Source organism: Massilia sp. YIM B02443, from assembly GCF_030411955.1.
Lineage (GTDB): Bacteria > Pseudomonadota > Gammaproteobacteria > Burkholderiales > Burkholderiaceae_D > Telluria.
The window spans coordinates 55,182-166,264 of sequence record NZ_JASNRA010000005.1 but is presented as its reverse complement, the minus strand read 5'-3'; the positions used below and the strand labels follow the sequence as shown (position 1 = coordinate 166,264).

The window sequence follows — 111,083 nt, the reverse complement described above, 5'->3', positions numbered from 1 at the left end:
CGGGGCGGCCGTCGACCACGATCACGCCGCTCGACGGCGGCGCGAAGCCGGCCACCGCGTTCAGCAGCGTCGACTTGCCGCAGCCGGACGGCCCGAGCAGGCAGGTGAACTGGCCGCGCGCGATGTCCAGGCTGATGTCCTGCAGCGCCACCACTTCGCGTCCCTCGGCGCCGAACACCTTGTTGACGCCGTCGATCCTGATATGTAGGTCGCTCATCTCAATGCTCCAGGCCTCGGTGCCAGCGCAGCAGATGGTTGTTCAATTTGTTGACGGCGGCGTCGATCGCCAGCCCAAGCAGGCCAATGCTGATCATGCCGGCGATGATCTTGTCCGACCAGAAGTACTCGCGCGCCTCCGAGATGCGGAAACCCAGGCCGCTGTTCACGGCGATCATCTCGGCCACGATCACCACGATGAAGGCGGTGCCGATCCCAATGCGTGCGCCCGACAGGATGTAAGGCACGGCGGCCGGCAGGATCACGCGCACGAACATGGTCAGGCGGCCCGCGCCCAGGTTGCGCGCCGCGCGCAGGTAGATGCCGTCGACCTGGCGCACCCCGGCCACGGTGTTCATCAACACCGGGAAGAAGGCGCCGATCGCGATCAGGAACACCGCCGGCGGGTTGCCCAGTCCGAACCACAGCATGGCCAGCGGGATGTAGGCGATCGGCGGGATCGGGCGCAGCACCTGCACCAGGGGATTCATCCAGGCGTACACGCTGCGGCTGGCCCCCATCGCCAGCCCGAGCGGCAGCGCCAGGCCGGCGCCGAGGGCGAAGCCCAGCACGACGCGATACAAGCTGGCGAGGATGTCCGCCGGCAGCTCGCCGGAGAAGGCCCACGACAGCCAGCCGCCATCGGCATAATCCTTCCACGCCACCAACGGCAGTAGATAGTCGACCCACTTGCGCCACACCTCGCTCGGCGCCGGCAGCACCTGCGGATTGACCCAGCCGCTGGCCGCCACCCACTGCCACAGGGCGATGGCGACCAGCGGCGCCACCAGGCCGACACCGGTATCCAGCAGGCGCAGTGGATTGGCGCGCCGGGTCTTGCGTCGTTCGATGCGTTCCATTGCCCTCTCCTTATTGGATCTGCAGGCTGCGCTTGGCCGCGGCCAGCAGGTCGGTGCGCACCCAGTCCCTGGCCAGCGGCGGGCGCGCCATGCGTCCGACGCCGGTCTGCGCCATCACGTCGGTGGTGACCTGGATGTGGGCCGGGGTGATGTCGTACGAATACGGCGAATTCTTGACGGCATCCCGGAAGTCGGCCACCGTGATCTGGCCCTTGAACATCTGCTGGCGTACGTACTGCTCGGCCAGCGCCGGGCTTTCGATGAAGGTGCGGGTGGCCTGCACGAAGCAGCGCATGAATTTCTCGGCCACCGGTTTGCGTTCGCGGTAGAACCGCTCGGTCATGACCATGGTGCGCACCGGCTCGCCGATCGGGGTGCCGTAGGGCTTCATCACCTCGACCCCGAAGCCCAGGTTGATCGCCTGCGACGACTGCGGCTCGGACTGCATCATGGCGTCGATGTGGCGTCCCATCAGCGCCTGGTTCAGGTCGGCGTAGGCGAGGTACACCAGCTGTACGTCAGCCCTGCCGGAAGGGTCGGCCTTCAGTTTGTGGCGCGCCAGTTCGGCCATCAACAGCACTTCCTGGATGCCGCCGCGCGTGACGCCGACCTTTTTCCCTTTCAGGTCGGCGATGCCGGCGATGTTGACGTCGCGCCGCGCCACCAGGCGCGCGCCGCCGCGCGCGAAGCCGGCCACCACCACGATCGGCGCCCCGCCGGCGCGGCCCTGGATCGCCGCCTCGGATGCGGTGGCGCCCACGTCCAGTTCGCCGGCAATCATGGCCTGCATCACGTCCAGCCCCTTGGCGAACATCTTTTCCTCGACCCGGATGCCGCAGCGCGGGGCGATTTCCTTGATATACGAGACCGCGCCGAAATGCGCGAGCTTGAGGTTGCCGAGCCGGACGACCTCCTGCGCCTGCGCCGTCATGCCGAATGCCAGCCATACCGCCATCACGATCGATACCAGTTTCATTACCCACTCCTTGCTCATGAAAGGATTGCCGCCGGCCACAGGCCATGTCCGCCAAACGCCGCACCGTGCACAATGCATTCCACAAGGAAACTTGTCGTTGAGAAACAGCAAGCGGCACGGGAATCATGCTGTCGACGACGGATTGCCGGTGACAATTGATGACTTTTGGGTTGTTATCCGAAGTAGATAATGATCGCTCCAGCATTCAGCCATTTCGACTTGAGACCTCCGATGCGAATTCTTCTTCCCCTGATTCTGGGCGCCCTGCTGAGCGCCTGCGGTGGCGGCAGCGACAGCCCTGCGCCAACTTCCCCTCCGGTACAGCCCGTCCCACCCGTGACTGCCAGCATGACCTTGTCCAGTCCGACCCTGCGCCCGCTCACCGGCGGCAACGCGGTCCCTCTCAGCGCCACCCTGTCGAGCGGCGGCGCGGTGCGCTGGCAACTGGCGGCCGGCGCACCCGGCACGCTCAGTGCCGACACTGGCAGCGCCGTGCGCTACCAGCCGCCGGCAGGTGTACTGGCGGCGCCGGTGGCGGTAACCGTCACCGCCACCGGCGATGGCGCCAGCGCGTCGCTGACGCTGGCCGTTTCGTCCGAAACGCGTACGCCGGGATTGTTCGAGATGCCTTGGCGCGCTTCCAGCGGCCCTACCCAGCATCGGCCAAGCAGTGTTGCCGCCGACATCGCCGGCAATACCTATGTGGTGTCGTATAACGACGTCTCGCCATCGCGCCGGGGTGGGCCACATCTGCACAAGATCGCTCCCGACAATACTGTCACCCCACTTATCGACAACGACACCTGGTTCGGTCAGGCTGCGTCGAATGCGAATGCTTCTCTCCTCTACTGGGTCTCGAGCATGGCCGTGGACCGCGCGGGCAACCTGTACTTCACCAACCTGCCGCTCGGCATTCCACTCACGGCGGGCCAGCAAAGCCATGGCGGCCCGACCATCCTGAAAGTGACCCCGGCCGGCGTCATCTCGGTCCTGGCCGGTAGCGCGGATCCGCAAGTCGGCGCGATCACCGACGGCAGCGGCAGCGCCGCGCGCTTCCTGTCCCCGTCCATCGCCGGCATCGACTTCGACGACAACCTGTATCTGCGCGACGGTGGCGATGTCGTGCGCAAGGTGACCACGGCCGGCAACGTGACGACCGTGGCTTCGCTGCCGCGCGGCTTGATGGCGGACAAGGATGGCAATACCTATGACCACGACGACGCCACGAACAAGCTGATGCGGACCGGCCCGGACGGCGCCAGGATGATCGTCACGGACGTGCCCTACTGCGCCGATGGCGCGCCGGTGCGCCCGCGTGCCTGCCTGCCGAGCGCACCGTACCGGCTGATCCCCACCGGCGGCGCGTCGTATGTCGTGTTCGACGGCTATAGCCTGGGGCGCCTGATCATGCCGTCGCCGAACGCGCCGCCAGCCGCGACCCTGACCTTGTCCAGCCCGACCCTGCGCACCATCGCCGGCGGCAGCGCGATCCCGCTGACCGCTACCCTGTCGAATGGCGGCGCGGTGCGCTGGCGGCTGGCGACCGGATCGCCCGGCAGCCTCAGCGCCAACATGGGCGCCACCGTACGCTACCTGCCGCCGGCCGGCGCGCTGGCCGCGCCGACGACGGCGACCGTGATCGCCGAAGCCGACGGCGCCAGCGCCGCGCTGACGCTGGCCCTGACGTCCGCATCGAACATGCCGGGATTGTTCGCCATGCCATGGCGCGATTCGAACGAACCGACCATGCACCGGCCGCACAGCATTGCCGCCGATCTCGCGGGCAACACCTATGTGGTGAGCTACGTGGCCAATGTGAATCCCACGCGGCGCGGATCCCCGCACCTGTACCGGATCGCCCCCGACAATACGGTGACGCCGCTCATCAGCGCCACGACCTGGTTCGGCCAGCCCGTGTCGGACGAAAATGCCCGGCGTCTCAACAATATCGTAGGATTCGCGGTGGGCCGCACGGGCGACCTTTACTTCGCCATCGCGCAGCCATTCAGCGTCACGGTCGGTGCGCCGACGATCCTGAAGGTGACCCCGGCAGGCGTCATGTCGGAACTGGTGACCAATTCCCCTCCGGACGCTCCACCCGAGACCGCCCAGGCGCCGACCATTGCCGGCATCGATTTCGACGACAATCTGTACGTGCTCGACAGCCGCGGCACACTGTACAAGGTGAGCGCCGCGGGCAGCGTGACGCCGCTGGCCGCCTTGCCGAAAGGCTTGAGTGCGGACAAAGACGGCAATACCTACGCCTACGATGAAGGTGCACGCAAGCTGGTTCGTACCGGTGCGGACGGCAGCAAGGCTCAGGTGACGACGGTACCTTACTGCGTCAACGGCACGCCGGTGCCGCCACTCGACTGCCTGCCCGACGCCCCCTATGAACTGATTGCTGCCGGCGCCACATCGTATGTCGTGTATGACGGCTACTCGCTGCGGCGCCTGGTCCTGCCGCGGTGACACGGCGAAACGGCCGAAACCGCAATGCCGCACTGAGGTAGAATGACGGCTTTCCTGCAGCCCGGCGCTTTCTTGGGCACGGGCTGCAGCTATGTGCACGCTATTTTTCCCGAGATGCAGTCATGCTAGACAATCTGACTCAACGCCTCGCCAAGGTCGTCAAGACCATGCGCGGCGAGGCCCGCCTGACCGAAGCCAACACCGCCGAGATGCTGCGCGAAGTGCGCATGGCCCTGCTCGAGGCCGACGTTGCGCTGCCGGCGGTGCGCGAATTCATCGCCAAAGTGAAGGAAAAAGCGCTGGGCGAAGAAGTGCTGGCCTCGCTCAGCCCCGGCCAGGCCCTGGTCGGCGTGGTGCAGAAGGAACTGGCCGCGCTGATGGGCGCCGACCTGGGCCCGGAAGCGACGCAGCTGTCGTTCGCCCAGCAGCCGCCGGCGATCATCCTGATGGCCGGCCTGCAGGGTGTGGGTAAAACCACCACCACCGGCAAACTGGCCAAGTACCTCAAGGAACAGAAGAAGAAAAAAGTGCTGACCGTCTCGGCCGACGTGTATCGCCCTGCGGCGATCGCGCAGCTGGAGTCCGTGACCAAGCAAGTCGGCGCCGACTTCTTCCCGTCCACCGCCAACGACAAGCCGGTCGACATTGCCCTCAACGCGCTGGACTGGGCCAAGAAGCACTACCACGACGTCCTGATCATCGACACCGCCGGCCGCCTGGGTATCGACGAAGCGATGATGAAAGAGATCGCCGCCGTCCACGGCGCCGTCAAGCCGGTGGAAACCCTGTTCGTGGTCGACGCCATGCTGGGCCAGGATGCGATCAACACCGCCAAGGCCTTCAACGACGCCCTGCCCCTCACCGGCATCGTGCTGACCAAGCTCGATGGCGATTCGCGCGGCGGTGCGGCCCTCTCGGTGCGTCACGTCACCGGCAAGCCGATCAAGTTCGCCGGCGTCTCCGAAAAACTGGACGGCCTGGAAGCCTTCGACCCGAGCCGCATGGCCAACCGCGTGCTGGGCATGGGCGACATCCTGGCGCTGGTCGAAGAAGCGCGCAAGGGCGTGGACGCCGAAGCGGCGGCCGAACTGGCCAACAAGATCAAGGTCGGCGGCCGTTTCGACATGAACGACTTCAAGGCGCAGCTGACCCAGATGAAGAAAATGGGCGGCATGGCCGGTCTGATGGACAAGCTGCCGGCCCAGTTCCAGCAGGCGGCGGCCGGCGCCAACATGGACCAGGCCGAGAAATCGGTGCGGCGCATGGTCGGCATCATCGACTCGATGACCCCGGGCGAGCGCGCCAAGCCGGAACTGATCAAGGCCAACCGCAAGCGCCGCATCGCGGCCGGCGCCGGCGTGCAGGTGCAGGAAGTCAACCGCATGCTGAACCAGTACGACCAGATGCAGACCATGATGAAGAAGCTCAAGGGCGGCGGCCTGATGAAGATGATGCGCGGGATGAAGGGCATGATGCCCGGCATGCGCTGATCGGCTCTATCCTCAATCCCGTACGATGGGGACGAAACCGCGCAAAGTATCGCTTTGCGCGGTTTTTTTTCGCCGCCTGTCGTCGTTTTTTCGTTCTGGTGCGTTGTTGTGTGCGATAGCACCCATTTGGACGGTTATCAGAGTGAAAAAGTCTTGAAAAAGACTTGCACGAACAGAAAAACGCTACCAATATAGGCGTGCGATAAATTACGCATTTTTCCATGTGTTCGTTTTAGGAGGCTCGAAGATGGCAACAGCCAAAAAAACCACTGCAGCGCCAGCCAAAAAAGCCGCTGCCAAGCCTGCTGCAGCGGCCAAGCCGGCAGCGAAAAAGGCAGCAGCACCAGCTAAAGCAGCAGCCAAATCGGCCGACAAGCCGGCAGCTGCACGCAAGCCGAATGCCGCCTTCATGAAGGCAATGACCCCATCCGCCACCCTGGCCGCCGTCGTGGGCGACAAACCGCTGCCACGTACCGAAGTGACCAAGAAGGTCTGGGATTACATCAAGTCGAAAGACCTGCAGGACGCGGAAAACCGTCGCATGATCAATGCCGACGACAAGCTGAAAGCCGTTTTCGGCGGCAAGGCGCAAGTGTCGATGTTTGAAATGACCAAGCTGATTTCGGATCACCTGAAATAAGCTGGTTGTTTTAAAAGCCTCGAGCTGAAAAGAAAGCCCCGGTTAATGCCGGGGCTTTTTGTTTTTAAAGTATTAATACTGTGCGTGACTTGGCGGATAAGCCGGGACGCGATAAGCGCCCCTGGCTCGCAAGCGCATTACAAACCTGCCGCCGCCTTCATCAGCTGGAATACCTGGGTATTCTCGATCGTGCCCTTGAACGGTGCCGACCCGGCCCCGGTCGCGAACAGCTTGACGTCGCCGCCGCCGTGCGTCTCGGACGACTTGTGCACCCCGGTCTCCTGGTGATAGTCGTCGCTCTGCGCCACCACGCTGTCGACGTCGGCGCGCGCGTCGGGGCGGTTCGGGCCGTTGCCGAACACCAGCGTGGTAAAGGTCTTGCCGTCGGCGTCCTGCTTCGGCTGGCCGGTGGCGTAGTCGCGCACGATGTCGTGGATCGGGTTGCCGCGCTTGGCGTAGCCGTTGATCTGCATGGTGTGGTCGTGGTCGGCGGTGAGCACGATCAGCGTGTTTTCCAGCCCCGGATCGATGGCGCGCATGCGCTCGACCGCCAGCGCCAGCGCTTCGTCGAACGCCACCGTTTCTTCCAGCGCGTGCTTGGCGCGGGTGTCGTGCAGCGCGTGGTCGATCTTGCCGCCTTCGACCATCAGGAAGAAGCCGTTCGGATTGGCCGACAGCAGGTCGATCGCCTTGCCGGTCATCTCGGCCAGGGTCGGCTGCTCGGGACGGCGCTGGTAGGAATAATCGAGGTGGCTGGTGGCGCTGAAAATGCCGACGAACTTGCGCCCCGCGCGCGCCGACATCATGCCGGCGCGGGTGCCGGCCACGTAGTAGCCCTGGGCCGCGAATTCGGCCATCAGGTCGCGCCCGTCGGGGCGGCCTTTGGGGTTGGTGGCTTCGTCGCGCGGCGTGAAGTGATTGCGTCCGCCGCCCATCAGCACGTCGACGCCGTCGCGCAACGCCGGGTTGTAGCCGGCGCCGCCCGGCACGATCTGCTGCGCGATCGTATAGGCCGCGTCGCGGCTGCACACGTGCGAGAAGGTCGACGCCGGCGTCGCGTGGGTCAGCTCGGTGGTGGTGATGCTGCCGACCGACTTGCCGCGCGCCTTGGCCAGTTCGAGGATGGTGACGGCGGCGCTGCCGTTGTTGGCGCCGCACTGATCGACCCCGTCCTTGTTCGGGTTGACCGGGCGCGCATCCTTCATCGAGATGACGTCGTTGTTCATCTTCACGCCGGTCATGTAGGCGCCCATCGACGGCGCGCTGTCGGTGGTCTGGTAGTCGTTCGAGTAGGTCTTGATGCGCGCGGTGCGCTCCATCAGGCGTTCGAAGTCGAGCAGGCTGTCTTCGCCCCCCTTGTAGATGCGCGCGGCGGTGATGGTGGTCGGGCCCATGCCGTCGCCGAGGAAGAAGATGATGTTCCTGGCTTGCGGTTTGGTCTGGGCCTGGGCCAGGGCCGGCATGGCGGCGCAGCAGGCGGCCAGCAGCAGCGGGGTAATGCGTCGGAAGGTCATATCGTTTTACCTCGGGCTTACAGACCGCCGGCGGTCTTGATCAGGTTGAACACGCGGGTGTTGTCGATGGTGCCGCGGAACAGCTCCGCGTTGGCGCCGGTCGCGCCCAGATAGACGTCGCTGCCGCCATGGGTCTCGGCGCCCTTGGCGGTGCGCACGGTCGCTTCCTGGTGGTAGTCGTCGGCGCTGACGATGGCGTCGGTCAGCGGCCCCTGGGCCGTGCGGTCGCCTTCGCGCCGCTCGCCGGTGCCGAAGCCGATGATCGTGTAGGGCATGCCCTTGCCGTCCAGCGACGGCGTGCCGTCGGCGTTGCGTACCAGGCCGATCACGCCGGGATTGGTGGGCGTGGTCTTGCCGGTGCGCGCCGCGTAGCCGTTGAGCAGCAGCGTGTGATCGTGGTCGGCGGTGGCGACGATCAGGGTGTTCTTCAAGCCCGGATCGACCTGCTGCATGCGGTCGATCGCGGCCTGCAGCGCGGCGTTGTAGCCGACGGTTTCCTGCAAGGCGCGCTTGCCGAGCGTGGCGTGCAGCGCGTGGTCGATCAGGCCGCCCTCCACCATCAGGAAGAAGCCGTTCGGGTTCGGCGCCAGCAGGTCGATCGCCTTGCGCGTCATCGCTTCCAGCGCCGGCTGGCGCGCCTGATCGCGCACCGCGTCGAAGTCCATGTGGCTGGCGGCGAACAGGCCGATCGCCGGCTGGCCCGGGGTCAGGGCGTTCAGGCCCGCCGTGTCGTTGACGACGCGGTAGCCCTTGCCGCGCAATTCGGCCAGCAGGTCGCGACCGTCGGCGCGCTTGCCGCCGCGTGCGAACGGCGTGAAGAATTGCGCGCCGCCGCCGAACACCACGTCCAGTCCGCGCGCGCCGAGGGCCGCGTTGTAGCCCGCGCCGCCCGGCACCAGGCTGGCGGCGATGTCGTTTTCCATCTTGCGGTGGCAGACGTGGGCATAGGTCGAGGCCGGGGTGGCGTCGGTGACGTTGGTGTTGGTGACCACGCCGACCGCCATGCCGCGGCGCTTGGCCAGTTCCAGCAGGGTGTCGGTGGCCTGTCCATTCTCGCAGCGGCCCACCAGCTTGTTGCCGTTGGCGTCCGCCACCGGGGCGATCGCGCGGGTGCCGGCCGACATCGAGATCACGCCGTTGTTGTGCTTCACGCCGGTCATGTACGCCGCCATCGAAGCGGCGCTGTCGGTCACCTGGGCGTCGTTCGAGAAGGTCTTTACGAAGGCCGATTCCGGCATCTTGTCGAGCGCCAGTTCGCCGGCTTCGCCGACGGCGTAGATGCGCGCCGCGGTCAGGGTGTTGATACCCATGCCGTCGCCGAGGAAGAAGATGATGTTCTTCGCGCGTTGGTCAACGGCGTTGGCGCCTTGCGTGGTGGCGGCGGTTGGAAGCGCGGCGGGCGGCGTGGCCGCGCAGCCGGCGAGCGTCGCCAGCAGCGTGGCGGCGGCAAGAGTGGTCAGTCGCATGCAATCCTCACGATGGAAAGCGGGAAGTCTACACCGGGCGCATGACATGAAGGTGAAATATGCTGTCGGCCGAAGACCGCCATCGGGCGATCAGCCCGCCGGATGAAACTCCCACTTCTTCCACGCCGCCAGCACCGCATTCGGATACTGCGGCTTGCCGCGGCTGCCGTTGTAGCGGCCCAGCGCCAGGTACAGGTTGCCGCGCTCCATGTCGATGTACATGCGCAGGATCGCGCAGCCGTAGCGCAGGTTGGTCTGCATGTGGAACAGGCGGCGGCGGTCGCCGTCGCCGATGGCCTTGGTCCAGAACGGCATCACCTGCATGTAGCCGCGCGCGCCGGCGATCGAGATCGCGTACTTGCGGTAGGCCGATTCGACCTGGATCAGGCCCAGCACCAGCCCCGGATCGAGGCCGGCGCGGGTCGCTTCGTACCACGCGGTCTCGAGGAATTCGGTGCGGGTCTGGAGGTCGGGCAGGCGCTTGGCCAGGCGGCGCGACATCTCGTCGAACCAGGCCTGGTAGCGCGCCCGCGCCGCCTCGTTGCGGAAGGTCGGCTTGGGCGGACGCGCGTCGGCGATGGCGTTGGCCAGCGCCAGGCGCACCGAATCCGACAGCGCTTCTTCCTTCTGGTTGCCGGCTTGCGCCGGCCCGGTGACCAGGGCAAGCGCCAGCAGCACGCCCCCCGTCCATGGGGCCAGGCGCAATGCCATCACTTGTCGAGCTTACCCTTGATGAAGGCGACCATCTCGGCCACCGGCACGCCGGTCGCCGCGTCGTCGCGGCGGCCCTGGTATTCCAGGTTGCCCTCTTTCAGGCCACGCTCGCCGATCACGACGCGGTGCGGCACGCCGATCAGTTCCCAGTCGGCGAACATCGCGCCCGGACGCAGGCCGCGGTCGTCGACAATCACGTCCACCCCTGCCGCCAGCAGTTCCTGGTACAGCTTCTCGGTCTGTTCCTTGACCATCTCGCTGCGGTCCAGGCCCATCGGGCACAGCACCAGTTCGAACGGCGCGATCGCGTCCGGCCAGACGATGCCCTTGTCGTCGAAGTTCTGCTCGATCGCGGCGCCCAGGATGCGGGTGATGCCGATGCCGTAGCAGCCCATCTGCAGCGGGGCCGGCTTGCCGGCTTCGTCCAGGTAGGTCGCGCCCATCGCTTCCGAATATGCGGTGCCGAGCTGGAACACGTGGCCCACTTCGATGCCGCGCTCGATCGCCAGCACGCCCTTGCCGTCCGGCGAAGCGTCGCCTTCGACGACATTACGCAGGTCGGCCACCACTGGCTCTGGCATGTCCCTGCCCCAGTTGGCGCCGGTGAAGTGGAAGTTTTCCTCGTTGGCGCCGCACACGAAGTCGGCCATGTTGGCGACGGTGCGGTCGGCAACCACGTTCACCGGCAGCCTGGTATTGATCGGACCCAGGTAGCCCGGCACGGTGCCGAACACTTCCAGGATCTCGGCTTCGGTCGAGAAGCGGAAGTCCTTCAGGCCGGCGACCTTGCCGACCTTGATCTCGTTGAGTTCATGGTCGCCGCGCAGCAGCAGCACCCAGTACTGTTTCTTGTCTTCGTTCTCGACGGTCAGGGCGATGGTCTTGACGGTCTGCGACAGCGGCAGGCCAAGCAGTTCGGCCACGGCTTCGCACTTGGTCTTGCCCGGGGTCGGGGTCTTGCTCAGCGCTTGCGTCGCCGCGCCGCGTTCGCCGCTGGCGACGGCTTCGGCCGCTTCCATGTTGGCCGCATAATCGGACGTCGGGCAGTACACCAGCGCGTCCTCGCCGGTGCTGGCGATGACGTGGAACTCGTGCGAACCGGTGCCGCCGATGGCGCCATTGTCGGCCGCCACCGCGCGGAACTGCAGGCCGAAGCGGTTGAAGATGCGGGTGTAGGCGTCGAACATGTTCTGGTACGACAGCTGCATGCCGGCCACATCGCGGTCGAACGAGTAGGCATCCTTCATCGTGAACTCGCGGCCGCGCATCAGGCCGAAGCGCGGACGGCGCTCGTCGCGGAACTTGGTCTGGATGTGATAGAAGTTGATCGGCAGCTGGCGGTACGACTTCAGTTCGCTGCGCACGACGTCGGTGACCACTTCTTCCGAGGTCGGCTGGATCGCGAAGTCGCGGCCGTGGCGGTCTTTCACGCGCATCAGCTCATCGCCCATCTTGTCCCAGCGGCCGGTCTCTTGCCACAGCTCGGCCGGCTGAACCAGCGGCATCAGCAGTTCGATCGCGCCCGCGCGATTCATCTCTTCGCGCACGATCGCCTCGACCTTGCGGATGGTGCGCAGACCGACCGGCATGTAGGTATAGATGCCGGAACCGAGGCGCTTGATCATCCCGGCGCGCATCATCAGCTTGTGGCTGACGATCTCGGCATCGGAAGGCGCTTCTTTAAGAGTTGAAATAAAAAATCGTGAGGCGCGCATATCAATGAATTCTTTTTAAAAAGAGAGGGTTATAATCGACCTAATTTTAAAGGATTAGCCGGCTGATGCGTCCAATCTTTCTACAAACAGGGTCCGTAGCAAGCAGCGTCGACCGCGCAAGCGGTGCGGTAATCCTACGGACGCGATAAATTTGTTAGTAAAAAAATAAGGAACCATCCGGCCGGCGGAAAGTTTGAGGTGCACTTATGCTCGATCGTGAAGGGTTTCGGCCCAACGTCGGCATCATCCTGCTGAACGCCAACAATGAGGTGTGGTGGGGCAAGCGGGTGCGCGAGCACTCATGGCAATTCCCGCAAGGGGGTATCAAATACGGAGAAACGCCGGAGCAAGCAATGTACCGCGAGCTCGAGGAAGAGATCGGCCTGCGCGCGGAGCACGTCAAGATCATGGGCCGCACCCGTGACTGGCTGCGCTACGAGGTGCCGGATCACTTCATCAAGCGCGAGATCCGCGGCCACTACCGCGGCCAGAAGCAGATCTGGTTCCTGCTGCGCATGGTCGCGCGCGACAGCGAAGTCAACCTGCGCCTGACCGACCATCCGGAATTCGACGCCTGGCGCTGGCACAACTACTGGGTGCCGCTGGACGTGGTGATCGAGTTCAAGCGCGACGTCTACCAGCGCGCACTGCAGGAACTGTCGCGCTTCGTGACCTGGCCTGCGCGTGGCGCCGGCAATGGCGGCGGGCCGCATGGCGAGCGGCGGCATAGCGCGCGCTATCTGCGGCAGCCGCATGGACGGTCGCAGCCGGGGACGGCCGGCGCCGGTGGCGCCAAGCAGGCGGCATCCGGCCTGACTGCGAATGCTCCCGCTGCACCGGCGGTGGCGCCGGAGTCGCTGGTGCTGGCACCGAACAAGTAATCATCAACGTCGTTCCCGCGCAGGCGGGAACCCAAGTTTTCAAGCATGGCCACTCAGTTATTTGTAAGTGGTATGCAGCGAACTTGGGTTCCCGCCTGCGCGGGAACGACGGTTTTGGGGGTAACAAAAGAGCAAGCGGTGCAGGCTGCGCGGGCTGCACGTCATACGGCCCGGCCGCCATCGCGCTACAATGCCGGCTCACTTCTTCCAGCCGCCTTCATCGCCTTCTCCATCATGTTCACTCCCTCCTCGCACGACGTGCGCCGCTTCTTCTGCGACGCCTACCGCAAGCAACGCAACGGCGAGATCCTGACCCCGATGGATGCGATCGCCGCCGACTGGATCGCGCAGCATCTGGAATACCACGCCGAACTGCTGGACGCCGACGAAGCCATCGCGCGCGACTACTCGGTCGAGGGCGGCAAGCCGAATCCCTTCCTGCACCTGTCGATGCACCTGTCGATCGCCGAGCAGATCTCGATCGACCAGCCGCGCGGCATCCGCGCCGCCCACGACGCGCTGGTGGCCCGGCGCGGCGAGCACGATGCGCACCACGAGATCATGGAGTGCCTGGGCGAGATGATCTGGGCCTCGCAGCGCAATGGCGTGCCGCCGGATACCGAGGCGTATATCGAATGCGTGCGCCGGCGCGCATTTGCCTGATCAAGCCAGCTTGTCGTCCGCCACCCGGTAACGCGGGTCTTCCAGCACGTTCACTTCGATCATGTCCTGCGCCCGGCCCAGCAGCTCGCGGCAGTCGGGACTCAGGTGGCGCAGGTGCAGGCGCTTGCCCGCTGCGCGATAACGCTCGGCCAGCGCGTCGATCGCCTGGATCGCCGAATGATCGGCCACGCGCGCGCCGGCGAAGTCGATCACCACGTCCTGCGGATCGTCCTTCGGCGCGAACACGTTCTGGAACGCCGTCACCGAGGCGAAGAACAGCGTGCCTTCCAGTTCATATACCTTCCAGCCGTTGGCGTCGACGCTGCTGCGCGCGCGCACCTGCTTGGCGTGCTGCCAGGCGAACGCCAGCGCCGACACGATCACGCCCGCGATCACCGCCACCGCCAGGTCGAACACCAGCGTGATGCCGGCCACCAGCACGATCACGAAGGCATCGGCGCGCGGCACTTTTCCAAACAGCCTGAACGTCCCCCACTCAAAGGTCTTCTCGCACACCACGAACATCACGCCGACCAGCGCCGCCAGCGGGATCGCCTCGATCCAGCGCGAGCCGAACAGGATGAAGGCCAGCAGGAACAGCGCCGCCGCGATGCCGGACAGGCGTCCGGTGGCGCCGCTGTTCACGTTGATCATGCTCTGCCCGATCAGGGCGCAGCCGCCCATGCCGCCAAAGCAGCCGCTGACCACGTTGGCCGCGCCCAGCGCCAGCGATTCGCGGTTCGGCTGACCGCGGGTGTCGGTGATCTCGTCGATCAGGGTGAGCGTCAGCAGCGACTCGATCAGGCCGACGCCGGCCAGCACCAGCGAATACGGGAACACGATGCGCAGCGTCTCGAGGTCGAACGGCACGCTTGGTAACGCGAAGCTGGGCAGGCCGCCGGCGATCGAGCCGAGGTCGCCCACGGTCTTGGTCTCGATGCCGAGCAGCGCGCAGCCGACGCTGACCACCAGGATCCCGACCAGGGTCGAGGGCACCGCTTTGGTCAGGCGCGGCAGCAGGTAGATGATGGCCATGGTAACGGCGACGATGCCGAACATGGTGAGCAGCTCGGGGCCCGGCATCCATTGCGGGTTGCCGTCCGGGCCGGCCTGCTTGAAGTGGTTGAACTGGGCCAGGAAGATCAGCAGCGCCAGGCCGTTGACGAAGCCGAGCATCACCGGATGCGGCACGATGCGGATGAATTTGCCGAGGCGGGCGGCGGCGAACAGCAGCTGCAGCACGCCCATCAGCACCACGGCCGCGAACAGGTATTGCGCCCCATGCTGCACGACCAGGGCCACCATCACCACCGCCAGCGACCCGGCGGCGGCCGACACCATGCCGGGGCGGCCGCCGAACGCGGAAGTGATGAATGCGACCAGCACCGCCGCGTACAGGCCGGCGAGCGGGGACAGGTGAGCGATCAGACCGAAGGCGATCGCTTCGGGGACCAGGGCCAGGGCGACGGTGAGGCCGCTGAGCAGGTTGGTTTTGAGGTAGGCGGGGGACACGGAAGCTCCAACGGGTATGCGCAGGGCGGCGGCCGGATCACGCATGCGTCTTGCATGGAAACCCGTTCCCGCACACGCGCAACTCAACCACCACCCAAAAACAAAAATCCCCTTGGCCGCAGCGCAGCAAAGGGGACCGCAATGTTACCAGTTAGCGCAGACCCTGTCTGCAACCGCCTATTTCTTGACCACCAGCTGCGACGGCAAGCTGGCCAGATAGGCGCCGATATCGTCCATGTCGCGGTTCGACAGCGGCTGCACCTGCAGCGCCATGATCGCGTTCACCCGGCCGTTGGCGCCCGCCCCGCGTTTATAGGCGCGCAGCGCATGCGCCAGGTAATCGGCGTGCTGCCCGCCCAGCTTGGGATAGCTCGGGTCGATCGGCTTGTTGAAATCGGCCCCGTGGCACGAGGCGCAGTTGTACTTCTTGACCAGCTCCGCGCCGCGCGTCACGTCGGCGGCAGCCGCGTGCAGGGAAAACAGGCCGAGCGCGAGGGATGCAATCAGTGTCTTCATGGCGGTCCTCATCGCGCGGCCGTGGCCGGGGTTGACTGCGAATTCTGTTGGGAATAGTAGGCCGCGACGTCGGCGATGTCCTGGTCGCTCATCGAGCGCGCGATGCCGGTCATGGACGGGTGCTTGCGGTCGCCCTTGCGATAGGACTTGAGCGCGGCCTCGATGTACCTGGCCGACTGCCCGCCGATCTTGGGCACCGGGTAGACCTCGGGGAAGGCGGTCTTGTAGCCGGGGATGGCGTGGCAGCCGATGCACATCTCGATCTTGCCGGGGGCGGCCTTGGGATTGCCGACGACTTCCGCTGCAACTGCGCTGCCGGAGGTACTGGCGGTGCTGCACAATACGGCCAGTACCAGTGGTGCCAAAGTTTTTTTCATGGGCGTCTCGTTAGTTATGATTCGAAAACCGCAACCGCACAAAAAGTTAGCAACTGGTCTACCAACCAGCCGATTCTATCCGAAGACTTGACACCAGTCTACAAACCGCGGATGCCGTCACGGCGGCCGTTCTGGCACGGTTCTGTCATATACTCGGCGTCATCCCTGACCACTTTTCCGCCCTCCTCATGCAAGCCTCATCCCAAGCTCCGTCGCGCTTCGAAGGCAGCGACAACTACGTCGCCACCGCCGACCTGAAACTGGCCGTCAACGCCGCCCTGACGCTGGGCCGTCCGCTCCTGATCAAGGGCGAGCCGGGCACCGGCAAGACCATGCTGGCCGAGGAAGTGGCGGCCGCGCTGAACATGCCGCTGCTGCAGTGGCACGTGAAATCCACCACCAAGGCCCAGCAGGGCCTGTACGAATACGACGCCGTCTCGCGCCTGCGCGACTCGCAGCTGGGCGACGAGCGCGTGCGCGACATTCAGAACTACATCGTCAAGGGCGTGCTGTGGCAAGCCTTCACCGCGCCCGAGCCGGTGATCCTCCTGATCGACGAGATCGACAAGGCCGATATCGAGTTCCCGAACGACCTGCTGCGCGAACTCGATCGCATGGAGTTCTACGTCTACGAGACGCGCGAGATGGTGGTGGCCAGGCACCGGCCACTGGTGATCATCACCTCCAACAACGAAAAGGAACTGCCGGACGCCTTCCTGCGCCGCTGCTTCTTCCACTACATCCAGTTCCCCGACCGCGAGACGATGGCCGACATCGTCGGCGTGCACTTCCCGACTTTGCGGCAAGACCTGCTGGCGGCCGCACTGCAAAGCTTCTATGCGCTGCGCGACGTCCCCGGCATCAAGAAGAAGCCGTCGACTTCGGAATTCCTCGACTGGCTCAAGCTGCTGCTGGCCGAGGACATCCCGGCCGCCGCGCTGGCCGGCAAGGACAACAAGGCCGGCGTGCCGCCGCTGCACGGTGCCCTGCTCAAGAACGAACAGGACGTGCAACTGTTCGAGCGCCTGATGTTCATGTCGAGGACCAACCGATGATCGAGGTCCGGCCGCTGACGCTGGAATTCAACGGCGTGCGCCTCGAACCGCTGGCGCCGCACCACGCCGACGGCCTGCGCGCGGCCGCCGCCGACGGCGAACTGTGGAACCTGCGCGTGACCAGCGTGCCAACGCCGCAGGATACCGAGCGCTATGTCGAGGCCGGGCTGACGATGAATAACCGCCAGGCCTTCGCCGTGGTCGATGCGGCGTCGGACACCGTCATCGGCACCACCAGCTACCACGACATCGTGCCGGAGATCGACCGCGTCGAAATCGGCTACACCTGGTATGCGAAACGGGTGCAGCGCAGCCACGTCAACACCAGCTGCAAGCTGATGCTGCTGGCGCATGCTTTCGACACGCTCGGCTGCGCGGTGGTCGGCCTGCGCACCGACTGCGAGAACTTTGCTTCGCAAGCCGCGATCGCGCGCCTGGGCGCCCGGCGCGACGGCGTGCTGCGCCACCATGCGCTGCGCCGTGACGGGACCGTGCGCGATACGGTCATGTTCAGCATCCTGCGCGCCGAGTGGCCGCAGGTGCGCGCAGGCCTGCAGGCACGGCTGGCCCACCACGCCGGAGCCGTCGCATGCTGATCGACTTCTTCCGCGCGCTGCGCGACGCCAAGGTCCCGGTCTCGATCCGCGAGTTCCTGACGCTGCTCGAAGCCCTGCAGCGCCAGGTGATCCTGCCTTCGCTCGACGAGTTCTATTACCTGGCGCGCCTGACGCTGGTGAAGGACGAAGCCCACTTCGACAAGTTCGATCGCGTGTTCGGCGCCTGGTTCAGGGGCCTCGATGCGGTGTTCGACGAGAAGGCCGAGATTCCGCTCGACTGGCTGATCAAGCGCTTCGAGCGCGAACTCACGCCCGAGCAGAAGGCGCAGCTGGAAAAATTCGGCTACGACAAATTGCAGCAGCGTTTGCAGGAACTGCTGAAGGAACAGAAGGAACGCCACGCCGGCGGCAGCAAGTGGATCGGCACCGGCGGCACCTCGCCGTTCGGCCATGGCGGCACCAATCCGGAAGGGATCCGCATCGGCGGCGGTGGCCGCAACCGCAGCGCGGTCAAGGTGTGGGAACAGCGTACCTTCCGCGACTACGACGGCGAGCGCGAACTGGGCACGCGCAACCTGAAGGTGGCGCTGCGCCGCCTGCGCCGCTTCGCGCGCCACGGCGCGGCGGACGAACTGGCGCTGGACGACACCATCCGCGCCACCGCCAGCAACGCCGGCTGGCTCGACATCCGCATGCGTCCCGAGCGGCGCAACCGGATCAAGGTGGTGATGCTGTTCGACGTCGGCGGCTCGATGGACGACCACATCGAGCGCACCGAAGAACTGTTCTCGGCCGCCAGCAGCGAATTCAAGAACATGGAGTTCTATTACTTTCACAACTGCGTCTACGACTACCTGTGGAAGAACAACCGGCGTCGCCACAGCGAGCGCTTCGACACCTGGGACGTGTTGCGCAAGTATCCGGCCGATACGCGCATCCTGTTCGTGGGCGACGCCACCATGAGCCCGTACGAGGTGATCGCGCCCGGCGGGTCGGTCGAGTACAACAACGAGGAGCCGGGTGCGGAGTGGCTGGCGCGCTTCGTCACCACCTTCCCCAAGTTCGCGTGGCTCAATCCTGAGCCGGAGCATTTGTGGCAGTACCGGCAGTCGATCACCTTGATCCGGCAGATCATGAACAACCGCATGTTTCCGATCACGCTCGATGGGCTGGAGAGGGCCATGCGGCTGCTGAGCAAATAAGCATCCTGCCGCCATATTGACCCGCACCCTTGCGGTGCATCACCCGTCCTTACGCACTGTGTTAGTACGGACACGGACGGCCGCGCCCGAATCGCCAAGAATAGCGTCACTTGCCCGCCGCTCGCCGTGCTTCGCACAGGGCGTGGGGACGGGCAAGCCAGAACAATGACTTGGGAGATTCAATGCCAGACCTGCTGTCCCTGCTGACGAGCCTTGCGTGGCCGCTGGCGATCGTGCTCGCCTGGCTGGCCGGCGAATTCGGGCAGCGCTGGACCGGCCTGCCGCGCATCAGTTTCTATGGGCTGGTCGGCTTCGCCTTCGGCAGCGCCCAGCTCGGCGCCCTGCCCGCGCCCGACATGGGCCCGATGGCGCTGCTGGCCAACATCGCCTTCGGCCTGGTCCTGTTTGAACTCGGCAACCGCATCAACCTGCGCTGGCTGGTCACCAACCCTTGGATCGGCGTGGCCGGCCTGGTCGAGGCCGGGCTGACCTTCGTCGCCGTCTTCATCGTCGCCACCCTGTTCGGCACCAGCCAGATCACGGCGCTGCTGATGGCGTCGTTGTCGATGGCGACGTCACCCGCCACCGTGGTGCGCATCATCAACGAGCAGCGCAGCTCGGGCCAGATGACCGAGCGCGTGCTGCACCTGTCGGCCTTGAACTGCGTGCTGGCGGTGTTCGCCTTCAACGCCATCATCGGCTTCTGGATCTTCCGCACCTATGATGCGGTTGGCGAAGCACTGTGGCAAAGCATGGTGATGCTGGCCGGTTCGCTCTTGGCTGGCGCCATCTTGGGCGTCGTCGTCCCGGCCCTGCTGCGCGCTACCGGCAATGCGCAGCAGGACGCCACCGTGGCCTTCGCGCTGGCGGTGATCCTGCTGGTGTCGATCTGCGACCGCACCGGCCTGTCGCCGGTGGCTGCGGCGCTGGCCTTCGGCCTGACAGTGCGCTACCGGCGCGTCGCCTTCAACCAGACGCAGCGCAACTTCGGCGTGCTGGGTGAGGTACTGACCATCTTGCTGTTCGTGTACGCCGCGTCCACCATCGACTGGCGCCTGGTGCGTGACGCCTTCTGGCTGGCGCTGGCGGTAGTATTGGTGCGCATGCTGGCCAAGACCGCCGGCGTCACCGCCTTCGCCCACCTGTCCGGCATTACCCGGCGCAAGGGGATGCTGACCGGCCTCGGGCTGGCGCCGCTGGCCGTGTTCGTGATCCTGCTGCTCGAGCACACCCGCTATGCCGGGGTGCAGGTGGTCGAGGAATTGCGCGCGATGGCGGCGGTGACGATGCTGCTCGAAGTCTTCGGCCCGATCATCATCCAGCGCGCCCTGGTGTGGGCGCGCGAAGCACCGGAGTCGCATCATGCCTCTTGAAACGTTCAACCCCTCTACGCCGCTCACCTTCGGGGTCGAGCTCGAGCTGCAGCTGGTGAGCCTGTCGGATTTCAACCTGACCGCCGCCAGCCCCGACCTGATGCACCTGTTGAAGAGGAAGCCGTTCCCCGGCAACGTCACGCCCGAGATCACCGAGAGCATGATCGAGATTAATTCGAGCGTGCACTCGTCGTACGAGCCGCTGCTGAGCGAGCTGCTCGAGATCCGCGACACCCTGGTCGCGGCCAGCGACATGCTCAATATCGGCATCGCCGGCGGCGGCACCCACCCGTTCCAGCACTGGTCGGATCAGAAGATCTCGGCCAAGCCGCGCTACGAATACCTGTCGCAGCTGTACGGCTACCTGGCCAAGCAGTTCACGGTGTTCGGCCAGCACGTGCACATCGGCTGCGCCAACGGCGACGACGCCATGTACCTGCTGCACGCGCTGAACCGCTACCTGCCGCACTTCATCGCGCTGTCGGCCTCGTCGCCCTTCGTGCAGGGCACCGACAGCCTGTTCGAATCGGCGCGCCTGAATTCGGTGTTCGCCTTCCCGATGAGCGGGCGCGCGCCGTTCACGCTGAGCTGGCAGGAGTTCTCGGACGTCTATTTTGCCAAGATGGAGCGCACCAACATCATCAAGAGCATGAAGGACTTTTACTGGGATCTGCGGCCGAAGCCGGAATTCGGCACCATCGAGCTGCGCGTGTGCGACACGCCGCTGACGGTCGAACGGGCGGCGGCGCTGGCCGCCTACCTGCAGGCGCTGTGCCGCTATCTGCTGGAGCGCAAGGCGAGCGGCGCGTTTGAAGAGATGCCGGCCGAAGACGATTACCTGGTCTACAACTACAACCGCTTCCAGGCTTGCCGCTTCGGCCTGGAGGGCACCATCACGCATCCGAAAACCTATGACAGCTTGGCGATGCGCGACGACATCCTGGCCACGCTCGACCAGATGCTGCCGCACGCCGAAGCGCTGGGCAGCGTCGACGCGCTGCGCCACCTGGCGGCGGCGGTCGAGGGCGGCAGCGACGCCGCCATCCTGCGCCGCCACTTCGAGCACGAAGGCAGCGTCGAAGGCATGGTCAACGCGGCGATCGGGCACTTCCGCGGCGGGCCGACCACGGCGCTGTGAACAGCGCCGGCGCGGTCAGCCGGCCAGCGGGGCGACCTTGCCGGGCCAGCCGCCTTTCATGAAACGCGCCAGCAGCGGCTGGCGGGTGGGCGCCGGCGCCGGCAGCTTGGCGTCGACCACGCCGGCCCACTGGTCGGCCAGCTGCTCGCAGGTGGCGCGCAGCACCGGATCGATGCTCGGCAGGCGCGCCAACGCGCACAGGTGGCGTTCGATCACCGATGCAAGCTTGACGCATGGCTGCTCGCCGCTCATCGGCCCGGAGGTGCGCACGCTGTAGTGGGACATCAGGTGTAACAAGGAAGCGACCAGCAGCGCGTCCTGGCTGCGCGGTTCGTGCGACGCCGCCAGCGTCGGAATTGCGGCGGGGTTGATCATGTGTGCGTCTCCAAAATGCGTGCCCTGCGCCTGGCGGGTAAGGGACGGAATCAAGAATTCATGGTGAATCACGCCGCACATGGATGCGAATGATTCTCATTTAATTATTGACCGGTCGAGGGGCGAAAGCAAGCGTTTTCGGTAGCCGCGTGGAGACCGTTGACGTACAGCAAGGGCAAGCGACGCGGCCTTACAACCGCGTCTCGCGCGCCGCCCGCAGGAACTCATCCAGCACCGGCGTGCAATCGAGCAGATCCACCCCGCCCGCCCGGTGGAATTCCGGATGCCATTGCAAGCCCATCACGAAATTGGCGCGCTGGTAGCGGATTGCTTCCACGATCCCGTCCGGCTCCGAATACGCCTCCACCCGCACGTCGCGCCCCAGGTCCTTCACCGCCTGGTGGTGGATCGAATTCACCACCGCGCGCTCGACCTTGGGGAACATGCGCGACAGCGACGAGCCCTTGGGGAACACGATCGCATGCCGGTGCGCATCGTACAGGTCGTGCACGTGCGGCAGCGCTTCGGGGAATTCGGTGGCGACGTCCTGGTGCAGCGTGCCGCCGAAGGCGACGTTGATCAGCTGGCAGCCGCGGCACACGCCCAGCACCGGCTTGCCGGCGTCGACGAATTCATGCAGCAGTTCCAGCTCGTAGACGTCGCGCGCGCGGTCGCCGCTCCATTCGGGCCGGGTCGGGGTTTCGGAATAGGTCTGCGGCGCCACGTCGGCCCCGCCCTGCAGCACCAGGCCGTCCAGGTGACGCGCATAGTGGCGCAGCGTGATATTGCTGGGGTGTAGCAGCCCGTTGGTATTCACCGTCGGGATCATGAACACCAGCACGTCGCGCGACATCACCCATTGGGCGATCGACTCTTCCAGATACTGCAGGTTCTTGCTGAGCAGGCCCTTGGCGCCGGCTTCCGGGTGAAAAATGCGGGCCGAGACGCCGATGTGCAGCGTGCGCTGCATGAAGTCGCGGTTGAAGCGTTCGCGCAGCGAGCGGAAACGCGAGCTGATCACGCGCCCGGCCAGCGCCAGCGGCGTGTCGCCGTCGCGCTGGTAGCGCGGCGCACCGCCGGCGCCGTGTCCGCCGGCGCGCCGGTCCGGCACCCGCACCGGGGTCTCGGGGCGTTTCTCGAGCTCAGGCCCGGACGGTGGGTCCGGCAGTTTGTGATCGTCTTCGGCCATGTTGACAATATAACTTCGCCATGGCCGCGCACGATTCGAAAATGTGACAAAAACGCATGCCTGACGCGGCGCCGCGAGCGCCCCCGGCCGGCCTCAAACGGGCAAGTCGAGCAGCTTCTGGAAGGTCATCAACAGGTGGCGGCCCGCCACCGGCTTGTCGAGCAGGCCGCGCACACCGGCGCGACGGGCGCGCACCGGATCGTAGCGGAACGATTGCTCGACCAGGAACAGCACCGGCGTGCGCCCCGCCCCTTCCTGCGACTTGATCGAGCTGCACAGTTCATAAGGTTCGATGCCGGGCGCGGCGGTGTTGATCATCACCAGCGACACCGAGGTTTCGTCGCACAGGCGCACGGCGGCGCGCAGGCTGTCGGTCCAGGCCAGCGGCCGCCGGTGCGCCGGCGGACGATCGCCGAGTATGCGCGCGACGTGGTTGTGGAAAGTGCACTCCTTGTCCACGATCAAAACGGCCCCATCTGGTGGACCATGGCGCAGGCGCGAATAGAAGGCGGGCGTTTCGCAGTCGGGCGCGATGCGCAGGCGGCGCCGGCGCTCGGGCCGCAGCCGCTCGCCGCGCGCGACGCAGGCGGCCTGGGCCTGCACGCGCTGGTCGAGCAGGTCGGCCAGCAGATCGTGCAGCACCAGGCGCTCGACCGGCCTGGCCATGGTCGGCCACAGGGTCGGCCCCGGCGCGCCGATAACCAGGGCGCTGTGCAGCGCACCGGGCGGCAAACAGTCGAGCCGGGCCACGGCGGCCGGGCTGTCGCCATTGACGATATAGACGTCCGGCTCTTGCAAACTGTCTTCGTGCAGGCAAAAATACGACGGGCCCGCGCCCGGCACGCGGACCAGCATGGCTTCCAGGCGTGCGAACTCATCGGGCGAAAACCCGAGTAGACGAACGGTGAACGGACTACAAGAAACGGTCATCGGTAACGCCCCTTCCTGGCATAGCCGGACGTGATCTGGCTCAATCTAGCACAAGTGCGCAAACCGAAAAGCACAACACGTTGGCGGAATACTGTATATTTATCCAGTAAAAAAGCCTAACCTTTTCCGCCCGACAAGATAGAATGCGCAAGCATTCGACAAACATTCATCAGTATGGCCTCCAAGAAACCTGCTCCAGACTATAGCGAGTCATCCATCCGCGTCCTCAAGGGACTCGAACCTGTGAAACAGCGCCCGGGCATGTACACCCGGACCGAGAACCCGCTCCACATCATCCAGGAAGTGATCGACAACGCCTCGGACGAGGCGCTGGGCGGCCACTGCAAGAACATCGGCGTCACGCTCAACCCGGACGGTTCGATCACGGTCGAGGACGATGGCCGCGGCATTCCGGTCGGCATCCACCCGGAAGAAGGCGTCTCCACGGTCGAGATCGTGTTCACGCGCCTGCACGCCGGCGGCAAGTTCGACAAGGGTTCGGGCGGCGCCTACGCCTTCTCGGGCGGCCTGCACGGCGTCGGCGTGTCGGTGACCAACGCGCTGTCCAAGCGCCTGGAAATCACCGTGTGGCGCAAAGACGACGCCGGCAACGGCGTGCACAATCTGGTGTTCGCCGACGGCGACGTGATCGAACCATTGAGCTCGTCCCCCGCCGAGCGCGGCGGCAAGAAGAACGGCACCCGCGTCACCGCCTGGCCGGACGGCAAGTATTTCGATTCCCCGAACATCCCGCTGGGCGACCTGCAGCGCCTGCTGCGCTCGAAAGCCGTGCTGCTGCCGGGCGTGACCGTCACCCTGACCAACGCCAAGGGCGAAGTCCAGACCTGGCGCTACGACGAAGGCCTGCGCGGCTACCTGACCGAAGCGCTGGCGCAAGGCTCGAACGGCGAGACCGTGATCCCGCTGTTCGAAGGCGCGCAATTTGCGGCCGCGGGCGACGAAGGCTTCGCCGAAGGTGAAGGCGCGGCCTGGGTCGTGGCCTGGACCGAAGAAGGCGGCGTGGTGCGTGAGTCCTACGTCAACCTGATCCCGACGCCGAGCGGCGGCACCCACGAAGCCGGCCTGCGCGACGGCCTGTTCGGCGCGGTGAAGAACTTCGTCGAGCTGCACGGCCTGCTGCCGAAAGGCGTCAAGCTGCTGCCGGAAGACGTGTTCGCGCGCACTTCGTTCGTGCTGTCGGCCAAGGTGCTCGATCCGCAATTCCAGGGCCAGACCAAGGAACGCCTGAATTCGCGCGACGCGGTGAAACTGGTGTCGACCTTCACCAAGCCGCCGCTCGAGCTGTGGCTGAACCAGCACGTCGAATACGGCAAGAAACTGGCCGAGCTGGTGATCAAGCAGGCCCAGTCGCGCCTGCGCTCGCTGCAGAAGGTCGAGAAGAAGAAGTCGTCCGGCGTGGCCGTGTTGCCGGGCAAGCTGACCGATTGCGAATCGAGCGACATCACCCGCAACGAACTGTTCCTGGTCGAGGGCGACTCGGCCGGCGGTTCGGCCAAGATGGGCCGCGACAAGGAATTCCAGGCGATCCTGCCGCTGCGCGGCAAGGTGCTCAACTCCTGGGAAACCGACCGCGACCGCCTGTTCGCCAACAACGAGATCCACGACATCGCGGTGGCGATCGGCGTCGATCCGCACGGCGCCGGCGATGCGCCCGACCTGTCGGGTCTGCGCTACGGCAAGATCTGCATCCTGTCCGATGCGGACGTGGACGGCTCGCACATCCAGGTGCTCTTGTTGACGCTGTTCTTCAAGCACTTCCCGGCCCTGTTCAGGAACGGCAACATCTGCATCGCGCGTCCGCCGCTGTACCGCGTCGACGTGCCGGCGCGCGGCAAGAAGCCGATCCAGAAGCTGTACGCGCTGGACGACGGCGAACTGCTGGCGATCGAGGACAAGCTCAAGAAAGAAGGCCTGAAGGAAGGCAGCTGGGGCATCTCGCGCTTCAAGGGCCTGGGCGAGATGAATGCCGAGCAGCTGTGGGAAACCACCATGAATCCGGATACGCGCCGCCTGCTGCCGGTCTCGTTCGGCGAATACGACCTGGCGGAATCCGCGTCGCGCTTCAATATGCTGATGGGCAAGGGCGAAGCGGCTGCGCGCCGGGCCTGGATCGAGGAACACGGCAACGAAACGGAAGCGGATATCTGATGAGGTAATGGCTGTTCACGCTTAACTTGGGTTCCCGCCTTCGCGGGAATGACGGTCTTTCGGGTGGTGGTACTAACACTGCCGCGAAATAGTTCACTGAGTTATACGTGAAACCGTCATCCCCGCGCAGGCGGGGATCCAAGTTTCCCCGAGCAGCCACTAGCGCCCGCAAAGAACACCGAACAAACACCATGACAAACCAAGCAAGCCTCTTCGAACAACAACACGAGCCTTCGGACGACGCCGAAACGCTCACCCTTTCCACCTTCGCCGAGCGCGCCTACCTCGACTACGCCGTCTCGGTGGTCAAGGGCCGCGCCCTGCCCGACGTGTCGGACGGCCAGAAGCCGGTCCAGCGCCGCATCCTGTACGCGATGAACGAACTGGGCCTGGGCCCGACCGCCAAGCCGCGCAAATCGGCCGCCGTGGTCGGCGACGTGCTGGGTAAGTTGCACCCGCACGGCGACCAGTCGGTGTACGACGCGCTGGTGCGCATGGCGCAGGACTTCTCGCTGCGCTATCCGCTGATCGACGGCCAGGGCAACTTCGGCTCGCGCGACGGCGACGGCGCCGCGGCGATGCGCTATACCGAAGCCCGTTTGACCCCGATCTCGCGCCTGCTGCTCGACGAAATCGACATGGGCACGGTCGACTTCCAGCCGAACTATGACGGCTCGACCAACGAGCCGCGCACGCTGCCGGCACGCCTGCCGATGGTGCTGCTCAATGGCGCCTCCGGCATCGCGGTCGGCCTGGCCACCGAGATCCCGTCGCACAACCTGCGCGAAGTGGCATCGGCCGCGGTGGCGATGATCCGCAATCCGAAGATCACCCACGCCGAGCTGATGACCTTGATCCCCGGCCCGGACTTCCCGGGCGGCGGCCAGATCATCACCCCGGCCTCGAACATCGCCGACATGTATGCGGTCGGGCGCGGTTCGATGAAGGTGCGCGCGCGCTGGAAGATCGAGGAACTGGCGCGCGGCCAGTGGCAGGCCGTCGTGTACGAACTGCCGCCGGGCTGCTCGTCGCAGCGCGTGCTGGAAGAGATCGAAGAGCTGACCAACCCGAAAGTCAAGCTGGGCAAGAAGGCGCTGCTGCCGGAACAGCTGGCGCTGAAGAACACCATCCTCGGCGCGCTCGACGCGGTGCGCGACGAATCCGGCCGCGAAGCGCCGGTGCGCCTGGTGTTCGAGCCGAAGTCGAAGAACCAGGATCAGAACGAATTCATGCTGATGCTGCTGGCGCATACGTCGCTCGAGAGCTCGGCGCCGATCAACCTGGTGATGATCGGCGGCGACGGCCGTCCGCGCCAGAAGGGTCTCACCGCGATCATCCAGGAGTGGATCGACTATCGCTTCGTCACCGTCCGTCGCCGGACCGAATTCAGGCTGGGCAAGGTCAACGACCGCATCCACATCCTGGAAGGCCGCGAAACGGTGCTGCTGAACATCGACAAGGTGATCGCCATCATCCGTAATTCGGACGAGCCGAAGGCGGCGCTGATCGAAGAATTCCGCCTGAGCGAGCGCCAGGCCGAGGACATCCTCGAGATCCGCCTGCGCCAGCTGGCGCGCCTGGAAGCGATCAAGATCCAGCAAGAGCTGGCCGAGCTGCGCAATGAAAAGGAAAAGCTGCAGGATCTGCTGGAGAACCAGTCGTCGATGAAGCGCCTGATCATCAAGGAGATCGAGCAGGACGCCAAGGCCTTCGGCGACAACCGCCGCACCGTGATCGAAGAAGCGCAGCGCGCCGTGGCCGAGCAGAAGGTGGTCGACGAGCCGGTGACCGTGATCGTGTCGGAGAAGGGCTGGGTGCGCGCGCGTACCGGCATCGGCCACGACCCGGCGCAGTTCACCTTCAAGGCCGGCGACTCGCTGTACAAGGCCTTCGAGTGCCGTACGGTGGACCACCTGCTGGGCATTGGCGACAACGGCAAGGCGTATTCGGTGCCGGTCAATGCGCTGCCGGGTGCGCGCGGCGACGGCGTGCCGATCACTACGCTGGTCGATCTGTCGGGCGGCGTGCGCATCTTGCACTACTTCGCCGGCAACCCGGACACACGCCTGCTGCTGGCAACCTCGGACGCCTTCGGCTTCATCACCAAGGCCGGCGACATGGTCAGCCGCCTGAAAGGTGGTAAATCGTTCATCACCCTGAACGAAGGCGCGACCCCGCTGCCGCCGCGCATCGTATCGGATGCCGCCGGCGCCATCGCCTGCCTGTCCGAAAAAGGGCGTGTGCTGGTGTTCGGCATCGACGAGATGAAGGTGCTGACCAATGGTGGACGTGGCGTGACGCTGATGGAGCTGGAGCCGAAGGAAACCCTGCTGGCGGCGCAGCCGATCACGCAGAAGGGCGTGAACGTGATCGGCACCTGGTCGGGCGACAAGGCGCGTACCGTGGAACTGTTCGCATCGGGGCTGGAGCCGCACTTCGGCAAGCGCTCGCGCAAGGGCAAGGCCTTGTCGGCGCGCCTGAAGGCGCAAGACCTGGCGATGCGGGCGGAAGGTTAACGCATCCGTAACCGCCTCTCTTTGATCCGTCATCCCCGCGAAGGCGGGGATCCAAGTTTGCCCGCACGCTGAAACGCATCTTAGAGACGATATTGGTGCGCACCGGACTTGGATCCCCGCCTTCGCGGGGATGACGGTTTTAAGGGTAACAATGAAAAAAATGCCGGCGCGATGCCGGCATTTTCCATTTCAAGCTAGCTGCTTAGTTCTTGGCGGCAGCCTTGTGCACGTCAGCCTGCGCTTCGGCGCGGACCTTTTCGGTCTTGGCCGCAGCGGTGGCCTTGTCGGCAGCCGCATCGACCTGTGCCTTCAGCACTTTTTCATCGGCCTTGATCATTTTCTTCTCGGCCTTCAGGTTGGCGCCGGCGACCTTGTCTTCCGCCTTGGCGATCGCCTTGGCACGGTCTTCCGGATCGGCTTTGGCAACCTTCGCAGCCGCGTCGGTGTGGGTTTCGACCAGATCGGCGTGCGCTTTCGACTTGGCTTCAGCCGACTTGGCCATCTGCTTGTTCACTTTTTCGTCGGCTTTCACCGCGGTCTTGATTTCTTTCTGTTCGGCCTTGATGATGTCTTTCTCGGCATTCGCTTCGGCCTTGACCACGCGGTTGTCGGCAGCGGTGGTGGCGGTGGTCTGGGCGTGAGCAGCGGTAGCGAACAGGCCGGCGATGAGGGTAGCGATCAGTTTGTTCATGATGTGTTCCTTTCGGTGGTTTCACCGCACAGTTCAGGTGTTCCGTGCGTCGTTGTTGTTCTTCAGTGATTCCAGAATACCGCTGCCACCCCGCCGGGTCTGTTAGTTAGCCCACCGAGAATTTGTCAGAGTTGTAAGCAAAGATTACTGCCGGGAAGGCCCGGCATACAGGTCGATGATGTCGCTGATGCCGTCCTGGCACACCGGACAGAACGCTTCGCTGCGGTCGAACATGATGCATTGCATCGCCGGCCGGTAGTAACCGCTGGCTTCGTAGTTGGCGCCTTCGAAAGCGCCGATCGTGTGGCGATGCGGCTGCTGTGCGAACAAGGCATTGGTCTGCTTCAGGTCTTCGCGGAACAGCGCATTCATCTCGGACTCGGGCCGGTTGGCGGCACGCAGCGCCGCGCGCTTCTTCTGGTAGGCGCGCGATGCTTCTTCATACTGTTCCTTGGGCCACGGCGTCGGCAGCGGCGTGCCCTCCTTCACGTGGCGCTTCCACTTCAGCTTGGACGGGTCGCGCAGCGCGGTGGCGTTCGGCTCCCACGGTTCAGGGCGTCCGCTGGCCGCCGCGTAGGCCACCGGCGAGGTGTAGTACTCGTCGGCCAGGCCGGCGAAGTGGTGGCCGAACTCGTGCACGAACAGGTAGTTGGCCCAGTCGTTGCTGGCCGCGGCGGTGCTGAACTGGCCGAAGATGCCGCCGCCGCCGTAGGTTTCGTTGTTGACCAGGATTTCGATGAACTCGTACGGCGCGTGCTGGGCGATTTCGCGCAGGGCGCGGTTGTCGAGCGTCAGCACATAGCGTTCGCTGCCGAAGATGTCGTAGCGCGTGCCCAGCGCGGACGCGTTGTGCACGCCGGTCGACGGCCGGCTGATGCCGGATTGCTCGGTCGGCACCGCCAGCGCCCACACGTTGAAGTCTTTTGCACGCTCGCGGAACGGCGACACCGAGAACAGGTGCTGCGACAGGCGGCGCGCATCCTGCTCGAACTTCTTCATCTCTTTCCGCGTGTAGCCGTCACCCAGGATCAACAGGTCGACCTTGTCCGGCGACGGCCCGCTGACCTGGATCGGGATCGGCCTGGCCGGCGCCGGCGGCTGCTGGCGGACCACGTCTTGCGCGTTCGGATCGACGTCGATGCTCCACGCCACCGAGAACGCATTGCGCTCGTCGCGCTTGAGGATGCGCACCCGCACCGGCTGCGCAAATTGCGGGAAGCGCACCGATTCCTGGAAGCTGCGGCTGATGCGTCCCGCCTCTTCGGTGCTGCGCCACTCGCCGAACACGGTCGAGAAACCACGCGAATACAGCAGCTCGCCGGTCCGGGCGTCGACCACCTCGAGCCGGTTGTTGCCGCGGTTGGTATCGTCCATGTTGCGCGACAGCTTGCCCGGCCACGGCAGCGGTTCGATCACCACGCGCTCGATCGCGTAGCTTTCATTCAGCGCGTTGCCGCTGTGCGCGTAGTCGAGACGGACGGTGGCCGGCTGGGCGGCGTGGGAAACTGCAGTGATTACGCCGAGCAGCAGCGCGGCAAACGAGTGGAACAGGCGCATCGCGATTCCTCATGAATTGGATCGCAGCATTGTAAGCCTGTCACCGCCGCCGACTTTACTTCATTTGTATTGGTACAGCGGCCGCTGCACCACGATCGGCCGGATGTCGAGCCGTACGTTGTAGACCGAGTATGTTTCGCTGAACGGCGACTGGTAGCCGATGCTCTCGCCGGTGCGCGACAGCTTGAATTCGAAGCCCAGGTCGGGCTGCTCGGCGCTGGCGCTGTCGAGCGACAAGCCGATGGCTTCCGGCTGGTCGCTGTCGATCAGCTTGCCCATCAAATCGACCACGGTGCCGTTGCCGAGGATGTCGGCCGAGAACAGCGGCTCGCGGTAGTACGGCTTGCCGGCGTCGATCTTGCCCTCGGCCTTGTCCGGCGCGGGTGTGAACACACCGCTGGAAAGATTGAAGCGGTCGCCGTTGTCGAGATAGCTCAGGCGGCCGTTGCTGAGGTTGAAGGTGCCGTCGCGGGTGGCGGCGTTGGTGAGGTCGACCAGCAGCGCGCCGCGGTAGCCGATCACCTCGACGTCGCGCTTGGGGCCCACCACCATGGCGGTGTTCTCGTCGATGCCGAGGCCGATCTTGTAGCCCTTGGCCAGCATCGCCGGCAGCATGCGCGCGAAGCGGCCGCGCACCAGCAGGTGCTGGTCGACGAACACGTCGTCGCCGATGAAGCCCAGGCCTTGCGTGATGTGGCGGCCGTCGCTCAGCCCCTGCTTGAGCGTGGCCAGCACCGTGCGCGGCTGGCCGAACATGGTGCTGCTCATGATGGCGGCGCCGGCGCTGGAGCCGGCGATCACGCCGCCGCGCCGGTACATGTTCCACAGGGCGTCGAGCATGCGCGTGTTGCTGCCGTCGGGACGGCGCAGCGCGCGCGTGATGCGGCCCTGGTCGCCGCCGGCGAAATAGGCGCCGCCGGCCGAGCGCACCGCCGCCGCCAGTTCGGCGTCCTCGGCCGCGATGCGGTAGTCGAGCTTGTCGAGGCGCTCGGCCACCGGCACGAAGAAGGCGCGCGCGCCGCTGCGGTTGAAGCGTTCGACCAGCATCCGCGCCGAGCGCTCGGGCGTGGCCGAGGCCGAGGCGAAGACGGCGATGCGCGCGCCCTGCCCGCCGGCGAGTTCGACGATGCGGTCCCAGACCGCGTCGTTGTCGGAACGCAGCGCGCCGCCGACGATGACCAGCGAGCCCTGGGGCTGGCTGGCGGCGCGTGGCGGGGGACTGGGGTGGACCGAATCGGCGGCGGGCGCGGCGTGGACTGCGCTAGCGGACAGTGCCGCCAGCGTCGTCAATGCCGTCAACAATCGCAACGGCGCACGCAGCAGAGAATGAAACAAGACATGGATGGTCTTGAACATGGCGCTTTCCTCGTGGAGTCATCAGCGTAAGCCTGATTCCAGAATCACGTCGCCATGTTGCGTACCATCATGACAGATAAATGTTGGGGAAATATCGCTCCATGAGCGTCTCGGGACGTTGCGGGGACGTGAAGCCGAAGCGCTCGTACAGGCTGTGCGAATCGCTCGTGGCAAGCGTGAAGCGGCGCAGCTTTTGCAGGCTGGGATGGCGCATCACCACGCCGATCAATTGCTTGCCGTAGCCGTGCCCACGGTACTCGGGCACGACGAATACGTCCACCAGGTTGGCGAACGTGGCGAAGTCGGTGATCACGCGCGCGAACGCGATCTGGCGGCCGTCGAGGAAGCCGCCGAAGCACAGCGAGTTCTCGATGGCGCGCTCGACGGTCGGGCGCGAGATGCCCACCGCCCAGGTCGATTGTTCGCTCAGGAAGCGATAGATCATCGGGATGTCGAGCCGGGTCTGGTCGGTGCTGACCTGGAAGCTGGAATCGTTGGTAACCATGATGCCCACGATCTGGCGAAAAATATATTCTATCGCCATTTGTACTTTGCATAACGTCCGTTTGACACCCCGATGCCGCTTTTTTTGCGTCGTTGCCCGCAGTATTGCCCGCAGTAAGCACCTTGCGGGGGAAGCGCCAGCCTCGCGGTTTATAATCGCCGGATCCCCAACCGGAATCTCACCATGACCGAACAATTCTCCAAAAAAGCCGAAGCCTGGTCGGCCCGTTTCTCCGAACCCGTGTCCGATCTCGTCAAGCGCTACACCGCCTCGGTGTTCTTCGACAAGCGCCTGGCCCAGTACGACATCCAGGGCTCGCTGGCGCACGCCGAGATGCTGGCGGCGCAGGGTATCATCAGCGCCGCGGACCGTGCCGAGATCGAGCGCGGCATGGCGCAGATCCGGTCCGAGATCGAGGCCGGCACGTTCGAATGGCTGCTCGACCTGGAAGACGTGCACCTGAACATCGAGAAGCGCCTGACCGAGCTGGTCGGCGACGCCGGCAAGCGCCTGCACACCGGCCGCTCGCGCAACGACCAGGTCGCCACCGACATCCGCCTGTACGTACGCGCCGCAATCGACGACATCGTCGCGCTTTTGCAAAGCCTGCGCGGCGCCCTGACTGATTTGGCCGAGCGCCATCACGACACCATCATGCCGGGCTTCACGCACCTGCAAGTGGCGCAGCCGATCACCTTCGGCCACCACATGCTGGCCTACGTGGAGATGTTCGGCCGCGATGCCGAGCGCATGCTCGACGCGCGCCGCCGCGTGAACCGCCTGCCGCTGGGCGCCGCCGCCCTGGCCGGCACCACCTTCCCGATCGACCGGCTGCGCGTGGCCAAGACGCTGGGCTTCGACGACGTCTGCCACAACTCGCTGGACGCCGTGTCCGACCGCGACTTCGCGATCGAGTTCACCGCCGCCGCGTCGATCCTGATGATGCACATCTCGCGCTTCTCGGAAGAACTGGTCATGTGGATCAGCCCGCGCATCGGCTTCATCGATATCGCCGACCGCTTCTGCACCGGCTCGTCGATCATGCCGCAAAAGAAGAACCCGGACGTGCCGGAACTGGCGCGCGGCAAGACCGGCCGCGTGTACGGTCACCTGACCGGCCTGCTGACCCTGATGAAAGGCCAGCCGCTGGCCTACAACAAGGATAACCAGGAAGACAAGGAACCGCTGTTCGACACCATCGACACCGTCACCGACACGCTGCGCATCTTCACCGACATGGCGTCGGGCATCACGGTGAAAGCCGAGAACATGCGCTCGGCCGCGCTGCAGGGCTACGCCACCGCGACCGACCTGGCCGACTACCTGGTCAAGAAGGGCCTGCCGTTCCGCGATGCGCACGAAGCCGTGGCGCATGCGGTGCGTGAGTGCGATGTCGCCGGTTGCGACCTGTCGGAAATGTCGCTCGAGACGCTGCAAGGCTTCTCGACACTGATCGAGCAGGACGTGTTCGCCGTGCTGACGCTGGAAGGTTCCGTCGCCGCGCGCGACCACGTGGGCGGCACCGCGCCGAACCAGGTGCGCAAGGCGATCGAACGCGTGCGCAAGCAGCTGGCCGAATAATCCCGCTGCATACGACGGGCCGGCGCTTCATGCCCCGGCCCGTTTTTCTTTTCCCCTTTTGAATTGCAAACGATGACTGCACTGCCAGACCGCGACTACGCCGCCTTCCTGTTCGACATGGACGGCACCATCCTGACCTCGATCATCGCCGCCGAGCGCGTGTGGGCCAACTGGGCGCGCAGCCACGGCCTGGACGTCGACGTGTTCCTGCCCACCATCCACGGCAAGCGCGCCGAAGACACGGTGCGCGGCCTCGGCCTGCCGGACATCGACCCGGTCGAGGAAGCCAACAACATCACGCTGTCCGAAATCGCCGACGTCGACGGCATCGAAGCGATCGCCGGCGTGGCCGCCTTCCTGGCCACCCTGCCGGCCGAGCGCTGGGCCATCGTCACCTCGGCCCCGCGCCTGCTGGCCGAGGCGCGCATCGCCGCCGCCGGCCTGCCGCTGCCGGCGGTGCTGGTGTCGGCCGACGACGTCACGCGCGGCAAGCCGGCGCCGGACCCGTTCCTGCTGGGGGCGCAAAAGCTGGGCGTGGCGCCGGAGCAATGTCTGGTGTTCGAAGATACGCTGGCCGGCCTGCAGTCGGCCGAAGCGGCGGGCATGGACAGCATCGTCGTCACGGCCACCCACAAGCATCCGATCGACACCAGCGTGACCGGCGTGCCGGACTACGACGACCTGCGTGCGATCCGTACCGGCGAAGGCTTGCTGCGCCTGCAACGCGCGCGTTCATAGTCAAGCTTGCATGATGCCGGGTCAGCCCCATGTGAATAGAGGACTGGCTTCGGGAGCACATTATGCAGCGCTACAGTAATCGCAGCGGCGAGTCGGGCATCGTCGCCTATGAAATCGGCAGGGATCCGAAAGAACCGGCAATCATCGTCGAGTTCCTGGGTGGGGACCGCTACCTGTACACCGGGCACAGCGCCGGCGTCGAGAACATTGCCAGGATGCAGGAACTGGCCCACGAGGGCCAGGGGTTGTCGACCTTCACCAGCCAGCATGTGCGCGAGCGGTATGCGCGCAAGCTGACATGAGCGGTCAGCTTGCCGGCTCGAATGGATGAACCTGGATATCCGCGTCCGGAAAGGACGCCACCAGTTTCAGCTCGCCACCGAGTGCTTTGACGTAATCCCGCAAGGTGCTCAAGTACATGTCTTCCCGGCGCTCCAGTTTGGACACAGCGGCCTGCTCCACACTCATGGCTTTGGCAACCTCGACCTGCGTCACGTTGCGTGCTTTACGAAGTTCTTGAAGCTGCATCTCGACAAGCATTGCTTCGGCACGTGCAGCCGCACGTGCCTGTGCTTCAGGCGACATTTTGGCGCGTAGTTCGCTAAATTTCCTGGCCATTGCTGTGCCCCTCTCTCGTCAGTATTTCGATGTGCTTGTCATACAGCTTGTCGGCGATCGGTATATTCACTTCATACCATCGATTGTCACCCGTTTTGTCACCTCCAAGCAGGAGAATAGCTGAACGGCGTGGGTCGAATGCGTAGAGAATCCGGTATGGTCGTCCCTCATGCCGAACACGCAACTCTCGCATGTGCGAATGCCGCGAGCCGACAATCCCGGATGTGTGAGGGAAGCCGAGATGCGGACCTCTTTCTTCAAGGAGGCGAACTGACGCATCGATAGATTCTTGTTCGAACTCAGTCAAGGCATCCCACCACATACCAAGCTCATCGGTATATTCAACCTCCCACTGACTTGACATTATTCACTCCGAGGAATATTCCGTCAAGAGCATATTAGGAGTGGTTCGAAAAGGAATCAAGCAAACACATCGGGCCGACGCGGATCGATGGATAGTGAATTTCAGGTAGCTAGCTGCTTGAACGCGGATACGGCGTACCATCCTTGTGGGTCGTGGTATCCGTGGCGCTGTCGTAGCGCATGTCGACGTCGGAATACGTGACCACGTCGCTCTTGTCCCTGGTGCCGCACACCAGGAACACACCATTGCCCCAGCTGCGGTTCACCAGGTGATGACCATTCGGCTTGCCGGCTGGAAAAGCCGCGCAATCGCCGGCGCGCATGATGGTTTCGCCCTCGTCCGTGATCAGGGTCAACTCGCCCGAGATCACCATCACGAACTCGTCTTCGCACGAATGCCAGTGCCGGTGCGCCGAACCGGCGCCCGGCTGCAACTCGACCAGGTTGACGCCGAACTGGGTCAGGCCGCCGGCCTCGCCCAGCCGCTGCTGGCTGCGCCCATCGACCAGCTCGTTGAACTGCTCGGGATAATCACTACCGCCCTGCATCGGGATACTGCTCAAATCCAGTCGGGACATCAGGCTCTCCGTTCGATGGCCGTGGGCGGCGGGGTGCCACCCACGCTGCGGCTAGCAGCTTAACCCGCCTGCTCGCCGCGTTTCTGTACCAGCGTCAGGATATCGTAACTTGCCACCAGCTCGTCGCGCTGGTTGGTGACCTGCACGTCCCACGCCACCACGCCCTGCCCGCGGCCCCGCTCATCGGTACGGTTGCGGTCGACCTTGCGCTTGCAGGTCAGGCGCGCGCGGATGGTGTCGCCGATCGCCACCGGCGCCACGAAACGCAGGTTGTCGAGGCCGTAGTTGGCCAGCACCGGGCCCGGCGCCGGCGACACGAACAGCCCGGCCGCCGCCGACAGCACGAAGTAGCCGTGCGCGATGCGCTGGCCGAACTGGGTGTCCCTGGCCGCGATCTCGTCGAAGTGCATGTAGAAATAGTCGCCCGACACGCCGCCGAAATTGACGATGTCGGCCTCACTCACCGTGCGCCGGTGCGTGAGCAGCGAGTGGCCGGTCTCCAGGTCTTCGAAGTAGCGCCGGAACGGGTGCACCTCGCTTTCCTTGACCGCGCCGCCGCGCACGTATTCGCCGGTGACGGCGCCCAGCATCGTTGGCGAGCCCTGCACCGCGGCGCGCTGCAGGAAGTGCTTGACGGCGCGGATGCCACCCAGCTCTTCGCCGCCGCCGGCGCGGCCCGGGCCACCGTGTTTCAGCTGCGGCAGCGGCGAGCCGTGGCCGGTGGAGTCGACCGCCGCTTCGCGGTCGAGGATCAGGACGCGGCCGTGCGACGCCGCCGCCATCGGCACCGCGTAGGCCGCGATGGCCGGGTCCCTGGTGGCCAGCGTGGTCACCAGGCTGCCCTTGCCGCGCGCGGCCAGGTCGAGCGCTTCGTCGATATCGCGGTAGGTCATCAGGGTGCTGACCGGGCCGAAGGCTTCGATGTCGTGCACCGCGGCGTTGGACGACGCGTTGCGGCACAGGAGCAGCGTCGGCGAGAAGAAGGCGCCATTGCTGCTGCCGTCGCCGACCGGAGCAAAGCCGTCGCGCGCGCCGAACAGGACTTCGTTGCCGCGCGCGAGCAGTTCTACCCGCGCGCTCACGTCGCGGTGCTGGTCCATCGAGGCCAATGCGCCCATGCGCACGCCTTCCATTTTCGGATTGCCGACCGTGATCTTCCTGAGGCGTTCGCGCAGGCGTTCGCCCACCGCGTCCACGTGCGCCTCGGGCACGATCACGCGCCGGATCGCGGTGCACTTCTGGCCGGCCTTGCCGGTCATCTCGCGCGCGACTTCCTTGATGAACAAGTCGAATTCCTCGTCGTCCGGCGTCACGTCCGGGGCCAGGATGGCGCAGTTGAGCGAGTCGGCTTCGGCGGTGAACGGGACCGATTCGCGGATCAGGTTCTGGTTGGCGCGCAGCCTGGCGGCGGTGTCGGCCGAACCCGTGAACGTCACGGCGTCAAAGCCGCCCAGGCGATCCAGCAGGTCGCCGGTGCTGCCGATCACCAGCTGCAGCGCGCCCTCGGGTACCAGGTTCGAGTCCATCATCATCTTGACCACGGCGTAGGTCAGGTAGCTGGTGGCGGTGGCCGGCTTGGCGATGCAGGGCATGGCCGCGAGAAAAGCGGGGGCAAACTTCTCGAGCAGGCCCCAGATCGGGAAGTTGAAGGCGTTGATGTGCACCGCCACGCCGCCGCGCGGGACCAGGATGTGGGTGCCGGCGAAGCCGCCACGCTTGCCCAGCGCGATGGCCGGACCTTCGTGTAGCACGTTCGATGACGGCAGCTCGCGCGAACCCATGCTGGCGTAGGCGAACAGGGTGCCGATGCCGCCTTCGACGTCGACCCAGCTGTCCTGGCGCGTGGCGCCGGTGAGGTGCGAGATCTCGTACAGTTCTTCCTTGCGCTCCATGAGGTACAAGGCGAGCGCTTTCAGGCGCTGGGCGCGTTTCTGGAAGTCGAGGCCCATCAATTGACGGATGCCGGTCTTGCGGGCGTAGCTCAGGGCTTCGTCGAAGTCGATCGGCTCAAGATGGGTGTGATAGATCAGCGCATTGTCCAATGCGCTGTGCAGCGGGGTGTGCGATTGTGCGCCGTGCCAGCGGCCGGCGATCAGGCTTTGTAGTGTCGGAATATTGCCCATGTCTGTCTCCTGTCTGTGCGGCTCTTTGGCCTCAGGCCTTCGGCTTGTGCATGCCGTCGGCGTCGAATGCGATTCGCTTGCGGTCCGGCTCGACCTGTTCCAGCGCGTCGACTTCGCGCATGGTGTTCCGTGAGCGTTCCACCAGTTCGTGATACTGCCTGGTCCCGAAGCTCTTCCAGGCCACATCCTCGTCGGTCAATTCGCGCATCACCTTGGCCGGCGTGCCCATCACCATCGAGCGCGGGGGAATGACCATGCCGGCTTTCACGAAGCTCATCGCGGCAACGATCGACTCGGCGCCGACCACGGCGCCGTCCATCACCACCGCATTCATCCCGACCATCGCATTGCGCCCGACCCGGCAGCCGTGCAGCACGGCCCCATGCCCGATGTGTCCATCCACCTCGACCACCGTATCGTCGCCCGGAAAGCCGTGCATCACGCAGGTATCCTGGACGTTCGCGCCCTCTTCCAGGATCAGCCGCCCGAAGTCGCCGCGCAACGACGCCAGCGGTCCGACATAGCAGCGCGGCCCGACGATCACGTCGCCGATCAGCACCGCGGTCGGGTGCACGTAGGCGCTCGGATGCACTACCGGACGCACGCCGTCGATCTCATACACCTTCACCATACGTTTACACCCGCTCCACGATGATGGCGATGCCCTGGCCGACGCCGATGCACATGGTGCACAGCGCGTAGCGGCCGCCAATGCGGTGCAGCTGGTTCACCGCCGTCGTCACCAGGCGCGCGCCGGATGCGCCCAGCGGGTGGCCGAGCGCGATCGCGCCGCCGTTCGGGTTCACGTGTTCGGCGTCGTCCGGCAGGCCGAGGTCGCGCGTCACCGCCAGGCCCTGCGCGGCAAACGCTTCGTTCAGTTCGATCACGTCCATCTGATCGAGGCGCAGGCCGGTCCGGGCCAGCAGCTTCTTGACGGCCGGCGCCGGACCGAAGCCCATGATGCGCGGCGCCAGGCCGACCGTGGCCATGCCGACCACGCGCGCGCGCGGCGTCAAGCCGTGGCGCGCGGCGGCGTCGCCGGAGGCCAGCAGCAGCGCGCAGGCGCCGTCGTTCAGGCTCGACGCGTTGCCGGCGGTGACCGTGCCATCCGCGGAGACCACGCCTTTCAAGCGCGCCAGCGCATCGAGGCTGGTGTCTGCACGCGGCTGCTCGTCGGTGTCGACCACACGCGAATCCCCTTTCTTTCCGTGGATCGTCACCGGCACGATCTCGTCCCTGAAGAAGCCGTCGGCATGCGCACGCGCCCAGCGCTGCTGGCTGCGCAGCGCGAACGCGTCCTGGTCGCCGCGCGCCACGCCGAATTCGCGCGCCACGTTCTCGGCGGTTTCGGGCATCGAGTCGATGCCGTATGCCGCCTTCATCAGCGGATTGACGAAGCGCCATCCCAGGGTGGTGTCCTCGATCTTCGCGGCGCGCGAGAACGGGCTGTCGGCCTTGCCCATCACGAACGGCGCGCGCGTCATGCTTTCAACGCCGCCGGCGATCACCAGCTGCGCTTCGCCGGTCTTGATCGCGCGCGCGGCGCTGCCGACGGCGTCCATGCCGGAGCCGCACAGGCGGTTGATGGTGTTGCCCGGCACGGCGGGCGGCAGGCCGGCCAGCAGCGCCGCCATGCGGCCGACGTTGCGGTTGTCTTCGCCGGCCTGGTTGGCGCAGCCGTAGAACAGGTCGTCGACGGTTTGCCAGTCCACGTCCTTGTTGCGGGCCATCAGGGCGGCGATCGGCAGCGCGGCCAGGTCGTCGGCACGGATGCCGGACAAGGCGCCGCCGTAGCGGCCGAACGGAGTGCGGATCGAGTCGCAGATGAAAGCGTCGTTCATGGGGGTTCTCCGGATTTCGTTATTTGGGGCGGCGGTCGACCACGCGCCGGGCCTTGCCGGTCAGGGTGCGCTCGATGCCCTGCGGCGCCATCAGGGTCACGCGCGTGGTGACGCCGACATAGGTCTTGATGCAGTGCTGCAGTTCGCGGCTCAGCGCATCGACGGCGTCGGGCGCGAGCGAAGCGTCACGCAGTTCGCCCAGCACCTCCAGCGTGTCGAGATGGCCGTCGCGCGCCACCACCAGCTGGTACTGCGGCGCCAGCGCCGGCATCTTCAACACCAGTTCTTCGATCTGGCTCGGGAACACGTTGACGCCGCGGATGATCAGCATGTCGTCCGAGCGGCCGGTGATGCGGCCCATGCGGCGCATCGAGCGCGAGGTCGGCGGCAGCAATCGCGTGAGGTCGCGCGTGCGGTAGCGGATGATCGGCAGCGCTTCCTTGGTCAGCGAGGTGAATACCAGTTCGCCCTCTTCGCCGTCCGGCAGCACTTCGCCGGTGTCGGGGTCGATGATCTCGGGGTAGAAATGGTCTTCCCAGATCACCGGGCCGTCCTTGCTCTCGATGCACTCGCTGGCCACGCCCGGGCCCATCACCTCGGACAAACCATAGATGTCGACCGCGTCGATGCCGGCGCGGGTCTCGATCTCGCGCCGCATGGCGTCGGTCCACGGCTCGGCGCCGAAGATGCCGACCTTGAGCGAGGACTGCGCCGGGTCGATCCCCTGGCGCGCGAATTCCTCGACGATGTTCAGCATGTACGACGGCGTGACCATGATGATCGACGGCTTGAAGTCGCAGATCAGCTGCACCTGCTTCTCGGTCTGGCCGCCCGACATCGGGATCACGGTGCAGCCCAGGCGCTCGGCGCCGTAGTGCGCGCCCAGGCCGCCGGTGAACAGGCCGTAGCCATAGGAGATGTGCACCAGGTCGCCCTTGCGCCCGCCGGCGGCGCGGATCGAGCGCGCCACCACATTGGCCCAGGTGTCGATGTCGTTCTGGGTGTAGCCGACCACGGTCGGCTTGCCGGTGGTGCCGGACGAGGCGTGCACGCGCACCACCTGCTCGCGCGGCACGGCAAACAGGCCGAACGGGTAGTTGTCGCGCAGCGTCTTTTTTTCAGTGAACGGAAACCTGGCCAGGTCGGCCAGCGATTTGAGGTCGCTCGGGTGCACGCCGGCTTCATCGAACGCGGCGCGGTAATGCGGCACGTTGTCGTAGGCGTGCTGCAGCGTCCATTTCAGGCGCTGCAGCTGGAGCGCCTGCAGCTCGTCGCGGCTGGCGCGTTCGATCGGTTCCAGGTCGCCTGGAGCGGGATTTCGTTGGACCATCGCGGCCTCCTTTCTCGTTGAATCAGGCGATCACTTCTGCCACCAGGCCGCCGACGCGGTGCGACTTGCCGCGAAACAGCGCGATCTTGCGTCCCTCGCTGTCGCTCACCGTCACGTCATAGACGCCGGTCTTGCCCTGCAAGGCTTGCTCCACCGCTTCCGCCACCAGCACGTCGCCCGCGCGGCCCGGGGCCAGGTATTCGATCGTGCAGCCGGCGCCGACGGTGTTGAGGTTGTGCGAATTGCAGGCGAAGGCGAAGGCGCTGTCAGCCAGCATGAAGATGTAGCCGCCGTGGGCGGTGCCGTGGCCGTTGAGCATGTCGGGGCGCACCGTCATCGACATGCGCGCGTAGCCGGGCTTGATCGCGTCCAGTGTCATGCCCAGCGCCTGGCTGGCCGGGTCGCGTTCGAACATCGTGCGGCCGGCCAGCTCGGCCAACTGTTGCGGGTGCAGCGCATCCATGCTCACTCTCCCTTGAATTGCGCCGGGCGCTTGGCCATGAAGGCGGCCACGCCTTCGCGGTAGTCGTGGCTGTAGCCGAGTTCGCGCATCATGCCGGCTTCCAGCTGCAGCTGGTCTTCCAGCGTGTTGGTATAGCTGGCCTGGATGGCACGCTTGGTGAAAGCGAGGCCTTTGGTTGGCGCGGCGGCGAAGTGTTCGGCCATGGCCAGGGCTTCGCCCATCAGGGCTTCGTCGGGGACGCAGCGCCAGATCAGGCCCCATTCCTCGGCCTTCTCGGCAGTCAGCTTGTCGCCCAGCAGGGCCAGGCCCATGGCGCGCGCGTGGCCGATCAGGCGCGGCAGGTGCCAGGTGCCGCCGGTGTCGGGAATCAGGCCCAGTTTGCAGAAGGCTTCGATGAAGCTGGCCGACTTGGCGGCCAGCACGATGTCGCAGGCCAGCGCCAGGTTGGCGCCGGCGCCGGCGGCGACGCCGTTGACGGCGCAGATGACGGGCATCGGCAGGTTCTTCAGGGCCAGCACCAGCGGGGCGTAGAATTTTTCGACCGATTCGCCCAGGTCGACGCCGGGGGCGCCGGGTTCGACGGCGCGGTCGTTCAGGTCCTGGCCGGCGCAGAAACCGCGGCCGGCGCCGGTGAGCACGAGGACGCGGGCGGATTTGTCTTCCTGCAGCTTGTTCAAGGCGTCACGCACTTCGTGGTGCATGGATTGGGTGAAGCTGTTCAGGCGATCGGGGCGGTTCAGGGTGAGGACGGCGATGCCGTTGTCGATCTTGAACTGGATGGTTGCGTAGGTCATGGCGGTCTCCGTGATGGTGTTATGGTGTCGCGACGCCTGAGCGCTATTCGGCGATGTCGAAGTCGACCACCACCTTGTCGGTCACCGGAAAACTCTGGCAACTCAGCACGAACCCGCGCGCCACTTCGTAATCCTCGAGCGCGTAGTTCACGTCCATCTCGACCTCGCCGTCGAGCACCTTGCAGCGGCAGGTCGAGCACACGCCGCCCTTGCACGAGTAGCGCATGTCGATGCCGGCGCGCAGGCCGGCTTCCAGCAGCGATTCCTTGTCCTTGTCCATCGTGAAGCTGGCGGCGCTGCCGTCCATGATCACGGTGACTTCGGTCTGGTGGCGGGCGTCGAGCGAAACGTCGCGCGGCTTGCGTTCGCGGGTGGGCGCGCTGGCGGCGAACAGCTCGATGCGGATCTGCTCCTTCGCCAACCCGGCGGTCTGCAAGGCGCGCGAGACGCCGTGCATCATGTCTTCCGGGCCGCAGATGAAGGCGACGTCGATGTCGCGGATGTCGATCCAGCCGTCCAGCAGCTGGCCGCACTTGGCCTCGTTGATGCGGCCGTTGAACAGTTCGATGTCCTGCTGTTCGCGGCTCATCACGTACACTAGGCGCAGGCGGCCCAGGTACTGGTCTTTCAGGTCGGTCAGCTCGTCGCGGAAGATCACGGTCGACGAGGCGCGGTTGCCGTAGACGATGGTGAAGCGGCTTTCGGGTTCGGCCTGCAAGGTGGTCTTCACGATCGACAGGATCGGCGTGATGCCGCTGCCGGCGGCGAAGGCCAGGTAATGGCGGCGGCTGGCCGCGTCCAGCGGCACGTTGAAGTTGCCGCTCGGGGGCATGACCTCGAGCTGCATCCCGGGCTGCAAACGCTCGGTGGCCCAGTTCGAGAACAGGCCGCCGCTGCAGCGCTTGATGGCCACGCGCAGGCGCTCGTCCTGCACGGCGGAGCAGATCGAATACGAGCGGCGCACGTCTTCGCCGTCGATGCTGGTGCGCAGGGTGAGGTACTGGCCCTGGCGGTAGGCGAAGGTGTCCTTCAGTTCGGGCGGCACATCGAAGGTGACGGCGATGGCGTCGCGCGTCTCGTGCTTCACCTGCGCCACGGTCAATGGATAGAATTTGCTCATTCGGGCCTCATTGGGCAACTTAGTGGCACTTGAAGTAATCGAACGGCTCGCGGCAGTCGAGGCACTTGTACAGCGCCTTGCACGGGGTCGAGCCGAATTCGCTGGTCACCTGGGTGTGCGCCGAGCCGCAGTGCGGGCAGCTCACGCTTGGCGCGGCGCGGCGGCGGATGCCGGCGTGCAGGCCGCTGATGTCGATCGCCTGCTGTACCGGTGGGGCGATGCCGTAGCCTTTCAGGGCGGCCTTGCCGGACTCGCTCATCCAGTCGGTGGTCCAGGCGGGCGACAGGCGGGTTTCGATGCGCGCTTGCAGGCCGTGGGCGTGCAGCGCTTCCTTCACCGCGTCGGCGATCACCCCCATCGCGGGGCAGCCCGAATACGTCGGGGTGATGGTCACGATGCATTCGTCGTCAAGCACCCGCACGTCGCGCACGATGCCCAGGTCGACGACCGAGATCACCGGGATCTCGGGGTCGGGCACGGCGCCGAGCCAGGCCCAGACCTGGCCGACAGTGACGTCCTGCGCGGTCATCACCAGGCCGCTCCCGGATAGGCGCGCTGCAGGAACTGCATCTCGGCCAGGATGTAGCCGAGACGCTCGCTGTGGCGGCCCTGCTTGCCGCCACGCTGCATCCAGGCGCCAGGGTCCGGCATGGCCAGGGTGGCGTCCTGCAGCACTTCGGCCACGTGGTCGAGGAACTGTCTGCGCAGCAGCCCGGCGGCCGGCGCCACGCCCTGCTCCACCATCGCGTTGTCGATGTCGTCGTAGATGAAGGCTTCGCCGCTGTACATCCACAGCTCGTCGAGCGCGGCCTGCATCTTGACGTGGCTGATGTCGGTGCCGTCGCCCAGGCGCACCACCAGGTCGCCGCTGCGGCGCAGGTGGTAGGTCACTTCCTTGAGCGACTTGGCGGCGATGTCGCGGATGCGTTCGTCGCTGGAACGGGTCAGGCCGTCCATCAGGAAGTAGTGCCAGCTGTCGAACAGGAACTGGCGCATCATGGTGTCGGCGTAGCTGCCGTTGGGCTGCTCGACCAGGATGCAGTTGCGGTAGTCGCCGGCATCGCGCAGGAAGGCCAGGCGGTCTTCGTCGCGTCCCTTGCCTTCCAGCTCGCCGGCATACGACAGCCACATGCGGGTCTGGCCGAGCAGGTCGAGGGCGACGTTGGACAGGGCCATGTCTTCTTCCAGGGCCGGGCCCTTGCCGACCAGCTGGCACAGTTGCTGCGACAGGATCAGGGCGTTGTCGCCCTGGCGCAGCAGGTAATCAAACTTTGCGAATTTCGCATCCATCGCTGCACTCACAGGTTCTTGACTTCTTCCGGCATCGGGAAGAAGGTGGGGTGGCGGTAGACCTTGCTGTTGGCGGGTTCGAACAGCGCCTCCTTGTCGGATGGGCTGCTGGCGACGATGTCGGCGGCGCGCACGACCCAGATCGAGACGCCTTCGTTGCGGCGGGTGTAGACGTCGCGCGCGTTGTTGATCGCCATTTCGGCGTCGGGGGCGTGCAGGCTGCCGACGTGTTTATGGGCCAGGCCGTGCTGGCTGCGGATGAAGACTTCCCAGAGGGGCCACTCTTTGCTCATTGTTGTCTCCGATGTCGCCGGTGGATCCGGCGTACGTTGGACGCGTCGGCGGCGCAGCCGCCAACCCTACGGTTGTATCGTTATCTGGCGTGGTGACGTGCGTTGAACGCGTGGACGGCGGAGCCGTCCACCCTACGCCGCGGTTCGCTTTGCGGCTTGCTTGTCGGCGTGGGCCACCAGGGCGTCGCGGAACCATTCGCCGTCGTCCCAGGCCTTCACGCGGGTGCGCAGGCGCTCGCGGTTGCAGGGGCCGTTGCCCTTCAGGACGTTGTGGAACTCGGACCAGTCGATTTCGCCGAAGTCGTACGAGCCGCGCTCTTCGTTCCACTTGAGATCGGGGTCGGGCACGCTCAAGCCGAGGTATTCGGCTTGCGGCACGGTCTGGTCGACCATGCGCTGGCGCAGTTCGTCGTTCGAGAACAGCTTGATGCGCCAGGCGGTGGATTGGGCGCTGTTGACCGATTCGGCGTCGGACGGGCCGAACATCATCAGGGACGGCCACCACCAGCGGTTCAGGGCGTCCTGCGCCATCGCCTTCTGCTCCGGCGTGCCTTTGGCAAGGCTCATCATGATGTCGTAGCCCTGGCGCGCGTGGAACGATTCTTCCTTGCAGACGCGCACCATGGCGCGCGCGTACGGGCCGTACGAGCAGCGGCACAGCGGGATCTGGTTGATGATCGCCGAGCCGTCCACCAGCCAGCCGATGGCGCCCATGTCGGCCCAGCTCAGGGTCGGGTAGTTGAAGATGCTCGAGTATTTCGCCTTGCCCGCGTGCAGGGCGGCCAGCAGCTCGTCGCGCGACACGCCCAGCGTCTCGGCGGCGCTGTACAGGTACAGGCCGTGGCCGGCCTCGTCCTGGATCTTGGCCAGCAGGACCGACTTGCGCTGCAGCGTCGGCGCACGCGTGACCCAGTTGCCCTCGGGGAGCTGGCCGACGATCTCGGAATGCGCGTGCTGCGAGATCTGCCGGATCAGCGTCTTGCGGTACGCCTCCGGCATCCAGTCCTTCGGTTCGATCTTGATCCCGGCGTCGATGCGCGCCTGGAATTGTTGTTCTTCGGCGCTCATGTCCTGTTCTGTGCGGACTTTCTTGAGGCCGGTCTCCACCATCTGTGCGTACATGAGTGTCTCCTCATCTCCTGCATTGCAAACCTGTGCGAATCATAATACGATACAAAAAATTCGATGTACACAAGAATTTTGAATCATATTGAAAAGCGACAGGCTGACCCATCTCATGAAACGACTTTCCGCCGGCGAATGGATCGCCCACGTGCTCGCCACCGATCCGCCACGCCACAAGTCGCTGGTGGTGACCGTCTGCGGCGACACCATCGCGCCGCATGGCGGGGCGTTCTGGCTGGGCAGCATGATCGAGCTGCTGGCGCCGCTCGGCGTGGGCGAACGGCTGGTGCGCACCAGCGTGTTCCGCCTGGTGCAGGAAGGCTGGCTGACCGCCAGCCGCGAAGGCCGGCGCAGCCGCTATGAACTGGAAGCGGCGGCCCTGCCACGCTTCGAGCGCGCCAACCGCCGCATTTATTCGGCGCCGGGCCTGGAATGGGACGGCAAGTGGACCTTCGTGCTCGCTCCGGGCGGCAGCATCGACAGCGAACTGCGCGCGCAGCTGCGCAAGGAACTCGAGTGGGAAGGCTTTGCCATGCTGGCCACCGGCGTGATGGCGCATCCGGCGCCCGAGCGCGACACGCTGCGCGACCTGCTGGCGCGTAACGATGCCGAGAGCAAGGTGTTCGTCTGCGAGGTGGCCGAGCTGGCGGGACTCGGTTCGCGTCCGCTGCCGCAGCTGGTACGCGATTGCTGGAACCTGGATGCGGTGGTGGAAGGCTATCAGGCCTTCATCGAGACCTTCGCCCCGCTGCCGGCGCTGCTGGGCCAGGACGACATCACGCCGCAGGATGCGTTTGCGATCCGCACCCTGCTGATCCACGCCTACCGCCGGGTGCAGCTGCACGACCCGATGCTGCCTCTGGCGCTGCTGCCGCAGCCGTGGCCCGGCTCAAGTGCGTATGCGCTGGCGCGCGACATCTACCGCCTGTGCCAGGCGCGCGCCGAACAGCACCTGCTGGCCATGCTGCGCCGCGAAGACCCCGCCACGCCAGACGCCGACGCCGCTTTCCACGCACGTTTCGGCGGCTTGCAGGTCGAATAGCCGCACCGTCGGCGGGCGCGAAAGCGGTTATCATCTCTTCTTTGATGCACTTCCCAACACAGGACAACACCATGTCTATCAAGATCAGCAGCCAATTCGACGCTGGCGCCATCGAAGTCGTGAACGCCACCAGCGCCAACGCCATCGACCTGAACATCCGCAAGGACTCGCACGCCGACATCATCCAGTGGTTCTACTTCCGCCTGCAGGGCGCGCAAGGCGAAGCCTGCACCATCCGCCTGCTCAACGCCGGCAAGGCCGCCTATCCGGCCGGCTGGGAAGGCTACCAGGCGATGGCGAGCTACGACCGTGTCAACTGGTTCCGCGTGCCCACCAGCTTCGACGGCCAGGTCTTGAGCATCGAGCACACCCCGGGCATGGACAGCGTCTACTACGCCTACTTCGAGCCCTACTCGTTCGAGCGCCACCTGGAGCTGCTGGACCGCGCCCAGATGGCGGAAAACGTGCGCATGCTCGACCTGGGCTCGACCGTCGACGGCCGCGACCTGAACATGCTGGTGATCGGCGAGCCGGCCGAGGGCAAGAAGAAGGTGTGGGTGATCGCGCGCCAGCACCCGGGCGAGACGATGGCCGAATGGTTCGTCGAAGGCATGCTCGACGCGCTGCTGGATCCGGCGCACCCGTTCGGCCGCCAGCTGCTGAAGGAATCGGTGTTCTACGTGGTGNGGTTCGTCGAAGGCATGCTCGACGCGCTGCTGGATCCGGCGCACCCGTTCGGCCGCCAGCTGCTGAAGGAATCGGTGTTCTACGTGGTGCCGAACATGAACCCGGACGGCTCGGTGCGCGGCAACCTGCGCACCAACGCGGCCGGCGCCAACCTGAATCGCGAATGGCTGAACCCGACCATGGAGCGCAGCCCGGAGGTGTTCCTGGTCAAGCAGAAGATGCACGAAGTGGGCGTCGACCTGTGCCTGGACGTGCACGGCGACGAAGGCCTGCCGTACGTGTTCGTGGCGGGCAGCGAATCGCTGCCGAACTTCACGGCCGAACAAGCCGAGGCGCAGCAGCGCTTCATCGCCGACTTCAAGATCGCCAGCCCGGACTTCCAGGACGTGCACGGCTACGGCGAATCGCCGTATTCGGAAGAGACGCTGACCATGGGGTCGCCGCACATCACGCACGCCTTCGGTTGCCTTTCCTTGACCCTGGAACTGCCGTTCAAGGACAACGCCAACGATCCGGACGAGCAGGTGGGCTGGGATGGTGCGCGCAGCGCGCGCCTGGGTGCGGCGGTGCTGCAGCCGGTGCTGAGCGCGATCCGCGCGATCAAGTAAGCACGACGCTCCAATGAAAAACGCTCCGCATGACGGAGCGTTTTTTTATGCGCTCAAGGATGCTCTACAGCTGCACGCCCAGATGCGCCTGCACCCACGCATTCGCATCCTCGCCGCTATCGAAATGCAGCGTCGCGATCGCGGTCTTGTCCGCCGCCAGGAAGGTGGCGTACACCTTGCGGCTATCCGCCCCCGAACTCAGCAGGTCGGACTGCTGGGCCAGTTCCACCGTGGCTACCAGGTCGAGATTGAGCAGCACGGTCTTCTGGCTGCTTTCCTTGTCGATGCGTACGAATCGGCTCATGGCTTTCTCCTCAATCGACCTTAGTTACCTGCCACGACCATCTTCTCGATCAGGATCGAGCCGGTGGTCTTGTTGCCGCGTACCAGGGTGTCGTTGCCGATGGCGACGATTTGCTGGAACATCTCGCGCATATTGCCGGCGATGGTGATTTCTTCCACCGGATACTGGATCACGCCGTTCTCGACCCAGTAGCCCGAGGCGCCGCGCGAATAGTCGCCGGTCACGTAGTTCACGCCCTGCCCCATCAGTTCGGTCACCAGCAAACCGGTGCCCATCTTGCGCAGCATGCCTTCGAAATCGTCGGCGCGTTTCGTCGCGTTCGACGTGATCTGCAGGTTGTGCGAGCCGCCGGCGTTGCCGGTGGTCTGCATGCCGAGCTTGCGCGCCGAGTACGAGGACAGGAAGTACCCCTGCAGCACGCCGTCCTTGATCACCTTGCGGCGCACGGTCTTGACGCCTTCTTCGTCGAACGGCGCCGAGCCGACCGCGCCGATCGCGTGCGGGTCTTCGATCACCTGGATATGCGACGGGAATACCTGCTTGCCGAGCGTGTCGAGCAGGAAGGTCGACTTGCGGTACAGCGCGCCGCCCGACACCGCCTGCACGAAGGCGCCCAGCAGGCCCGCCGCCAGCGGCGCCTCGAACAGCACCGGGCAGGTGCGGGTGTCGAGCTTGCGCGCGTTCAGGCGCGCCAGGGCGCGCTCGGCGGCGTAGCGGCCGACCGCTTCCGGTTTGGCCAGCTGTTTCGGGTCGCGCGAGGAGGTGTACCAGTCGTCGCGCTGCATGGCGTTGCCCTTGCCCGCGATCGGCGCCACCGAGATGGTGTGGCGCGAGAACGGATAGCCGCCGATGAAGCCGCGCGTGTTGGCGCCGACGAAGTGCGACTGCTGGACGTAGACGCTCGAACCTTCGCTGTTGGTCACGCGCTTGTCGACCGCGAACGCGGCGTCTTCGCAGCGGCGCGCCAGTTCGACCGCTTCCTGGGTGGAGATCTGCCATGGGTAGAACAGGCGCAGATCGCGCGGCTCGAGCTCCAGCAGGTCGGCGTCCGGCAGGCCGGCACAATTGTCTTCGGCGGTGAAGCGGGCGATGTTCCAGGCCGCTTCCACCGTCGCCTTGAGCGACGCGGTGGAAAAGTCGGAGGTGCTGGCGTTGCCGCGGCGCTGGCCGGAATACACGGTCACGCCCAGGCCCTTGTCCTTGTTCTGCTCGATGGTCTCGATATTGCCTTTACGAACGGAAACCGACAGCCCGCTTCCCTCGCTGATCTCGACCGAAGCATCTGTGGCGCCCTGCTCGCGGGCGAATGCCAGCACGTCGCGCGCCAGCTGTTTCAGCTGATCCTGGGTGTGGGTGAAAGCGGTGTCTTTCATGTCGTGTTTTTCGTAGCGAGCCCTAAAACAGTTATCATAGCAGCCGTTTACAGTTTTCACTGATCGGCCCAGCGCCAATCGGATTTACCCCGGAATCATCCATCATGCCTAACCCAAATCGCGGCTCGGTCGGCTTCCAGTCGAACGAGTTCGAACCCGAGTACGAGCGTCCTTCCAAGTCGGAGCTCAAGCGCCAGTCGAACGACCTGCAAAAACTCGGCGAGCAGCTGGTCGACGCGCCGCGCGACCGCGTCAAGAAGGTGCCGATGCCGGAAGACGTGCGCGAAGCCATCCTGACCTGCCAGACCATCAGCAACCACGAAGGCCGCCGCCGCGCGCTGCAGTTCGTGGGCAAGAAGATGCGCACCCTGGACGAGGAAGAAGTCGCCGTCATCCAGCGCACCATCGACAGCTGGAAAGGCGCGTCGAAAGCTGAAACCGCCGCCCTGCACGCGCTGGAACGCCGCCGCGAAAAGCTGCTGGCCGACGACAAGGCCCTGACCCAGCTGCTGGAAGAGCATCCCGAACTGGACGTGCAGCAGCTGCGCACCCTGATCCGCAACGCGCGCAAGGAAGTGGCCGAATCGAAGCCGCCGAAGGCCTACCGCGAAATCTTCCAGATCCTGAAGGACCTGGGCAAGAAGGACAAGAAGGCGGCGCAAGACGACGAAGCTGACGAGGCGGTCGATGGCGACGACGACGAATGACGACATCCTGATCGTCGGCCTGGTGTCGGTCTCGGACCGCGCCAGCGGCGGCGTGTACGAGGACAAGGGCATTCCCGCGCTGCAGGAGTGGCTGGCCGGCGCCATCACCACGCCATTTCGCGTCGAGACGCGCCTGATCCCGGACGAACGGGCGGCCATCGAAGCCACGCTGGTGGAGCTGGTCGACAGCGCGCGCTGCCACCTGGTGCTGACCACCGGCGGCACCGGCCCGGCACGGCGCGACGTCACGCCCGAAGCCACGCTGGCCGTCGCCACCAAGGAGATGCCCGGCTTCGGCGAGCAGATGCGCCAGATCAGCCTGCGCTTCGTGCCGACCGCGATCCTGTCGCGCCAGACCGCCGTCATTCGTGAAACTGCGGACCACGCGGCCCTGATCATGAACCTGCCGGGCCAGCCGAAGTCGATCAAGGAAACGCTGGAAGGCCTGAAGGACGATGCCGGCAACACGGTCGTCGGCGGCATCTTCGCGGCCGTCCCCTATTGCATCGACCTCATCAAGGGACCGTACATCGAAACCGACCCGGCGGTGAGCAAGACCTTCCGCCCCAAATCGGCCCTGCGCCCACCTGTCAACTGACGAGAGAACCCATGAGCGACGTCGACCTGCTGGACAATATCGAAATCGAAACCGCCCCGAATCCCGAGGTCGCCATCATCTGGCTGCACGGCCTGGGCGCCGACGGCAACGACTTCGTGCCGATCGTGCGCGAACTCGACCTGACCGGCCTGCCCGGCATCCGCTTCGTGTTCCCGCATGCGAAGACCATGCCGGTGACGATCAATGGCGGCTACGTGATGCGCTCGTGGTACGACATCCTGGGCACCGAACTGACCCGGCGCGAGGACGAAGGCGGCCTGCGCTCGTCGCAGCTGGCGGTGGAAGCGCTGATCGCGCGCGAGAAGTCGCGTGGGATTCCGGCCTCGCGCATCATCCTGGCCGGCTTCTCGCAGGGCTGCGCGATGACGCTGCAGACCGGCCTGCGCCATCCGGAACAGCTGGCGGGCATGATGTGCCTGTCGGGCTACCTGCCGCTGGCGGGGCACGTGGCGGCCGAGCGCACCGCGCAGAGTCTGAAGGTGCCGGTGTTCATGGCGCACGGCACGCAGGATCCGGTGGTGCCGTTCGCGCGCGCCGAAGAGTCGCGCAAGGTGCTCGAGTCGCTCGGCTACCAGGTGGAGTGGCACGCGTACCAGATGCAGCATACGCTGTGCCTGGAAGAGGTGCAGGACATCGCCAGGTGGATCCGCAAGGTCGTGGCCTGATCAGCTTTCCAGCGCCGCATCCACTGCGTCGCTCAAGCGCGACACGATCTCCGACAGATCGGCCGCCGTCGCAATGAACGGCGGCGCCAGCAGCACATGGTCGCCATGCCGGCCGTCGATCGTTCCCCCCATCGGATACACCAGCAAGCCGCGCGCCATCGCCTGCGCCTTGATCGCCGCATGGAGTTTACGCTCCGGCGCGAACGGCTCTTTCGTCTCCCGATCGCGCACGAATTCCAGCGCCAGCAGCATTCCGCGCCCGCGGATATCGCCCACGTGCTCGTGCACCCCGAACACGTCGCCCAGCATGCGCCGCAGCGTGGCGCCGCGGCTGCGCACCCGCGCCAACAGATCCTCGCGCTCGATTACCTGCTGCACCGCCAGCGCCGCCGCCGCCGCCACCGGATGGCCGATGTAGGTGTGCCCGTGCTGGAACATGCCGCTGCCCGAACGCAGGCAGTCGACGATGGCGTGATGCGCCAGCACCGCGCCGATCGGCTGGTAGCCCGCCGCCAGGCCCTTGGCCACGGCCACGATGTCGGGCGCCACGCCGTCCTGCCCGATCGCGTACATGGCGCCGGTGCGGCCCATGCCGCACATGACTTCATCCGCGATCAGGAGGATGCGATGGCGGTCGCAGATCTCGCGCACGCCCTTGAAGTAGCCCGGCGTGGGCGGGATCGCGCCGCCGGTGGCGCCCACCACCGGCTCGGCCACGAAGGCGATGATGTTGTGCGGCCCGGCCTCGATGATCGCGGTCTCGAGTTCGTCGAGCAGCGCGGCGGTGTAGTCCTCGACGTTCTGCTGCGGCGCGCGGCCGCGGTATTCGTAGCAGGCCGAGACCCGCAGCGCATCGACCAGCAGCGGCGCGAAGTCGCGCTTGCGCCACTCGTTGCCGCCCACGCCCAGCACGCCCAGCGTGTTGCCGTGGTAGCTCTGGCGCCGCGCCAGAAAACGCGTGCGGGCCGGCTCGCCCCGCTCGACCCAGTACTGGCGCGCCAGCTTCAGCGCCGTCTCCATCGCTTCCGAGCCGCCCGAGACGAAGTAGACGCCGGTGAGGCCGTCGGGCGCCCCGCGCGCCAGGCGCTCGGCCAGCTGCTCGGCCACCTCGGTGGTGAAGAAGCCGGTGTGGGCGTAGGCGCAGCGGTCGATCTGGCGGTGCATGGCGGCGATCACTTCCGGATGGCCGTGGCCGAGCGAAGACACCGCGGCGCCGCTGCTGGCGTCGATGTAGCTCTTGCCGCTGCTGTCGCGCAGCACGATGCCTTCGCCGCCCACGGCGACGGGCGGGGTGTGGCGCAGGCTGCGGTGGATGATGTGGGTCATGGCGCGGTCTCCCTCGGGTTCGACAATGACGCTTGACGATAAGCGCGCCCGGACGCTCTTCTTTTGATTTTTGCCGCACGCCGTGCGAATATTTCCGCGAATCCACTTTTGGACCACACATGAGCGAACGCCTCGGCCCCATTCCGGATGCAGACCTGACCGACGCCCAGCGCGCCGCCGCCCGCGACATCGCCGACGGTCCGCGCGGCGCCCTGTACGGGCCGTTCGTGCCGCTGCTGCGCAGTCCCGAGCTGATGGGGCATGCGCAGCGCCTGGGCGAATACCTGCGCTACCGCAGCGCGATCGGGGTGCGGCTGTCGGAGCTGGCGATCCTGGTCACGGCGCGCCGCTGGGACCAGCAGGTGGAATGGGCAATCCACGCGCCGATCGCGGCCCAGGTCGGGATTCCGGCGTCGGTGATCGCGGCCATCGCGGCGCGCGAGCGCCCTGGCAACATGCTGGTGGACGAGATGGTGGTGCACGACTTCTGCGTCGAACTGCACGAGCAGAAGGCGGTGTCGGACAGCGTGTATGCGGATGCGCTGGCGCTGTTCGGGGAACAGGGCGTGGTGGACCTGGTGGGGATTTGCGGGTATTACACGATGCTGGCCATGACGATGAACGTGGCGCGCACCGCGGTGCCGGAGGATGGCGGGTGGAGGTTGCCGGAGTAAACCGGCGCCGCCGCGCGGCGAGAACGATGCTCTCGCCGCAACGGCGGCCAGCCGTCACGCCTTGGGAAACGCCACCACTTCCGCCTGCTGCTCACCCAGGCCGGCGATCCCGAGCCGCAGCTTGTCGCCCTTCTTCAAAAACCGCTGCGGCGAACGTCCCATCCCCACGCCCGGCGGCGTGCCGGTGGTGATGATGTCGCCCGGCTCCAGCGTCATGAAGCGCGATACGTAGCTCACGATCTGGGCCACCGTGAAGATCATGTTCGACGTGTTCCCGGTCTGCATGCGCTTGCCGTTCAGTTCCAGGTACAGGTCGAGGTCCTGCACGTCGTAGATCTCGTCGCGCGTGACCAGGAACGGGCCCACCGGGCCGAAGGTGTCACAGCCCTTGCCCTTGTCCCACTGCGAGCCGAGCTCGAACTGGAAGGCGCGCTCGGACACGTCGTTGACCACGCAATAGCCGGCCACGTACTTCAATGCGTCTTCTTCGCTGACGTACTGCGCACGCGTGCCGATCACCACGCCCAGCTCGACTTCCCAGTCGGTCTTCTTGGAACCCTTGGGCAGCTGGATCGGGTCGTCCGGGCCGTTCAGTGAGCTGATCGCCTTGGTGAAGAACACCGGCTCGCTCGGCACCGCCGATCCGGTTTCCGCCGCGTGGTCGGCATAGTTCATGCCCACGCCGATGAACTTGCCGACGCCCTTGACCGGCACGCCCAGGCGCGGGTTGCCGCGCACTAGCGGCAGGGTCTTGACGTCGAGCTTCGCGAGTTTGCGTAGCGCCTTGTCGGACAAGGTTGCGGCGTCGATGTCGTCGACGATGCCGGACAGGTCGCGCAGGCGGCCTTCTTCATCGAACAGGCCCGGCTTCTCTTTGCCCGGACGGCCATAGCGCACCAATCTCATCGTGTTTCCCTGATAGTTGAATCGAAGGGGCGATGATACCAAGGATCGGGCGCCGGTCTTTCCTACTGCGTTCCCTACTGCGTTCCTGTTAGAACCCTACTTGCTCAGCAGGTAGGCGCTGATGTCGAGCGCATCCCGTTCGCTCACGCCCAGCGTCGGCATCGCGGTGCCCGGGTCGAGCGCCTGCGGATCGAGGATGAAGCGCACCAGGCTGGCCTGGTTGTTCGGCACCTTGCCGGCGATGTAGCGCCGCTTCGACAGGTCGTCCAGCGGACGGCCGACGTACACCTGCGAGCCGGCCACGCCCGGCACCACGTGGCAGGAATGGCAGGCGTACTGGGTCAGCGCGATCTTGCCGCGCTGCGGGTCGCCCTGCACGCCGGGCGGCGGCCGGTCGGCACCGCAGCCGGCCAGCAGCAGCGCCGCTGCCGACAGCATCATGGCGAGACAGGAACGCTTCATGATCCCTCCCGCTGCGAGCTGGCGCGCGCCGATTGCTGCACCTTTGCCGGCACCGCATCCACCCCGGCCTGCCCGGCCGTCATGCCCTTGAAATCGGCCGGCGTCATCACCGGCATGGCCGCCACGAAGGCCACCACCGCCCACAGGTCGCTGTCGCTCAGGTGGTATTCCCAGGCCGGCATGCCGCTCATCTTGATGCCATGGCGCGTGATCCAGTACAGCTCCCGCGTTTCCCAGTTGATGTCGGCGTCGACCAGGGGACCCGGCACCGGCTGCATGCTCATGCCGTGCTTCGACGGCGCCACGCCCGGCCCGCCGTGGCACTGCAGGCAGTTGTCGCGGTACAGCGCGGCGCCGCGCAGCAGCTGCTCGGGCGCGCCCAGCGCCGGCACCGTGATGTCCCTGGCGTGGTTCTGGATCGAATACTGCAGGCCTTCCTCGAACACGGTGTAGATCAGCGGGTAGTGCGACTCGGTCGCGCTGATGTTATAGAAGCCGCCGCGCAGGACGATCAGGCCGATGACGGCGCCGGTCGCCCCCGCTCCCAGCAGGGTCAGCACCATGGTCTTGACGATAAGTCGTGCGCGATTGGATAGCATCACTTAGGGTGTTCTGTTAAAAAATTGACATGTAATTTCTTGTATTATAAAAGCCACAGCTTTTTTACGATTTATCAAACGTGCGCAACCTTTATTGTCATTACGAGCGTTTTAGAGGCGTTTTACGCACAGTTGCGATGCTGTCGTGCATGACGCTCGTCAGCGCCTGCCACCAGAACGATGCCAGCACCGAAACCAGCCGCGTGGCCGGCGGCGACCCCGAACGCGGCCGCCTGCTGACCCAGCAGTACCAGTGCGCGGCCTGCCATTTCATTCCCAACGTGCAGGGCGCCAACGGCGACGCCGGCCCTTCGCTCGAACACATGGGCCGCCTGAGCTACATCGCCGGCGGCATCCCGAACCAGCCCGAGAACATGATCCGCTTCCTGCAAAATCCGCCGGCCGTGAAGCCCGGCACCCTGATGCCGGCGCTCGGCATTTCCGACGAAGAGGCGCGCCACATGGCGGCATACATGTACACGCTGCGATGAGCGACGCCAAGACTGTCCCCCTGAGCGAGCTGCAATCGGTCCTGCATCCGGCCGGCGCCGACGCCGCCATCATCCACCAGTTCTCGTGGGTGCTGTTCGTCGGCGGCACGGTCATTTTTGTCGCCGTGATGGCGCTGCTGGCGCTGGCCATGCGGCGCGGCATGCGGAAAGACGCGCGCCCGGTGCGTCCGATGCTGTGGATCTTCGGCGGCGGCATCGTGTTCCCGGCGCTGGTGCTGACCGCCCTGCTCACCTGGAGCACCTGGCGCAGCGTCGACCTGGCGCCGCAGACGTCGCACCAGGCGCTCACCATTTCCGTCACCGGCAAGATGTGGTGGTGGGAAGTGCGCTACCGCGACCCCGGCAGCGGCCGCGAGATCGTCAGCGCCAACGAGATCGTGATCCCGGCCGGCGAATCGGTGTACCTCGGCTTGACGGCGTCGGACGTGATCCACAGCCTGTGGGTGCCTGCGCTGGCCGGCAAGCGCGACATGATCCCGGGGCGCGTCACGGGCCTGAACCTGCGCGCCGACAAGCCAGGCGTGTACCGCGGCCAGTGCGCCGAGTATTGCGGCGAACAGCATGCGCGCATGGCCTTTCACGTGATCGCCCTGGCGCGCCCCGAATTCGACGCCTGGCTGGCGCGCCAGGCGGCGCCAGCCCTGGCCGCCGACACCCAGCTGCTGCAGCGCGGCCGCGCCGCCTTCCTCGAGCAGCGCTGCCAGGCCTGCCACACCATCCGCGGCGTGACCGATGCCGAGGGCGTGCAGCAGCAACAGATCGCCGACACCTCGCGCCTCGGCCCGGACCTGACCCACGTCGGCAGCCGCCGCACGATCGGCGCCGCCACCCTGGACAACCACCGCGGCACGCTGGCCGGCTGGATCGCCGACCCGCAGGCGATCAAGCCGGGCGTGTTCATGCCGCCTTCCAACGACCTTGACGGCGAGACCCTGCGCGCGCTGGCCACCTACCTCGAGCACCTGAAATGACCACGCGCGACGACGCACTCCCGAACTCCCTGCCCCGCCCACCGCTGGAACTGACCCGCCTCGAAGAGGTCTGGGAAACCCCGAGCGGCTGGCGCTTCTTCAAAAGCGTCAACAACACCAATATCGGGCTGATGTACATCGGCACCGCGATCCTGTTCTTCATCCTGGCCGGGATCCTGGCCCTGATCATGCGGGTGCAGCTGGCGGTGCCGGACAACGACCTGGTGGCGGCCAGCACCTACAACCAGATCTTCACGATGCACGGCACCGTGATGATGTTCCTGTTCGCGATTCCGATCGTCGAAGCGATCGCGGTCTACCTGCTGCCCAACATGCTGGGGGCGCGCGATTTACCGTTCCCGCGTCTCTCGGCCTACGCCTTCTGGTGCTACGCCTTCGGCGGCCTGGCCTTTTTCTGCACCCTGTTCTGGGGGCTGGCGCCGGACGGCGGCTGGTTCATGTACCCGCCGCTGACCGGCATGAAGTATTCGCCCGGCCTGAACGCCGACTTCTGGCTGCTGGGGATCGGCTTCATCGAGATCTCGGCCATCGCCGGCGCGATCGAACTGATCGTCGGCATCCTGTTCACGCGCGCGCCGGGCATGACCCTGCGCCGCATGCCGGTGTACGCCTGGGCCATGCTGGTGGTGGGCGTGATGATCGTGATCGCCTTCCCGGCGGTGATCGCCGGCACCGCGCTGCTCGAGCTCGAGCGTGCCTTCAACATGCCGATCTTCGAGGCCGAACGCGGCGGCGATCCGCTGATCTGGCAGCACCTGTTCTGGTTCTTCGGCCACCCCGAGGTCTACATCATCTTCCTGCCGGCGGCCGGCATGATCTCGACCATGATCCCGACCATCGCCCAGAACCGGCTGGTGGGACGGCGCACCATCGTGGTGGCGCTGGTGGGCGTCGGCATCTTCAGCTTCGGCCTGTGGGCGCACCACATGTTCACCACCGGCCTGGGCACGCTCGAGATGACGCTGATCTCGGCGGCCAGCATGGCGGTCGCGATCCCGACCGGGATCCAGGTGTTCGGCTGGATCGCGACGCTGTGGAGCGGGCGCGTGACGATGAACGCGCCGACGCTGTTCATGCTCGGCTTCATGTTCATCTTCGTGCTCGGCGGCCTGACCGGCGTGATGGTGGCGGTGGTGCCGTTCGACTGGCAGGTGCACGACACCTATTTCATCGTCGCCCACCTGCACTACGTGCTGATCGGCGGCATGGTGTTCCCGGTGTTCGCCGCGATCTATTACTGGCTGCCCCTCATCAACGGCAACACGCTGTCCGAAAAGTGGGCGCGGCCGATCTTCTGGCTGCTGTTCGGCGGCTTCAACATCAGCTTCTTCCCGATGCACATCACCGGCCTGTTCGGCATGCCGCGCCGCGTGTATACCTACTCGCACGAGATGGGGTGGGACTGGTTGAACATGATCTCGACCATTGGCTCGTTCCTGTTCGCGCTCGGCATCCTGTTGATGATCGTCGATGCCGTGCGCACGCTGCGCCGTCCGACCAAGGAGGTGGGCAATCCGTGGAATGCGGCCACGCTCGAGTGGCTGCCGTCGGAAGACTACGGCAACCGCAGCATCCCGAAGATCACCAGCGACGATCCGCTGTGGGACCAGCCGACGCTGTCGCAAGAAGTGGCCGATGCGCGCCACTACCTGCCGAATACCGCCACCGGCAAGCGCGAGACCATCGCCACCAGCCCGGCTTCCGCCAGGCCGGCTTACCTGATGATCCTGCCCGGCGACAGCTGGCTGACCGTGCTGGGCGCTTTCGGCACCGCCGGCTTCTTCCTGTTGCTGACCGTCAAGGCGATGGTGCTGGCCTTCATCTGCGGCATCGTTGCGATCGGCTCGATCATCGCCTGGCTGTGGCAATCGGACCGCTCGGTGCCGCAGCGCGAAGTCGACATCGGCGGCGGGATCACGCTGCCCGTCGGCGCCGTGGGCATGCGTTCGCATTCGTGGTGGGGCACCTTCATCATGCTGGTGGTGATCGGCCTGATCTACTCGTCGTTCGCCTACGTCTATATCCACACCTCGATGCGGCTGCAGATCTGCCCGCCGCCGGGCGCCTCGCTGCCGGACACGCTGTGGACGCTATTGAACGTCGGCCTGCTGCTGGGCGGCTCGCTGCTGGTGTGGCTGAGCGACCGGGTCAGGCAGAGTCTCACGCCGTGGCTGCTGGTCGCGGCCCTGGCGTGCACCACCGCCGCCTTCGGGGTCGACCTGCATGGCTGGCGCCTGGTGCACCTGGACTCTACCCGCGACGCCTGGAGCGCTTCGATCGCGATTCTGCTCGGTTTCCAGGGCGTGATGCTGTTCGTGCTGCTGCTGGCGGCGCCCTACCTGTGCGTGCGCGCCTGGCGCCGTTTGATCAAGCCGGAAAACCGCGCCACGCGCGACAACATCGCGCTGATCTGGCACTACGTGACGCTGCAGGGCATCGCGGGCGTGCTGGTGGTGCGCGGCCTGCTGCTGGTGATGGAGTAAAGACATGAGCGACCACTTCCTGCGCCGCGCCACCGGCGCCGCGCTGCCCTTCCTGATCTGGGCCGCCCACTTCGGCTTCTGCTACATCGTGGCCGCCGCCCAGTGCACGCCGGGCGGCTGGCGTCCCGGGGGACCGAATCCATATCTGCTGGGGGCGGCGACGCTGGCCGCGCTGGCGGCCTGCGCCTGGATCGGCGTCGCGGCGCAGCGGCGCCTGCGCGCATCGCCCCGCAAGGAGTTCACCGACTACGTGGCGGCGGCCGGCGCCGTGCTGTCGTTCATCGCGGTCGTATGGACCGGGATCCCGGTGCTGCTGGTGCGCGGCTGCGCCTGAGTAGCACGGGATGGCGCCGGACGTGTCAGCGCGCGTCCGGCACCACGCGCCAGATCACGTTGCCGACGTCGTCGGCCACCAGCACGGCGCCCTTGCGGTCCACCGCGACGCCGACCGGGCGCCCGTAGGCTTCGCCTTCCCCGTTGATGAAACCGGTGAGCAGCTCGACCGGCTTCCCGCCCGGCATGCCGTCCTTGAACGGCACGAACACCACGTTGTAGCCCGCGTGCGGACGGCGGTTCCAGGAACCGTGGTTGCCGACGATGGCGCCGTGACGGTACTGTTCCGGCAGCAGCGTGCCGTCGTAGAAGGCCAGGCCGAGTGCGGCGACGTGGGCGCCGAGCGCATAATCCGGCGCGATCGCCCTGGCCACCAGGTCGGGCCGCGGCGGCTTGACGCGGGTGTCGACGTGCTTGCCGTAGTAGCTGTACGGCCAGCCATAGAAGCCGCCGTCCTTCACCGAGGTCAGGTAGTCGGGCACCAGGTCGCTGCCGATCAGGTCACGCTCGTTCACCACCGTCCACAGGGCGCCGGTCTGCGGATGCCAGGCCAGGCCATTCGGGTTGCGCAGGCCCGAGGCGAACACCCGCGTTTTGCCGCTGGCGATGTCGATCTCCAGGATCGCGGCGCGGTTTTCCTCGTTCTCGATGCCGTTCTCGGCGACGTTGCTGTTCGAGCCCGTGGTGGCGTACAGCTTGCTGCCGTCCTTGCTGGCGATGATGTTCTTGGTCCAGTGGTGATTCAGCGGCCCGCCCGGCAGCGGCGCCACCAATTGGCCCTTGTCGAGGATCTCGGTGGCGCCTTCCTTGTACGGGAAGCGCAGCACACCGTCGGTATTCGCCACGTACAGGGTGTCGCCCACCAGCGCCATGCCGAACGGGGAGTTCAGATCCTTGAGGAAGACGCTTTTCAGGTCGGCCACGCCGTCGCCATCGGTGTCGCGCAGCAGCGAGATGCGGTTCGCGCTCGGCACGCCGGCGCCGGCCCTGGCCATCACCTTGGCCATCACATATCCCTTGATGCCCCGGCCTTCGCGCTTGGGCGCATTGGTCTCGGCCACCAGCACGTCGCCGTTGGGCAGCACGGTCAGCCAGCGCGGATGGTCGAGCGCGACGCCGAAGGCGTTCACCGCCAGCCCGGCCGCCGGTGTCGGCATGCCGCCCGCCGGCCAGCCCTTGGCCGGCGCGATGTTCACGGTCGGGATCAGCCCCTTGTCGGGCGCCTTGAGCATCGGCTGCGGGCCGACGTCGGCGCCCGGCTGCAGGGTCGATCTGTCGCCGCAGGCGGCGAGCAGCACCAGGGTGGCGCCGAGACACAGGCGAGGCAGTCGATTGCGCATGGTGGTCCCCAGTAGACGAATGCGCAATTCTATATTGACGGGCGGCGATGCCGCGCCCGTTACGGCCGAGCCGAAACCGGATTCAGGCTTCGGCCGGCGGCGCCGCGACACGCTTGCGGCGCCGCGCGAACAGCCACAATCCGGGCAGCTGGATCAGCACCAGCAGGGCGAAGCCGACGCGGTAGGCCTGGGCCGGCGCGTGGCCCAGCAGGTCCGGCGGCCACAGGCCGACCACCAGCCCGAAGCCGGCCTGCACCAGGAAGGCGCCGATGAAGATCAACAGGTTGAGGAACGTCGCGGCGCGCCCGGTCAGCTCGCGCGGCATGGCCTGGGCCACGATCGCGTACTCGATGCCGGTGATGGTGCCCACCAGCGTGAACAGCACCGACAATACCTGGAAGCTGGGCCGGTAACCGATCACGAACGCCGCCTGCACCAGCACGAACACGGTGATGCCGGCCGCCGCCACGTCGAGCGGCGGCATGCCGCGCCGCCCGGCCCATTCGGTCAGCATGCCGACCGCGATGGCGCCGAACACCACCGCCGCCATCCCCAGGTACAGCAAGTAGGCGACTGCGTCCTCGGGATAATGCGCCACGTCGCTCAGCCAGCGCCCGATCCAGAGGCCCTGGATGCCGAAGAACACCGCATGCGGGATCAAGACCAGCGAGACCACCGAACGGAAGCTTGGGGCGCGCCAGACTTCGCGCAGCGCCGGCAGCAGCGGACCGCGGCTGGCCGCCGGGCCGTCGCTCTTCGGGTACAGCAGCGCGATCAACAGGCCGGTGCAGGCCACCAGCCCCGCCAGCAGCAGGAACAGGCCGCGCCAGTCGGTGTATTCGAGCGCGGCGCGCACCGGCATGGTGGCGCTGGCCGCGCCCATGCCGCCGACCGCGATCAGGTAGCCGTGCACCGACGGCAGGCGATTCGGCGCGATCCAGGTCGACATCGCCTTCACCGCCGCCATGAAGCAGCCGCCCAGGCCGCAGCCCATCACGGCGCGCGCCAGCAGCAGCTGCATGAAGCCTTCGCCGCGCGCGAACAGCAGCGCGCCGAAGGAGGCCAGCAGCAGCATGGTCAGTTGCACCCGGCGCGGCCCGTGGCGGTCGAGCGCGATCCCGACCGGCAGCTGGACCAGGGCGAAGGCGAAGAAGAAAGCGCTGGTCAGCAGGCCGAGTTGTCCCGGCGTCAGCGCCAGCGACCCCACCAGGTTCGACGCCAGCACCGCGTTCACGTTGCGCAGCAGCGAAGACAGGTAGTGGCCGAGCGCGAACGGCAGAAACACATAGAAGAACACCGCCAGCCCGGACAGGCGCGGCATCGGCAGTGCGGCCGGGGCCGGACCCGGGGCGGCGGCGGGCTGCATGGGTCAGGCGGCGTCGGATTCGGCGGCGGCGCTGCCGCAGTCTGCCCCGGCATGGGCGCCGTGCTGCCCGCTCGGCACCAGCGGAATCACACGCCCGCCGGGACCGCGCAGCGGACCGCCGCTCTCCATCTCGAAGAAGAAGCGGTCGCGCCCGAACGCCGGCTTCAGGTGATCGAGCCAGGTGGCTTCGGCGTCGTACCTGGCGAAGAACGGCCGCCGCACCCAGTCGGGATTCCTGGCCTGCAGAAACTGCAGCGCAAACAGCTTCTCGCCGTTGATGGTGACCACGCCGTCGATCACCACCTTGCCCGGGAAGGCGCTCATCGACGGCCCGCGCACGGTGCGCGACAGGCCCGAGACCATCGAATACGCTTCCTGGAAGATCTCGTGGGCGCGCGCCAGCGGCAGCGCGAAATAGTCGCGCGGGCCGGTGTCGCGCTCGACGAACATGTAATAGGGAATCGCGCCCAGACGCACGCCGGTGGTCCACAGCTCGGCCCAGCTCTTCGGGTCTTCGTTGATGTGGCGGATCAGCGGCCCCTGCATGCGCAGCGTGGCGCCGGTGCCGACGATGCGCTTGACCGCCTGCTGGGCAACGGACGCGCGCAGCTCGACCGCGTGGTTGTAGTGGCCCATGATGGCCAGGTTCTTGCCGGCATTGACCACGCGCTCGAACAGGCGCAGCAGGTCGTCGCTGTCCTTGTCCGACACGAAGCGCTGCGGCCAATAGGCGACCGACTTGGTGCCGATGCGGATGTTCTGGATGTGCTCCAGTCCGGGCGCCAGCAGCGGCTCCAGGATCTCGGTCAGCGAACGGGTGTTCATGATCATCGGGTCGCCTCCGGTGATCAGCACGTCGGTGACTTGCGGCTGGGTCTTCAGGTAATTGACCAGCTCCGAGCATTCGCGCGCATCGAACTTCATGTCTTCCATGCCGACGAACTGCGGCCAGCGGAAGCAGAAGGTGCAGTAGGCGTGGCAGGTCTGGCCGGCGCTGGGGAAGAACAGCACCGTTTCCTTGTACTTGTGCTGCAGGCCCTTGAGCGGGGCGTCGTTCACGCGCGGCACGTTGTGCGTCATCTGGCCGGCCGGGTGCGGGTTCATGCGCATGCGGATGCCGTGCACCAGGCGCGCGATCGCGGCGTCGTCCTTCTTGTGCAGCACCAGCTCGCGCAGCTGCTCGTACTCGTGCGCCGGCAGCATGTCGCGGTGCGGGAAGGTCAGGCGGTAGATTGGATCGTCGGGGACGCGATTCCAGTCGATCAGTTCGTCCATCACATAGGCGTTGGTGCGAAACGGCAGCACGTGGGATACCACCTGCACCGCCTCTTGCAGCTCGGGAGTGAGCCAGTCCCATTGGCGCGCGGTGGCGATCGTCTGTCGCGTGTAGGGCTTGAACTTCGAAGGGGTCGGGGCGGGTGTGGTCACGGAGATTCTCCAGAAAATAAGGCCAATCGGCGGCTAGTTGCCGGGAAGAACCCATCTTATGAAGCACGTTGGCGCTCAGAATTGCCGTCAATCAACCTGATGCCGGGTGACGTACGCGCCGGGACAAACCCGGTGCACGCTGGCGGCAAATGAGGCGGCGGCGCAACGGCTGGGCCAGAGCCAGTGCCGCTTGTTCGTGCGCAAATCATTGTCGGGCCGGCTGGCTACATTAGTGAATGCACTTAAGCAATATTTTCAAAGTACATCACGCGAAAGGAAGCCACCATGAAGCTGATCGCCACCGTCGCCGCCCTGTGCCTGGCACTGGCTGCAAACGCCGCCCAGGCCAACGAGCCGACCGAGAAGGACGCCATCGCGATGGCCGAACGCGGCGCGGCCCTGATCAAGTCCAAGGGCAAGGATGAGATGATGAAGCTCATCAACGCCAAGCATCCGGACTACGTGCAGGGCGCGCTGTACGTCGACCTGCGCGACATCAAGACCGGCATCGTGCTGGCCCACCCGTACAACCCCTCGATCGTCGGCAAGGACCTGACCGACGTGCCGGACGCCAACGGCAAGAAGTACCGGCGCGAGATCATCGAACTGGCCGCGGCCAAGGGCAAGGGCTGGGTCGATTACCAGTACAAGAACCCGACCACGGGCAAGATCGAGCCGAAGACCACCTATATCCTGCGCGTGGACGACGTGGTGCTGGAAGCGGGTATCTACAAGAAGTGATGCGCTTTGGCGTTCGCCGGCGTCGCGTCGGATCGAACAAACTTGGGCCCCCGCAGGGCCGCTGAGGCCTTCGCGGGGGTGACGATTCAACTGCTAACGCTGGGCGAAACGCTTCGGCAGCGGTCATGTCTATCGGAGTTCCCATGCTGAACAAATTGCGGATCGGCCAGAAGCTGTTGCTGGCCCCGGGACTGGTGCTGGTCCTGTTGACCATGCTCTCTGCGGCCGCCTGGTACGGCATGGTGCGCCAGAACGCGTCGCTGGAAAACATGGTGCAGGTGCGCGCGGCGCGCCTGCAGGCGGTGGCCGACGTCGCCGGCGAGGCGCGCTTCGCGCACGCCAACATCTACCAGTTGCTGGCATGGGTCAACGGCAGCTTCGCCCAGAATCGGCTCGCCGCGCTGACCGCCGACATCGGCAGCAAGCACGCCGCCGTGGCCGACAAGCTGGCCGCACTGGCCAAGGTGGCCGACGCCGCCGAGCGGGCGCCGATCGAGGCCTCATTGGGCGCGCTGACGCGCTACCGCAAGGCGGTCAACGAAACCATCGAGATGGCGTCGGTCGACCAGTCGATCGCCACCAACTCGATGCAGAAGGCCGAGCAGCAGTTCGTCGCGCTCGACGCCGAGCTGGCGCGCCTCGCCGCGCTGGAGAAAAAGCTGAGCGTGGACGCGCATGGCGCCGCCAAGGAAGAATTCCGCGCGCTGGGCTGGACCATGGCCGGCCTGGTCGTGCTCTCGATCGGGCTGTCGCTGGCGGTGACGATGCTGGTGCGGCGCGCCATGCTGGGATCGATCAAATCGATCGCGCACACGGTGGCCGAACTGGCCGAAGGCCGGCTCGACGCCCCGCCCAACAATGCGCTCGGACGCGACGAAATCGCCGACACCGCGCGCGCGCTCGACCACACCATCGCACGCCTGAACGCGGCGCTGCACAGCGTGATGGATTCGGTGCGCTCGATCGACACCGCGTCGCAGGAAATCGCCAGCGGCAACCTGGACCTGTCGACCCGCACCGAGATGCAGGCCGGCTCGCTCGAGCAGACCGCCAGCACCATGGAGACCTTGACCACGGCGGTCAAGGACAACGCCGACAACGCGCGCCAGGCCTCCAGCCTGGCGGCGGAAGCGGCCCAGCTGGCGGCGCGCGGCGGCCAGGCGGTGGAGCGCGCGGTGAGCACGATGGAGTCGATCCAGGCCAGCTCGCGCAAGATCGTCGAGATCATCGGCGTGATCGACGGCATCTCGTTCCAGACCAATATCCTGGCCCTGAACGCGGCGGTGGAAGCGGCGCGCGCCGGCGAACAGGGACGCGGCTTCGCGGTGGTGGCGGCCGAAGTGCGCACCCTGGCGCAGCGCTCGGCGGCGGCGGCGAAAGAGATCAAGACCCTGATCGCCGACTCGGTGACCATCATCGAGAACGGCAACGCCTCGGTGCTGGACGCCGGCGCCAGCATGGGCGACATCGTCTCGTCGGTGCGCCAGGTGAACGACATCATCGGCCGCATCAGCGTGGCCAGCACCGAGCAGGCCGACGGCATCGCCGAAGTCAATCGCGCGGTGGGCCAGATGGACGGCATGACGCAGCAGAACGCGGCGCTGGTGGAGCAGGCCGCGGCGGCGGCGGCCAGCCTGCACGAGCAGACCGTCAACCTGGCGCGCGCGGTGGCGATCTTCAAGGTGGTGCCGAACGCGGGCGAAGCCGCATCACCGGCGCAGGCGGATCAGGAGCAGGATGCCGACTTCCAGGGTGTGGACGAGCGGCGTGCACCCGGCAGCGCCATGCGCGGCGGGCCGGTGCGCGCGCTCCCGGCGGCGCCGGCGCGGCGGCGGGCCTGAATACCTGTAGCACTGCAAAGCCGGCACGTCGTTCCCGCGCAGGCGGGAATCCAAGTTCGTAGTGCAGCCGGGTGCACGGAAACGTAGGTGGCAATACGAAGTAAACTTGGGTTCCCGCCTTCGCGGGAACGACGGTCTTGAGGATAGGGGCCGAAACGAGGCTAGCGAAACGGCCGGCTCACGAAACGCGAGCCGGCCAAGCCGAAGCGCCACGGCACGTCGACCGCCTTCGAAATCCCGATGCGCGGCCCCGCCACCACTGCCAGTCCAGCCGGCGCCGCCAGCAGCTCGAACGGCGCCTGCGCCAGCGACATCCCGTTCATCTCCCGCGTCACCCCCAGCGCCTGGCACAGCTTGCCCGGCCCGGAACACAGCAGCCACTCGTCGTCGGCATCGCGCCGGGTGCGCATCAGGTCCAGTCCCGCCACCGGCTCCAGCGCCCGGATCAATACCCCGGCCCCGTGCCCCGCTTCGCGGCACACGAAGTTCAGGCACCAGTGGATGCCGTACGAACGGTACACATAGGCATGCGCCGGCGGCCCGAACATCGCCGCATTGCGCTCGGTCGGTCCGGAATAGGCGTGCGAGGCCGGATCCTCGCGGTCATAGGCCTCGGTCTCGACGATCCGTCCGCCGACGCCGTCGACCAGCACCGTTACCCCGATCAGTTGCTGCGCCACCAGCTCGGCCGGCGCCATGAAGTCGATTCCTGCAATTGTAGAAATAGCCATGCGGCGATTCTAGCGCGGGGCACGCCGACCCGCCGTCTTGGTGAAACCAACACAACAATTGTCGGAAAATGTAATTGCCTTGCTGCAATGTCGAGTTGACTCGGGTATAGTGGACACTGTAATCCAGCACCGCTATTTTGCGCGCGTTCCGCCGGTCCGCGTTTTCCTTGCGCGCCCGCCGTCCGCGTTCCCGTAGCATTTCAACACCATTTCCATGAATACCGTCGCCGAGCCCATCCAGCAGATCGACCAGGTCGATGCCCTGATCAAGTCGATTCGCATTCCGCCCCGGCCCAGCCTGCTGGCCGACCTGCAGCGCGAACTGGCTGCCGAAGACCCGTCGCTGGACGCGATCGGCAAGATCGTGGCCAGCGACGTCGGCATGTCGGGCGCCCTGCTCAAGCTGGCCAACTCGGCCATCTACGGCGGCCGGCGCAAGGCCAAGTCGGTCGAGCAGGCGATCCTGTTCCTGGGCATCAACCAGGTGGCGGCGATGATGACCGGCCTGCTGGCGCGCCAGGCGATTCCCGCCAACAGCGCCGCCCTGGCCAGCTTCTGGGACATTTCCACCCGACGCGCACACGCAATGGTGTTCCTGTCGCGCCGCCTGCGCCTGGGCGAGCCGGACGTGGCGCACACCTTCGGCCTGTTCTGCGACACCGGCGTGCCGCTGTTGATGGACCGCTTCCAGGACTACGGCGCCACCTACGCCGCAGCCTCGCTCGAAGCCGAGCTGCCGTTCACCGCGCTGGAAGACGCGCGCCACCAGACCAGCCACGCGGCAATCGGCTGCCTGCTGGCGCGCAACTGGGGGCTGTCGGACCACGTCGGCTGGGCCATCCTGCACCACCACGATTTCGCCATCCTCGACGACGCCTCGACCGCGTCCGGCGTGCGCTCGCTGGTGGCGCTGTCGCTGCTGGCCGAGAACGCCATCTGCCGCTACCAGGGCCACGCCGAATCGCTGGAATGGAACAAGGGCGGCGCGGCGGCCTGCGCTTATCTCGGCCTGTCCGATGAAGAGACCGCCGAGCTGCTGGACGAACTGTTGGAAGCGTTCCACGAAGACTGAAGTCTTTTGACTTCCCTCCATTGCAAGCGGATACTTGATTCAAACAAGAGCCCTTGCACAGGGGGAGACATGAAGCGTTTACTTGAACGTTTCTTTTGCGGCTGGCTGGCGCTGTGGACGTCGTTTTCACTGCTGCTGGCCGGCTGCGCCGGCCTCGATCCCGCCCCTGCTCCTCCTACTGCACTGTTCGCCGACAGCCGCTTCGCGCCGCCCTCGGAAGCGGTCGACGCCGCCGACCTGTTCACGCTCAGCCCCGCCATGCGCGCCTACCTGGACAGTCCCGCCTTCCAGGAGCGCCTGCGCGCCAAGGGGTCGCGCCACGGCCTGGTCGACGCCCTCTACAGCCAGACCGACCTCAAGCTCGAATACGATTCCACCAATACCCGCAACGCGCGCGAGACCTATGCGGCGCGCATCGGCAACTGCCTGTCGCTGGTGGTGATGACCGCCGCCTTCGCCAAGGAACTCGGGATGCCGGTGCAGTACCAGAGCGTGAGCATGGACCACCTGTGGAGCCGCAGTAATGGACTATACCTCGCCAGCTCCCACATCAACATCAGCCTCGGCCCGAATGCGGGCGACGTGCGGCGCGGCCACGATCCGCGCCAGATGCTCACCGTCGGCTTCCTGGCGCGCGAGGATGCGGCGCGCCTGCCGGAAAACCTGGCGGTGCTGCGCAATCTGGAGCCGCTCCTGACCGCGCTGGGCCGGCCGCAGGAAGCGCAGCTGCTGGCCAAACGCATCGCCGGCATCGAACCGGTGCCGCCCTATCACTGGTTCGACCAGGGCGTGGCGGCGCTCAAGGCCGGCCGCAACGAGCGCGCGCTGGAGCTGTTCGAGCGCGAAGTCAGGCGCGCGCCCTACAACGACGAGTTCCGCTTCTGGCTCGGCATGGCCTACCTGCGCGCCGGCAACGTGAGCGAGGCGCGCGAGCACATCGCGCTGACGGTCGACCACAGCACCCAGCGCGACATGCGCGAACTGTATGCGGCCAAGCTGGCGCAGTTGCGCCAGGTGGCCTCGCACCCGACCAGATTGCGCTGATAGCACGGTCGGACAGCCTTGATTCTCGGCTTAATCCGACGCCAGCTCTGCATGCGCCGAAAAGCGGCTGCGGTATTCGCTCGGCGTCACGCTCATGCGGCGCAGCAGGGTGCGGCGCAAATTCTGCTCATCGACATGGCCGGTGAGCGCGGCGATGCGCTTGAGCGGCAGGTCGGTTTCCTCGAGCAGGCGGCGCGCCGCTTCCAGGCGCAGCGTCTCGACCATCCGGGCCGGCGTGCGCCCGGATTTGGCCAGGTAGACGCGCGCGAAGTTACGCGGCGACATATTCACGAATCCGGCCAGCCGTTCGATGCGCAAGTCGTCGGCGAGGTGGGCCGCGACCCAGGCGTGCAGCTCCACGAAATCGTCGTGCTCGCCTTGCTGGGCCGACAGCGGCGCACTGAATTGCGACTGGCCGCCGCTGCGCTTCATGAACATCACCAGCTGACGCGCCGTGTCGATGGCGACCTTGTGGCCATAGTCCGCTTCGACCAGCGCCAGCGTCAGGTCGATCCCCGCCGTCACACCCGCCGAGGTCCACACGGCGCCATCGCGGATGAAGATCTTGTCGGGGTCGACGGCGATCGCCGGATAGGCATGCTGCAGCCGCTGCGCCCATTCCCAATGGGTGGCGACGCGGCGGCCGTCGAGCTGCCCGGCCGCCGCCAGCAGGAAGGCGCCGGTGCAGACGGAACACAGGCGCCGCACGGCGGGCGCGCGCCGGCGCACCCAGGCCACCAGCGCGGGCGCCACCGTGTACTCGTTGCCGCTGCAGCCGCCCGGCGCGATGATGGTGTCGATCGCCACGCCGTCGAGCTCCGACAGCGGCACCGTCATGACCTGCAGGCCTGCACTGGTAGCGATCAGCCCACCCGCTTCGGAGGCGACGATCACCTCATACAGCGCCTGCCCGGACGCGGCATGACGGCGACTTGCGGTGAACAGCGCCTGTACCGGCCCGGTCAGGTCGAGCAGGTTCATGTCTTCGTGTGCCAGCACCACCACCCGCAACGCGGCATACCGAGTCGTCATGTGTCTCAAGCCTATTTGTTCACCTGCTTAATCACCGATTGCCGCGTGGGCGCCGGACGCTTCCAGCCGTCGCTTTCGTACTCAAGCGAGTCGGCGGTCTGCTGCGCCACCGCGCGGCCGTAATACTGGTCCACGATATGCAGGGCCAGGTCGATGCCGGCGCTGATGCCGGCGGACGTATATATTCTGCCATCCTGCACGAAGCGCACCCCGCCGACCACCTTGACCTTGGGGTAGCGTCTGGCGAGACCCTCGAGCGTTCCCCGGTGCGTCGTCGCCGTCCTGCCGTCCAGCAGTCCGGCCTTGGCGACCCAGAACGCCCCGGTACAGATCGAGACGATGGTCTTGTCGCGCCCACCCATCTTCTGCAGCCACGCAACCAGACCCGGCGCGCTATCCATCGCAGGCACCACGATCAGGTCCGGCTCGGGCGCGCTGTCGAAGCTGTAGTCGGGCGTGATCGCCATGCCCGGATGACGGTTGCCGGTGGTGCGGATGGTGGCGGTGCCGGTGCCGACCGTGTACAGCTGGAACGGCATGCGCGCGTCCATGCCCTGGCCCTCGTCCGGCAGGTGGATGCTGGAGAACACGTCCCATGGCCCGGCGAAGTCGGTCGGCACCGCCTGCTCGCCCAGCACGAACGCGACCTTGACCGGCAAGGGATGACGCTGGATGGACGCGGCCTTGTCGGCACACCACGCCAGCTGGCTAAACAGCATCAGGATCAGGAAACTGGGAATCAGGAGCACATGCTTCATCGGGCACTTTCGGGAATGTCAAGACCTTGCCAGTCTATGCATCCCGGTCGTGGCGAAGATGCCATCGGCCCGTCATTTCCTGCCAACGCGGCGCGTGGCCCGTCCTAGAACAACGGTGCCTGGCCCGCTGCCGACATCCGGTCCTGCGCTTGTGCGAGACGGCGCCACACATCGAGCTTCTGCTCGAAGCTCAGCGCCATGTGCGCCGGAGAACTCGACGGCAGCACCACGGTGCGGTAGCCGGCGGCGTCGAACTGCGGCGCGAACTTGCCCGAGGCCTGGCCGTTGAAGCCGACCGTCCGTAGCTGCGGGCACAAGCTGCGCAGGCGCGCGAAATCGTTGGCGGCCGGCTTGCGGATGGCGGAATCCAGGCTGCCTTCGCGCTCGCATTCGCCCAGCACGTCCCACAGGCCGACGCCGTGCGCCAGCAGGCGCGGCAAACGCTCGGCATAGGGCAGCGCGGCCAGGTCTTCCCCGACGACGGCCGAGATCAGGCGCCAGAATTGATTACGCGGATGGGCATAGTACTGGCCGGCCGCCAATGAAGCGGCGCCGGGAAAGCTGCCCAACACCAGGACGCGCACGTCGGGATCGAGCACCGGCGCCAGGCCGGTGAGGGTGAGTGAGGAAGCGGTCGGCATGCCCGCATTGTAGCGGCGCGCGCTGCCCGGCGCGCGCCGCTCACGCACTTACGCCGAAACGGCTTACTTCATCCACACCGCGTAGTTGGCACCGGATGTCTGCAGCACCCAGCCGCTGCCCGACGGGCTCCAGCTATTCGGCCCGATCTTCATCGCCAGCTGGCGCGTGTTGCCGCTGATGGTGGCTGCGTACAGCCCCTGCACCGCCGTGTTGATCGTCACCGGCGAGGTCGAATGCACGCCCGCCGCGCGCCGTGCCGCCATCAGCGCCGCGATCGGCGTCTTCAGGTTCCAGTTGTAGATGTGCGGGTAGTACACGGTCGGGATGCCCGGGTGGCTCAGCACGTAGGCGTAGCCCTGCATGACCGAGCCGCACGGCACCGACCAGTGATTCTGGCCGTTGCCGCAGCTCTCGGACGGGCCGGTGTCGTGGTTGTCGACGAAGGTCACCGACATCGCCGGCCACCAGCCGATGGCGCCGGCCGGCTTGTTCGACGCATCCTTCAGGCGCCAGTAGTTGCCGTTGGCGAGGGCGTCGTTGAGCAGGCCTTTCGAGGTGAAGTCGAAGGCGCCGCAGCTGTTGCCGGTGCCGTTGATCCAGTTCATGATCTGCTGGCGGTGGCCGTCGATGTTGTTCAGGTCGAGGTTGTCCCACAGCTCGCCGACGCAGAACTCGGCGTTGAAGGCGTTGGCGTACTGGCCGACGTAGCTGGCGCCGAAGCCGCGCACGTAGTCGACCCGCATGCCGCTGAAGCCCACCGGCTTCAAGGTGTAGTTGAGCCAGTTGACGATGCCGTTCTGGACTTCGCCGACGTTGGTGTGGTCGAGGTCGCGCCCGCCCCCGAACTCGATGCCGGTATCGGGGTTGCCCAGGCCGCAGTTGCAGTCGTCGCCCGGCGTGATCGTATGCAGCGTCCAGTTGGGATTGGTGAAGTCGGACCAGCCGGTGGTGCCGACCCGGTGGTTGACCACCACGTCGGCCACCGCCTTGATGCCGTTGTTGGTGAAAGCGCGCACCACGTTGGTCAGTTCGGCCGAGCTGCCGTAGGCGGAGTTCAGGTTATTCAGTTGGCGCGGCAGGTAGCCTTGCGAGGCTGCCGAGTCGGATGCCGGCGGTAGCCACACGTGGGTGAAGCCCATGCCTTTCAGGTCACCGACGTTGTTCAGCAAAACGTTGTACCAGCGCGGATTGGTGTAGCCCGACGAATTCCAGTGGAAGCCCTGCAGCAGGACCGCCTGGCTGTTGCCGGATTGGGCCGGCGGGGTCGCGGCCGTGGCGCCCAGGCTGGTGGCCAGGGTGCCGATTGCAAGCATGACGCTGATGCTTGATTTCTTGTTCATGTCTCCTCCGAAGCGATTGCAGGTAGGTGTGGATTCCTTTAACAAAGCAGTCTCAAAAAGCGTTTGCAGTCGATGCGTGCAATGGTTAATGACGTAACTTGACTACCAGTTTGTCAGGCAGCATGGCGAAATCGACAATCAAGTCTCTGCCTGCCTCAGCAGTGTGTCAATCGAATTTTCATGCATGTGTGTAGTTTCGCTACACAACAAAAAAGCGGCGGGACGCTCGCGCGCACCGCCGCAAAGGGCAATCAGATTGCCTTGGGGGAAGAAGATGAGTAAGCGATGCTCAGCGTTGCGCCAGTGCCCCGCCCTGCTGTACCGCGGCCGGCGGCACGTCGCCCCAGCCGCCGCCGAGGGCGCGGATCAGCGCCACCGTGGTCATGGCGCGGTCGCCGCGCAGCTGCACCGCGGTGCGCTCTACCAGCGCCAGGTTGCGCTGGGCATCGAGCAGTTCCAGGTAGCTCGAACGACCGGCGTCGTACAGCTTCTGCGCCAGGTCGGCCGAACGGCGCGCCGACACCAGCGCCGCCTCGATCTGCGCCGACTGGCCCGCCAGCACGCGCAGGCCGGCCAGGCTGTCCTCGACTTCGGCGAACGCCACCAGCACGCTCTGGCGATAAGTGCCGACCGACTCTTCCAGCGCCGCTTCGCTGCGCAGCACGTTGTTGCGATTGCGGCCGCCGTCGATGATCGGCATCGAGGCCAGCGCCCCGATCACCCACGAGCGGCTGCTCCAGCGGAACACGTCCGAGAAGGCGCCGCCGACGCCGCCGCCATCGGCGCTGATCAGCAGCGATGGAAACATCGCGCCGCGCGCCACGCCGATGCGTGCGTTCGACGCTTCCATCGCGCGCTGGGCGGCGACGATGTCGGGACGACGCTCGAGCAGGGTCGATGGCAGGCCGGCCGGAATCGCCGGCATCGCGGTAGTGCCCAGCAGCGGATTGACGCCGGCCACGTAGTTGGCGGCCGGCTTACCCAATAACACGGCCAATGCATGCTCGCTGGTCGCGCGCTGGCGCTGCAAGCCGATCGCCTCGGCGCGCGCCGTGGCCAGCTCGGTTTTGGCGCGCGACAGATCGAATTCGCCAATGTCACCCAGGTCGAAACGGCGCTGGGTCACGCCCACGCTTTCCTCGCGCAGGCGCACGGTCTGCGCCACTGTCGCCAGTTCCGCGTCCAGCGCGCGCAGCCTGAAGTAGGTCTGCGCGACGTCGGCGTGCAGCGCCAGCAGCACCGAGCGGAAGTTGGCTTCCGAGGTGGCGGTGTCGCCGCGCGCCGCCGCCACGCTCGCCGCCACGCGGCCGAACAGGTCGACCTCGTAGCTGGCGCTCAGGCGCGCGTTGTAGCTGGTGTGCGCTTCGGTATCCGCACCCGGCGCCAGGTTCGACTCCAGCGGCGACAGGCGGGCGCGCTGGGCGCCGATCCCGACGCCCACCTGCGGGATGCGGTCGGCCTCGGCGATGCCGGCGATGGCGCGCGCCTGGCGCACGCGGCTCGCGGCCACCGCCAGGTTGGCGTTGTTGACGGTCGCCTCTTCGACCAGCGCGGTCAGCGCCGGATCGTTGAAGGCGAGCCACCATTGGCCGCGCGGCTGCTGCTCGGCCGGTTGCGCCGGCTTCCAGCGCGCGCCGTCCACGCCTTCCACCGTGCTGACGTCGGCCTGGGCCGGCGTCTGCGATTCGCGGAACGCGTCCGGCGTTTCGACGTAGGGCTGACGGAAGTCAGGGGTGGCGCAGGCGGTCAGGAGCAACGCTGCCACCAACGGCGCCACGCCCCGTGCGATCATGTTCATCATCTCAATGCACTCCTTGCGCGTCATGGCCCACTGCCGGCGCATGCGCGGGTTTTTCGAACCGCTTGGCCACCATGCGCAGCAGCACATAGAACAGCGGGGTCAGGAACAGGCCGAAGAAGGTCACGCCCAGCATGCCCGCGAACACGGCGATGCCGATCGCGTGGCGCATCTCGGCGCCGGCGCCGCTCGAGAACACCAGCGGCACCACGCCGGCGATAAAGGCGATCGACGTCATCAGGATCGGACGCAAGCGCAGGCGGCTCGCTTCCAGCGCGGCGTCGACCAGGCCGCGGCCATGGTGTTCCAGTTCGCGGGCAAATTCCACGATCAGGATCGCGTTCTTCGAGGCCAGCCCGACCAGCACGAACAGCGCAATCTGCGTGAACACGTTGTTGTCGCCGCCGGTCAGCTTCACGCCGATCAGCGCGCACAGCATCGACAGCGGCACGATCAGGATCACCGACAATGGCAGGGTCCAGCTTTCGTACTGCGCCGCCAGCACCAGGAACACCAGCAGCACGCACAGCGGGAACACATAGATCATGGTGTTACCGGCCAGGATGTCCTGGTAGGTCAGCTCGGTCCATTCGAAGCTCACGCCTTTCGGCAGCGTCTCTTTCGCCAGCCGCTCCATGATGGCCTGGGCCTGGCCGGACGAGACGCCCGGCGCCGGGCCGCCATTCATTTCGGCGGCAACGTAGCCGTTGTAGCGCTGCACGCGGTCCGGGCCATAGGTGTCGCGCACCCGCATCAGGGACGACAGCGGGATCATCTCGCCGCTGTTGCTGCGCACCTTGAGCTGCTCGATCTGCTCGCGCTGCGAACGGAACGGCGCGTCGGCCTGCACCCGCACCTGATACGTGCGGCCGAACTGGTTGAAGTCGTTCACGTACATCGAACCGAGGTTGATCTGCAAGGTCTGGTTGATGGTCGCCAGCGGCACGCCCAGCTGCTTGGCCTTCACGCGGTCGATGTCGGCGTACAGCTGCGGCACGTTGATCTGGAAGCCCGAGAACACGCCCGCCAGTTCCGGCGTCTGCCAGGCCTTGGCCTGCAGCGCCTGCACCGCCTTGTACAACTCGTCGTAGCCGACGTTGGCGCGGTCTTCGATCATCATCTTGAAGCCGCCGGTGGTGCCCAGGCCGTTCACCGGGGGCGGCGACAGCACCAGCACGAAGGCGTCTTCCACCGCGCCCATGCGCTTGTTGATCTCGGCGGCGATGCCGTCGGCGCTGGTCTCTTTCGTGGTGCGCTCGCTGAACGGTTTCAGGCCGACGAACACGATGCCGGAGTTCGGCGCATTGGTGAAGCCGTTGATCGACAGGCCCGGGAAGGCGATCGACGATTCCACGCCCGGGATCTCCTTGGCGATCTCGGACATCTTGCGGATCACGGCGTCGGTGCGGTCGAGCGAAGCGGCGTCCGGCAACTGTGCGAAGCCGATCAGGTACGCTTTATCCTGCTGCGGCACGAAGCCCGGCGGCACCGCCTTGAACATGAAGATCGCGGCCACGGCAAGCAGAAGGTAGACGCCGATGGCGGCGGTCTTGCGGCGCAACACACCTTTCACGCCCAGCTCGTAGCGGTGCGACGAGCGGCCGAAGAAGCGGTTGAAGGCGCCGAAGAAGCGGCCGAACACTGAATCGATCATGCGCGTCAGGCGGTCTTTCGGGGCGCCATGCGGCTGCAGGAGCGAAGCCGACAGGGCCGGCGCCAGCGTCAGCGAGGCGAAGGCCGAGATCACGGTCGAAATCGCGATGGTCAGGGCGAACTGGCGGTAGAACTGGCCGGTCAGGCCGGACACGAACGCGATCGGCACGAACACCGCGCACAGCACCAGCGCGATGGCGATGATCGGCCCCGAGACTTCCTTCATCGCCTGGATCGTTGCTTCGCGCGGCATCAGGCCGTTCTCGATATTGCGCTCGACGTTCTCCACCACCACGATCGCGTCGTCGACCACGATGCCGATCGCCAGCACCAGTCCGAACAGCGACAGCGTGTTGATCGAGAAGCCGAAGGCCAGCATCACGGCGAAGGTGCCGACCACCGACACCGGCACCGCCAGCAGCGGGATGATCGAGGCGCGCCAGGTCTGCAGGAAGATGATCACCACCAGCGCCACCAGCACCACCGCCTCCAGCAGGGTGTGGATCACCGAGTTGATCGACTCGCGCACGAACTGGGTCGGGTCGTACACGATGGAGTACGCCACGCCGGACGGGAAGTCTTGCGACAGCGCTTCCATGGTGGCGCGCACGTCGGCGGACAGCTGCAGGTCATTCGCGCCAGGGGCGGCGAAGATCGGGATCGCCACCGCCGACTTGTTGTTCAGCAGCGAACGCAGGGCGTACGAGCTGGAACCGAGCTCCAGGCGCGCCACGTCCTTGAGCAGCGTGGTGCCGCCGTCGGCATTGGTTTTCAATACGATGCTGCCGAATTCCTCGACACTCTGCAGGCGACCTTGCGTGTTGACGGTCAGCTGGAAGTCGGCGTCTTTCGACGGACCCTGGCCGATCACGCCGGCCGCGACCTGCACGTTCTGTTCGCGGATCGCGTCCACCACGTCGGTCGCGGTCAGGTCGCGCGCGGCGACCTTCTGCGGATCGAGCCAGACCCGCATCGCGTAGTCGCCCGAGCCGAACAGCTGGACCTCGCCCATGCCCTTGATGCGGGCCAGCTGGTCCTTCACGTTCAGCACCGCGTAGTTGCGCAGGTACAGGTCGTCGTAGCGGCCGTCCGGCGAATTCAGGTGCACCACCATGGTCAGGTTGGGCGACGACTTCACCGTGGTGACGCCGATCTGGCGCACCTCTTCCGGCAGCCGTGGCAGCGCGCGCTGGACCCGGTTCTGCACCGCGGTCTCGGCCTGCTCGACGTCGGTGCCGATCTTGAAGGTGACGGTCAGCGCCAGCGCGCCGTCCGAGGTGTTTTGCGAAGACATGTACAGCATGTCCTCGACGCCGTTGATCTGTTCTTCGAGCGGCGTGGCCACGGTTTCCGCGATCACCTTCGGATTGGCGCCCGGGTACTGGGCGCGCACCACCACCGATGGCGGCACCACCTCGGGGTATTCCGAGATCGGCAGCATGAAGATCGAAATCAGGCCGCCGACGAAGATCAGCACCGACAGCACCGCCGCGAAGATCGGCTTGTCGACAAAGAATTTAGGGAAGTTCATGCTGGCTTACTCCTTGTCCGCCATGGCCACTTTGACGTCCTTGGCCGGCGCGGTCGCTGGTGCGCTGGTGGTCGCCACCATCGGCACCGTCTGCGCCGTGACCGGCGCGCCCGGACGCACGCGCTGCAGGCCGTTGACGACGATCTTCTCGCCCGGCTTCAAGCCTTCGCGCACGATGCGCAGGCCTTCGTTGACGGGACCGAGCTTAACGGCGCGGTACTCGGCCTTGCCGTCCTTGTCGACCACGTACACGAACTTGCGGTCCTGGTCGGTGCCGATGGCGCGATCGGTGATCAGGATCTGCTGTTGCGGCGCGCCGCCGGCGATCTGCACCCGGGCGAACAGGCCCGGCGCCAATTGGCGCTCGCTGTTGGCCAGGGTGGCGCGCATGCGCACGCTGCCGCTGCGGCTATCGAGCTGGTTGTCGACGAATTCGAGCTTGCCGCTGTGCGGGAAGCCCGCTTCGCCGGCCAGGCCGACCTTCACTTCGACCGGCTGGCCGGCGTGCACGCGGCGGCTTACGCGCAGGTAGGTGTCTTCGTCGCCGTCGAAACTGGCGTAGATGCGCTCCATCGACACCAGCGAGGTCAGCACGGCGGTGGCGTCGACCAGGTTGCCGAGGGTGATCTCGGCCTTCGACACGCGGCCGTCGATCGGCGCGGTGACGCGGGTATAGGCCAGGTTCAGGCGCGCTGCTTCGTGCTGGGCCGCGGCGGCGCGCGCGTTGGCGTCCAGTTCCTTCTGGCCGGCGGCGCGTTCGTCGAACTCGCGCTGGGCCACGGCCTTGTCGGCCAGCAGGCGCTCGGCGCGCTGCAGTTCCAGGCGCGCCAGGTCGGCGCGGGCGCGCGCTGCCGCGGCTGCGGCTTGCGTACGGTCGGCTTCGGCCTGGTAGGGACGCGGGTCGATCACGAACAACACGTCGCCCTTTTTCACTTCGGCGCCCGGCTTGAAGTTGACGGCCGTGATATAGCCCGACACGCGCGGGCGGATCTCGACCGTCTCGATCGCTTCCAGGCGGCCAGAGAATTCCTGGGTCTCGGTGACGGCCTTCTGGATCACCACCGCGCTCGATACCGGCGGCCCGGCCTGCACCGGCGGCTCGGCCTTGCTGTTGGCCTCAGAGCAGCCGCTGACGGCCGCGCCGACGATGCCGGCCAGCGCCAGGGCGCCGGCCATCGCTTTCAGTTTGCCCATTCCTCGTTGGTTTTGCATGATGCACCTTTCTTATTAATGACAACGACCTTGGTAAAGCTGGAGACAATAGGAACCCGTCGCGCGTCGTCGGCATGTCGTGCCGGACGAAACGCGGGCGTAAAGAGTCCCTTTCCGCGCGCGTGGCGCGGAAAACATGTAACTGGTGTGTGGCGGGATCGCGGCCGGCCGGCTCATGCCGGCGGCGCGAATGTCATCCCTGACTTATCCCTGGCGACAGCGGCGCATCGGGCGCGGCATGCTCTGGTGGTGGTTCATGGCGACTCTCCTTCTGGTGAGATTCCCGTCCTGCCAAAAGATTCAGGCAAAGCGGGGCCTTGCCGTGCGATCGGCACGGTGTCCTTGTGTTGACTGCTGGTCCGGCCAGGCGCCGGTGGTCGGGAGTGGCGTCAGGCCTTGCGCGTCATGCGCCCTTGCGTTTCTCCAGCCCCGACAGGAAGCTGGTGATTTCGCCCATCGCGTGCACCTTGCACGCGCACTCGTTGCGACCGTTCGGGTCCTGCAGGTCCAGGTCGGCCGGCGGCATGCGGCGCACCGTGGTGCAGACTCCCGAATTGATCAACTTCGATCCATATTGTTCCGCCTCGTCGCGCAGCGGATCGTCTTCGGCCGACAGGATCAGGGCCGGCGCCAGGTTCTTCAGGCGGCTCGAATGCAGCGGCGCCGCGTACGGGTGCGAGCGGTCGACCGCGTGCGGCAGGTAGCCGCGGTAGGCGGCAGCGCATTCGGTGGCGGCCTTTTCGCGGTCGGCGCACAGCGTCATCTGGCGCATCGAACAGGTGCTCAGGGCCGGATCGAGCATCGGCATGATCAGGATCTGGCCGGCCAGCGCCGGGCCGCCGCGGTCGCGGCTCATCAAGGCGCACACCGCCGCCAGGTTGGCCCCGGCTTCGATGCCGGACGCCACCAGGTACTTGCCGCTCCAGCCAAGCTTGGTCTTGTTCTTCTTGGCCCATGCCAGTACCGCGTGGGCGTCTTCCACCGCCGCCGGGAACGGGCTGACGGTGGCCAGCGTGTAGGTCGAGGCCAGCACCGCCGGATAATGGTCGCACTCGGCCAGCGAGCGCAGGAAGTCGTCGGCTTTTTCCAGGTCGCCGCTGTCGAAGCCGCCGCCGTGGAAGAACACCACCAGCATGTCTTTCTTGGCTACCGCGCCAGCGGTGTAGAGACGGGCGGCGAGCGGGCCGGTTGCGCCTTCGACCACGAGCTCGCGTACTTTCACTGCACCGGCGGCGTCCAGCATCGCGCTCATCTCACTGCTCCCTGTTCCTGCAGCTGAACAATCCGCCCGTCGATGCCGTCGCATTCGCCCGAGCAGCTCACCTGCATTTCCAGCGACAGGGCGTGCACGCCGCGCGCTTCCAGGCTGGCAGGACGCGAATAGGCATCGGTGCAGAGCAGCCCCGCCAGTGCGACGCCGCTCAGGGTGACTGCTACCGTGGTGAAGATTCCGTCCCGCATGCTCATGTCCTGCTCCGTGTTGTCAACATATTTGTTGCGATGCACACACTATAGCTTTCAACTACAATTAGATAAATACATCAATTCCGAATTGATTGTTCGGATTGCTGAACAATAACGTTATTTTTGTCGAGAACTTGAGATGAACAAATTTCAGGCCATGGAAGTGTTCGTGCACGTGGTCGACTGCGGCAGCTTCACACGCGCGGCAGAGATGCTGCAATTGCCGAAGGCGACCGTATCGACCCTGGTGCAGGCGCTGGAAACCTCGCTTGCCTCCAAGCTGCTGCACCGCACCACGCGCCATGTCTCGGTGACCTCGGACGGGGCCGCCTATTACGAGCGCTGCATCCGCATCCTGTCCGACGTGCGCGACGCCGAGGAATCGCTGTCGCGCCATCGCTTCAGCCCGAGCGGGCGGCTGCGCGTGGATACGCCGACCGGGCTGGCGTCCGAGATATTGATCCCGGCCCTGCCCGACTTCTTCGAGCGCTATCCCGACATCACGCTGGAACTGGGCAGCACCGACCGCCCGGTCGACCTGGTCGAGGAAGGCGTCGACTGCGCCGTGCGCGGCGGCGAACTGGTCGATACCAGCCTGATCGCACGGCGCCTGGGCGTGATCAACTTCGTCACCTGCGCCGCGCCCTCGTACGTGGCGCGCTATGGCGTGCCGACCCATCCAAGCGACCTCGAGCGCCATCGCTGCATCAATTATTTTTCGGCCAAGAGCGGCAAGATCAGCGGGTGGGAATTCAATCGTGACGGCGAACGCATCGAGGTGGCGCTGCCGGGCGCGCTGGCGCTGAACGATTCGAATTCCTACGTCAAGGCCGGGCTGGCGGGGCTGGGCGTGATCAGCATGACCGATTACCTGCTCAACGAACACCTGGCCACCGGCGCCATGGTGCGCCTGCTGCCGGAGTGGCGCAGCGATCCGCTGCCGGTGCACGTGGTGTATCCGCAAAACCGCCATTTGTCGGCCAAGGTGCGCGTGTTCGTGGAATGGGTGGCCGAGCTGTTTGCCAACAACCCGCACCTGCGCCTGCAGCCGGCCGATACGGCGGCGCCTGTGCCGCCGCTGCCGGCGGACGCGGCAAGGATGGCACAACGCGGCTGAGCGGGCGTAGAATCGTCTCCACAATAAATACAGGAGACGCCGCCATGAACCACGCTTCGCCGCGCACGCTCGCGCCGCGCCAGATCGACCTGTTATTGGGCCGCTACGGCGAGAGCCACCGCCATCCGCTCAACGAGACCATCCACATGGTCTGCATCCCGGCCATCGTGTTCAGCCTGCTGGGATTGCTGTGGGCGGTCCATCCATTCATTGCGCTGCTGACCGTGGCTGGGGCGCTGGCGTATTACTTCACCCTGTCGCGCCCGTTCGCGCTGGGGATGGGGGCGATGGCGGCGCTGATGCTGGCCGTGCTGTCGCTGATCCCGCCCGGCATGGTGCTGCCGGTGTCGATCGGGGTGTTCGTGCTGGCCTGGGTCGGGCAATTTATCGGCCACCATATCGAGGGCAAGAAGCCGTCGTTCTTCGAAGACCTGCGCTTCTTGCTGATCGGGCCGCTGTTCGTGCTGGCGATCCTGTACCGGCGCTTGAACCTGCTGTATTGATGTTGCGCGTTTGATACAAGACAGATCCCCGCTGGCGTAAACTTTCTGGCGGGATATTCGCGGCGCACTATACTCCCGCGATGTCCTCTCCCGTCCTGTTCACCCTCGCCTCGCTGATCTGGGGCTCGACCTTCTGGGCCATCACCTTGCAGCTGGGGCATACGCCGCCGGCGGTCTCGGTCGCCTACCGTTTCTTCCTCGCCGCCGCCACCCTGTTCGCGATCTGCATCGTGCGCCGCGACTCGCTGCGCCTGCCATGGCGCACCCATCGATGGATGGCGTTGCAGGGTTCGCTGACTTTCGGCATCTCCTACATCTGCACCTACGAATCCGAACAACACGTGGTGTCCGGCCTGGTCGCGGTGCTGTTCGCGCTGATGGTGTTCTGGACCCCGATCTGGAGCCGCATCTTCTTCGGCACCGCCATCAACCGCCGCACCTGGGCCTGCGGCGTGGTCGCCACCGCCGGCGTGGCGCTGCTGTTCTGGCACTCGATCGGCGACGCCTGGCGCGACCTGCAGGCGGGCGGCAATGGCCACTTCCTGGCCGGCGTGGTGCTGGCGCTGAGCGCCACCCTGGCCAGCTCGGCCGGCAGCATCGTGGTCAACAAGGTCAAGGAACAATGTTCCAACCTGCCGCTGACGATGGCCTGGTCGATGCTGTGGGGCGCTTCGCTCGTCACCGTCTGGTCGCTGGCCAACGGCGACGCCTTCGTGCTGCCGAGCAGCACCACCTACTGGGCCGGCCTGGTCTACCTGTCGATCGCCGGCTCGGTGGTCGCCTTCTTCGCCTACTTCACGCTGATCGGCCGCATCGGCGCCAACAAGGCCGTGTACATCGGCGTCGTCACGCCGGTGCTGTCGGTGCTGCTGTCGGTGATGCTCGAAGACTATCGCCCGGGCCCGGTCGAATTCCTGGGCATGGTGCTGTGCCTGGCCAGCGTCGCCTGGGCCCTGCGCGCGCCGGCGCCCAAGAGCGTGCAATCCGCCACCCTGAACAATGCCATCGAAACGCCATGACTTCTGAAACTGCTTTCTCCATCCGCCCGGCCACCCCGGCCGACGTCGTCCACATCCACGCCATGATCGTCGAGCTGGCCGTGTTCGAGAAACTCGAGCACATGGTGGTGGCCACCGAAGCCCTGCTGCACGACGGTCTGTTCGGCGCGCGCCCAAGCTGCGAAGCGATCGTCGGCGAAGAGAACGGCGAAGTCGTGACCTTCGCCCTGTTCTTCCATAACTTCTCGACCTTCCTCACCAGGAAGGGGCTGTACCTGGAAGACCTGTACGTGCGCCAATCGCATCGCGGCAAAGGTTTCGGGACGCAGATGCTGCAGCGCCTGGCGCAGATCGCGCTGGAACGCGGCTGCGGTCGCTTCGAATGGTCGGTGCTGGACTGGAACGAGCCGGCGATCAACTTCTACAAAGCGATGGGCGCCGACGTGATGCCGGACTGGCGCATCTGCCGCGTGACCGGGGACAGCCTCACCGCCCTGGCCGAACGCGGCTGAACCTCAGCTGCACATACCGTACCCACAAAGAAAAGCCCACGGGCCGTAGCACCGTGGGCAAACCCATTTTGGCAAATGGGGAGGGGAGATGGGAATCACATGAAGGCACTATAGACGTCGATTCTTAACGAACCATTAAGCTTTACATTTGGTTACCGCGTCTGCTGTTGCGTCTACCTTGCTTCGTGACTTCGGGACCATCATTACCCGGATGGAAAAAGTCGGCTTGAGGGCGATCAAGCCAAACATCTCCATGTTGCGTGGGTGGGACGCCGTGCAGGCTCAGCTGAAGTGCGGGGTGCGCAGGATGCCGCCATTCACCACGGCGCGGCAGGGATTGAAGCCGATCGCATACGCCAGGTCGGCCGGACGCGCGATGTCCCACAATGCCAGGTCGGCGCGCTTGCCGACCGCCAGCGTGCCGATCTGGTCCTGCAGGCCGAGCGCGCGCGCTGCGTGGGCGGTGGCGCCCAGCAGCGCTTCCTGCGGCGTCAGGCGCCACAGCGTGCACGCCATGTTCAGCGCCAGCAGCAGCGAGGTCATGGGCGAAGTGCCGGGATTGCAGTCGGTGGCGACCGCCATCGGCACGCCGGCTTCGCGCAAGGCGGCGATCGGCGGCGGCGTGCTTTCCCTTAAAAAGTAATATGCTCCCGGCAGCAGCACGGCCACCGTGCCTGCCTGCGCCATCGCCGCGATCCCTTCAGGGCTCAGGTATTCGAGATGGTCGGCCGACAGGCCGCCGAAGCGTGCCACCAGCGCCGCCCCGCCCTGGTCCGACAGCTGCTCGGCATGCAGCTTGACCGGCAGGCCGAGCGCGCGCGCAGCCGCGAACACGCGCGCGGTCTGCTGGTGCGTGAAACCGATCCGTTCGCAGAACGCGTCCACCGCATCCACCAGCCCCTGCTGCGCCAGCGCCGGCAGCATGCGTTCGCACACCTCGCTCACGTAGTCGTCCGCGCGCCCGGCGAATTCCGGCGGCAGCGCGTGGGCGCCGAGGAAGGTGGTGGCCACGCGCACCGGCAGCAATTCGCCGATGCGGCGCGCCGCGCGCAGCATGCGCTCTTCGGCCTCTAGCGCCAGGCCATAACCGGACTTGATTTCGAGCGTGGTCACGCCCTCCGCCAGCAATGCGCGCACGCGCGGCAGGCTGGCCGCCAGCAAGCCGTCGACGTCGGCCGCGCGCGTGGCGCGCACGGTGGACATGATGCCGCCGCCGGCGCGTGCGATGTCTTCGTAGCTGGCGCCGTTCAGGCGCGCTTCCCATTCGTCGCTGCGGTTGCCGGCGTGGACGATGTGGGTATGGCAGTCGACCAGGCCGGGCGTCATCCAGGCGCCGCCGCAGTCGTGCTGCTTGTGCGCGGCCGGCGCATCGGCGCGCTTGCCGAGCCAGGCGATACGGCCGTCCTTCACGGCCAGCGCGGCGTCGCTCAGTTCACCGTATCCGTCCTCCATCGTGGCCAGGTGCACGTTGGTGAACAGCAGGTCGAAGGTAGGCCCGACTTCAGTCATACATCGCCTCATCGTCGTCGTCCGAGTAGTAATGGACGTCGACGATGTAGATCGTGGCCTGGCCCGCTTCCAGCGTCCACACGGTGCCCGGGTCGAGCATCACGGCGTCGTAGCGCACCAGGCCGATGCGTTCGTCGTCGCTGGCCAGCTGCAGGCTGTCGCCCTCGGCCAGGAACAGCACCGTGATCTCGGCGCGCGCGACGAAGGTCGAGTCGCCGCTCAGGCGCCGGCGGCCGAACTGGTGGTAGCAGCGCTCGCTGCGCGACATCACGTTGAAGTCGGTGGTCGGCCCGCGATTGAGCTTGGCGCTCACCTCCGAGCTGCCGTCGAACGCGACCACCGGATCGGCGTCGGTGAGCATGGTCGGCTCGCCGTCGATGTGCAGCAGCATGCCCGGCCCATCGACCAGCGCCAGCGTGCGGTCGACGCCTTCAAACTGCGAAAACGCGCCGTCCTCGGCGATGGTCGCCAGGCTGACGCGCCAGTCGAAATCGTCGAAGCCGGCGTCGGGCGGGCCGATCGCGATCTCGATCGTGCTGCCGCCGCCGTTCTTCCACGGCGCCGGGGCCAAGCCTGCAAACGGAATCAGGACACTCATTGGATCACCTCTGGCTCAGTGCATGTCAAACTTCGCGTAATTCCCGGACGGCCTGGCGATAGCGCTGCGCGATCGCATCCTGCGCCACGTGGCGCCCGCCCTGCACCACCCAGTGCCCACCGCACAGCACGTCGCGCACCAGGTTATCGTTCCCGCAAAATACCAGACGTCCCAATACTTCGTCGTCGCGTACGCCGTCCAGGTTCGGATGGGTCCCGTCCAGCACGATCAGGTCGGCGCGCTTGCCGGCTTCAAGGGCGCCGACGCGCCGGCCCGCCGCCTGGGCGCCGCCCCGCAGCGCGGCCTGCCACAGATAGTCGCCCACATTGCGCTGCCCGCGCGTGACCGCGACGTTGCGGTGCTGATGCTGCAGGCGCTGGCCGTACTCGAGCCAGCGCAGCTCTTCCACCGGGCTTTGCGACACGTGGCTGTCGCTGCCGATGCCGAACCGTCCCCCGGCCGCGATAAAGGGCGCGAGCGGGAACAGCCCGTCGCCCAGGTTGGCCTCGGTGGTCGGGCACAGCCCGGCGACCGCGCCGCTGCGCCCCAGCCGCGCGACCTCGTCGTCGTCCAGGTGGGTCGCGTGCACCAGGCACCAGCGCGCGTCGATTCCGAGCTCGTCGAGCAGGTACTGCACCGGACGGCGCTTGAGCGCATCCAGGCATTGCCGCACTTCGGCCTGCTGCTCGGCGATGTGGATGTGCAGCGGACGGCCGGCCGGCAGCGCCTCGGCCAATGTGCGGATCTGGCCGAGCGTGGCGGCGCGCAGCGAATGCGGGGCGGCGCCGACTTCGAGCTGGCCACTGCGCAAGGCGCCCAATGCCTCGACGATGCCGAGCACGTCGTCGACGTTGGTGCGGAAGCGTGCCTGCTCGGGTTTCAGCGGTTGTTCGCCGAAGCCGGCGTGGCTGTACAGCACCGGCAGCAGCGTCAGGCCGATCCCGGCCGCCTGCCCCGCCGCCGCGACGCGTTCCGCCGTTTCCGCCGGACGCGCATAGCTGCGGCCATCGACGTCGCGCTGCAGGTAGTGGAACTCGCACAGCGAGGTGTAGCCGTGGCGCAGGCACTCGGCGAACAGCTGGGCGGCGATGGCTTCGATCTGCTGCGGCGTGATGCGCGCGGCGAAGCGGTACATCAGGTCGCGCCAGGTCCAGAAGCTGTCCTTCTCGCCATCGTCGCCGGCGCGCTCGGTCAGGCCGCCCAGCGCGCGCTGGAAGGCATGCGAATGCAGGTTGACCATCCCCGGCAGCACGTAGTTGACGCGCGCCACTTTCAGGGGCGCCTGCGCGCCGGCCGCGACCCGGGTCAGGTCGCCGTGGATGTCCCATTCGAGCAGCACGTCGTGGCGCCAGCCATCCGGCAGCAGCGCGTGGCGCGCGAACAGGGCGTTCATCGCGCGTCCTTTCGTACCCAGTCCAGCGCGGCCTTGATCATGTCGCGCAGCAGCGGCTGGACTTCTCCGGCAACCTCGGGGCGGTACTCGAACGGCGGCGCCTCGTTCATGTACAGGCACTGGCACATCTCGAGCTGCAGCGCGTGCACGTTGTCGGCCGGCTGGCCGTAGTGGCGCGTGATGTGGCCGCCCTTGAAGCGGCCGTTGAGGGCCACCGAGAACCGGTCCTGCGCGCGCGCCACGCCGAGCACCGCGTCTTCCAGCCCCTGCGCGCACGACTTGCCTTCGGCGGTGCCGAAGTTCAGGTCGGGCAGGCGGCCTTCGAAGAAACGCGGCACGATCGAGGCAATCGAATGCGCTTCCCACAGCACCACGGCGCCATGTTCCGCCTTCAGGCGATCCAGTTCCGCGCGCAGCTGTTGGTGGTAAGGCCGCCAGTACAGGTCGAGACGGCGCTGCACCTCGGCCTGGTCCGGCTCCCTGCCTTCCTGGTACAGGCGCTCGCGCCCGAAGGTATCGACCGGGCACAGGCCGGTGGTGTCCAGGCCCGGATACAGGTTGGTGTTTTCCGGCGGGCGATTCAGGTCGATCAGGTAGCGCGACCAGCGCGCCGAAATGGTCGACACGCCCATCTCTTCAAGGAAGCCGTACAGCTCGGGCAGGTGCCAGTCGGTGTCGGCGCGCGCCTGGGCGCACGGCGCCAGCGTGGCCGCCACGTCGTCGGGAATCTCCAGGCCCGCATGCGGCATCGACACCAGCATGGGAAGCCTGCCTGCCTTGAACCGGAACGCCATCACGCCTCCTGTGTTGAATGATTACGGATGCAGCACCGCGAACAGCTCCTTGCACGACGCCGACAGCGCGCCGTCCACCACCAGCTTGCGCGCGGCCTCGATGTCGGGCGCGAAGAAGCGGTCGGCGTCGTACGGCGCCACGGCCTGGCGCAGTTGCGCGTGCACGTGCTCCAGGTGCTGCGAGCTTTGCAGCGGGCGGTGGAACTCGATGCCCTGGGCCGCCGCCAGCAGCTCGATGCCGACGATCACCGCCGTATTGTGCGCCATCTGGTCCAGGCGCCGCGCCGCGAAGGTCGCCATGCTGACATGATCCTCCTGGTTGGCCGACGTCGGCAAGCTATCGACACTGGCAGGATGCGCGTGCGACTTGTTCTCGGACGCCAGCGCGGCGGCGGTGACGTGGGCGATCATGAAGCCCGAGTTCAGGCCCGGTTCGCGCACCAAAAAGGCCGGCAGGCCGGACAGATTGGCGTCGATCAGCAGCGCGATGCGGCGCTCGGCCAGCGCGCCGATCTCGGCGATCGCCAGCGCCAGCGTGTCGGCGGCAAACGCCACCGGCTCGGCGTGGAAGTTACCGCCCGAGACGATGTCGCCGCCGCCCTGGTCATCCAGGAACAGCAGCGGGTTGTCGGTGACGGCATTCGCCTCGATCAGCAGCGTGCGGCCGGCATTCGCGATCAGGTCCATCACGGCGCCCATCACCTGCGGCTGGCAGCGCAGGCTGTACGGGTCCTGCACCCGCTCGTCGCCCACCAGGTGCGAGGCGCGGATCGCGCTGCCAGCCACCAGTTCGCGGTAGATGGCGGCGGCCGCGATCTGGCCCGGCTGGCCGCGCACCGCGTGGATGCGGGCGTCGAACGGCGCATCGCTGCCGCGCGCGGCGTCCACCGACAGCGAGCCGGTGACCATCGCCGCTTCCAGCAGGCGTTCGGCCATGAACAGGCCGTGCAGCGCCAGCGCGGTCGAGACTTGCGTGCCGTTGATCAGGGCCAGGCCCTCCTTCGCGCCCAGCACCACCGGCTCGATGCCGGCCGCGCGCAAGGCATCGGCGGCATTCACCAGTTCGCCGTTGTGGCGCACCTGGCCCACGCCCAGCATGGCCAGCGTCATGTGCGCCAGCGGCGCCAGGTCGCCCGAGGCGCCGACCGAGCCTTGCGACGGAATCGCCGGCATGATGCCCGCGTTGTACAGCGCGATCAGGGTCTCGACGATCACCGGGCGCACGCCGGAATAGCCACGCGCCAGGCTGCCGATCTTGGTCAGCACGATCAGGCGCACGATGGCATCCGATAACAACGGGCCGGTGCCGACCGCGTGCGACAGGATCAGGTTCTGCTGCAGCGCCGCCAGCTGGTCGTGCGGGATGTGGGCCTTGGCCAGGATGCCGAAGCCGGTGTTCACGCCGTAGGCCGGGTCGCCCTTGGCGACGATGGCGTCGACCAGGTTGGCGGAGGCGGTGATGGCGGCCCATGCTTCGCCGGCCAGGGCCAATGGCGCATGGGTGGACCAGACCGCGCGCAGATCCTTGAGGGTCAGCTGGCCAGGGTACAAGGTAATGGTGTTGTTCATGGTGCTTGAAACGTTATTTGGTGGAGGCTGTGTTGAGCATGGGGAGATTGAGGCCCTGGCGCTTGGCGGTCTCGATCGCGGTCTCGTAGCCGGCGTCGGCGTGGCGCATCACGCCGGTGGCGCTGTCGTTGACCAGCACCCGTGCCAGGCGCTTGTCTGCGGCTTCGGTGCCGTCGGCCACGATCACCACGCCCGAGTGCTGCGAGTAGCCCATGCCGACGCCGCCGCCATGGTGCAGCGAGACCCAGGTGGCGCCGCCGGCGGTGTTCAGCAAGGCGTTCAGCAGCGGCCAGTCGGACACCGCGTCGGTGCCGTCGCGCATCGCTTCGGTCTCGCGATTGGGACTGGCCACCGAGCCGGTGTCGAGGTGGTCGCGTCCGATCACGATCGGCGCCTTCAGTTCGCCGGTGCGCACCATCTCGTTGAAGGCCAGGCCGGCCAGGTGGCGCTCGCCCAGTCCCAGCCAGCAGATGCGCGCCGGCAGGCCCTGGAAGGCGATCCGTTCGCGCGCCATGTCGAGCCAGCGGTGCACGCGCGCATGGTGCGGGAACAGCTCCTTGATTTTCGCATCCGTCTTGTAGATGTCTTCCGGGTCGCCCGACAGCGCCACCCAGCGGAACGGTCCGCGGCCTTCGCAGAACTGCGGGCGGATGTAGGCCGGCACGAAGCCGGGGAAGTCGAAGGCATTCTCGACGCCTTCGTCCTTGGCCACCTGGCGGATATTGTTGCCGTAGTCTACCGCATGGCAACCCATGGCCTTGAAGTCGAGGATTGCCTGCACGTGCTGCGCGCACGACTTAGCCGCGTCCTGCTTCAGGCGCGCGTGCTGGACCGGGTCCTGCTGCGCCGCCTTCCATTGTTCCACCGTCCAGCCGATCGGCAGGTAGCCGTTGATCAGGTCATGGGCCGAGGTCTGGTCGGTGACCAGGTCGGGCTTGATGCCGCCGGATCTGGCGCGGCGCACCAGTTCCGGCAGCACCTCGGCCGCGTTGCCGAGCAGGCCGATCGAGATCGCTTCTTTTTTCTCGACGTGCTGGGCGATCATGGCCAGCGCCTCGTCGATGTCGCGCGCCTGCTTGTCCAGGTAGCGGGTGCGCAGGCGGAAGTCGATGCTGCTTTGCTGGCATTCGACGGTCAGCGACACGGCGCCGGCGAAGGTCGCCGCCAGCGGCTGGGCGCCGCCCATGCCGCCCAGGCCGGCGGTCAGGATCCAGCGTCCCCTCATGGTCCCACTGAGGTCGCCGCCGAAGTGCTGGCGTCCCGCTTCGGCGAAGGTCTCGTAGGTACCCTGCACGATGCCTTGCGTGCCGATATAGATCCAGCTGCCGGCCGTCATCTGGCCGTACATGAACAGGCCCTTGCGATCGAGTTCGTTGAAGTGCTCCCAGTCGGCCCACTTCGGCACCAGGTTGGAGTTCGCCAGCAGCACGCGCGGGGCGTCGGCATGGGTCTGGAACACGCCGACCGGCTTTCCGGACTGGATCAGCAGGGTCTGGTCGTCTTCCAGTTCGCGCAGCGAGGCCAGGATCTGGTCGTAGCACTCCCAGTTGCGCGCGGCGCGGCCGATGCCGCCGTAGACCACCAGGCGCTGCGGATTCTCCGCGACCTCGGCGTCGAGATTATTCTGCAGCATGCGGTAGGCCGCTTCGGTGAGCCAGCTTTTACAAGCAAGCCCGGTGCCGCGCGGGGCGCGGATCGCGCGCGATGGATCGAAGCGGGGATCTTCCAGGCGGGACAGGTCGGTCATGGCGGCTCCTTGATAAAAGGACGGCGCGTGCATGGGCGCACACGCCACGTTGCGACGAGTCTAGGTTGTCTATACAACCAAGTCAATCCATTTTGTCGGCGCCGCCATGGCCGGCGCCGACGGTGACCGCATTACTTCTTGAACACCTGCTTGCCCGCCACCCAGGTCTCGAGCACGCCGGTCTTGTGGATGTCATAGGTCGGCATGCGGAACAGATCGCCGTCGATGACGATGAAGTCGGCCTGCTTGCCCGGCTCCAGCGACCCGAGGGTGTTTTCCTGGTGCCCGGCATACGCGGCATCGAGCGTGAAGCAGCGGAACGCTTCCTTCAGCGACATCGCCTGGTTCGGATACCAGCCGGCCACCGGCTGCCCCTGCGCGTCCTGGCGCGTGACGGCGGCGTGCAGCCCGAAGAACGGGTTCGGCGACTCCACCGGGAAGTCCGATCCGCAGGCGATGCGCGAGCCCTGGTGCAGGAAGCTGCGCCAGGCGTAGGCGCCCTTGATGCGTTCCGGGCCGACGCGGGTCTCGGCCATGTTCTTGTCCGACGTGGCGTGGGTCGGCTGCATCGACGGGATGATGTCCAGCGTCTTGAAACGCGGGATGTCGCTCGGCTGCACCACTTGGGCGTGCTCGATGCGGTGGCGCTGGGCGCCGGTGCCGGTGGCCTTCACTTCCTTCTGGTACAGGTCGAGGATCTGCTTGTTGCCGGCGTCGCCGATCGCATGCACGTTGACCTGGTAGCCCTTGCGCATGGCCTTGGCCATCATCTTGTCCATGTCGGCGCTCTTGTGGAAAAGCAGGCCGTGCGAGTGCGGATCGTCGCTGTACGGCTTGATCAGCGCGGCGCCGCGGCTGCCCAGCGCGCCGTCCGAATACAGCTTCACCGCCCGCAGCGCGTACATGCCGTTGCCGTAGTCCTTCACTGGCCCCTTGGTCGAGAGCTGGTCGAAATCCTTGTCGGTGCCGGCGATCATGCCGTACACGCGGGTGGTCAGCTTGCCGCTGTCGGCATAGGCGCGGTAGATGCGGTCCTGGGCCACGTCGACGCCGGCATCGTGCACGGCGGTGATGCCGACGCGCGCCATCTCGGCCAGCGCGTGATCGAGCATGACGCGTCCTTCGGCCTCGGTCTGCTGCGGCAGCACCTTGGTCATCAGTTCCTGGGCGGCGTCGACCAGCACGCCGGTGGCGTCGCCATTCGCATCGCGCACGATCTTGCCGCCGACCGGGTCCGGCGTCGAGCGGGTGATGCCGGCCAGCGCCAGCGCGCGGCTGTTGGCCCAGCCGGCGTGGCTGTCGACGCGATCGAGCCACACCGGGCGGTCGCTGACGACGGCGTCGAGTTCTTTCGCGGTCGGGAAGCGGCCCAGCTTCCAGTTCTCCTGGTTCCAGCCGCGGCCGCGGATCCAGGCGTGGTCGGCATTGGCCTTGGCGTACTCGCCGATCGACTTCAGCGCGCCGTCGAGCGAGGTGCTGTGGAACAGGTCCAGCTGCGTCAGTTGCTGGCCGAGGCCGAACACGTGGCCGTGGGCGTCGATCAGGCCCGGCAGCAGGGTGCGGCCCTTGAGGTCGACGCGTTTGGCGTTCGGCGCTTTTTTCAGCACGTCGGCGCTGGCGCCGACCGCGATGATGCGGCCCTTGTCGTCGAAGGCGATGGCAGTGAACTGGACCAGGTCCCCTTTGGCGTTCAGGGTGTAGCCGTTGGCGTTGTCGACGACGGTATCGGCGTGGGCCGCACCCGCTCCAAAAGCGCCGATGACGGCAAGGGCCAACAATGAGATGTTCAGGGGATTCCGGCGCGCGCGCATGCTGTTCTTTTCTCCGTGTTTGTAGGTCCCGCGCTTCGTGGGCGCGGCAGGGAGCAGTGTATAGAACTTTGCAAGGCGGGCATAGCGCCGGGGGCCGCTTCAATCCTTCGTGGATTGCCGCTTTTCCCGATCGAGCAAAGTGCGTTTGCGCTCGATACCCCAGCGGTAGCCGGACAAGGCGCCGCCGGTGCGCACCACGCGGTGACACGGAATCGCCACCGCCACCGGATTGGCGGCGCAGGCCCCGGCCACGGCGCGCGCTCCACCAGCGAGGCCGAGGCGCTCGGCCAGTTCCGCGTAGCTGATCGTCTGGCCGGCCGGAATCGCGCGCAGCACCTGCCACACGCGCTGCTGGAAGGCGGTGCCGCGCACGTCGAGCGGCAGGTCCAGGCCCAGGCGCGGCGCCTCGACCAGGCCCACCACCTGCGCCACCGTCTGCTCGAAGCCCGGCTCGGCCCCCACCAGCTCGGCCTGCGGGAAGCGCGCCTGCAAATCGTCCAGCAGCGGCTGCGGCGCGTCGCCGATCAGGATCGCGCAGATGCCGCGCTCGGTCGCCGCGACCAGGATCGACCCCAGCGAGCATTCGGCGACGGCGAAGCGGATCGTCTCGCCGCGCCCGCCCGCCCGGTAGCTGGCCGGCGCCATGCCCAGCACGCCCCGCGAGGCTGCGTAGAAGCGCCCGCTGGAACCGAAGCCGGCGTCGAACAGCGCTTCGGTCACCGAAGCACCGCCCTGCAGTCCGTCGCGCACCGACGCCGCACGGCGCGCGGCGGCATACGCCTTGGGCGTGATCCCGGTATGCGCCTTGAACACGCGGTGAAAGTGGAAGCGGCTCATGCCGGCCGCCTGCGCCAGCTGGTCCAGGTCGGGCTCCTCGGGCGACTGCTCGATCAGGCGGCAGGCGCGCGCCACCGCTGCAGCCTGGCGCTCGGCCAGCGGTGGCTGGGTCGGCGCGCAGCGCAGGCAGGGCCGGAAGCCGGCCGCCTCGGCTGCTTCGCACGAGGCGTGGAAGGCGACGTTGGCGCGCCGCGCCAGGCGCGACGGGCACGAGGGGCGGCAGTAGACGCCGGTGCTGCGCACCGAGTAATAGAAGCGGCCGTCGGCGCCCGGATCGCGCTGCTGCACGGCGTCCCAGCGCGCCTCATCGCTGTCGTAGGGTAGGTTATGGCTGGCGCTGTTCATGGTACGGCCCCTCGTCTAGGAATGACGTCATTCTGGCGCGCCGCGCGCAGCCATGCATCCCGGGTCTTGCTCTCGAATCAGCAGTGCTAGAATCCGGCCTGTTCGTCGCCCCGTCAGCACAGGCACTTCGGAGATCAGTTTGGAAGCATACAGCGCGCAAGACCGACCACAGGACAAATCCCCCATCTTCCAGCAAATCAAGGATTACCTGGTCGGCGAAATCGCTTCCGGACGCTGGAAGGAAGGCGACGTGGTGCCGTCCGAACAGGCCCTGGTGCGCCAGTTCGGCGTCTCGCGCATGACCGTCAACCGCGCCGTGCGCGAGCTGACGGCCGAAGGCGCGCTGGTGCGGCGCCAGGGCTCCGGCACCTATGTGGCGCCGCAGAAATACCAGGCCACGCTGGTCGAGATCCGCAACATCGCCGACGAGATCCGCGCGCGCGGCAAGCTGCACGCCAGCCGCGTGATCGCGCTGCGCGCAGAGCCGGCCGACGAGCTGCTGGCCGCCGAATTCATGCTCGAACCGGGCGCCGCGCTGTTCCATTCGCTGATCGTGCATTGCGAGAACGAGGTCCCGATCCAGCTCGAGGACCGCTGGGTCGACCCGGCTTGCGCCCCGGCCTACCTGGAGCAGGACTTCACCAGCATCACCCCCAACGAGCACCTGACGGCGGTGGCGCCGCTGCAGGGCGCGGCCTACACCATCGAAGCCCAGCCGGCGCCGCCCGAGGCGGCCCACCTGCTCGGCATCGAGGCCGGCCTGGCCTGCCTGGTGCTGCACCGGCGCACCACTTCGGCCGGCCGGGTGGCCTCGGTGGCGACGATGTGGCATCCGGGCCACCTGGCGCGCTTTACCGGCACCGTCTAGAGTATTTATTCTGTGTCCGGGCGCCCCGACGCGCCCGTTTGCCGCCATAATGGCCGTCGATTTCATTGCGCCCACGTCCTCCATGCCCGCTTCCGCCGCTTCCCGCCCCGCTCTCTCGCGCGTGCTGGTGCTCGACGACGATCCGTACCTGCTGGAGGTGATGCGCGAGATGCTGGCCGCCTGCGGCGAGTTCGACATCGTCACCGAGACCGAGGCGCGCCAGGCCTTGCTGCGCCTGGACGAGAAGATGCCGGACGTCCTGATCTGCGACCTGGTGATGCCCGAAATGGACGGCATCGAATTCCTGACCGCCGCCGCGGCGCACGGCTACCACGGCAAGGTGATCCTGCTGTCGGCGCTGGAAGACGGCGTGCGCGATGCTGCCGGCGACCTGGCGCGCGCGCTGGGATTGCAGGTGGCGGGCGCGTTCCGCAAACCGCTCGCGCCGGAGCAATTGCGGCAGGCGTTGGGATGTTGAGATTTTGTACAAAGCCGTGAACACAGTTTAAAAAAATCGGGTATTATTCGCCTCATTCCCCGCCTGACACCCTCTAGCCGTCCTTTCCAATATTGAATTTCGCACACAGTGCCTCCACCATTGTGTAGCAGCAATATTGAGCAAGCAGTTGACACGGCAGCCGGCCGAGACGTTCCATGCAGTCTGTCTCCAGGCGTTAATAATGAAATGAATTCACCTCACACTGAGGAAACCATGAGCGAAAACATCAAACACATCAGCGATGCAACCTTCGAAGCCGACGTGCTCAAATCCGAGCTGCCGGTGCTGGTCGATTTCTGGGCCGAGTGGTGCGGTCCTTGCAAGATGATTGCCCCGATCCTGGAAGAAGTGGCCAAGGAATACGCCGGCAAAGTGACCATCGCCAAGGTCGACGTGGACGCGAACCAGGCCGTGCCGGCCCAGTTCGGTATCCGCGGCATCCCGACGCTGATCCTGTTCAAGAACGGTGAAGCCGCTGCCCAGAAAGTCGGCGCGATGGCCAAGGGCCAGCTGACCGCTTTCCTCGACAGCAACATCTAAAATACTTATAAAATAAGCGGTGATGGCGCGCCCGCGCTGTCGCCAGTTCCGGCCGGGAGCCACGCTCCCGCCTTGATCAACCCACGCTGTTCCCTCCCCTACCTTTTTTACCCGTCACGGGTCACCCACACAATGCATTTATCTGAACTGAAGGCGATGCACGTTTCCGCGCTGCTGGAAATGGCAATCGGCCTCGACATCGACAACGCGGCACGCCTGCGCAAACAGGAACTGATGTTCGCGATCCTGAAGAAGCGCGCCAAGCAAGGCGAGCAAATCTTCGGCGACGGCGCCCTGGAAGTGCTGCCGGACGGTTTCGGTTTCCTGCGCTCGCCTGACGCGAGCTACATGGCGTCGACCGACGACATCTACATCTCGCCGTCGCAGATCCGCCGCTTCAACTTGCATACGGGTGACTCGATCGAAGGCGAAGTGCGTACGCCAAAAGACGGCGAGCGCTACTTCGCGCTGGTCAAGGTCGACAAGGTCAACGGCGAATCGCCGGAAGCCTCGAAGCACCGCATCCTGTTCGAGAACCTGACCCCGCTGCACCCGAACGAGCCGCTGCGCCTGGAGCGCGACATGAACGGCGCCGAGAACATCACCGGCCGCATCGTCGACCTGATCTCGCCGATCGGCAAGGGCCAGCGCGGCCTGCTGGTGGCGTCGCCGAAGTCCGGTAAATCGGTCATGCTGCAGCACATCGCACACGCCATTACTGCGAATCACCCCGACGTGACCCTGATCGTCCTGCTGATCGACGAACGTCCGGAAGAAGTGACCGAGATGCAGCGTTCGGTGCGCGGCGAAGTGGTCGCCTCGACCTTCGACGAACCGGCCACCCGCCACGTGCAGGTCGCCGAGATGGTGCTCGAGAAAGCCAAGCGCCTGGTCGAGATGAAGAAAGACGTGGTCATCCTGCTGGACTCGATCACCCGCCTGGCGCGCGCCTACAACACCGTGATCCCGGCTTCGGGCAAGGTGCTGACCGGCGGTGTCGACGCCAATGCACTGCAGCGTCCGAAGCGCTTCTTCGGCGCCGCCCGTAACGTCGAAGAAGGCGGCTCGCTGACCATCGTCGCGACCGCGCTGATCGAAACCGGTTCGCGCATGGACGACGTGATCTACGAAGAATTCAAGGGCACCGGCAATATGGAAGTGCACCTCGAGCGCCGCCTGGCCGAGAAGCGCGTCTACCCGGCGATCAACCTGAACAAGTCGGGTACCCGCCGCGAAGAACTCTTGATCAAGCCGGACCAGCTGCAGAAGATCTGGATCCTGCGCAAGCTGCTGTACTCGATGGACGAGATCGAAGCGATGGAGTTCATCCTCGACAAGATGCGCGCGACCAAGAACAATGTCGAGTTCTTCGACATGATGCGCCGCGGCGGCTAAGCCCCGACGCAGCGTTCGCGCGAACAGCGGCCTTCGGGCCGCTTTTTTGTTGTCTGCGATGTCGTTGCATCCCCTTTCGGATCACCGTATAATCTCCGGTTCAGTCCACCCCTGGCAAGTGATCGGCAATCGGGTCAAGAAGCAAGGCGACCGACGAAGTGCCGTTTGGCTACCAACATTAGAAAGGCAACACCATGAAAAACGAAATCCATCCAGATTACCGTGAAGTCGTCTTCCACGACCTGTCGTGCGACTTCAAGTTCGTGACCCGTTCGACCATCGCTACCCGCGAAACGATCACCCACGAAGGCAAAGAATACCCGCTGATCAAGATCGAAGTCTCGGCTGAATCGCACCCGTTCTACACCGGCAAGCACAAGATCGTCGACACCGCCGGTCGCGTCGAGAAGTTCCGCCAGAAGTTCGGTTCGGTCGGCTCGAAGACCTCGGTCGCCAACGGCTGATCACCGCAGCAATACCCCGAAGCCCGCAGCGCCTGCCGCTGCGGCCTTCCCCAAAAGAAGCCGGTTCGCCGGCTTCTTTTTTTTCGCAGCTATACTACGCGGCTATACTACGCGCTCATTTTCTGCCGTCAGACTTATCGATGAAACCAGTCCGTCTTCCCGCCGCCGCCACCCTGGCGCTGCCCCGCTGGGCCCTGCTCGCCCTGGGCATGCTGTACATCCTGCCCGGCATCATCGGCCGCGACCTGTGGAAGGAAGACGCGGGCAGCTTCGGCATCATGTGGACCATGGCGCACGGCGGCCTGGACGACTGGCTGTACCCGAACATCGCCGGCCTGGCCAATGTCGACGAAGGCCCGCTGGCGTTCTGGCTGGGCGCCATCTGCATCAAGCTGTTCGGCTGGATCCTGGGCGACGTGCTGGCCGCGCGCATGTCCACCGTCGCCATCTTCGCGCTCGGCACCGTGTCGCTGTGGTACACCGCCTTCCACCTGGGCCGGCGCGCCGAGGCGCAGCCGCTGCGCCTGGCCTTCGGCGGCCAGCCCGAACCGAACGACTATGGCCGCACCCTGGGCGACACCGCGGTCCTGATCTACCTCGGCAGCCTGGGCCTGCTGCTGCAAAGCCACCTGACCCTGCCCGCCACCCTGCAGGGCGCGCTGCTGGCCTATTTCCTGTACCGCGCGGTGCGCTACGTCGAGCACGCCGGCAAGCGCAACGCGGTGCTGGTCGGCCTGTCGCTCGGCGCCCTGACCCTGACGCAAGGCTTCCTGCCGCCGCTGGTGCTGGTGATCGCCCTGTTCGCCTGCACCCGCTACCTGAACCTGCCGGCGCCGGCCGCGCTGCGCCACATGGGCATCGCACTGGCGGTGGCGTTCGGCCTGACCCTGGTCTGGATCCTGCCTTCGCTGCTGGTGCAGCCCTACGGCCTGTCCCCGATCGCCGACTGGCTGACCTGGAACGGGGAACAGTTCGGTCTGCCGGGCTGGACCGCCGTGAAGACCTTCTTCCGCATCGGCGTCTGGTTCTTCTGGCCGGCCTGGCCGTTCGCCCTGTGGGCGATCTGGGCCTGGCGCCGCCAGCAGCAGATGCTGCACATCGTGCTGCCGGTGTTCTTCTTCCTGGCCCTCAGCCTGCAGCTGCTGGCCGACCCGATTCCGGAAAACAGCGACTTCCTCAAGATGCTGCCGCCGCTGGCCCTGATGGCCGCGTTCGGCCTGCCGACCATGAAGCGCGGCGCGATCAATGCCATCGACTGGTTCTCGGTGATGGTGCTGACCATGCTGGGCGCCATCGTCTGGCTGTTCTGGATCGCCAAGCTCACCGGCTGGCCGGCCCAGCTGGCGCACAACGCCCTCAAGCTGGTGCCCGGCTTCGTGCCCGAGATCGGCATCGTCGCCTTCACGGTGGCGGCCGCCACCAGCGTCGGCTGGATCATGCTGGTGCACTGGCGCCTGTCGCGCCAGCCGGCGGTGCTGTGGCGCGCCGTGGTGCTGTCGTCCGGCGGCCTGATCCTGCTGTGGGTGCTGTTGATGACGCTGTTCCTGCCGGACCTGAACTACGGCAAGAGCTACGCCGGCGTGGCGCAGCAGGTCGCGGCGCGCCTGCCGGCCGACGCGCGCTGCCTGGCGACCAACGTCGGCCCGGCCCAGCGCGCCTCGCTGGCCTTCTACGGCCGCCTGCCCTTCGTCAGCCTGGCCGGCGGCAACTGCGACTACGTGCTGCTGCAGGACAGCGTGCGCAGCAAGAACGAACGCGCCCTGCTGCGTGCGTATGGCGTGCGCAACCCGGTGCCGCTGTGGGAAGGCCGGCGCGCCTCCGACCGCGACGAGCGCTTCCGCCTGTTCCGCCGCACGCGCTGACGCCAGCTCTCACCCCGCCCCGACAAGCCGCCTTCGTGCGGCTTGTTGCTTTTGGAGACTGGCAAAACATGTCAAATTCACACGTGCGCGGCTTGTGATCCCGTTGTGAGAACCTATCTCCAACGAATGCGTTTGAGCAGACGCAATCCAGGCTGGAGCGTGGTCGTCACAATAATCATGTTGCCGCCCCCTCCCTCCCCGGACTTGCTGCATCAGCGCTGCAAGGAGACCACCATGAAAAGCGTGACGTTTTCAGAAATTGTGCGCATTCAACAGCAGCCCGGCTTCCTGCGCCAGGTGCAGACCTGGCGCCAGTCGCTGCCGTGGGCGCTGACCCTGCTCGCCGGCTTGCCGCTGCTGGTGGGTGTGCTGCACCTGATCGATCCCGACACCCCGCTCACCTACATCGTGCTGCCGGCCTTGATCGGCGCCGTGCTGCCGGTGTGGATGCTGGGGCCGGGCCGTTTCGAGATGCGCACCCGCTTCGACGCCCACTACATGCTGGGCACGCTCGACGAAGCGCTGGGTGGCCTGGGTTACCGCCGCAGCAATAGCAGCGCCAGCGACAATGGCGGCATCCGCTACTTCCGCCCGCGCCCCTGGCTGCGCGGCCAGGAAGGCGCGATCACGGTGGCGGTGCAGCCGCATGCGCTGGAGGTGGTCGGCCCGGTCGGCTGTTTACGGCTGCTGCAGCACCGCATCGCCTGCTGAATCGGCTGGTCTGATGCGCCGGCGAGCATCGTCCACAGCGGTCACCCGGCGCCGCCTTTGACGCCGCACGCTCGCGCACTGGTCAGTTGGGCGCGGCATGTGCTAAGATGCGCCCCTGCTATTGGGCCTCTGTGGCGGAATTGGTAGACGCACTTGACTCAAAATCAAGCGCCGTAAGGCGTGCCGGTTCGATTCCGGCCGGAGGCACCACCTACTAGCAGCGCATTACCCCGCATCTTGCAGTTTCTTCTGTAGTTTCAAGTACTTAGCGCCTCTAGGCGCGGTTCTAATACTGTACAAAATCCCACCTATTACCGCCTTTCAACTGGATCAGTTACGCCATTTTTACGCCATAATTACGCCATAACGATCTGAGGATGGCATGGCATCAATAGCGAAGCGGGACGGCATGTGGCGAGCGCAGCTTGCGACTCTTGGCGTGCGTGAGTCTAAAACTTTCAACACGAAGGCCGAAGCGGCGGCCTGGGCAGCAAAACGAGAGACTGAGATCCGTGAGGGCGTCGCCTTAGGCATCCAGAAGAGCAAGACTCTGGACGACGCATTCCGACGCTACGAGAAAGAAGTCTCCATCCACAAGCGCGGACATCGCCAAGAAATCCTGCGGATGAATGCTATCGGCCGCACTGTAATCGATGGCATTGCCCTTCAGGATATGAAGCTCGTCGACATTACGTCGAACGTGCTTGGGAAGTGGCGAGACTACAGGCTCAACGTCGACAAGGTGCTTGGCTCGTCGGTCAACCGAGATCTCAACTTGCTTTCGCACGTGTTTGCCGCGGCTATGAAGGAATGGAAGTGGATCGCGATTTCGCCGACGACTGATGTTCGCCGGCCAGCTGATCCGCCCCCACGCGATCGCCTTTACAGCGATGACGAGATCGAGCGAATCTGTCTTGCTCTTGGCTTCGACCAGGCGCAGCCCGAACTGGCAGCTACAGGCTATCAACGTACGGCCATCGCGTTTCTGTTCGCGATCGAGACAGCTATGCGTGCTGGCGAGATCTGCCGGCTTACAGCGGGGGATATCATTGGGCGCACGGCTACGCTTCAACAAACAAAGAATGGTACCAAGCGCGCTGTTCCTCTGTCCCGTCGCGCCTTGGAGCTGCTCGCTCTACTTCCTGAAGTCCCTGCCGGGGAAACAGTCTTTGCGCTCTCTGGGCCCTCGCTTGATGCACTATTTCGTAAAGCCAAGTTGCGCGCAATGGTCGAGGATGGCACCTTCCATGACACCCGCCATCTCGCTATCACAAGGCTTGCGAAGAAGCTCAATGTGCTCGATCTTGCGCGCATGGTAGGCCATAAGGACTTGCGTCAGCTGCAGGTGTACTATAACGAGAGTGCGGAAACGATGGCCGCACGCCTCGATTAAACTGGAAAGATGTCAATGCTAAATACCAGCGGAGATACCGAACAAGCCTTGCATGAAACAATGTTTTTCAAGACCCGCGAGGACCTCATAATTATTATCAACGAGGGGATAAAGCTTTGGGGGGAAATACCGCCTCCCAAGGAAAACGAACTTTGGCTGCAGTACTGCCTATCAATTTTTATGAAACAGTTGGGGCACGGATTAAGCTTACGCAAGTTACTCCCGAATGCAAGGCAAGAACCTGGAGAGTATTGGGATATCAGTTCATTTGCGGCGCTCTCAAGATGCATAATGGAAGCCTATGACTCATTGGCTTACATCGCTCTGCATCCCGTATCGAATGATGAAAGGACATTTCGAATATGTCTCTGGAGGGTCAACGATGCAGATCGTCGAATCCAAATGTACCGTCTGTTGCACCGCGATGGAGCTCCTACAGATGAGATAATCCGATGGCAGAGTCGTGCTGTTAGCGAATTAAAAACATCCTCTTTCTTCCTTTCGCTTGATCCAAAAACTCAAAACTACCTTTTAAAAAATTCTCCGCCGTTTCATCTGACCCAACAGGAGAGAAACAAAATTTCCGATATCAATGACGATCACTATCGCCATGCGAATCAAATGCTCTCTCAACATGTTCACACATTCAGCTTTGCAATTCATCAATCAGATTTACGCGTTACCGGGAATCATCGTATTTATCGAGATGCTTATATCGGAATAATCTATGCTGTCGCTTTCCTATCAAAAACAGTATCTGATATAAGTTCGCTATTCAAACCTACGCTTTTCATAAGTAGCGAGGCGAATTCTGTGATTACTGAATATCTTCCCATGATCAAAAACCCTTAGCTCGCCAAGCAGAGAATATACTCATGATGCAGAGGTCCCTTCCCCTATGGCGATAACTAAACTTTTGCAAGAGTTACGCCAAAACCTACGCCAAAGAAATTTCAACGGGTTCAGGGATTTTCAAACGAACCGAAACGACGAAGCCACCCTTGAGGTGGCTTTTTTGCGTCTGGAAGAAGACGGCCGGCGCGCCGATCAACGCCGCCGCGCGACCGTGAGCGCGGCCTAATGGGCGACCGAGAATGACGTCGGCTCCTCGATCGGCGCCGGGGGAGCGTAGTGCGGCTGGAGCTGAGGCTGATGCCGGGCTGGGCCAACTGTCATCGGCAGGAACAGCGGCTCGTTGCGCTGCGGCCCGCGCCGCTTGACGAAGTCGACCTCAAGTCCACCAGCGCGCGGGCGTAGCGCCAGGCGCAGCGGCGCCGGCGACGGATCCCGGGCGGCGGCCAGCGGCCGCATCATGAAGAACAAGGTCTCGCCGGCCTGCGCGGCCAGGCACAGGCGCCGAAGACTTTCGTTGCGGATCTGGGTCTGCCAAAACAGCAACGCGCCGCAGCTTCCGCTTTTCAACACCTGTTCAGCCGCCCATAGCATGTCCGCCGTGCGAGTGGCGCGTAGCCACAGCACCTGCGACGGCTCGATGCCCATCGCGGCCAGGGCCAACGCCTGGGGCGCGTGCGGCGGCTGCAGCATCACAATCTTGCGATCGGCGGACGCGCTCAGCGCCGGTGCCAGCAACCGCACTTCGCCTATCCCGGGCTGTTGCACGTGCAGGTCGACCATTGTTCCAGTTGGCCAGCCGCCGCCAGGTAGCTGATGCGACAAGCTGAGGTGCCCGGTGTCGACACAGCGCGTGTGATTGCGCGCCAGCTGCGATGCGCGCCAGAGGGCTGGGTGAACCTGTTCGGGATCTAATGTTGCTGCTGAGCTTGTCATAGTTGCCTAACGGGAATACTGTATGTTTATACAGTATAGCAGCATTGCTATTTGATCTAGCTCAAATTGGATGTCGGCCAATTCCGTGACAATTGCCGGATGGATGCGCGAACCGACCGCCTCACAGCTGTGTATATAGACCTGGCCGCGAACATCGCCGACGTGTTCGGCATGTACCCGGCAGTCTGTTATCTGCATGAGCGGAACGTATCACTCAGCATAGTGCGGCGCGTGATCTTGGAGCTCGGCCCCCGCCGGGGTGACGGCAGCGGAGCACGGTCGACCCGGGGCCAGCGGCTCACCAGGATCTGGGGCGGACGGGACAACCCTCCCACCGTCGACCGAGAATAGATGGACCGAGCCGCGCGGCGTGAGCACGTGAAACTCGATCACGACGCCACTGCCGCCGGCAAATATCGGCCAGCGCCGAACAGCCGTACCGCCAGCACCATCGGGCCGCGGCGCCAGGCGGGCACGCCACAGGCCTCGAGCGCTTCGCCGTAGACCGCGTCCGCCACGTCGCGCGGCACGATGCCGGTTTCGTAGAGGTGATCATGCACCACCGCCGCCTCGTCGCCGACGCCGCCGAACAGCCAGTAGGTGAGCGGCGCACGCGGCACACTGGCATAGTCGGTGACGAAGCCGGCCGGCACCAGCACCACGTCGGCCAGCAGCGCCGAGTAGTACGCCAGCGGTGCCAGCAGCACGCGGTCCTTGGTGAAGAGCGACACGCGCTCGTCGCGCAGCTTGGTCAGGAACTCGCTACTTCCGTTCGACATTGCGCACCTCGTCGCCAGTGTAGGTGCCGCTGCACTGCAGGGCCAGGTTTGAGCAGCCGACCTGGGCCAGCATCAGGGCGAGCAGGGCGATCTTCTTCATGGCTTGCCTTTCAGGTTGTCGTACTGGGACATGTTCCGGCCGCGCATGACCGCGATCAGGCTTTCGGCGTACTTCGGGTCGGTCGCGTAGCCGGCTTTCTGCAGCGCGCGCGCCCATGCCTCGCCGGTGACCTCGCGGAAGCAAGGCGCGTAGCGTGGGTTCGCTTTCAGGAAGCGCGCGCGGTCAGCAATGCAGTCGTCGATGCTGGCGTAGGCGCGGAACTTGGCGACGATGTCGACGCGCCTTCCGGCGACGTATTCGTGCGTCCGGATGTCGACCGTCTTGCCCTTCCAGGCGGGGTCGGCCTTGATCCCGAACAGGTTGTTGCCCGGTGCGCGGGCGCCCCAGCCCGATTCAAGCGCGCCCTGGGCGATCGTGACCGACGCCGGAATGCCGTGCTCGCGGTGCACGCGCTGCGCGGCCGGCAGCAGCAGGTTGATGAAGGCGCTAGGAGGCATGGTCGTCTTCCTTCTTCTGGACATCGACAGGCAGATTCAGGCGGGCGTTCATCATCGCCTCGAACCTGAACAGGGCACGCGATCCCATGTGCGCTGCAATGCCGACGAATGCGTATTTAAGCGAGACGGGGAAGCTCGGAATGGCATCGCACAAGTGCGCGGTTACGATGCCGGTGAAGCCTGCGATGACGAGCTCCCCGACGAGCTCGGTGATGTTCCAGGCCCGCGCGTGACCCTCGCGCATCTTGCGCACGAAGCTCGCCCAGCCGCCCCATAGCGACAGAGCGATGAGCAGCGCCCAGTTGATGAGGGTGTCGTAGTCGAAACCGCCAGTTGGCGGGGAATGGTTCATGATGGACTTTCAGCGTGGACTGTAGGCCCGGCCAAGAAGCCGGGGAAGCACACAGTTTCACGCTGAGCCCGTCTCATTTCTCGGAAGGATGAGACTGATTGCTGAGCAGGCCGAGGCAGAAGCGACCAGCTTGAATCACCAGGTGATAGCTGCGATCTCTTCCGCCGTGCTGGCGTTTTCCAGCTGAGCTTTTAGGACTTGCGAACGCATGAAGTTCGCAGCGCCCTGAGCTGTCATCGAGGCGTACAGCGCGCGGAATGCATCTACGTCCGGTACTGGCAGCATCGTATTGTCAGCAGCCTTCCACATGCCAGGGAACCCAGTAGGAAAATCTCCAAACAGACCGATGTGATTAGCCACGCCGTCAATGTCCGAGCGCGAGAGTGCATCGCAATCAAAATGCTTATCGGCATGTGCAAAGGTTGACGTGTTAGCGGCGGAACGCCATCCATTGATCTGTTCGTTCTTGGCTACTTTCAGTGCCTTGATGTTGCCGTTGCTTCGCCCTACGATCTCACCCAGTTCATCGGGGGTGGCATCGCGGATGACGCCGTCTACCATTACTTGGACTGCCATTTAAGTATTCCTATTTCCATAGATGCGGATAACTCCGCTGGTGAAAGAAAATCCGGGGGGCGGGATGATTCGAAACCCGCTAGCAGGAGTAGTCGTGGCGATGGTTCCGATCGACAATCGCCCAGGAAGAGCCGAATCACACATGCGAGATTCAAGCATCTTGAGCGAGCCATTTACATTTCTTACCTCAACAACCCCCGTTACTTGGGTGGAATAACCCACCATCACACCAGTGGACGGAGATCCCGCATTAATAACATTTACGTTGGTATATCCGCTTGTTCGAGCAACACCTCCAAAAGCCAACTGTAGCAATGAAACTTCTGGCGAACCATTATTTGTAAGCCCTTGGACTTCAATAGTATATTTATCGTAAAGCGCGCTGAAGATGTTCAGGAAATCGATACTCGCTACTGCCGACGCGATTGTTACTGATGCGAGCGGAACCATCCCGCTGACGCCGATTTCGCCTTTGTCGCCGCTGCGCTGGAAAAACAGGAGCAGGAGGTCATCTTTCACGAATGGGCTGGCCGAGCTGCTGTCCGTGCACACGACCGTCAGGTTGCGATAGCCGGATGGCGCCGCGCGCGCGGTAACGTCAAACGTCATCCACTTGCTATGGTCGCCCTGCTTCACCAATCGAATTGTGCCCTTGATCACGCTGGTCGATGAGTCCATGGTATCGAGGAGCGTGGTGTAGTCCTGACCGCCCGCAGTGAGGTCCAAGCGCATGACCGTGGCCGCGTTTTGCGTAGCGCTCGACAAGCGCAGCTTGCCAGCTCCCGGGTCTACATCGGAAGTCGCGGTATCAAAAATATAGGGCAGCGCGTATGCACCACCAGCCTGCAAAGCATTCATCGCACCGAGCGTGTCGTTGACTTCACGACCCCACTTGGGGAAATTCTGGAACACATAAGCCAGAAGGTTATCGAACACCTTCTGTTCTTGCGTCCGGTTCGGCATCTGCGATTCGTCCAAGAATGTAGTAATGCCAGCCATTAAACGGCTCCTTCAATAGTTAAACTCATGAGTGATTTCATCTGATATTGGAAAACGACTTTGAAGCTGCCGTACCGGCCAGCGACAACCGTCGAGCCGCCAGGCCCGCCGCCGAACCAGAACAGCATTCGCTGGCGGCGCTCGAACAAGCGGCCCTGCAAATACTCGATCTGGTCGTTGTCGACGCTAACGTCGCAGGACATCCTCTTGGCATATGGGCGGATCACCGTGTTGCTTGTGCCGTCAAAATTGAAAGTCGTGCTCGAGTAATCCTTGCCCTCGGTCGACAAGCCAAGCAACGTCGGACCGAAGTCATCAACCGGACCAACCCCGGCCATGCCGCACTTCGCGATGCCACCGATCTTGCGTATGCAGATCGTGATCAGCGCGTTTGCGTACACCGGCATCTTCAGCGTGCCGAAGAAGTCCTTGCGGCGGATCCGCTTGAAACACCAGTTGAAGAACGAGCTACCGGACGTGGACTCGACAAGTTCGGCGGTCTCGCTATAGACAAGCCCTTCCACCTGGTCGACCACGCTGATGCGAATCTCATCAGCGAATACGTTCCCCAAGTACATCCCCTGGCAGATTGCTTCAGGCGATACCACCAGGATGATTTCGTCGGGAAACTCGGTCTGCGTGTTGTTGTACTCGTCGAGCATCTTGCGCCGGTTGGTAACGCCGCGGGGTGTCCAAGCGGTGGTATCAGTCAGCGCCTTACCGGTGTTGTTCGCGATCAGCGACTGGAAGACCTTCTCCGTGCTCGGCTCATACACCAAAGCATCCTTGGCGAAGGTTGCCGCGAAGCTGTAAGCCAGCTCGGTTATGGGCACGTTCGAATACACGAGGCCTGCACCTGCACCGATCACTTCGCCGGCGTCGAGCAGGACGTAGGGTGCCTTGCTCAGATCTGCCGGGTCATAGGTGACGCGCAGCGTGTTGGCAGGCGCCATCTGCTGCACGCCGTTGCGATCGTAGTACGGAGCTGGGGCAGCGCGCGTACACGTCACGGTACCCAGTGTTGCCGGGTCAACGATGATCATGCTGGAATCACTTTCATTGCAAGAGGCTTGTCGCCATTGATCGCCGCGTCCAAATGCTCAGCCGCAGCTTGTGCGCCGCCGGCGATGGCGCGGTTCTCAGCGCTGTTGGCTTCACGCAGCGCTGCCACTTCGGCACGTAGCGCGCGGACCTCCGCTACCAATGCATCGCTGCCACTGGTCGGCTGCATCAGCCGCCCCATCAGTTCATTGGTCTGAGTAGCATTGAAGATGCGCGATGGGCCTGTTGCCTCCAGCTCCGGGCCGTTCTCACCCACGATCCGCCAGCCACCGCTATGGTCTCCACCGGTAGCAAAGCCAGGGATTCCGCGCAGTGCCAGGCTGGAACCAGTAGTGACTCCTTTCTGCTTTAGGAAATCTTCCTGGCTACCCGAGCCGATGGCAGCTAGTTCCGGCGTCGCCCCTTTGAGAAACTCCGCGCGCTCAGCAGCATCCATTGTCGGTCCGAACGCATTCATCCAATACGCAAGACCCTCAGCATCCGGCGCGCGGCCCAATGCGCTTTGATAGAGCTTGCGAAGGTCGGCCTCGGCCGAGTTGGCGATGCCGTCAACGATCTGCGATACAGGTGCGCCACCGGCCGCGGCGTTCTTCCACCACTCGAAGCCGGCCGCGTCTGGCGCACGGCCGAGGTGCGTCTGGTAGGCGTTATTGATTGCCGAAGTGGCGGCGACCATCGGATTGTTTTGCGCCGCCAGGATCGAGCCCTGCAATGCGCGGATCGCATCCAGAATCGACAGCCCGGTGACGCTCTGCCCTTTCAGGAGCTCGACTTGCTCCTGATGCCGCTTGAGCATCTGGTCGTACACGTCGAGCTGCTCCTCCAGCGTTTTGAGGGCACGTTCTTCAGTCGACAGTGCAGCGTCCGACAAATCGGCCAGGTCTGCCATGCTGTTACGGGTGCGATACAGATCCCGCTGGTAGTCAGCAAACGTCTCGAACTGTTCGCTTGCGTCCTGAGACAGGATGCTCAGGGTCGCCTGCAGCTTCTCCGAATCAGGGAACACGCCACCGGCGCGTGCGATCGCTACGAATGTACTCAGGTCACTCTGGGCGCGAGCACGATCAGCGGCCTCGTTACCCGGCCCGCGCATGCCGTCGATCGTGCTGCGCAGGCTGGAGGACACCGCACGCAGCTTATTGGCCGCCTCGGTATGGCTTTGCACCTGCGACTGCAGCACCGCCCGTTCACGATCGACAACGCGTTGTAGCGTACCGAACGTGGCATCGACGCCGCTCAGCAATCCTTCGGCCGCGTCTTTCGCGGCCTGGACGGCGGCCGTCTCTGCCATCAGCGCCTGCAGGCGGTCCCACATCGGACGATTCGCTTCAGCCACC

The 111,083-nt window shown here is 65.6% G+C and carries 108 protein-coding genes and 1 tRNA gene (2 of these 109 cut by a window edge); 43 read left to right on the top strand and 66 right to left on the bottom strand.

Features of this window, described 5'->3' with window-relative positions; genetic code table 11:
• The 3 genes in view from QPK27_RS07685 to QPK27_RS07675 are tightly spaced (at most 10 nt apart) and all read right to left on the bottom strand, a layout consistent with a single transcriptional unit that may run on beyond the window.
• Window positions 1-217, bottom strand: the start of a protein-coding gene (locus QPK27_RS07685; RefSeq protein WP_290417624.1) for an ABC transporter ATP-binding protein. Its footprint begins 581 nt before the window's first position; the window shows 217 of its 798 coding nt (coding positions 1-217); the start codon lies at window positions 215-217; the stop codon falls past the left edge of the window.
• Window position 218: 1 nt separating this feature from the next.
• The gene (locus QPK27_RS07680) at window positions 219-1,076 is read right to left on the bottom strand and encodes an ABC transporter permease (RefSeq protein ID WP_290417623.1); all 858 of its coding nucleotides are present in this window, start codon (window positions 1,074-1,076) and stop codon (window positions 219-221) included.
• A 10-nt stretch (window positions 1,077-1,086) separates the two neighbouring features.
• The gene (locus QPK27_RS07675; RefSeq protein ID WP_290417622.1) at window positions 1,087-2,052 is read right to left on the bottom strand and encodes an ABC transporter substrate-binding protein; all 966 of its coding nucleotides are present in this window, start codon (window positions 2,050-2,052) and stop codon (window positions 1,087-1,089) included.
• Between the two features lie 348 nt (window positions 2,053-2,400).
• On the opposite strand from QPK27_RS07675, the gene QPK27_RS07670 reads away from it, so the two are divergent.
• The 3 genes from QPK27_RS07670 to QPK27_RS07660 all read left to right on the top strand — a co-directional run bounded on the left by QPK27_RS07670 (window position 2,401) and on the right by QPK27_RS07660 (window position 6,654).
• On the top strand, window positions 2,401-4,524 hold the full coding sequence (locus tag QPK27_RS07670; protein ID WP_290417621.1) for a hypothetical protein: 2,124 nt from the start codon (window positions 2,401-2,403) through the stop codon (window positions 4,522-4,524).
• Between the two features lie 122 nt (window positions 4,525-4,646).
• The gene (gene ffh / locus QPK27_RS07665; RefSeq protein ID WP_290417620.1) at window positions 4,647-6,014 is read left to right on the top strand and encodes a signal recognition particle protein; all 1,368 of its coding nucleotides are present in this window, start codon (window positions 4,647-4,649) and stop codon (window positions 6,012-6,014) included.
• 247 nt (window positions 6,015-6,261) lie between these two features.
• Window positions 6,262-6,654, top strand: a complete 393-nt coding sequence (locus QPK27_RS07660) for an SWIB/MDM2 domain-containing protein (protein ID WP_290417619.1) — start codon at window positions 6,262-6,264, stop codon at window positions 6,652-6,654.
• A 137-nt stretch (window positions 6,655-6,791) separates the two neighbouring features.
• Here QPK27_RS07660 and QPK27_RS07655 read toward each other — a convergent pair whose 3' ends face one another.
• The 4 genes from QPK27_RS07655 to QPK27_RS07640 form a co-directional block, all read right to left on the bottom strand.
• The gene (locus tag QPK27_RS07655) at window positions 6,792-8,168 is read right to left on the bottom strand and encodes an alkaline phosphatase (protein ID WP_374047027.1); all 1,377 of its coding nucleotides are present in this window, start codon (window positions 8,166-8,168) and stop codon (window positions 6,792-6,794) included.
• 17 nt (window positions 8,169-8,185) lie between these two features.
• Window positions 8,186-9,634, bottom strand: coding sequence for an alkaline phosphatase (locus QPK27_RS07650; RefSeq protein WP_290417618.1), 1,449 nt, complete (start codon window positions 9,632-9,634; stop codon window positions 8,186-8,188).
• Window positions 9,635-9,724: 90 nt separating this feature from the next.
• The gene (locus tag QPK27_RS07645) at window positions 9,725-10,345 is read right to left on the bottom strand and encodes a lytic transglycosylase domain-containing protein (protein ID WP_290417617.1); all 621 of its coding nucleotides are present in this window, start codon (window positions 10,343-10,345) and stop codon (window positions 9,725-9,727) included.
• Window positions 10,345-12,063 carry a proline--tRNA ligase gene (locus QPK27_RS07640; protein WP_290417616.1) on the bottom strand — a complete coding sequence of 573 codons (1,719 nt, stop codon included), beginning with the start codon at window positions 12,061-12,063 and terminating at the stop codon, window positions 10,345-10,347. Before QPK27_RS07640 ends, QPK27_RS07645 begins: the two co-directional genes overlap by 1 nt.
• A gap of 206 nt (window positions 12,064-12,269) precedes the next feature.
• Between QPK27_RS07640 and QPK27_RS07635 the strand changes: the two genes are divergently transcribed.
• A complete protein-coding gene (locus tag QPK27_RS07635; protein ID WP_290417615.1) occupies window positions 12,270-12,944 on the top strand; it encodes an RNA pyrophosphohydrolase in 675 nt (224 codons plus the stop codon).
• 234 nt (window positions 12,945-13,178) lie between these two features.
• Window positions 13,179-13,607, top strand: coding sequence for a DUF1841 family protein (locus QPK27_RS07630; RefSeq protein WP_290417614.1), 429 nt, complete (start codon window positions 13,179-13,181; stop codon window positions 13,605-13,607).
• Here QPK27_RS07630 and QPK27_RS07625 read toward each other — a convergent pair whose 3' ends face one another.
• From QPK27_RS07625 to QPK27_RS07615, 3 genes are all read right to left on the bottom strand, one after another.
• Complete coding sequence (locus QPK27_RS07625; RefSeq protein WP_290417613.1) at window positions 13,608-15,164, bottom strand: SulP family inorganic anion transporter; 1,557 nt, start codon at window positions 15,162-15,164, stop codon at window positions 13,608-13,610.
• A 132-nt stretch (window positions 15,165-15,296) separates the two neighbouring features.
• Complete coding sequence (locus tag QPK27_RS07620) at window positions 15,297-15,635, bottom strand: cytochrome c (RefSeq protein ID WP_290417612.1); 339 nt, start codon at window positions 15,633-15,635, stop codon at window positions 15,297-15,299.
• A gap of 8 nt (window positions 15,636-15,643) precedes the next feature.
• Window positions 15,644-16,012 carry a cytochrome c gene (locus QPK27_RS07615; RefSeq protein ID WP_290417611.1) on the bottom strand — a complete coding sequence of 123 codons (369 nt, stop codon included), beginning with the start codon at window positions 16,010-16,012 and terminating at the stop codon, window positions 15,644-15,646.
• Window positions 16,013-16,200: 188 nt separating this feature from the next.
• Between QPK27_RS07615 and QPK27_RS07610 the strand changes: the two genes are divergently transcribed.
• The 5 genes from QPK27_RS07610 to QPK27_RS07590 all read left to right on the top strand — a co-directional run bounded on the left by QPK27_RS07610 (window position 16,201) and on the right by QPK27_RS07590 (window position 21,337).
• Complete coding sequence (locus QPK27_RS07610) at window positions 16,201-17,067, top strand: MoxR family ATPase (protein ID WP_290417610.1); 867 nt, start codon at window positions 16,201-16,203, stop codon at window positions 17,065-17,067.
• Window positions 17,064-17,663, top strand: coding sequence for a GNAT family N-acetyltransferase (locus QPK27_RS07605; protein ID WP_290417609.1), 600 nt, complete (start codon window positions 17,064-17,066; stop codon window positions 17,661-17,663). Before QPK27_RS07610 ends, QPK27_RS07605 begins: the two co-directional genes overlap by 4 nt.
• Entirely contained in the window at window positions 17,657-18,826 is a 1,170-nt protein-coding gene (locus tag QPK27_RS07600) for a VWA domain-containing protein (protein ID WP_290417608.1), read from the top strand. The genes QPK27_RS07605 and QPK27_RS07600 overlap by 7 nt, the downstream gene beginning before the upstream one ends.
• 182 nt (window positions 18,827-19,008) lie before the next feature.
• On the top strand, window positions 19,009-20,199 hold the full coding sequence (locus tag QPK27_RS07595; protein WP_290417607.1) for a cation:proton antiporter: 1,191 nt from the start codon (window positions 19,009-19,011) through the stop codon (window positions 20,197-20,199).
• Entirely contained in the window at window positions 20,189-21,337 is a 1,149-nt protein-coding gene (locus QPK27_RS07590; RefSeq protein WP_290417606.1) for a YbdK family carboxylate-amine ligase, read from the top strand. Before QPK27_RS07595 ends, QPK27_RS07590 begins: the two co-directional genes overlap by 11 nt.
• Window positions 21,338-21,352: 15 nt before the next feature.
• Here QPK27_RS07590 and QPK27_RS07585 read toward each other — a convergent pair whose 3' ends face one another.
• The 3 genes from QPK27_RS07585 to QPK27_RS07575 all read right to left on the bottom strand — a co-directional run bounded on the left by QPK27_RS07585 (window position 21,353) and on the right by QPK27_RS07575 (window position 23,831).
• Window positions 21,353-21,712: a hypothetical protein gene (locus QPK27_RS07585; protein ID WP_290417605.1), complete on the bottom strand. Its 360-nt coding sequence runs from the start codon at window positions 21,710-21,712 to the stop codon at window positions 21,353-21,355.
• A gap of 190 nt (window positions 21,713-21,902) precedes the next feature.
• Window positions 21,903-22,901 (bottom strand): gamma-glutamyl-gamma-aminobutyrate hydrolase family protein, encoded by a 999-nt coding sequence (locus QPK27_RS07580; protein WP_290417604.1) that lies wholly within the window; start codon window positions 22,899-22,901, stop codon window positions 21,903-21,905.
• 93 nt (window positions 22,902-22,994) lie between these two features.
• Entirely contained in the window at window positions 22,995-23,831 is an 837-nt protein-coding gene (locus QPK27_RS07575) for a two-component system response regulator (protein ID WP_290417603.1), read from the bottom strand.
• Between the two features lie 174 nt (window positions 23,832-24,005).
• On the opposite strand from QPK27_RS07575, the gene QPK27_RS07570 reads away from it, so the two are divergent.
• Window positions 24,006-26,000, top strand: a complete 1,995-nt coding sequence (locus QPK27_RS07570; RefSeq protein WP_290417602.1) for a DNA topoisomerase IV subunit B — start codon at window positions 24,006-24,008, stop codon at window positions 25,998-26,000.
• 191 nt (window positions 26,001-26,191) lie between these two features.
• Window positions 26,192-28,516, top strand: a complete 2,325-nt coding sequence (gene parC, locus QPK27_RS07565) for a DNA topoisomerase IV subunit A (protein WP_290417601.1) — start codon at window positions 26,192-26,194, stop codon at window positions 28,514-28,516.
• Between the two features lie 202 nt (window positions 28,517-28,718).
• Here the strand turns inward: parC and QPK27_RS07560 are convergent, their stop codons facing one another.
• From QPK27_RS07560 to QPK27_RS07545, 4 genes are all read right to left on the bottom strand, one after another.
• Entirely contained in the window at window positions 28,719-29,207 is a 489-nt protein-coding gene (locus QPK27_RS07560) for a hypothetical protein (RefSeq protein WP_290417600.1), read from the bottom strand.
• Window positions 29,208-29,351: 144 nt separating this feature from the next.
• Window positions 29,352-30,764, bottom strand: coding sequence for an IgA Peptidase M64 (locus QPK27_RS07555; RefSeq protein ID WP_290417599.1), 1,413 nt, complete (start codon window positions 30,762-30,764; stop codon window positions 29,352-29,354).
• 60 nt (window positions 30,765-30,824) lie between these two features.
• Window positions 30,825-32,120, bottom strand: coding sequence for a cyanophycinase (locus QPK27_RS07550; protein WP_290417598.1), 1,296 nt, complete (start codon window positions 32,118-32,120; stop codon window positions 30,825-30,827).
• 67 nt (window positions 32,121-32,187) lie between these two features.
• Window positions 32,188-32,625: a GNAT family N-acetyltransferase gene (locus QPK27_RS07545; protein ID WP_290417697.1), complete on the bottom strand. Its 438-nt coding sequence runs from the start codon at window positions 32,623-32,625 to the stop codon at window positions 32,188-32,190.
• Between the two features lie 183 nt (window positions 32,626-32,808).
• Here QPK27_RS07545 and argH point away from each other — a divergent pair, with 183 nt between their 5' ends.
• The 3 genes from argH (at window position 32,809) to QPK27_RS07530 (ending at window position 35,246) form a co-directional block, all read left to right on the top strand.
• On the top strand, window positions 32,809-34,206 hold the full coding sequence (gene argH / locus QPK27_RS07540) for an argininosuccinate lyase (RefSeq protein ID WP_290417597.1): 1,398 nt from the start codon (window positions 32,809-32,811) through the stop codon (window positions 34,204-34,206).
• Between the two features lie 72 nt (window positions 34,207-34,278).
• Complete coding sequence (locus QPK27_RS07535) at window positions 34,279-34,944, top strand: HAD-IA family hydrolase (RefSeq protein WP_290417596.1); 666 nt, start codon at window positions 34,279-34,281, stop codon at window positions 34,942-34,944.
• A gap of 62 nt (window positions 34,945-35,006) precedes the next feature.
• Entirely contained in the window at window positions 35,007-35,246 is a 240-nt protein-coding gene (locus QPK27_RS07530; protein WP_290417595.1) for a hypothetical protein, read from the top strand.
• A 4-nt stretch (window positions 35,247-35,250) separates the two neighbouring features.
• Here QPK27_RS07530 and QPK27_RS07525 read toward each other — a convergent pair whose 3' ends face one another.
• The 14 genes from QPK27_RS07525 to paaA all read right to left on the bottom strand — a co-directional run bounded on the left by QPK27_RS07525 (window position 35,251) and on the right by paaA (window position 46,879).
• Complete coding sequence (locus tag QPK27_RS07525) at window positions 35,251-35,562, bottom strand: XRE family transcriptional regulator (RefSeq protein WP_290417594.1); 312 nt, start codon at window positions 35,560-35,562, stop codon at window positions 35,251-35,253.
• Window positions 35,546-35,926 carry a type II toxin-antitoxin system RelE/ParE family toxin gene (locus QPK27_RS07520; protein WP_290417593.1) on the bottom strand — a complete coding sequence of 127 codons (381 nt, stop codon included), beginning with the start codon at window positions 35,924-35,926 and terminating at the stop codon, window positions 35,546-35,548. Before QPK27_RS07520 ends, QPK27_RS07525 begins: the two co-directional genes overlap by 17 nt.
• A 109-nt stretch (window positions 35,927-36,035) precedes the next feature.
• A complete protein-coding gene (locus QPK27_RS07515; RefSeq protein WP_290417592.1) occupies window positions 36,036-36,503 on the bottom strand; it encodes a cupin domain-containing protein in 468 nt (155 codons plus the stop codon).
• Between the two features lie 59 nt (window positions 36,504-36,562).
• Window positions 36,563-38,626, bottom strand: a complete 2,064-nt coding sequence (gene paaZ / locus QPK27_RS07510; RefSeq protein ID WP_290417591.1) for a phenylacetic acid degradation bifunctional protein PaaZ — start codon at window positions 38,624-38,626, stop codon at window positions 36,563-36,565.
• A gap of 31 nt (window positions 38,627-38,657) precedes the next feature.
• Window positions 38,658-39,257: a phenylacetic acid degradation protein PaaY gene (gene paaY, locus QPK27_RS07505; protein WP_290417590.1), complete on the bottom strand. Its 600-nt coding sequence runs from the start codon at window positions 39,255-39,257 to the stop codon at window positions 38,658-38,660.
• Window positions 39,258-39,261: 4 nt separating this feature from the next.
• The gene (pcaF, locus tag QPK27_RS07500) at window positions 39,262-40,467 is read right to left on the bottom strand and encodes a 3-oxoadipyl-CoA thiolase (RefSeq protein WP_290417589.1); all 1,206 of its coding nucleotides are present in this window, start codon (window positions 40,465-40,467) and stop codon (window positions 39,262-39,264) included.
• A gap of 19 nt (window positions 40,468-40,486) precedes the next feature.
• Entirely contained in the window at window positions 40,487-41,797 is a 1,311-nt protein-coding gene (gene paaK / locus QPK27_RS07495; protein ID WP_290417588.1) for a phenylacetate--CoA ligase PaaK, read from the bottom strand.
• Between the two features lie 22 nt (window positions 41,798-41,819).
• Entirely contained in the window at window positions 41,820-42,260 is a 441-nt protein-coding gene (gene paaI / locus QPK27_RS07490) for a hydroxyphenylacetyl-CoA thioesterase PaaI (protein WP_290417587.1), read from the bottom strand.
• A gap of 2 nt (window positions 42,261-42,262) precedes the next feature.
• The gene (paaG, locus tag QPK27_RS07485; RefSeq protein ID WP_290417586.1) at window positions 42,263-43,054 is read right to left on the bottom strand and encodes a 2-(1,2-epoxy-1,2-dihydrophenyl)acetyl-CoA isomerase PaaG; all 792 of its coding nucleotides are present in this window, start codon (window positions 43,052-43,054) and stop codon (window positions 42,263-42,265) included.
• A gap of 43 nt (window positions 43,055-43,097) precedes the next feature.
• Complete coding sequence (gene paaE / locus QPK27_RS07480; RefSeq protein WP_290417585.1) at window positions 43,098-44,174, bottom strand: 1,2-phenylacetyl-CoA epoxidase subunit PaaE; 1,077 nt, start codon at window positions 44,172-44,174, stop codon at window positions 43,098-43,100.
• Between the two features lie 19 nt (window positions 44,175-44,193).
• Window positions 44,194-44,703 carry a 1,2-phenylacetyl-CoA epoxidase subunit PaaD gene (gene paaD / locus QPK27_RS07475; RefSeq protein WP_290417696.1) on the bottom strand — a complete coding sequence of 170 codons (510 nt, stop codon included), beginning with the start codon at window positions 44,701-44,703 and terminating at the stop codon, window positions 44,194-44,196.
• Window positions 44,703-45,464 carry a 1,2-phenylacetyl-CoA epoxidase subunit PaaC gene (gene paaC, locus QPK27_RS07470; RefSeq protein WP_290417584.1) on the bottom strand — a complete coding sequence of 254 codons (762 nt, stop codon included), beginning with the start codon at window positions 45,462-45,464 and terminating at the stop codon, window positions 44,703-44,705. The genes paaD and paaC overlap by 1 nt, the downstream gene beginning before the upstream one ends.
• An 8-nt stretch (window positions 45,465-45,472) precedes the next feature.
• Window positions 45,473-45,757, bottom strand: coding sequence for a 1,2-phenylacetyl-CoA epoxidase subunit PaaB (gene paaB, locus QPK27_RS07465; protein WP_020651929.1), 285 nt, complete (start codon window positions 45,755-45,757; stop codon window positions 45,473-45,475).
• Window positions 45,758-45,889: 132 nt separating this feature from the next.
• Window positions 45,890-46,879 (bottom strand): 1,2-phenylacetyl-CoA epoxidase subunit PaaA, encoded by a 990-nt coding sequence (paaA, locus tag QPK27_RS07460; RefSeq protein WP_290417583.1) that lies wholly within the window; start codon window positions 46,877-46,879, stop codon window positions 45,890-45,892.
• 115 nt (window positions 46,880-46,994) lie between these two features.
• Here paaA and paaX point away from each other — a divergent pair, with 115 nt between their 5' ends.
• Together paaX and QPK27_RS07450 are read left to right on the top strand one after the other, a co-directional pair.
• Window positions 46,995-47,924, top strand: a complete 930-nt coding sequence (gene paaX, locus QPK27_RS07455) for a phenylacetic acid degradation operon negative regulatory protein PaaX (RefSeq protein WP_290417582.1) — start codon at window positions 46,995-46,997, stop codon at window positions 47,922-47,924.
• A 71-nt stretch (window positions 47,925-47,995) separates the two neighbouring features.
• Complete coding sequence (locus QPK27_RS07450) at window positions 47,996-49,219, top strand: M14-type cytosolic carboxypeptidase (protein ID WP_290417581.1); 1,224 nt, start codon at window positions 47,996-47,998, stop codon at window positions 49,217-49,219.
• A gap of 64 nt (window positions 49,220-49,283) precedes the next feature.
• Here the strand turns inward: QPK27_RS07450 and QPK27_RS07445 are convergent, their stop codons facing one another.
• Window positions 49,284-49,523 carry a hypothetical protein gene (locus QPK27_RS07445; protein ID WP_290417580.1) on the bottom strand — a complete coding sequence of 80 codons (240 nt, stop codon included), beginning with the start codon at window positions 49,521-49,523 and terminating at the stop codon, window positions 49,284-49,286.
• A 20-nt stretch (window positions 49,524-49,543) separates the two neighbouring features.
• Window positions 49,544-50,896, bottom strand: coding sequence for a metalloprotease PmbA (gene pmbA, locus QPK27_RS07440; RefSeq protein ID WP_290417579.1), 1,353 nt, complete (start codon window positions 50,894-50,896; stop codon window positions 49,544-49,546).
• Window positions 50,897-51,000: 104 nt separating this feature from the next.
• Here pmbA and yjgA point away from each other — a divergent pair, with 104 nt between their 5' ends.
• Genes yjgA through QPK27_RS07425 form a run of 3 tightly spaced genes read left to right on the top strand, consistent with a single transcriptional unit; the run spans window position 51,001 to window position 52,887 of the window.
• Window positions 51,001-51,603, top strand: a complete 603-nt coding sequence (gene yjgA / locus QPK27_RS07435; protein WP_290417578.1) for a ribosome biogenesis factor YjgA — start codon at window positions 51,001-51,003, stop codon at window positions 51,601-51,603.
• On the top strand, window positions 51,584-52,201 hold the full coding sequence (gene mog / locus QPK27_RS07430; RefSeq protein ID WP_290417577.1) for a molybdopterin adenylyltransferase: 618 nt from the start codon (window positions 51,584-51,586) through the stop codon (window positions 52,199-52,201). Before yjgA ends, mog begins: the two co-directional genes overlap by 20 nt.
• An 11-nt stretch (window positions 52,202-52,212) precedes the next feature.
• Entirely contained in the window at window positions 52,213-52,887 is a 675-nt protein-coding gene (locus tag QPK27_RS07425) for an alpha/beta hydrolase (RefSeq protein WP_290417576.1), read from the top strand.
• Here the strand turns inward: QPK27_RS07425 and QPK27_RS07420 are convergent, their stop codons facing one another.
• Window positions 52,888-54,213 (bottom strand): aspartate aminotransferase family protein, encoded by a 1,326-nt coding sequence (locus QPK27_RS07420; RefSeq protein ID WP_290417575.1) that lies wholly within the window; start codon window positions 54,211-54,213, stop codon window positions 52,888-52,890.
• A 119-nt stretch (window positions 54,214-54,332) separates the two neighbouring features.
• Between QPK27_RS07420 and QPK27_RS07415 the strand changes: the two genes are divergently transcribed.
• Window positions 54,333-54,887, top strand: coding sequence for a carboxymuconolactone decarboxylase family protein (locus QPK27_RS07415; protein WP_290417574.1), 555 nt, complete (start codon window positions 54,333-54,335; stop codon window positions 54,885-54,887).
• 54 nt (window positions 54,888-54,941) lie between these two features.
• Here the strand turns inward: QPK27_RS07415 and QPK27_RS07410 are convergent, their stop codons facing one another.
• The 3 genes from QPK27_RS07410 to QPK27_RS07400 all read right to left on the bottom strand — a co-directional run bounded on the left by QPK27_RS07410 (window position 54,942) and on the right by QPK27_RS07400 (window position 56,854).
• Window positions 54,942-55,793, bottom strand: coding sequence for a fumarylacetoacetate hydrolase family protein (locus QPK27_RS07410; protein ID WP_290417573.1), 852 nt, complete (start codon window positions 55,791-55,793; stop codon window positions 54,942-54,944).
• A 96-nt stretch (window positions 55,794-55,889) separates the two neighbouring features.
• Window positions 55,890-56,255, bottom strand: a complete 366-nt coding sequence (locus QPK27_RS07405) for a cytochrome c family protein (protein WP_290417572.1) — start codon at window positions 56,253-56,255, stop codon at window positions 55,890-55,892.
• Window positions 56,252-56,854, bottom strand: a complete 603-nt coding sequence (locus QPK27_RS07400; RefSeq protein ID WP_290417571.1) for a cytochrome c — start codon at window positions 56,852-56,854, stop codon at window positions 56,252-56,254. Before QPK27_RS07400 ends, QPK27_RS07405 begins: the two co-directional genes overlap by 4 nt.
• A 149-nt stretch (window positions 56,855-57,003) precedes the next feature.
• Here QPK27_RS07400 and QPK27_RS07395 point away from each other — a divergent pair, with 149 nt between their 5' ends.
• From QPK27_RS07395 to QPK27_RS07380, 4 genes are read left to right on the top strand one after another with little or no spacing between them, the layout of a single operon-like run.
• A complete protein-coding gene (locus tag QPK27_RS07395; RefSeq protein ID WP_290417570.1) occupies window positions 57,004-57,345 on the top strand; it encodes a cytochrome c family protein in 342 nt (113 codons plus the stop codon).
• Window positions 57,342-58,337 carry a cytochrome c oxidase subunit II gene (coxB, locus tag QPK27_RS07390; protein ID WP_290417569.1) on the top strand — a complete coding sequence of 332 codons (996 nt, stop codon included), beginning with the start codon at window positions 57,342-57,344 and terminating at the stop codon, window positions 58,335-58,337. Before QPK27_RS07395 ends, coxB begins: the two co-directional genes overlap by 4 nt.
• Window positions 58,334-60,841 (top strand): cytochrome c oxidase subunit I, encoded by a 2,508-nt coding sequence (ctaD, locus tag QPK27_RS07385; protein ID WP_290417568.1) that lies wholly within the window; start codon window positions 58,334-58,336, stop codon window positions 60,839-60,841. The genes coxB and ctaD overlap by 4 nt, the downstream gene beginning before the upstream one ends.
• A 4-nt stretch (window positions 60,842-60,845) precedes the next feature.
• A complete protein-coding gene (locus QPK27_RS07380) occupies window positions 60,846-61,175 on the top strand; it encodes a hypothetical protein (protein WP_290417567.1) in 330 nt (109 codons plus the stop codon).
• A gap of 25 nt (window positions 61,176-61,200) precedes the next feature.
• Here QPK27_RS07380 and QPK27_RS07375 read toward each other — a convergent pair whose 3' ends face one another.
• From QPK27_RS07375 to QPK27_RS07365, 3 genes are all read right to left on the bottom strand, one after another.
• On the bottom strand, window positions 61,201-62,514 hold the full coding sequence (locus QPK27_RS07375; protein ID WP_290417566.1) for a sorbosone dehydrogenase family protein: 1,314 nt from the start codon (window positions 62,512-62,514) through the stop codon (window positions 61,201-61,203).
• Window positions 62,515-62,596: 82 nt separating this feature from the next.
• Complete coding sequence (locus QPK27_RS07370) at window positions 62,597-63,880, bottom strand: MFS transporter (RefSeq protein ID WP_290417565.1); 1,284 nt, start codon at window positions 63,878-63,880, stop codon at window positions 62,597-62,599.
• A gap of 3 nt (window positions 63,881-63,883) precedes the next feature.
• The gene (locus tag QPK27_RS07365) at window positions 63,884-65,308 is read right to left on the bottom strand and encodes a lysine 2,3-aminomutase (protein WP_290417564.1); all 1,425 of its coding nucleotides are present in this window, start codon (window positions 65,306-65,308) and stop codon (window positions 63,884-63,886) included.
• A gap of 285 nt (window positions 65,309-65,593) precedes the next feature.
• On the opposite strand from QPK27_RS07365, the gene QPK27_RS07360 reads away from it, so the two are divergent.
• Together QPK27_RS07360 and QPK27_RS07355 are read left to right on the top strand one after the other, a co-directional pair.
• Entirely contained in the window at window positions 65,594-66,049 is a 456-nt protein-coding gene (locus QPK27_RS07360) for a cache domain-containing protein (protein WP_290417563.1), read from the top strand.
• Window positions 66,050-66,192: 143 nt separating this feature from the next.
• Window positions 66,193-67,890 (top strand): methyl-accepting chemotaxis protein, encoded by a 1,698-nt coding sequence (locus QPK27_RS07355; RefSeq protein ID WP_290417562.1) that lies wholly within the window; start codon window positions 66,193-66,195, stop codon window positions 67,888-67,890.
• A 161-nt stretch (window positions 67,891-68,051) separates the two neighbouring features.
• Here QPK27_RS07355 and QPK27_RS07350 read toward each other — a convergent pair whose 3' ends face one another.
• Window positions 68,052-68,621, bottom strand: a complete 570-nt coding sequence (locus QPK27_RS07350) for a DNA-3-methyladenine glycosylase (protein ID WP_290417561.1) — start codon at window positions 68,619-68,621, stop codon at window positions 68,052-68,054.
• A 214-nt stretch (window positions 68,622-68,835) separates the two neighbouring features.
• Between QPK27_RS07350 and QPK27_RS07345 the strand changes: the two genes are divergently transcribed.
• A complete protein-coding gene (locus tag QPK27_RS07345; RefSeq protein ID WP_290417560.1) occupies window positions 68,836-69,693 on the top strand; it encodes an HDOD domain-containing protein in 858 nt (285 codons plus the stop codon).
• A gap of 69 nt (window positions 69,694-69,762) precedes the next feature.
• Window positions 69,763-70,737, top strand: a complete 975-nt coding sequence (locus QPK27_RS07340) for a c-type cytochrome biogenesis protein (RefSeq protein ID WP_290417559.1) — start codon at window positions 69,763-69,765, stop codon at window positions 70,735-70,737.
• A 30-nt stretch (window positions 70,738-70,767) separates the two neighbouring features.
• Here the strand turns inward: QPK27_RS07340 and QPK27_RS07335 are convergent, their stop codons facing one another.
• The 9 genes from QPK27_RS07335 to QPK27_RS07295 all read right to left on the bottom strand — a co-directional run bounded on the left by QPK27_RS07335 (window position 70,768) and on the right by QPK27_RS07295 (window position 82,170).
• The gene (locus QPK27_RS07335) at window positions 70,768-71,769 is read right to left on the bottom strand and encodes a GlxA family transcriptional regulator (protein WP_290417558.1); all 1,002 of its coding nucleotides are present in this window, start codon (window positions 71,767-71,769) and stop codon (window positions 70,768-70,770) included.
• Window positions 71,770-71,780: 11 nt separating this feature from the next.
• Window positions 71,781-72,527 carry a GlxA family transcriptional regulator gene (locus QPK27_RS07330; RefSeq protein ID WP_290417557.1) on the bottom strand — a complete coding sequence of 249 codons (747 nt, stop codon included), beginning with the start codon at window positions 72,525-72,527 and terminating at the stop codon, window positions 71,781-71,783.
• Between the two features lie 104 nt (window positions 72,528-72,631).
• A complete protein-coding gene (locus QPK27_RS07325) occupies window positions 72,632-73,168 on the bottom strand; it encodes a DNA-deoxyinosine glycosylase (protein ID WP_290417695.1) in 537 nt (178 codons plus the stop codon).
• Window positions 73,169-73,231: 63 nt separating this feature from the next.
• A complete protein-coding gene (locus QPK27_RS07320; protein ID WP_290417556.1) occupies window positions 73,232-74,509 on the bottom strand; it encodes a glucan 1,4-alpha-maltotetraohydrolase domain-containing protein in 1,278 nt (425 codons plus the stop codon).
• 289 nt (window positions 74,510-74,798) lie between these two features.
• The gene (locus QPK27_RS07315) at window positions 74,799-76,310 is read right to left on the bottom strand and encodes an efflux transporter outer membrane subunit (RefSeq protein ID WP_374047026.1); all 1,512 of its coding nucleotides are present in this window, start codon (window positions 76,308-76,310) and stop codon (window positions 74,799-74,801) included.
• Between the two features lies 1 nt (window position 76,311).
• Window positions 76,312-79,491, bottom strand: coding sequence for an efflux RND transporter permease subunit (locus tag QPK27_RS07310; protein ID WP_290417555.1), 3,180 nt, complete (start codon window positions 79,489-79,491; stop codon window positions 76,312-76,314).
• Between the two features lie 6 nt (window positions 79,492-79,497).
• Window positions 79,498-80,685, bottom strand: coding sequence for an efflux RND transporter periplasmic adaptor subunit (locus QPK27_RS07305; protein WP_290417554.1), 1,188 nt, complete (start codon window positions 80,683-80,685; stop codon window positions 79,498-79,500).
• Between the two features lie 421 nt (window positions 80,686-81,106).
• Window positions 81,107-81,955, bottom strand: coding sequence for an alpha/beta hydrolase (locus tag QPK27_RS07300; protein ID WP_290417553.1), 849 nt, complete (start codon window positions 81,953-81,955; stop codon window positions 81,107-81,109).
• A complete protein-coding gene (locus tag QPK27_RS07295; RefSeq protein ID WP_290417552.1) occupies window positions 81,952-82,170 on the bottom strand; it encodes a hypothetical protein in 219 nt (72 codons plus the stop codon). The genes QPK27_RS07300 and QPK27_RS07295 overlap by 4 nt, the downstream gene beginning before the upstream one ends.
• A 136-nt stretch (window positions 82,171-82,306) precedes the next feature.
• On the opposite strand from QPK27_RS07295, the gene QPK27_RS07290 reads away from it, so the two are divergent.
• The 4 genes from QPK27_RS07290 to QPK27_RS07275 all read left to right on the top strand — a co-directional run bounded on the left by QPK27_RS07290 (window position 82,307) and on the right by QPK27_RS07275 (window position 85,297).
• A complete protein-coding gene (locus QPK27_RS07290) occupies window positions 82,307-83,284 on the top strand; it encodes a LysR family transcriptional regulator (RefSeq protein WP_290417551.1) in 978 nt (325 codons plus the stop codon).
• A 44-nt stretch (window positions 83,285-83,328) separates the two neighbouring features.
• Complete coding sequence (locus QPK27_RS07285; protein ID WP_290417550.1) at window positions 83,329-83,787, top strand: DUF962 domain-containing protein; 459 nt, start codon at window positions 83,329-83,331, stop codon at window positions 83,785-83,787.
• Between the two features lie 80 nt (window positions 83,788-83,867).
• Window positions 83,868-84,806: a DMT family transporter gene (locus QPK27_RS07280; RefSeq protein WP_290417549.1), complete on the top strand. Its 939-nt coding sequence runs from the start codon at window positions 83,868-83,870 to the stop codon at window positions 84,804-84,806.
• The gene (locus tag QPK27_RS07275) at window positions 84,803-85,297 is read left to right on the top strand and encodes a GNAT family N-acetyltransferase (protein WP_290417548.1); all 495 of its coding nucleotides are present in this window, start codon (window positions 84,803-84,805) and stop codon (window positions 85,295-85,297) included. The genes QPK27_RS07280 and QPK27_RS07275 overlap by 4 nt, the downstream gene beginning before the upstream one ends.
• A gap of 282 nt (window positions 85,298-85,579) precedes the next feature.
• On the opposite strand, the gene hutI is transcribed toward QPK27_RS07275, so the two are convergent.
• From hutI to ada, 8 genes are all read right to left on the bottom strand, one after another.
• Window positions 85,580-86,806: an imidazolonepropionase gene (hutI, locus tag QPK27_RS07270; RefSeq protein ID WP_290417547.1), complete on the bottom strand. Its 1,227-nt coding sequence runs from the start codon at window positions 86,804-86,806 to the stop codon at window positions 85,580-85,582.
• Entirely contained in the window at window positions 86,799-87,404 is a 606-nt protein-coding gene (locus QPK27_RS07265; RefSeq protein WP_290417546.1) for a HutD family protein, read from the bottom strand. The genes hutI and QPK27_RS07265 overlap by 8 nt, the downstream gene beginning before the upstream one ends.
• Window positions 87,405-87,429: 25 nt before the next feature.
• Window positions 87,430-88,797 (bottom strand): formimidoylglutamate deiminase, encoded by a 1,368-nt coding sequence (locus QPK27_RS07260; protein WP_290417545.1) that lies wholly within the window; start codon window positions 88,795-88,797, stop codon window positions 87,430-87,432.
• The gene (hutG, locus tag QPK27_RS07255) at window positions 88,794-89,591 is read right to left on the bottom strand and encodes an N-formylglutamate deformylase (RefSeq protein WP_290417544.1); all 798 of its coding nucleotides are present in this window, start codon (window positions 89,589-89,591) and stop codon (window positions 88,794-88,796) included. Before hutG ends, QPK27_RS07260 begins: the two co-directional genes overlap by 4 nt.
• A gap of 21 nt (window positions 89,592-89,612) precedes the next feature.
• Window positions 89,613-91,160 carry a histidine ammonia-lyase gene (gene hutH / locus QPK27_RS07250; RefSeq protein WP_290417543.1) on the bottom strand — a complete coding sequence of 516 codons (1,548 nt, stop codon included), beginning with the start codon at window positions 91,158-91,160 and terminating at the stop codon, window positions 89,613-89,615.
• Window positions 91,161-91,173: 13 nt separating this feature from the next.
• Complete coding sequence (gene hutU, locus QPK27_RS07245) at window positions 91,174-92,907, bottom strand: urocanate hydratase (protein ID WP_374047024.1); 1,734 nt, start codon at window positions 92,905-92,907, stop codon at window positions 91,174-91,176.
• 131 nt (window positions 92,908-93,038) lie between these two features.
• Window positions 93,039-94,718 carry an amidohydrolase gene (locus QPK27_RS07240; RefSeq protein ID WP_290417541.1) on the bottom strand — a complete coding sequence of 560 codons (1,680 nt, stop codon included), beginning with the start codon at window positions 94,716-94,718 and terminating at the stop codon, window positions 93,039-93,041.
• A 99-nt stretch (window positions 94,719-94,817) separates the two neighbouring features.
• A complete protein-coding gene (gene ada, locus QPK27_RS07235) occupies window positions 94,818-95,900 on the bottom strand; it encodes a bifunctional DNA-binding transcriptional regulator/O6-methylguanine-DNA methyltransferase Ada (RefSeq protein ID WP_290417540.1) in 1,083 nt (360 codons plus the stop codon).
• Between the two features lie 139 nt (window positions 95,901-96,039).
• Between ada and hutC the strand changes: the two genes are divergently transcribed.
• From hutC to QPK27_RS07185, 10 genes are all read left to right on the top strand, one after another.
• On the top strand, window positions 96,040-96,768 hold the full coding sequence (hutC, locus tag QPK27_RS07230; RefSeq protein WP_290417539.1) for a histidine utilization repressor: 729 nt from the start codon (window positions 96,040-96,042) through the stop codon (window positions 96,766-96,768).
• Between the two features lie 82 nt (window positions 96,769-96,850).
• Complete coding sequence (locus tag QPK27_RS07225; RefSeq protein ID WP_290417538.1) at window positions 96,851-97,246, top strand: response regulator; 396 nt, start codon at window positions 96,851-96,853, stop codon at window positions 97,244-97,246.
• 234 nt (window positions 97,247-97,480) lie between these two features.
• Complete coding sequence (gene trxA, locus QPK27_RS07220; protein WP_290417537.1) at window positions 97,481-97,807, top strand: thioredoxin TrxA; 327 nt, start codon at window positions 97,481-97,483, stop codon at window positions 97,805-97,807.
• A gap of 132 nt (window positions 97,808-97,939) precedes the next feature.
• Window positions 97,940-99,202, top strand: coding sequence for a transcription termination factor Rho (gene rho, locus QPK27_RS07215; RefSeq protein ID WP_005665081.1), 1,263 nt, complete (start codon window positions 97,940-97,942; stop codon window positions 99,200-99,202).
• A 194-nt stretch (window positions 99,203-99,396) separates the two neighbouring features.
• On the top strand, window positions 99,397-99,666 hold the full coding sequence (locus QPK27_RS07210) for a type B 50S ribosomal protein L31 (RefSeq protein WP_290417536.1): 270 nt from the start codon (window positions 99,397-99,399) through the stop codon (window positions 99,664-99,666).
• Between the two features lie 140 nt (window positions 99,667-99,806).
• Window positions 99,807-101,528: a glycosyltransferase family 39 protein gene (locus QPK27_RS07205; protein WP_290417535.1), complete on the top strand. Its 1,722-nt coding sequence runs from the start codon at window positions 99,807-99,809 to the stop codon at window positions 101,526-101,528.
• A gap of 234 nt (window positions 101,529-101,762) precedes the next feature.
• Window positions 101,763-102,239 (top strand): hypothetical protein, encoded by a 477-nt coding sequence (locus QPK27_RS07200; RefSeq protein ID WP_290417534.1) that lies wholly within the window; start codon window positions 101,763-101,765, stop codon window positions 102,237-102,239.
• A 125-nt stretch (window positions 102,240-102,364) separates the two neighbouring features.
• Window positions 102,365-102,449, top strand: a tRNA-Leu gene (locus tag QPK27_RS07195).
• Between the two features lie 172 nt (window positions 102,450-102,621).
• The gene (locus QPK27_RS07190) at window positions 102,622-103,632 is read left to right on the top strand and encodes a site-specific integrase (protein ID WP_290417533.1); all 1,011 of its coding nucleotides are present in this window, start codon (window positions 102,622-102,624) and stop codon (window positions 103,630-103,632) included.
• Between the two features lie 15 nt (window positions 103,633-103,647).
• Window positions 103,648-104,484, top strand: coding sequence for a hypothetical protein (locus QPK27_RS07185; protein ID WP_290417532.1), 837 nt, complete (start codon window positions 103,648-103,650; stop codon window positions 104,482-104,484).
• A 225-nt stretch (window positions 104,485-104,709) separates the two neighbouring features.
• Here the strand turns inward: QPK27_RS07185 and imuA are convergent, their stop codons facing one another.
• The 8 genes from imuA to QPK27_RS07145 all read right to left on the bottom strand — a co-directional run.
• A complete protein-coding gene (gene imuA / locus QPK27_RS07180) occupies window positions 104,710-105,420 on the bottom strand; it encodes a translesion DNA synthesis-associated protein ImuA (protein ID WP_290417531.1) in 711 nt (236 codons plus the stop codon).
• A gap of 389 nt (window positions 105,421-105,809) precedes the next feature.
• Complete coding sequence (locus tag QPK27_RS07175; RefSeq protein WP_290417530.1) at window positions 105,810-106,199, bottom strand: DUF1353 domain-containing protein; 390 nt, start codon at window positions 106,197-106,199, stop codon at window positions 105,810-105,812.
• A 96-nt stretch (window positions 106,200-106,295) separates the two neighbouring features.
• On the bottom strand, window positions 106,296-106,757 hold the full coding sequence (locus tag QPK27_RS07170; protein ID WP_290417529.1) for a glycoside hydrolase family 73 protein: 462 nt from the start codon (window positions 106,755-106,757) through the stop codon (window positions 106,296-106,298).
• Window positions 106,747-107,109 (bottom strand): phage holin family protein, encoded by a 363-nt coding sequence (locus QPK27_RS07165; protein ID WP_290417528.1) that lies wholly within the window; start codon window positions 107,107-107,109, stop codon window positions 106,747-106,749. The genes QPK27_RS07170 and QPK27_RS07165 overlap by 11 nt, the downstream gene beginning before the upstream one ends.
• Before the next feature lie 135 nt (window positions 107,110-107,244).
• Complete coding sequence (locus QPK27_RS07160) at window positions 107,245-107,685, bottom strand: DUF4376 domain-containing protein (protein WP_290417527.1); 441 nt, start codon at window positions 107,683-107,685, stop codon at window positions 107,245-107,247.
• Entirely contained in the window at window positions 107,686-108,684 is a 999-nt protein-coding gene (locus QPK27_RS07155) for a hypothetical protein (protein ID WP_290417526.1), read from the bottom strand. It abuts the gene before it with no gap.
• A complete protein-coding gene (locus tag QPK27_RS07150; RefSeq protein ID WP_290417525.1) occupies window positions 108,684-109,727 on the bottom strand; it encodes a hypothetical protein in 1,044 nt (347 codons plus the stop codon). The genes QPK27_RS07155 and QPK27_RS07150 overlap by 1 nt, the downstream gene beginning before the upstream one ends.
• Window positions 109,724-111,083: the 3' portion of a DUF4214 domain-containing protein gene (locus tag QPK27_RS07145; RefSeq protein ID WP_290417524.1), read on the bottom strand. The gene runs 3,653 nt beyond the window's last position; the window shows 1,360 of its 5,013 coding nt (coding positions 3,654-5,013); the start codon falls outside the window, past its right edge; its stop codon occupies window positions 109,724-109,726. The genes QPK27_RS07150 and QPK27_RS07145 overlap by 4 nt, the downstream gene beginning before the upstream one ends.

What these genes read in the sequence shown, in the direction of transcription:
- QPK27_RS07640 (WP_290417616.1), bottom strand. Translation starts at nt 12,063, where the DNA reads ATGCGCGCCTCACGATTTTTTATTTCAACTCTTAAAGAAGCGCCTTCC.
- trxA (WP_290417537.1), top strand. Translation starts at nt 97,481, where the DNA reads ATGAGCGAAAACATCAAACACATCAGCGATGCAACCTTCGAAGCCGAC.
- QPK27_RS07555 (WP_290417599.1), bottom strand. Translation starts at nt 30,764, where the DNA reads ATGCGCCTGTTCCACTCGTTTGCCGCGCTGCTGCTCGGCGTAATCACT.
- paaA (WP_290417583.1), bottom strand. Translation starts at nt 46,879, where the DNA reads ATGTACGCACAGATGGTGGAGACCGGCCTCAAGAAAGTCCGCACAGAA.
- paaI (WP_290417587.1), bottom strand. Translation starts at nt 42,260, where the DNA reads ATGGATGCGCTGCACCCGCAACAGTTGGCCGAGCTGGCCGGCCGCACG.
- hutU (WP_374047024.1), bottom strand. Translation starts at nt 92,907, where the DNA reads ATGACCGACCTGTCCCGCCTGGAAGATCCCCGCTTCGATCCATCGCGC.
- QPK27_RS07620 (WP_290417612.1), bottom strand. Translation starts at nt 15,635, where the DNA reads ATGAAGACACTGATTGCATCCCTCGCGCTCGGCCTGTTTTCCCTGCAC.
- QPK27_RS07200 (WP_290417534.1), top strand. Translation starts at nt 101,763, where the DNA reads ATGAAAAGCGTGACGTTTTCAGAAATTGTGCGCATTCAACAGCAGCCC.
- QPK27_RS07410 (WP_290417573.1), bottom strand. Translation starts at nt 55,793, where the DNA reads ATGAGATTGGTGCGCTATGGCCGTCCGGGCAAAGAGAAGCCGGGCCTG.
- QPK27_RS07420 (WP_290417575.1), bottom strand. Translation starts at nt 54,213, where the DNA reads ATGACCCACATCATCCACCGCAGCCTGCGCCACACCCCGCCCGTCGCC.
- paaG (WP_290417586.1), bottom strand. Translation starts at nt 43,054, where the DNA reads ATGACCTACGCAACCATCCAGTTCAAGATCGACAACGGCATCGCCGTC.
- QPK27_RS07580 (WP_290417604.1), bottom strand. Translation starts at nt 22,901, where the DNA reads ATGGCCGAAGACGATCACAAACTGCCGGACCCACCGTCCGGGCCTGAG.
- QPK27_RS07680 (WP_290417623.1), bottom strand. Translation starts at nt 1,076, where the DNA reads ATGGAACGCATCGAACGACGCAAGACCCGGCGCGCCAATCCACTGCGC.
- paaD (WP_290417696.1), bottom strand. Translation starts at nt 44,703, where the DNA reads ATGACCGCGCAGGACGTCACTGTCGGCCAGGTCTGGGCCTGGCTCGGC.
- QPK27_RS07375 (WP_290417566.1), bottom strand. Translation starts at nt 62,514, where the DNA reads ATGCGCAATCGACTGCCTCGCCTGTGTCTCGGCGCCACCCTGGTGCTG.
- QPK27_RS07305 (WP_290417554.1), bottom strand. Translation starts at nt 80,685, where the DNA reads ATGGGCAAACTGAAAGCGATGGCCGGCGCCCTGGCGCTGGCCGGCATC.
- QPK27_RS07425 (WP_290417576.1), top strand. Translation starts at nt 52,213, where the DNA reads ATGAGCGACGTCGACCTGCTGGACAATATCGAAATCGAAACCGCCCCG.
- QPK27_RS07560 (WP_290417600.1), bottom strand. Translation starts at nt 29,207, where the DNA reads ATGAACAAACTGATCGCTACCCTCATCGCCGGCCTGTTCGCTACCGCT.
- QPK27_RS07155 (WP_290417526.1), bottom strand. Translation starts at nt 108,684, where the DNA reads ATGGCTGGCATTACTACATTCTTGGACGAATCGCAGATGCCGAACCGG.
- QPK27_RS07150 (WP_290417525.1), bottom strand. Translation starts at nt 109,727, where the DNA reads ATGATCATCGTTGACCCGGCAACACTGGGTACCGTGACGTGTACGCGC.
- QPK27_RS07345 (WP_290417560.1), top strand. Translation starts at nt 68,836, where the DNA reads ATGAATACCGTCGCCGAGCCCATCCAGCAGATCGACCAGGTCGATGCC.
- QPK27_RS07205 (WP_290417535.1), top strand. Translation starts at nt 99,807, where the DNA reads ATGAAACCAGTCCGTCTTCCCGCCGCCGCCACCCTGGCGCTGCCCCGC.
- QPK27_RS07170 (WP_290417529.1), bottom strand. Translation starts at nt 106,757, where the DNA reads ATGCCTCCTAGCGCCTTCATCAACCTGCTGCTGCCGGCCGCGCAGCGC.
- QPK27_RS07360 (WP_290417563.1), top strand. Translation starts at nt 65,594, where the DNA reads ATGAAGCTGATCGCCACCGTCGCCGCCCTGTGCCTGGCACTGGCTGCA.
- QPK27_RS07280 (WP_290417549.1), top strand. Translation starts at nt 83,868, where the DNA reads ATGTCCTCTCCCGTCCTGTTCACCCTCGCCTCGCTGATCTGGGGCTCG.
- ada (WP_290417540.1), bottom strand. Translation starts at nt 95,900, where the DNA reads ATGAACAGCGCCAGCCATAACCTACCCTACGACAGCGATGAGGCGCGC.
- QPK27_RS07645 (WP_290417617.1), bottom strand. Translation starts at nt 10,345, where the DNA reads ATGGCATTGCGCCTGGCCCCATGGACGGGGGGCGTGCTGCTGGCGCTT.
- paaB (WP_020651929.1), bottom strand. Translation starts at nt 45,757, where the DNA reads ATGAGCAAAGAGTGGCCCCTCTGGGAAGTCTTCATCCGCAGCCAGCAC.
- QPK27_RS07175 (WP_290417530.1), bottom strand. Translation starts at nt 106,199, where the DNA reads ATGTCGAACGGAAGTAGCGAGTTCCTGACCAAGCTGCGCGACGAGCGC.
- paaE (WP_290417585.1), bottom strand. Translation starts at nt 44,174, where the DNA reads ATGAGCAAATTCTATCCATTGACCGTGGCGCAGGTGAAGCACGAGACG.
- QPK27_RS07350 (WP_290417561.1), bottom strand. Translation starts at nt 68,621, where the DNA reads ATGGCTATTTCTACAATTGCAGGAATCGACTTCATGGCGCCGGCCGAG.
- QPK27_RS07675 (WP_290417622.1), bottom strand. Translation starts at nt 2,052, where the DNA reads ATGAAACTGGTATCGATCGTGATGGCGGTATGGCTGGCATTCGGCATG.
- QPK27_RS07225 (WP_290417538.1), top strand. Translation starts at nt 96,851, where the DNA reads ATGCCCGCTTCCGCCGCTTCCCGCCCCGCTCTCTCGCGCGTGCTGGTG.
- argH (WP_290417597.1), top strand. Translation starts at nt 32,809, where the DNA reads ATGACCGAACAATTCTCCAAAAAAGCCGAAGCCTGGTCGGCCCGTTTC.
- QPK27_RS07570 (WP_290417602.1), top strand. Translation starts at nt 24,006, where the DNA reads ATGGCCTCCAAGAAACCTGCTCCAGACTATAGCGAGTCATCCATCCGC.
- pmbA (WP_290417579.1), bottom strand. Translation starts at nt 50,896, where the DNA reads ATGAAAGACACCGCTTTCACCCACACCCAGGATCAGCTGAAACAGCTG.
- QPK27_RS07625 (WP_290417613.1), bottom strand. Translation starts at nt 15,164, where the DNA reads ATGCGTGATCCGGCCGCCGCCCTGCGCATACCCGTTGGAGCTTCCGTG.
- imuA (WP_290417531.1), bottom strand. Translation starts at nt 105,420, where the DNA reads ATGACAAGCTCAGCAGCAACATTAGATCCCGAACAGGTTCACCCAGCC.
- QPK27_RS07655 (WP_374047027.1), bottom strand. Translation starts at nt 8,168, where the DNA reads ATGACCTTCCGACGCATTACCCCGCTGCTGCTGGCCGCCTGCTGCGCC.
- QPK27_RS07615 (WP_290417611.1), bottom strand. Translation starts at nt 16,012, where the DNA reads ATGAAAAAAACTTTGGCACCACTGGTACTGGCCGTATTGTGCAGCACC.
- paaK (WP_290417588.1), bottom strand. Translation starts at nt 41,797, where the DNA reads ATGGTCCAACGAAATCCCGCTCCAGGCGACCTGGAACCGATCGAACGC.
- QPK27_RS07325 (WP_290417695.1), bottom strand. Translation starts at nt 73,168, where the DNA reads ATGCCGACCGCTTCCTCACTCACCCTCACCGGCCTGGCGCCGGTGCTC.
- QPK27_RS07295 (WP_290417552.1), bottom strand. Translation starts at nt 82,170, where the DNA reads ATGAGCATGCGGGACGGAATCTTCACCACGGTAGCAGTCACCCTGAGC.
- paaX (WP_290417582.1), top strand. Translation starts at nt 46,995, where the DNA reads ATGAAACGACTTTCCGCCGGCGAATGGATCGCCCACGTGCTCGCCACC.
- QPK27_RS07285 (WP_290417550.1), top strand. Translation starts at nt 83,329, where the DNA reads ATGAACCACGCTTCGCCGCGCACGCTCGCGCCGCGCCAGATCGACCTG.
- QPK27_RS07650 (WP_290417618.1), bottom strand. Translation starts at nt 9,634, where the DNA reads ATGCGACTGACCACTCTTGCCGCCGCCACGCTGCTGGCGACGCTCGCC.
- QPK27_RS07260 (WP_290417545.1), bottom strand. Translation starts at nt 88,797, where the DNA reads ATGAACGCCCTGTTCGCGCGCCACGCGCTGCTGCCGGATGGCTGGCGC.
- QPK27_RS07380 (WP_290417567.1), top strand. Translation starts at nt 60,846, where the DNA reads ATGAGCGACCACTTCCTGCGCCGCGCCACCGGCGCCGCGCTGCCCTTC.
- QPK27_RS07635 (WP_290417615.1), top strand. Translation starts at nt 12,270, where the DNA reads ATGCTCGATCGTGAAGGGTTTCGGCCCAACGTCGGCATCATCCTGCTG.
- QPK27_RS07415 (WP_290417574.1), top strand. Translation starts at nt 54,333, where the DNA reads ATGAGCGAACGCCTCGGCCCCATTCCGGATGCAGACCTGACCGACGCC.
- QPK27_RS07355 (WP_290417562.1), top strand. Translation starts at nt 66,193, where the DNA reads ATGCTGAACAAATTGCGGATCGGCCAGAAGCTGTTGCTGGCCCCGGGA.
- QPK27_RS07275 (WP_290417548.1), top strand. Translation starts at nt 84,803, where the DNA reads ATGACTTCTGAAACTGCTTTCTCCATCCGCCCGGCCACCCCGGCCGAC.
- QPK27_RS07340 (WP_290417559.1), top strand. Translation starts at nt 69,763, where the DNA reads ATGAAGCGTTTACTTGAACGTTTCTTTTGCGGCTGGCTGGCGCTGTGG.
- QPK27_RS07190 (WP_290417533.1), top strand. Translation starts at nt 102,622, where the DNA reads ATGGCATCAATAGCGAAGCGGGACGGCATGTGGCGAGCGCAGCTTGCG.
- QPK27_RS07400 (WP_290417571.1), bottom strand. Translation starts at nt 56,854, where the DNA reads ATGCTATCCAATCGCGCACGACTTATCGTCAAGACCATGGTGCTGACC.
- QPK27_RS07575 (WP_290417603.1), bottom strand. Translation starts at nt 23,831, where the DNA reads ATGACCGTTTCTTGTAGTCCGTTCACCGTTCGTCTACTCGGGTTTTCG.
- QPK27_RS07545 (WP_290417697.1), bottom strand. Translation starts at nt 32,625, where the DNA reads ATGGTTACCAACGATTCCAGCTTCCAGGTCAGCACCGACCAGACCCGG.
- QPK27_RS07515 (WP_290417592.1), bottom strand. Translation starts at nt 36,503, where the DNA reads ATGTCCCGACTGGATTTGAGCAGTATCCCGATGCAGGGCGGTAGTGAT.
- QPK27_RS07660 (WP_290417619.1), top strand. Translation starts at nt 6,262, where the DNA reads ATGGCAACAGCCAAAAAAACCACTGCAGCGCCAGCCAAAAAAGCCGCT.
- rho (WP_005665081.1), top strand. Translation starts at nt 97,940, where the DNA reads ATGCATTTATCTGAACTGAAGGCGATGCACGTTTCCGCGCTGCTGGAA.
- ffh (WP_290417620.1), top strand. Translation starts at nt 4,647, where the DNA reads ATGCTAGACAATCTGACTCAACGCCTCGCCAAGGTCGTCAAGACCATG.
- QPK27_RS07300 (WP_290417553.1), bottom strand. Translation starts at nt 81,955, where the DNA reads ATGAGCGCGATGCTGGACGCCGCCGGTGCAGTGAAAGTACGCGAGCTC.
- hutG (WP_290417544.1), bottom strand. Translation starts at nt 89,591, where the DNA reads ATGGCGTTCCGGTTCAAGGCAGGCAGGCTTCCCATGCTGGTGTCGATG.
- QPK27_RS07445 (WP_290417580.1), bottom strand. Translation starts at nt 49,523, where the DNA reads ATGAGCCGATTCGTACGCATCGACAAGGAAAGCAGCCAGAAGACCGTG.
- QPK27_RS07265 (WP_290417546.1), bottom strand. Translation starts at nt 87,404, where the DNA reads ATGAGTGTCCTGATTCCGTTTGCAGGCTTGGCCCCGGCGCCGTGGAAG.
- QPK27_RS07160 (WP_290417527.1), bottom strand. Translation starts at nt 107,685, where the DNA reads ATGGCAGTCCAAGTAATGGTAGACGGCGTCATCCGCGATGCCACCCCC.
- QPK27_RS07605 (WP_290417609.1), top strand. Translation starts at nt 17,064, where the DNA reads ATGATCGAGGTCCGGCCGCTGACGCTGGAATTCAACGGCGTGCGCCTC.
- QPK27_RS07210 (WP_290417536.1), top strand. Translation starts at nt 99,397, where the DNA reads ATGAAAAACGAAATCCATCCAGATTACCGTGAAGTCGTCTTCCACGAC.
- ctaD (WP_290417568.1), top strand. Translation starts at nt 58,334, where the DNA reads ATGACCACGCGCGACGACGCACTCCCGAACTCCCTGCCCCGCCCACCG.
- QPK27_RS07165 (WP_290417528.1), bottom strand. Translation starts at nt 107,109, where the DNA reads ATGAACCATTCCCCGCCAACTGGCGGTTTCGACTACGACACCCTCATC.
- paaC (WP_290417584.1), bottom strand. Translation starts at nt 45,464, where the DNA reads ATGGATGCGAAATTCGCAAAGTTTGATTACCTGCTGCGCCAGGGCGAC.
- paaY (WP_290417590.1), bottom strand. Translation starts at nt 39,257, where the DNA reads ATGGTGAAGGTGTATGAGATCGACGGCGTGCGTCCGGTAGTGCATCCG.
- hutH (WP_290417543.1), bottom strand. Translation starts at nt 91,160, where the DNA reads ATGAACAACACCATTACCTTGTACCCTGGCCAGCTGACCCTCAAGGAT.
- hutI (WP_290417547.1), bottom strand. Translation starts at nt 86,806, where the DNA reads ATGACTGAAGTCGGGCCTACCTTCGACCTGCTGTTCACCAACGTGCAC.
- pcaF (WP_290417589.1), bottom strand. Translation starts at nt 40,467, where the DNA reads ATGAACGACGCTTTCATCTGCGACTCGATCCGCACTCCGTTCGGCCGC.
- QPK27_RS07185 (WP_290417532.1), top strand. Translation starts at nt 103,648, where the DNA reads ATGCTAAATACCAGCGGAGATACCGAACAAGCCTTGCATGAAACAATG.
- QPK27_RS07395 (WP_290417570.1), top strand. Translation starts at nt 57,004, where the DNA reads ATGACGCTCGTCAGCGCCTGCCACCAGAACGATGCCAGCACCGAAACC.
- QPK27_RS07330 (WP_290417557.1), bottom strand. Translation starts at nt 72,527, where the DNA reads ATGAAGCATGTGCTCCTGATTCCCAGTTTCCTGATCCTGATGCTGTTT.
- mog (WP_290417577.1), top strand. Translation starts at nt 51,584, where the DNA reads ATGGCGACGACGACGAATGACGACATCCTGATCGTCGGCCTGGTGTCG.
- QPK27_RS07240 (WP_290417541.1), bottom strand. Translation starts at nt 94,718, where the DNA reads ATGCGCGCGCGCCGGAATCCCCTGAACATCTCATTGTTGGCCCTTGCC.
- paaZ (WP_290417591.1), bottom strand. Translation starts at nt 38,626, where the DNA reads ATGGGCAATATTCCGACACTACAAAGCCTGATCGCCGGCCGCTGGCAC.
- QPK27_RS07290 (WP_290417551.1), top strand. Translation starts at nt 82,307, where the DNA reads ATGAACAAATTTCAGGCCATGGAAGTGTTCGTGCACGTGGTCGACTGC.
- QPK27_RS07525 (WP_290417594.1), bottom strand. Translation starts at nt 35,562, where the DNA reads ATGGCCAGGAAATTTAGCGAACTACGCGCCAAAATGTCGCCTGAAGCA.
- QPK27_RS07530 (WP_290417595.1), top strand. Translation starts at nt 35,007, where the DNA reads ATGCAGCGCTACAGTAATCGCAGCGGCGAGTCGGGCATCGTCGCCTAT.
- parC (WP_290417601.1), top strand. Translation starts at nt 26,192, where the DNA reads ATGACAAACCAAGCAAGCCTCTTCGAACAACAACACGAGCCTTCGGAC.
- QPK27_RS07600 (WP_290417608.1), top strand. Translation starts at nt 17,657, where the DNA reads ATGCTGATCGACTTCTTCCGCGCGCTGCGCGACGCCAAGGTCCCGGTC.
- QPK27_RS07590 (WP_290417606.1), top strand. Translation starts at nt 20,189, where the DNA reads ATGCCTCTTGAAACGTTCAACCCCTCTACGCCGCTCACCTTCGGGGTC.
- QPK27_RS07610 (WP_290417610.1), top strand. Translation starts at nt 16,201, where the DNA reads ATGCAAGCCTCATCCCAAGCTCCGTCGCGCTTCGAAGGCAGCGACAAC.
- QPK27_RS07535 (WP_290417596.1), top strand. Translation starts at nt 34,279, where the DNA reads ATGACTGCACTGCCAGACCGCGACTACGCCGCCTTCCTGTTCGACATG.
- QPK27_RS07315 (WP_374047026.1), bottom strand. Translation starts at nt 76,310, where the DNA reads ATGATGAACATGATCGCACGGGGCGTGGCGCCGTTGGTGGCAGCGTTG.
- QPK27_RS07370 (WP_290417565.1), bottom strand. Translation starts at nt 63,880, where the DNA reads ATGCAGCCCGCCGCCGCCCCGGGTCCGGCCCCGGCCGCACTGCCGATG.
- coxB (WP_290417569.1), top strand. Translation starts at nt 57,342, where the DNA reads ATGAGCGACGCCAAGACTGTCCCCCTGAGCGAGCTGCAATCGGTCCTG.
- QPK27_RS07520 (WP_290417593.1), bottom strand. Translation starts at nt 35,926, where the DNA reads ATGTCAAGTCAGTGGGAGGTTGAATATACCGATGAGCTTGGTATGTGG.
- QPK27_RS07595 (WP_290417607.1), top strand. Translation starts at nt 19,009, where the DNA reads ATGCCAGACCTGCTGTCCCTGCTGACGAGCCTTGCGTGGCCGCTGGCG.
- QPK27_RS07630 (WP_290417614.1), top strand. Translation starts at nt 13,179, where the DNA reads ATGTTCACTCCCTCCTCGCACGACGTGCGCCGCTTCTTCTGCGACGCC.
- QPK27_RS07320 (WP_290417556.1), bottom strand. Translation starts at nt 74,509, where the DNA reads ATGAACAAGAAATCAAGCATCAGCGTCATGCTTGCAATCGGCACCCTG.
- QPK27_RS07405 (WP_290417572.1), bottom strand. Translation starts at nt 56,255, where the DNA reads ATGAAGCGTTCCTGTCTCGCCATGATGCTGTCGGCAGCGGCGCTGCTG.
- QPK27_RS07585 (WP_290417605.1), bottom strand. Translation starts at nt 21,712, where the DNA reads ATGATCAACCCCGCCGCAATTCCGACGCTGGCGGCGTCGCACGAACCG.
- QPK27_RS07335 (WP_290417558.1), bottom strand. Translation starts at nt 71,769, where the DNA reads ATGACGACTCGGTATGCCGCGTTGCGGGTGGTGGTGCTGGCACACGAA.
- QPK27_RS07670 (WP_290417621.1), top strand. Translation starts at nt 2,401, where the DNA reads ATGACCTTGTCCAGTCCGACCCTGCGCCCGCTCACCGGCGGCAACGCG.
- yjgA (WP_290417578.1), top strand. Translation starts at nt 51,001, where the DNA reads ATGCCTAACCCAAATCGCGGCTCGGTCGGCTTCCAGTCGAACGAGTTC.
- QPK27_RS07550 (WP_290417598.1), bottom strand. Translation starts at nt 32,120, where the DNA reads ATGTTCAAGACCATCCATGTCTTGTTTCATTCTCTGCTGCGTGCGCCG.
- QPK27_RS07310 (WP_290417555.1), bottom strand. Translation starts at nt 79,491, where the DNA reads ATGAACTTCCCTAAATTCTTTGTCGACAAGCCGATCTTCGCGGCGGTG.